Origin of the sequence: Winogradskyella algicola (genome assembly GCF_005869935.1) — a bacterium.
GTDB classification, from domain to species: Bacteria; Bacteroidota; Bacteroidia; order Flavobacteriales; family Flavobacteriaceae; genus Winogradskyella; species Winogradskyella algicola.
The window spans coordinates 57,672-173,014 of record NZ_SZQF01000004.1; the positions used below are offsets into that span (position 1 = coordinate 57,672).

At 33.7% G+C, this 115,343-nt stretch carries 97 protein-coding genes (2 of these 97 cut by a window edge); 42 read left to right on the forward strand and 55 right to left on the reverse strand.

Annotated features, from left to right (window positions below):
* Window positions 1-577, reverse strand: the 5' portion of a protein-coding gene (locus FC091_RS07795; RefSeq protein ID WP_138433717.1) for a glutamine synthetase beta-grasp domain-containing protein. Its footprint begins 440 nt before the window's first position; 577 of the gene's 1,017 nt are visible here — the first part of the coding sequence; its start codon is at window positions 575-577; the stop codon falls past the left edge of the window.
* 177 nt (window positions 578-754) lie between these two features.
* Here FC091_RS07795 and FC091_RS07800 point away from each other — a divergent pair, with 177 nt between their 5' ends.
* The 10 genes from FC091_RS07800 (at window position 755) to FC091_RS07845 (ending at window position 10,699) form a co-directional block, all read left to right on the forward strand.
* Complete coding sequence (locus tag FC091_RS07800; RefSeq protein WP_138433718.1) at window positions 755-2,941, forward strand: glutamine synthetase III family protein; 2,187 nt, start codon at window positions 755-757, stop codon at window positions 2,939-2,941.
* A gap of 194 nt (window positions 2,942-3,135) precedes the next feature.
* Window positions 3,136-3,273 (forward strand): hypothetical protein, encoded by a 138-nt coding sequence (locus FC091_RS15210; protein ID WP_171032490.1) that lies wholly within the window; start codon window positions 3,136-3,138, stop codon window positions 3,271-3,273.
* Between the two features lie 182 nt (window positions 3,274-3,455).
* Window positions 3,456-4,139, forward strand: coding sequence for a porin family protein (locus tag FC091_RS07805; RefSeq protein ID WP_138433719.1), 684 nt, complete (start codon window positions 3,456-3,458; stop codon window positions 4,137-4,139).
* A 49-nt stretch (window positions 4,140-4,188) separates the two neighbouring features.
* Window positions 4,189-5,367 (forward strand): AIR synthase related protein, encoded by a 1,179-nt coding sequence (locus tag FC091_RS07810; protein ID WP_138433720.1) that lies wholly within the window; start codon window positions 4,189-4,191, stop codon window positions 5,365-5,367.
* A 12-nt stretch (window positions 5,368-5,379) separates the two neighbouring features.
* Window positions 5,380-6,381, forward strand: a complete 1,002-nt coding sequence (locus tag FC091_RS07815) for a DUF3078 domain-containing protein (RefSeq protein ID WP_138433721.1) — start codon at window positions 5,380-5,382, stop codon at window positions 6,379-6,381.
* 458 nt (window positions 6,382-6,839) lie between these two features.
* The gene (prfA, locus tag FC091_RS07825; RefSeq protein WP_138433723.1) at window positions 6,840-7,916 is read left to right on the forward strand and encodes a peptide chain release factor 1; all 1,077 of its coding nucleotides are present in this window, start codon (window positions 6,840-6,842) and stop codon (window positions 7,914-7,916) included.
* A 72-nt stretch (window positions 7,917-7,988) separates the two neighbouring features.
* Window positions 7,989-8,342, forward strand: a complete 354-nt coding sequence (locus tag FC091_RS07830) for a four helix bundle protein (RefSeq protein ID WP_138433724.1) — start codon at window positions 7,989-7,991, stop codon at window positions 8,340-8,342.
* Between the two features lie 35 nt (window positions 8,343-8,377).
* On the forward strand, window positions 8,378-9,193 hold the full coding sequence (pyrF, locus tag FC091_RS07835) for an orotidine-5'-phosphate decarboxylase (protein ID WP_138433725.1): 816 nt from the start codon (window positions 8,378-8,380) through the stop codon (window positions 9,191-9,193).
* A 35-nt stretch (window positions 9,194-9,228) separates the two neighbouring features.
* A complete protein-coding gene (locus tag FC091_RS07840; protein ID WP_138433726.1) occupies window positions 9,229-10,011 on the forward strand; it encodes an ABC transporter substrate-binding protein in 783 nt (260 codons plus the stop codon).
* A 181-nt stretch (window positions 10,012-10,192) separates the two neighbouring features.
* The gene (locus FC091_RS07845; RefSeq protein WP_138433727.1) at window positions 10,193-10,699 is read left to right on the forward strand and encodes a hypothetical protein; all 507 of its coding nucleotides are present in this window, start codon (window positions 10,193-10,195) and stop codon (window positions 10,697-10,699) included.
* On the opposite strand, the gene FC091_RS07850 is transcribed toward FC091_RS07845, so the two are convergent.
* Together FC091_RS07850 and FC091_RS07855 are read right to left on the reverse strand one after the other, a co-directional pair.
* Complete coding sequence (locus FC091_RS07850) at window positions 10,696-10,893, reverse strand: Lacal_2735 family protein (protein WP_138433728.1); 198 nt, start codon at window positions 10,891-10,893, stop codon at window positions 10,696-10,698. The genes FC091_RS07845 and FC091_RS07850 overlap by 4 nt on opposite strands.
* A gap of 85 nt (window positions 10,894-10,978) precedes the next feature.
* Complete coding sequence (locus tag FC091_RS07855; RefSeq protein ID WP_138433729.1) at window positions 10,979-11,683, reverse strand: DUF4197 domain-containing protein; 705 nt, start codon at window positions 11,681-11,683, stop codon at window positions 10,979-10,981.
* Window positions 11,684-11,835: 152 nt separating this feature from the next.
* On the opposite strand from FC091_RS07855, the gene FC091_RS07860 reads away from it, so the two are divergent.
* Window positions 11,836-12,966, forward strand: coding sequence for a TlpA family protein disulfide reductase (locus tag FC091_RS07860; protein ID WP_138433730.1), 1,131 nt, complete (start codon window positions 11,836-11,838; stop codon window positions 12,964-12,966).
* A 32-nt stretch (window positions 12,967-12,998) separates the two neighbouring features.
* Here the strand turns inward: FC091_RS07860 and FC091_RS07865 are convergent, their stop codons facing one another.
* Entirely contained in the window at window positions 12,999-14,099 is a 1,101-nt protein-coding gene (locus FC091_RS07865) for an OmpA family protein (RefSeq protein ID WP_138433731.1), read from the reverse strand.
* Between the two features lie 339 nt (window positions 14,100-14,438).
* Here FC091_RS07865 and FC091_RS07870 point away from each other — a divergent pair, with 339 nt between their 5' ends.
* Window positions 14,439-17,876, forward strand: coding sequence for a methylmalonyl-CoA mutase family protein (locus FC091_RS07870; protein WP_138433732.1), 3,438 nt, complete (start codon window positions 14,439-14,441; stop codon window positions 17,874-17,876).
* A 169-nt stretch (window positions 17,877-18,045) separates the two neighbouring features.
* Here FC091_RS07870 and FC091_RS07875 read toward each other — a convergent pair whose 3' ends face one another.
* Entirely contained in the window at window positions 18,046-18,441 is a 396-nt protein-coding gene (locus tag FC091_RS07875) for a hypothetical protein (RefSeq protein ID WP_138433733.1), read from the reverse strand.
* A 117-nt stretch (window positions 18,442-18,558) separates the two neighbouring features.
* Here FC091_RS07875 and FC091_RS07880 point away from each other — a divergent pair, with 117 nt between their 5' ends.
* Window positions 18,559-19,002: an Lrp/AsnC family transcriptional regulator gene (locus FC091_RS07880; RefSeq protein ID WP_138433734.1), complete on the forward strand. Its 444-nt coding sequence runs from the start codon at window positions 18,559-18,561 to the stop codon at window positions 19,000-19,002.
* 2 nt (window positions 19,003-19,004) lie between these two features.
* Here FC091_RS07880 and FC091_RS07885 read toward each other — a convergent pair whose 3' ends face one another.
* The 3 genes from FC091_RS07885 to FC091_RS07895 are packed head-to-tail and all read right to left on the reverse strand — an operon-like array spanning window position 19,005 to window position 21,571.
* A complete protein-coding gene (locus FC091_RS07885) occupies window positions 19,005-19,382 on the reverse strand; it encodes a VOC family protein (RefSeq protein WP_138433735.1) in 378 nt (125 codons plus the stop codon).
* 9 nt (window positions 19,383-19,391) lie between these two features.
* Window positions 19,392-20,363 (reverse strand): YpdA family putative bacillithiol disulfide reductase, encoded by a 972-nt coding sequence (locus FC091_RS07890; RefSeq protein WP_138433736.1) that lies wholly within the window; start codon window positions 20,361-20,363, stop codon window positions 19,392-19,394.
* The gene (locus FC091_RS07895) at window positions 20,360-21,571 is read right to left on the reverse strand and encodes an MDR family MFS transporter (protein ID WP_138433737.1); all 1,212 of its coding nucleotides are present in this window, start codon (window positions 21,569-21,571) and stop codon (window positions 20,360-20,362) included. The genes FC091_RS07890 and FC091_RS07895 overlap by 4 nt, the downstream gene beginning before the upstream one ends.
* Window positions 21,572-21,806: 235 nt before the next feature.
* Here FC091_RS07895 and FC091_RS07900 point away from each other — a divergent pair, with 235 nt between their 5' ends.
* The gene (locus tag FC091_RS07900) at window positions 21,807-22,406 is read left to right on the forward strand and encodes a DUF1684 domain-containing protein (protein WP_138433738.1); all 600 of its coding nucleotides are present in this window, start codon (window positions 21,807-21,809) and stop codon (window positions 22,404-22,406) included.
* Window positions 22,407-22,528: 122 nt separating this feature from the next.
* Here the strand turns inward: FC091_RS07900 and crcB are convergent, their stop codons facing one another.
* Together crcB and FC091_RS07910 are read right to left on the reverse strand one after the other, a co-directional pair.
* Window positions 22,529-22,894, reverse strand: coding sequence for a fluoride efflux transporter CrcB (crcB, locus tag FC091_RS07905; RefSeq protein ID WP_138433739.1), 366 nt, complete (start codon window positions 22,892-22,894; stop codon window positions 22,529-22,531).
* Complete coding sequence (locus FC091_RS07910) at window positions 22,895-23,908, reverse strand: SRPBCC family protein (RefSeq protein ID WP_138433740.1); 1,014 nt, start codon at window positions 23,906-23,908, stop codon at window positions 22,895-22,897.
* Between the two features lie 88 nt (window positions 23,909-23,996).
* Here FC091_RS07910 and FC091_RS07915 point away from each other — a divergent pair, with 88 nt between their 5' ends.
* Window positions 23,997-26,036, forward strand: a complete 2,040-nt coding sequence (locus FC091_RS07915; RefSeq protein WP_138433741.1) for a dipeptidyl-peptidase 3 family protein — start codon at window positions 23,997-23,999, stop codon at window positions 26,034-26,036.
* Window positions 26,037-26,160: 124 nt separating this feature from the next.
* On the opposite strand, the gene FC091_RS07920 is transcribed toward FC091_RS07915, so the two are convergent.
* From FC091_RS07920 to FC091_RS07950, 7 genes are all read right to left on the reverse strand, one after another.
* Window positions 26,161-26,571 carry a response regulator transcription factor gene (locus tag FC091_RS07920; RefSeq protein WP_138433742.1) on the reverse strand — a complete coding sequence of 137 codons (411 nt, stop codon included), beginning with the start codon at window positions 26,569-26,571 and terminating at the stop codon, window positions 26,161-26,163.
* Between the two features lie 94 nt (window positions 26,572-26,665).
* The gene (locus FC091_RS07925; RefSeq protein ID WP_138433743.1) at window positions 26,666-27,286 is read right to left on the reverse strand and encodes a response regulator transcription factor; all 621 of its coding nucleotides are present in this window, start codon (window positions 27,284-27,286) and stop codon (window positions 26,666-26,668) included.
* Window positions 27,283-29,055 (reverse strand): tetratricopeptide repeat-containing sensor histidine kinase, encoded by a 1,773-nt coding sequence (locus FC091_RS07930; RefSeq protein WP_138433744.1) that lies wholly within the window; start codon window positions 29,053-29,055, stop codon window positions 27,283-27,285. Before FC091_RS07930 ends, FC091_RS07925 begins: the two co-directional genes overlap by 4 nt.
* Complete coding sequence (locus FC091_RS07935; RefSeq protein ID WP_138433745.1) at window positions 29,056-29,460, reverse strand: hypothetical protein; 405 nt, start codon at window positions 29,458-29,460, stop codon at window positions 29,056-29,058.
* Between the two features lie 15 nt (window positions 29,461-29,475).
* On the reverse strand, window positions 29,476-30,555 hold the full coding sequence (locus tag FC091_RS07940; RefSeq protein ID WP_138433746.1) for a chymotrypsin family serine protease: 1,080 nt from the start codon (window positions 30,553-30,555) through the stop codon (window positions 29,476-29,478).
* A gap of 16 nt (window positions 30,556-30,571) precedes the next feature.
* Window positions 30,572-30,856, reverse strand: coding sequence for a hypothetical protein (locus FC091_RS07945; RefSeq protein WP_138433747.1), 285 nt, complete (start codon window positions 30,854-30,856; stop codon window positions 30,572-30,574).
* Window positions 30,857-31,003: 147 nt separating this feature from the next.
* A complete protein-coding gene (locus FC091_RS07950; RefSeq protein ID WP_138433748.1) occupies window positions 31,004-31,189 on the reverse strand; it encodes a hypothetical protein in 186 nt (61 codons plus the stop codon).
* 105 nt (window positions 31,190-31,294) lie between these two features.
* Between FC091_RS07950 and FC091_RS07955 the strand changes: the two genes are divergently transcribed.
* Complete coding sequence (locus tag FC091_RS07955) at window positions 31,295-31,681, forward strand: pyrophosphohydrolase domain-containing protein (protein WP_138433749.1); 387 nt, start codon at window positions 31,295-31,297, stop codon at window positions 31,679-31,681.
* Window positions 31,682-31,710: 29 nt separating this feature from the next.
* On the opposite strand, the gene FC091_RS07960 is transcribed toward FC091_RS07955, so the two are convergent.
* Window positions 31,711-32,781, reverse strand: coding sequence for a branched-chain amino acid aminotransferase (locus FC091_RS07960; protein WP_138433750.1), 1,071 nt, complete (start codon window positions 32,779-32,781; stop codon window positions 31,711-31,713).
* Between the two features lie 119 nt (window positions 32,782-32,900).
* Between FC091_RS07960 and FC091_RS07965 the strand changes: the two genes are divergently transcribed.
* The 6 genes from FC091_RS07965 to FC091_RS07990 all read left to right on the forward strand — a co-directional run bounded on the left by FC091_RS07965 (window position 32,901) and on the right by FC091_RS07990 (window position 37,122).
* Window positions 32,901-33,404 (forward strand): DUF4920 domain-containing protein, encoded by a 504-nt coding sequence (locus FC091_RS07965; RefSeq protein ID WP_138433751.1) that lies wholly within the window; start codon window positions 32,901-32,903, stop codon window positions 33,402-33,404.
* A complete protein-coding gene (locus FC091_RS07970) occupies window positions 33,382-33,837 on the forward strand; it encodes a hypothetical protein (protein ID WP_138433752.1) in 456 nt (151 codons plus the stop codon). The genes FC091_RS07965 and FC091_RS07970 overlap by 23 nt, the downstream gene beginning before the upstream one ends.
* Window positions 33,838-34,533: a tRNA (5-methylaminomethyl-2-thiouridine)(34)-methyltransferase MnmD gene (gene mnmD, locus FC091_RS07975; protein ID WP_138433753.1), complete on the forward strand. Its 696-nt coding sequence runs from the start codon at window positions 33,838-33,840 to the stop codon at window positions 34,531-34,533.
* A gap of 180 nt (window positions 34,534-34,713) precedes the next feature.
* Window positions 34,714-35,001, forward strand: a complete 288-nt coding sequence (locus FC091_RS07980) for a GIY-YIG nuclease family protein (RefSeq protein ID WP_138433754.1) — start codon at window positions 34,714-34,716, stop codon at window positions 34,999-35,001.
* 154 nt (window positions 35,002-35,155) lie between these two features.
* On the forward strand, window positions 35,156-35,443 hold the full coding sequence (locus tag FC091_RS07985) for a GIY-YIG nuclease family protein (RefSeq protein ID WP_138433755.1): 288 nt from the start codon (window positions 35,156-35,158) through the stop codon (window positions 35,441-35,443).
* Between the two features lie 773 nt (window positions 35,444-36,216).
* Window positions 36,217-37,122: a TIGR01777 family oxidoreductase gene (locus FC091_RS07990; protein ID WP_138433756.1), complete on the forward strand. Its 906-nt coding sequence runs from the start codon at window positions 36,217-36,219 to the stop codon at window positions 37,120-37,122.
* Between the two features lie 16 nt (window positions 37,123-37,138).
* On the opposite strand, the gene FC091_RS07995 is transcribed toward FC091_RS07990, so the two are convergent.
* The 3 genes from FC091_RS07995 to FC091_RS08005 all read right to left on the reverse strand — a co-directional run bounded on the left by FC091_RS07995 (window position 37,139) and on the right by FC091_RS08005 (window position 40,425).
* Window positions 37,139-38,983 carry a hypothetical protein gene (locus FC091_RS07995; protein WP_138433757.1) on the reverse strand — a complete coding sequence of 615 codons (1,845 nt, stop codon included), beginning with the start codon at window positions 38,981-38,983 and terminating at the stop codon, window positions 37,139-37,141.
* 120 nt (window positions 38,984-39,103) lie between these two features.
* On the reverse strand, window positions 39,104-39,868 hold the full coding sequence (locus FC091_RS08000; RefSeq protein WP_171032491.1) for an anti-sigma factor: 765 nt from the start codon (window positions 39,866-39,868) through the stop codon (window positions 39,104-39,106).
* A gap of 2 nt (window positions 39,869-39,870) precedes the next feature.
* Window positions 39,871-40,425 (reverse strand): RNA polymerase sigma factor, encoded by a 555-nt coding sequence (locus FC091_RS08005; RefSeq protein WP_138433759.1) that lies wholly within the window; start codon window positions 40,423-40,425, stop codon window positions 39,871-39,873.
* A gap of 126 nt (window positions 40,426-40,551) precedes the next feature.
* Between FC091_RS08005 and FC091_RS08010 the strand changes: the two genes are divergently transcribed.
* Entirely contained in the window at window positions 40,552-41,061 is a 510-nt protein-coding gene (locus tag FC091_RS08010; RefSeq protein WP_138433760.1) for a fasciclin domain-containing protein, read from the forward strand.
* 292 nt (window positions 41,062-41,353) lie between these two features.
* On the opposite strand, the gene FC091_RS08015 is transcribed toward FC091_RS08010, so the two are convergent.
* Window positions 41,354-42,007 (reverse strand): YceI family protein, encoded by a 654-nt coding sequence (locus tag FC091_RS08015; RefSeq protein ID WP_138433761.1) that lies wholly within the window; start codon window positions 42,005-42,007, stop codon window positions 41,354-41,356.
* A 171-nt stretch (window positions 42,008-42,178) separates the two neighbouring features.
* Here FC091_RS08015 and FC091_RS08020 point away from each other — a divergent pair, with 171 nt between their 5' ends.
* The 9 genes from FC091_RS08020 to FC091_RS08060 all read left to right on the forward strand — a co-directional run bounded on the left by FC091_RS08020 (window position 42,179) and on the right by FC091_RS08060 (window position 51,668).
* Window positions 42,179-42,727: a nucleotide exchange factor GrpE gene (locus FC091_RS08020; protein ID WP_138433762.1), complete on the forward strand. Its 549-nt coding sequence runs from the start codon at window positions 42,179-42,181 to the stop codon at window positions 42,725-42,727.
* 98 nt (window positions 42,728-42,825) lie between these two features.
* Window positions 42,826-43,941 (forward strand): molecular chaperone DnaJ, encoded by a 1,116-nt coding sequence (dnaJ, locus tag FC091_RS08025; RefSeq protein ID WP_138433763.1) that lies wholly within the window; start codon window positions 42,826-42,828, stop codon window positions 43,939-43,941.
* Between the two features lie 234 nt (window positions 43,942-44,175).
* Window positions 44,176-45,102, forward strand: a complete 927-nt coding sequence (locus tag FC091_RS08030; RefSeq protein ID WP_138433764.1) for an ABC transporter ATP-binding protein — start codon at window positions 44,176-44,178, stop codon at window positions 45,100-45,102.
* 2 nt (window positions 45,103-45,104) lie between these two features.
* A complete protein-coding gene (locus FC091_RS08035) occupies window positions 45,105-46,418 on the forward strand; it encodes an ABC transporter permease (protein ID WP_138433765.1) in 1,314 nt (437 codons plus the stop codon).
* Between the two features lie 4 nt (window positions 46,419-46,422).
* The gene (locus FC091_RS08040; RefSeq protein ID WP_138433766.1) at window positions 46,423-47,301 is read left to right on the forward strand and encodes a mechanosensitive ion channel family protein; all 879 of its coding nucleotides are present in this window, start codon (window positions 46,423-46,425) and stop codon (window positions 47,299-47,301) included.
* 6 nt (window positions 47,302-47,307) lie between these two features.
* Entirely contained in the window at window positions 47,308-48,198 is an 891-nt protein-coding gene (locus FC091_RS08045) for a DUF6268 family outer membrane beta-barrel protein (protein ID WP_246035822.1), read from the forward strand.
* Window positions 48,199-48,200: 2 nt separating this feature from the next.
* The gene (locus FC091_RS08050) at window positions 48,201-49,364 is read left to right on the forward strand and encodes a sigma-54-dependent transcriptional regulator (RefSeq protein ID WP_138433767.1); all 1,164 of its coding nucleotides are present in this window, start codon (window positions 48,201-48,203) and stop codon (window positions 49,362-49,364) included.
* Between the two features lie 11 nt (window positions 49,365-49,375).
* Window positions 49,376-50,254 carry a PPK2 family polyphosphate kinase gene (locus FC091_RS08055; protein WP_138433768.1) on the forward strand — a complete coding sequence of 293 codons (879 nt, stop codon included), beginning with the start codon at window positions 49,376-49,378 and terminating at the stop codon, window positions 50,252-50,254.
* A complete protein-coding gene (locus FC091_RS08060; protein ID WP_138433769.1) occupies window positions 50,247-51,668 on the forward strand; it encodes a M20/M25/M40 family metallo-hydrolase in 1,422 nt (473 codons plus the stop codon). The genes FC091_RS08055 and FC091_RS08060 overlap by 8 nt, the downstream gene beginning before the upstream one ends.
* 56 nt (window positions 51,669-51,724) lie before the next feature.
* On the opposite strand, the gene lysA is transcribed toward FC091_RS08060, so the two are convergent.
* A complete protein-coding gene (gene lysA / locus FC091_RS08065) occupies window positions 51,725-52,930 on the reverse strand; it encodes a diaminopimelate decarboxylase (RefSeq protein WP_138433770.1) in 1,206 nt (401 codons plus the stop codon).
* A 163-nt stretch (window positions 52,931-53,093) separates the two neighbouring features.
* Between lysA and FC091_RS08070 the strand changes: the two genes are divergently transcribed.
* The gene (locus tag FC091_RS08070; RefSeq protein ID WP_138433771.1) at window positions 53,094-53,756 is read left to right on the forward strand and encodes a hypothetical protein; all 663 of its coding nucleotides are present in this window, start codon (window positions 53,094-53,096) and stop codon (window positions 53,754-53,756) included.
* Between the two features lie 102 nt (window positions 53,757-53,858).
* Window positions 53,859-55,049 carry an ADP-forming succinate--CoA ligase subunit beta gene (sucC, locus tag FC091_RS08075; protein WP_138433772.1) on the forward strand — a complete coding sequence of 397 codons (1,191 nt, stop codon included), beginning with the start codon at window positions 53,859-53,861 and terminating at the stop codon, window positions 55,047-55,049.
* Between the two features lie 98 nt (window positions 55,050-55,147).
* Here sucC and FC091_RS08080 read toward each other — a convergent pair whose 3' ends face one another.
* From FC091_RS08080 to FC091_RS08090, 3 genes are all read right to left on the reverse strand, one after another.
* Window positions 55,148-55,849, reverse strand: coding sequence for a phosphoadenylyl-sulfate reductase (locus FC091_RS08080; RefSeq protein ID WP_138433773.1), 702 nt, complete (start codon window positions 55,847-55,849; stop codon window positions 55,148-55,150).
* An 85-nt stretch (window positions 55,850-55,934) separates the two neighbouring features.
* The gene (locus FC091_RS08085; protein WP_076621360.1) at window positions 55,935-56,177 is read right to left on the reverse strand and encodes a DUF1456 family protein; all 243 of its coding nucleotides are present in this window, start codon (window positions 56,175-56,177) and stop codon (window positions 55,935-55,937) included.
* Window positions 56,178-56,179: 2 nt separating this feature from the next.
* Entirely contained in the window at window positions 56,180-56,992 is an 813-nt protein-coding gene (locus FC091_RS08090) for an alpha/beta hydrolase (protein ID WP_138433774.1), read from the reverse strand.
* A gap of 141 nt (window positions 56,993-57,133) precedes the next feature.
* On the opposite strand from FC091_RS08090, the gene FC091_RS08095 reads away from it, so the two are divergent.
* A complete protein-coding gene (locus tag FC091_RS08095; protein WP_076620572.1) occupies window positions 57,134-57,535 on the forward strand; it encodes a hypothetical protein in 402 nt (133 codons plus the stop codon).
* Between the two features lie 155 nt (window positions 57,536-57,690).
* On the opposite strand, the gene uvrB is transcribed toward FC091_RS08095, so the two are convergent.
* The 17 genes from uvrB to FC091_RS08180 form a co-directional block, all read right to left on the reverse strand.
* On the reverse strand, window positions 57,691-59,697 hold the full coding sequence (uvrB, locus tag FC091_RS08100) for an excinuclease ABC subunit UvrB (RefSeq protein WP_138433775.1): 2,007 nt from the start codon (window positions 59,695-59,697) through the stop codon (window positions 57,691-57,693).
* Between the two features lie 35 nt (window positions 59,698-59,732).
* Complete coding sequence (locus FC091_RS08105) at window positions 59,733-62,087, reverse strand: T9SS type B sorting domain-containing protein (RefSeq protein ID WP_138433776.1); 2,355 nt, start codon at window positions 62,085-62,087, stop codon at window positions 59,733-59,735.
* 65 nt (window positions 62,088-62,152) lie between these two features.
* Window positions 62,153-68,659 (reverse strand): T9SS type B sorting domain-containing protein, encoded by a 6,507-nt coding sequence (locus FC091_RS08110; protein ID WP_138433777.1) that lies wholly within the window; start codon window positions 68,657-68,659, stop codon window positions 62,153-62,155.
* Window positions 68,660-68,786: 127 nt separating this feature from the next.
* A complete protein-coding gene (locus tag FC091_RS08115; RefSeq protein ID WP_246035824.1) occupies window positions 68,787-73,571 on the reverse strand; it encodes a T9SS type B sorting domain-containing protein in 4,785 nt (1,594 codons plus the stop codon).
* A gap of 165 nt (window positions 73,572-73,736) precedes the next feature.
* Window positions 73,737-78,572: a T9SS type B sorting domain-containing protein gene (locus FC091_RS08120; RefSeq protein WP_138433779.1), complete on the reverse strand. Its 4,836-nt coding sequence runs from the start codon at window positions 78,570-78,572 to the stop codon at window positions 73,737-73,739.
* 428 nt (window positions 78,573-79,000) lie between these two features.
* On the reverse strand, window positions 79,001-80,842 hold the full coding sequence (locus FC091_RS08125) for a gliding motility-associated C-terminal domain-containing protein (RefSeq protein ID WP_246035825.1): 1,842 nt from the start codon (window positions 80,840-80,842) through the stop codon (window positions 79,001-79,003).
* A gap of 37 nt (window positions 80,843-80,879) precedes the next feature.
* Complete coding sequence (locus FC091_RS08130; protein WP_138433780.1) at window positions 80,880-83,345, reverse strand: T9SS type B sorting domain-containing protein; 2,466 nt, start codon at window positions 83,343-83,345, stop codon at window positions 80,880-80,882.
* Window positions 83,342-86,794 carry a T9SS type B sorting domain-containing protein gene (locus FC091_RS08135; RefSeq protein WP_138433781.1) on the reverse strand — a complete coding sequence of 1,151 codons (3,453 nt, stop codon included), beginning with the start codon at window positions 86,792-86,794 and terminating at the stop codon, window positions 83,342-83,344. Before FC091_RS08135 ends, FC091_RS08130 begins: the two co-directional genes overlap by 4 nt.
* Window positions 86,795-86,898: 104 nt before the next feature.
* Entirely contained in the window at window positions 86,899-87,744 is an 846-nt protein-coding gene (locus tag FC091_RS08140; protein ID WP_138433782.1) for an ABC transporter permease, read from the reverse strand.
* 51 nt (window positions 87,745-87,795) lie between these two features.
* Entirely contained in the window at window positions 87,796-88,698 is a 903-nt protein-coding gene (locus FC091_RS08145; RefSeq protein WP_138433783.1) for an ABC transporter ATP-binding protein, read from the reverse strand.
* Between the two features lie 136 nt (window positions 88,699-88,834).
* On the reverse strand, window positions 88,835-89,350 hold the full coding sequence (locus tag FC091_RS08150) for an IS1096 element passenger TnpR family protein (protein ID WP_138433784.1): 516 nt from the start codon (window positions 89,348-89,350) through the stop codon (window positions 88,835-88,837).
* Window positions 89,351-89,516: 166 nt separating this feature from the next.
* Entirely contained in the window at window positions 89,517-90,533 is a 1,017-nt protein-coding gene (locus FC091_RS08155; RefSeq protein WP_138433785.1) for a COX15/CtaA family protein, read from the reverse strand.
* Complete coding sequence (locus tag FC091_RS08160; RefSeq protein ID WP_138433786.1) at window positions 90,520-91,008, reverse strand: GNAT family N-acetyltransferase; 489 nt, start codon at window positions 91,006-91,008, stop codon at window positions 90,520-90,522. Before FC091_RS08160 ends, FC091_RS08155 begins: the two co-directional genes overlap by 14 nt.
* Complete coding sequence (locus FC091_RS08165) at window positions 91,005-92,423, reverse strand: CCA tRNA nucleotidyltransferase (RefSeq protein WP_138433787.1); 1,419 nt, start codon at window positions 92,421-92,423, stop codon at window positions 91,005-91,007. Before FC091_RS08165 ends, FC091_RS08160 begins: the two co-directional genes overlap by 4 nt.
* Window positions 92,424-92,515: 92 nt before the next feature.
* Window positions 92,516-93,691, reverse strand: coding sequence for a glycosyltransferase family 4 protein (locus tag FC091_RS08170; protein WP_138433788.1), 1,176 nt, complete (start codon window positions 93,689-93,691; stop codon window positions 92,516-92,518).
* Window position 93,692: 1 nt separating this feature from the next.
* Entirely contained in the window at window positions 93,693-94,802 is a 1,110-nt protein-coding gene (locus FC091_RS08175; protein WP_138433789.1) for a glycosyltransferase family 4 protein, read from the reverse strand.
* 39 nt (window positions 94,803-94,841) lie between these two features.
* Entirely contained in the window at window positions 94,842-95,693 is an 852-nt protein-coding gene (locus tag FC091_RS08180) for a glycosyltransferase (RefSeq protein ID WP_138433790.1), read from the reverse strand.
* Window positions 95,694-95,765: 72 nt separating this feature from the next.
* On the opposite strand from FC091_RS08180, the gene FC091_RS08185 reads away from it, so the two are divergent.
* The gene (locus FC091_RS08185; protein ID WP_138433791.1) at window positions 95,766-96,539 is read left to right on the forward strand and encodes a Kdo domain containing protein; all 774 of its coding nucleotides are present in this window, start codon (window positions 95,766-95,768) and stop codon (window positions 96,537-96,539) included.
* On the opposite strand, the gene FC091_RS08190 is transcribed toward FC091_RS08185, so the two are convergent.
* Entirely contained in the window at window positions 96,536-97,348 is an 813-nt protein-coding gene (locus FC091_RS08190) for a glycosyltransferase family 2 protein (protein WP_246035830.1), read from the reverse strand. The genes FC091_RS08185 and FC091_RS08190 overlap by 4 nt on opposite strands.
* Here FC091_RS08190 and FC091_RS08195 point away from each other — a divergent pair.
* Entirely contained in the window at window positions 97,339-98,160 is an 822-nt protein-coding gene (locus tag FC091_RS08195; protein WP_138433792.1) for a glycosyltransferase family 2 protein, read from the forward strand. The two genes, FC091_RS08190 and FC091_RS08195, sit on opposite strands and share 10 nt — an antisense overlap.
* Before the next feature lie 7 nt (window positions 98,161-98,167).
* Window positions 98,168-98,989: a glycosyltransferase family 2 protein gene (locus tag FC091_RS08200; RefSeq protein ID WP_138433793.1), complete on the forward strand. Its 822-nt coding sequence runs from the start codon at window positions 98,168-98,170 to the stop codon at window positions 98,987-98,989.
* A 2-nt stretch (window positions 98,990-98,991) separates the two neighbouring features.
* Here FC091_RS08200 and FC091_RS08205 read toward each other — a convergent pair whose 3' ends face one another.
* The 3 genes from FC091_RS08205 to FC091_RS08215 all read right to left on the reverse strand — a co-directional run bounded on the left by FC091_RS08205 (window position 98,992) and on the right by FC091_RS08215 (window position 101,794).
* Window positions 98,992-100,056, reverse strand: coding sequence for a glycosyltransferase family 9 protein (locus FC091_RS08205; protein WP_138433794.1), 1,065 nt, complete (start codon window positions 100,054-100,056; stop codon window positions 98,992-98,994).
* A 123-nt stretch (window positions 100,057-100,179) separates the two neighbouring features.
* Complete coding sequence (locus tag FC091_RS08210) at window positions 100,180-100,881, reverse strand: DUF559 domain-containing protein (RefSeq protein ID WP_138433795.1); 702 nt, start codon at window positions 100,879-100,881, stop codon at window positions 100,180-100,182.
* Window positions 100,882-100,978: 97 nt separating this feature from the next.
* Window positions 100,979-101,794 carry a 2,3,4,5-tetrahydropyridine-2,6-dicarboxylate N-succinyltransferase gene (locus FC091_RS08215; RefSeq protein WP_138433796.1) on the reverse strand — a complete coding sequence of 272 codons (816 nt, stop codon included), beginning with the start codon at window positions 101,792-101,794 and terminating at the stop codon, window positions 100,979-100,981.
* Window positions 101,795-102,159: 365 nt separating this feature from the next.
* On the opposite strand from FC091_RS08215, the gene ruvX reads away from it, so the two are divergent.
* From ruvX to mazG, 4 genes are all read left to right on the forward strand, one after another.
* A complete protein-coding gene (gene ruvX / locus FC091_RS08220; protein WP_138433797.1) occupies window positions 102,160-102,573 on the forward strand; it encodes a Holliday junction resolvase RuvX in 414 nt (137 codons plus the stop codon).
* A 37-nt stretch (window positions 102,574-102,610) separates the two neighbouring features.
* Complete coding sequence (def, locus tag FC091_RS08225) at window positions 102,611-103,201, forward strand: peptide deformylase (protein WP_138433798.1); 591 nt, start codon at window positions 102,611-102,613, stop codon at window positions 103,199-103,201.
* 10 nt (window positions 103,202-103,211) lie between these two features.
* Window positions 103,212-103,640 (forward strand): DUF5606 family protein, encoded by a 429-nt coding sequence (locus FC091_RS08230; protein ID WP_138433799.1) that lies wholly within the window; start codon window positions 103,212-103,214, stop codon window positions 103,638-103,640.
* 152 nt (window positions 103,641-103,792) lie between these two features.
* The gene (gene mazG / locus FC091_RS08235; protein WP_138433800.1) at window positions 103,793-104,566 is read left to right on the forward strand and encodes a nucleoside triphosphate pyrophosphohydrolase; all 774 of its coding nucleotides are present in this window, start codon (window positions 103,793-103,795) and stop codon (window positions 104,564-104,566) included.
* A gap of 252 nt (window positions 104,567-104,818) precedes the next feature.
* Here mazG and FC091_RS08240 read toward each other — a convergent pair whose 3' ends face one another.
* The 8 genes from FC091_RS08240 to FC091_RS08275 form a co-directional block, all read right to left on the reverse strand.
* Window positions 104,819-106,780 (reverse strand): DUF349 domain-containing protein, encoded by a 1,962-nt coding sequence (locus tag FC091_RS08240; protein ID WP_138433801.1) that lies wholly within the window; start codon window positions 106,778-106,780, stop codon window positions 104,819-104,821.
* Window positions 106,781-107,012: 232 nt separating this feature from the next.
* Window positions 107,013-107,768: a shikimate dehydrogenase family protein gene (locus tag FC091_RS08245; RefSeq protein ID WP_138433802.1), complete on the reverse strand. Its 756-nt coding sequence runs from the start codon at window positions 107,766-107,768 to the stop codon at window positions 107,013-107,015.
* A complete protein-coding gene (locus tag FC091_RS08250; RefSeq protein WP_138433803.1) occupies window positions 107,737-108,756 on the reverse strand; it encodes a DUF368 domain-containing protein in 1,020 nt (339 codons plus the stop codon). Before FC091_RS08250 ends, FC091_RS08245 begins: the two co-directional genes overlap by 32 nt.
* Window positions 108,756-109,724, reverse strand: coding sequence for a DUF368 domain-containing protein (locus FC091_RS08255; protein WP_138433804.1), 969 nt, complete (start codon window positions 109,722-109,724; stop codon window positions 108,756-108,758). Before FC091_RS08255 ends, FC091_RS08250 begins: the two co-directional genes overlap by 1 nt.
* A gap of 37 nt (window positions 109,725-109,761) precedes the next feature.
* Window positions 109,762-111,168 (reverse strand): tetratricopeptide repeat protein, encoded by a 1,407-nt coding sequence (locus FC091_RS08260; RefSeq protein ID WP_138433805.1) that lies wholly within the window; start codon window positions 111,166-111,168, stop codon window positions 109,762-109,764.
* Between the two features lie 239 nt (window positions 111,169-111,407).
* Window positions 111,408-112,583 (reverse strand): aspartate aminotransferase family protein, encoded by a 1,176-nt coding sequence (locus FC091_RS08265; RefSeq protein WP_138433806.1) that lies wholly within the window; start codon window positions 112,581-112,583, stop codon window positions 111,408-111,410.
* The gene (locus tag FC091_RS08270) at window positions 112,584-114,452 is read right to left on the reverse strand and encodes an OstA-like protein (protein ID WP_171032492.1); all 1,869 of its coding nucleotides are present in this window, start codon (window positions 114,450-114,452) and stop codon (window positions 112,584-112,586) included.
* Window positions 114,453-114,532: 80 nt separating this feature from the next.
* On the reverse strand, window positions 114,533-115,343 hold the 3' portion of the coding sequence (locus FC091_RS08275; protein ID WP_138433808.1) for an adenylosuccinate synthase. Its footprint extends 470 nt past the window's final position; the window shows 811 of its 1,281 coding nt (coding positions 471-1,281); the start codon falls outside the window, past its right edge; the stop codon is at window positions 114,533-114,535.

The following is a 115,343-nucleotide window of genomic DNA, read 5'->3' on the forward strand; positions in this document are numbered from 1 at the left end:
TTTCGTCTCCAGCTTTCTTCGCACCTTTTGCAAACAGTTGAAATTCCCACTGACCACAAGCAACTTCTTGATTTATACCTTCAAAGTTAAGTCCCGCAGCAATACAAAGATCTGCATGTTCTTCAACAATATTTCTACCATGAGTATTTCTACCACCAACTGAACAGTAATATAATCCTTGAGGTGCTGGATACCCACCAATAGGGAAACCTAATGGCATTTGTGTATGTCCATCCATTATAAAATATTCTTGCTCAAAACCAAACCAAAAATCATTATCATCATCATCAATAGTAGCTCTTCCGTTTGATGCGTGTGGAGTACCATCTGCATTCAATACTTCTGTCATCACTAGGTAACCATCTTTTCGTGCAGGATCAGGATAAATGGCAACAGGTTTTAATAAGCAGTCAGAAGAATCTCCAGTAGCTTGTCTAGTAGAGCTTCCGTCGAAAGACCAAATAGGACAGTCTTCTAGTTTTCCACTAAAATCGTCTTCAACTTTAGTTTTACTTCTCATGTTTTGAGTAGGCTTATAGCCATCTAGCCATATGTACTCTAATTTAGATTTACTCATCGGTTTAGGTATTTATTATTAGACGATGCAAATATTAGTTTTTTTTCAATACCATCAAAAAATAGAGGGTCTTTTAGATAAAATGTTATCAAAAGCTGTTAATAAACCCTAAAATTAAAGGGGTGTAATATATGTGTATTTGATAAATTTGTACTTTTGAGCCAAAAAATTAATAATATGTCAACTCTAAGATTTTTCGCAGTTAAAGAATCATTAAAAAGAAAACCCCTAAAAATACATGAGCCTAAAAGACGCTCAGAAGTATTTGGTGCAAATGTGTTTAATGAAAATGCAATGCGTCAATATTTAACCAAAGAAGCTTTATCTAGTATTATGGAGGCCATTACTAAAGGAACAAAAATAGACCGTGTTTTAGCAGACCATATATCTACAGGAATGAAAGAATGGGCAATTTCTAAAGGCGCTACGCATTACACGCATTGGTTTCAGCCTTTAACAGGTGCAACAGCTGAGAAACATGATGCGTTTTTTGAAACTATAGGAGATGGAATGGCTATTGAAAAGTTTGGTGGTAGTCAGTTGGTACAACAGGAACCGGATGCCTCTAGTTTCCCACATGGTGGTATAAGAAATACATTTGAAGCTAGAGGTTACACAGCTTGGGATCCAACATCACCAGCGTTTGTTTATGGTACAACATTATGTATCCCAACGGTATTTGTATCTTATACTGGTGAAGCTCTGGATTATAAAACACCATTGCTAAGAGCATTGCATGCTGTTGATAAAGCAGCAGTTGCAGTTTGTAAATATTTTGATAAAAATGTGAAAAAAGTTAGTGCCTCTTTAGGATGGGAGCAAGAGTATTTTTTAATAGATACAGCTTTAGCAACTTCAAGGCCAGATATTGTACTTACAGGCAGAACCTTACTTGGGCATTCACCGGCAAAAGGACAGCAATTAGATGATCATTATTTTGGGAGTATACCATCGCGAGCAATGTCTTATATGAGAGATTTAGAAAATGAGTGTATGTTGTTAGGTATTCCTGTAAAAACCAGACATAATGAAGTGGCTCCAAACCAATTTGAGTTAGCACCAATTTTTGAAGAAGCTAATCTTGCTGTTGATCACAACTCCTTATTAATGGATGTTATGCAAAAGGTCGCAAAGCGTCATAATTTTAGTGTTTTAATGCACGAAAAACCGTTTGCGGGTGTTAACGGTTCTGGTAAGCACAATAACTGGAGTCTTAGTACAGATACAGGGATAAATCTTTTATCTCCAGGTAAAACACCCATGAGTAACTTACAGTTTTTAACCTTTTTCATTAATACAATAAAAGCAGTGCAAACTCACGAAGAATTATTAAGAGCAGCAATTGCGTCGGCAAGTAATGACCATCGTTTGGGAGCTAATGAAGCACCGCCAGCAATTATTTCTGTATTTATTGGTGCGCAATTAACCAAGGTTTTAGAAGAGTTAGAAACTGTAACTAAAGGAAAATTATCACCTCAAGAAAAAACAGATTTAAAACTAAATGTTGTTGGGAAAATTCCTGAAATACTTTTAGATAACACAGATAGAAACAGAACTTCGCCCTTTGCTTTTACGGGTAACAAGTTTGAGTTTAGAGCAGTAGGCTCTAAGGCAAATTGTGCAAACCCTATGACCGTTTTAAATACTATTGTTGCCAAACAATTAATAGATTTTAAAGAAGAGGTTGATGTATTGATTGATAAAAAATCAATGAAAAAAGATGATGCCATTTTTAATGTTTTAAGAGAATATATTAAAACTTCAAAAGACATATTGTTTGAAGGAAATGGTTACAGTGAAGCCTGGGAAAAAGAAGCAAAAAAACGAGGGTTAAGTAATAATAAAACAACACCAGAAGCACTCAAGGTTAAGTTATCAAAATCGTCAATAGAGCTATTTGAAAATCTTGGTGTGATGAACGAGGTAGAGTCTAAAGCGCGTTACGAAATAGAGATGGAGGAGTACATTCTTCGTGTACAAATTGAAAGTAGGGTTATTGGCGATATTGCTCGTAATCATGTGGTCCCAACAGCTGTAAGGTATCAAAATATCCTTATCGAAAATGTAAAAGGTCTTAAAACTATTTATGGTGATGAGTTTAGGGGTCTTGCAAAAGAACAATTAACAATTATTGAGCAGATTTCTAAACATATAGAAGCCATTAATTCTTTGGTGACCAAAATGATCGAAGATCGAAAAAGCTTAAACTCACAAAATAGTATTGAGAAAAAAGCCAATGGATATTGCAACAAGGTTAAACCCTTGTTTGATGATATAAGGTACCATTGCGATAAGCTAGAGCTAATGATTGATGACGAGTTATGGCCACTTACAAAATATAGGGAGCTTCTATTTACAAAGTAAAGAGATGAAACTTGATTTAGTACGTAATGTTACGTATAAAATTACCCTTAAAAATTAGTAATAGTGTCGTTTGTCGATAACAATTGTCATATTGTCGAAAACCCTACGAATCGTTACAAAAAATACAGTTCTCTTCAGTTTTGCATGAGCATTATTTAGTATGTTTGTAGTGCTATTAATCAATATTTGTAAAAATGAAGAAGTTACTATTAAGCGTAGCTATTCTTGTGGGTGCGACCTTAATTTTATCCCAAGACAATTCTAAAGACATAAAAGATGTTGTTAAGGATGAGGTTGTTAACGTACAACCTGAGCTACAGATCGAGTCTTAAAAAACAAGCTACTAATAGGCTTTTGGCCATAAAAACTATAGAAGGATATTACCATTATTGTGGTTTTATCCTTTTTTGTTGTAGTTGATACTTCAATTTATTTATCAGTTGCAAAATATTTTTCTATATTGTGCATCCTCAGACACTTAAATGACTTAAGCCTACTTTCTAATTAAGCTTGCATGATTATTATAAATAAAAATCAATTCCTAACAATAATTTTTATTTTTCTGAGCATATGTTGTATTACTTCCCAAGAAGAAATTGGTCAACAAGAAGAGACATATCAAACTAACAAGAGATTACTACGTGAGTTAGAATTTTTAACTCTAAGAGGTACTAATGTTGTTGATGCTGTCGCTGGAGGTTCTATGTTATTTGGTGATTATCCAGATTCAGAACTTGATTTTTTTCTTAGAATAGGTTATAAATATCATATTAACAGTGACCTCAATATCAACGTATCTTACAATAAATACAATATAGCCTTAGATGAAAATACAAACTTAGGCTTTATGTCTTTTGATCTTAATATTGAATATTTAGTGAGCCCTCATAATGAATTTACACCTTTCATTTTCGGTGGCTACGGTTACAATGCATCTAATAATTTTGAAGAAACCCATACCAAAGTTCAGTTTGGATTGGGATTAGAGTATATAGTGATGGAAGGTTTGGGGATAAAGTTATTTGGGGATTATAATTTTGTACTTTCTAATGAAATGGAGGGCTTAATAATGCCTGATAACGATGAATCTTTTTTGCGTGTGGGATTAGGTATTAACCTATATTTTGGTGGTAAAAAACGGAAAGAACAGATTTTAAAAACTATAGATACAGTAATAAATTCTAATTTAATCAAATAATTAATTTCTATTCTTACTTTTGCATTACTAAGAATCATTAAGAGTTTCCATGAGTAATTCTGTAAGCAAAAGATATGCCCAAAGAGGTGTTTCTGCCTCAAAAGAAGACGTACATAATGCCATTAAAAATATAGATAAAGGTTTGTTTCCTAAGGCATTTTGTAAGATAGTGCCAGATTATTTAACAAACGACAAAGACTATTGTTTAATTATGCATGCCGATGGTGCAGGTACAAAGTCATCTCTAGCATACATGTATTGGAAAGAAACGGGAGACCTTTCTGTATGGAAAGGTATTGCTCAGGATGCTTTAATCATGAACATTGATGATTTGTTGTGTGTAGGTGCAACAGATAATATTATGTTATCCTCTACAATCGGAAGAAACAAAAATCGTATTCCAGGTGAAGTTATTTCAGCCATAATCAATGGTACAGAAGAGTTGATTAATGATTTAAAAGGTTTTGGTGTAACTATTCATTCAACTGGAGGAGAAACTGCTGATGTTGGAGATTTAGTGAGAACTATTATTGTAGATTCTACAGTTACGGCTCGTATGAAGCGTTCTGACGTCATAGACAATGCTAATATCTCTGAAGGAGACGTCATAGTTGGTTTAGAATCTTTTGGACAAGCTACTTACGAGACTGAGTATAATGGCGGAATGGGTAGTAATGGGTTAACATCCGCAAGGCACGATGTTTTCTCAAAGTATTTGGCAGAAAAATATCCTGAAAGCTTTGATGCCTCAGTACCAGAAGAATTGGTGTATTCTGGAGATACCAAACTTACAGATCCTGTTGAGAACTCTCCAATAGATGCAGGTAAATTAGTATTGTCACCAACAAGGACCTATGCACCAATAATTAAGGAAATACTTAATAAATACAAAAGCGATGCCGTACATGGTATGGTACATTGTAGTGGTGGTGCACAAACAAAAATTCTTCACTTTGTAGATAACCTTCATATTATAAAAGATAATATGTTTAAAATTCCACCGTTGTTTAAACTTATACAAGAACAATCTAATACAGACTGGAAAGAAATGTATCAAGTATTCAATTGTGGTCATCGTATGGAGTTATATGTAAAGCCAGAGATAGCTGAAGACATTATTACAATTTCTAGATCGTTTAATGTTGATGCTCAGATTATAGGTAGAGTAGAAGCTTCAGAAACTAAAAAGTTGACTATCACTAGCGAGTACGGTAAGTTTACATATTAAATTGAAGCGCATATGCAAAACATAAAGCGATTAGTATTTACTTTTTTCTTATTCACTTCTGCCACTATTCTGGCACAACCAGATTCACTTTTTTTTGTTGATCCTGCATTAAAAATAGATTTAGGATGGAATACTAAAAAAGAAGTGGGATTAACATTAAATCAAGTGTCTTTTACCAATTGGAATGCAGGTGGTACAAACTCTATAACAGCAATTCTCAGTGGTAATGCGGCGGCTAGATATAGAACAGAAACTTACTTTTGGAATTCTTCAATAAACCTTCGATATGGTTTAAATAAACAAGAAGGTCAGTCATTATTTAAAACTGAAGATGTAATTGAAGTGATTTCTAATTTCGGATTAGAAAAAAGTCCTGAAAGCAATTGGTTTTATTCAGCTAGGTTTAGTTTCAATACCCAATTCGCAAACGGTTATAATAATCCAAATGATAACAACCCTATTTCAAAGTTTATGGCGCCAGGCTATGTATTCTTGGGTGCAGGTATGGAATATGGTAGACATATAAACAGATTTTCTTTATATGTATCACCTATAACATTAAAAACCACATTTGTTTTAGATGAAGACTTGGCAAATCAAGGTGCTTTTGGTGTAAAACCTGCTATTTATGATATGGAAGGAAATGTTATAAGAAATGGAGAAACGACGCGTCAGGAATTTGGTATGCTCTTTACAGGGCAGTTTGAAGATGAGGTTTTTGAAAATATTAAATTTAATTCACGCTTAAGACTATATACAGATTATTTGGTAAACTTTGGGAACGTTGATGTAGATTGGGAAGTAAATGTTGGCATGAAGGTGAATAAATATGTACAGGCAACCTTAGGGTCTCATTTGAGATATGACCACGATATCAATTCTGAAATAGAAACCAATGAAATTACAAATGAAGAGGTCGTTATTGAAGGTCCTAGAATTCAATGGAAACAATTACTAGGTGTAGGTGTTGTGGTAGATTTAGAGAATGTGATTAACGGAAGTTCAGAACCCTAGTACTACACTTTCAAATAAAACCTTTTATCAATGAAAGAAAAACACAGGTAATTAAACTGTCTAGCAAAAATATGATACTAAAAAATTTTAGGTTAGACACACCTCTTATTTTATAAAAATTTAAACGTTGTCTTAATTTTCTATCGCTAATCATTATCCATAGCAGAAAGACCAAGAATAATTTAGTGCAAAGCGCTAAGATCAATTCTGGATTAATTACCGTAATAGCAATGGTCACTAAAAACGACCATAGAGCAAGCGGCTTGTAGTAGTTTAGTATAGAGGTAAACTGCTTTCGCATACTACCTATAACGCTAAAAGATTAAAAAATATTTTTTAAAATAATCGTAAAATACATTTTTGATAAATTCCATGAATCAGAAATAAGTTTCTAAAGACTTAAATCTCCATAATCAACTAAAAAATTGTACTTTTGATTTCCAATTTTTTGAAGAGAGATGTTAGAGAAAATACAGATTGTAAAACAACGATTCGACGAGGTAAATGACCTCATAATTCAACCAGATATCATAGCAGATCAGAAGCGTTACATTCAACTAAACAAGGAATACAAAGACCTAAAAAAAATAGTTGATAAAGGTGACGTTTATAAAGAATTATTAGATAATATTTCTGAAGCTGAAGAGATCATAGCAGATGGCTCTGATGCAGAGATGGTAGAAATGGCAAAAATGCAGTTAGATGAAGCTAAAGCCGATTTGCCTAAAATTGAAGAAGAAATACGATTCTTACTCATACCAAAAGATCCAGACGATGCTAAGAACGTTGTTGTCGAAGTGCGTGCTGGAACTGGTGGAGATGAAGCCAGTATTTTTGCAGGAGATTTATACCGCATGTATTCAAAATATTGCAGTAATAAAGGCTGGAAAGTAGATGTAGTAAGTACAAGCGAAGGAACATCTGGTGGTTTTAAAGAAATCATATTCGAAGTTTCTGGCGAAGACGTTTACGGTACCATGAAGTTTGAAGCAGGTGTACATCGTGTACAACGTGTGCCACAGACCGAAACACAAGGTCGTGTGCATACCAGTGCGGCAACTGTGGTGGTAATGCCAGAAGCAGAAGAGTTTGATTACGAACTAGACATGACAGAGGTTCGTATAGAGCGCACAACATCCACAGGTCCTGGAGGTCAGTCTGTGAATACAACATACTCTGCAATTAAGCTACACCATGAGCCAACAGGTATGATTGTGAGTTGTCAAGATCAGAAATCATCGCATAAAAACTTAGAAAAAGCCTTAAAGGTTTTACGTTCGCGATTATATGAAGAAGAATTAAGAAAGCGCCAGGCAGAAGCTTCAGAAAAGCGTAAGAGTATGGTGAGCTCTGGAGATAGAAGTGCTAAGATTAGAACGTATAACTATCCTCAGGGTCGTGTAACCGATCATAGAATAGGGTTAACCTTATATGATTTATCAAACATCATAGACGGAGATATTCAAAAAATAATTGATGAATTAATGCTTGCAGAAAACACTGAGTTGTTAAAAGCCAGCGACGAAGCAATATAGGTATTAGGTATTAGGTATTAGGTATTAGGTATTAGGTGCTAGGTATTAGTATTCGTGCTATTCTAAGTTAAAATGAGAGATTTTAGAAAGTTAGACATATGGACAGGCTCAATAACTTTAGTTAAACACATTTATAAATTAATAGAAGAACTACCTGAGGAAGAAAAGTTTGGTTTAAAATCTCAAATTTCAAGATGTGCAGTTTCAATACCATCAAACATTGCTGAAGGATGTGCTAAAGATTCTCAAAAAGATTTTGTTAGATTTCTTCAAATAAGTTTAGGTTCAGCTTTTGAATTAGAAACTCATTTGGTTATTTGTTTCGAGTTGTCCTTTATTAATGAAGACACAAGGATAATTGAAGATATTCAAGTACTCCAAAAAAGAATTAATGCACTTATAAAATATTCAAAAAGTAAGTACTAAAACCCAGCACCAAAAAGCCAATACCCACTAATTGAATGACAACACAACAACTAATCACTCAAATCAAGAAAAAACAATCCTTTCTTTGCATAGGATTAGATGTAGATTTAAATAAAATTCCTCAACATCTTTTAGAGGAAGAAGATCCAATATTTACTTTTAATAAAGCTATAATTGATGCAACACATCAACTTTGTGTGGCATACAAGCCTAACACTGCTTTTTATGAAGCTTATGGAATTAAAGGTTGGCAGGCTTTAGAAAAAACCATAAATTATCTTAACGACAAGCATCCTGAAATTTACACCATTGCAGACGCAAAACGTGGAGACATTGGTAACACAAGTACAATGTATGCAAAAGCTTTTTTTGAAGATTTAGGTTTCGATAGTGTTACAGTAGCACCATATATGGGCAAAGATTCGGTAGAGCCTTTTTTAGCTTTTGAGGATAAGCACACTATTTTGTTAGCATTAACGTCCAATCAAGGAGCTTTCGATTTTCAAACTAAAACCGTTGATGGAGTAGAACTTTATAAGCAGGTTTTAAAAACTTCAAAAACTTGGAAGAATTCTGAAAATTTAATGTACGTGGTTGGTGCTACTAAAGCAGAATTTTTAGCAGATATTAGGCAAATCATACCGGATAGTTTTTTGTTGGTGCCAGGTGTTGGTGCACAAGGAGGTAATCTTCAAGATGTTTGTAAATACGGAATGACTGATACTGTAGGTTTACTTATTAATTCTTCTAGAGGAATAATATATGCATCTCAAAACGATGATTTTGCACAGGCTGCAGCAGCAAAAGCTAAAGAGTTGCAATTGCAGATGAGTGAAATTCTTAATACTTAAAATTAGCTAATCTAAACTCATTTCAATATCTCAAGATGAAATACTTAGATCAGTTAAATAGAAATATTGTGCTAGAGCATATACCAAAACGAATTGTATCTCTAGTGCCTTCGCAAACCGAATTGTTAGTTGATTTAGGACTAGAAAACGACCTTGTAGGTGTTACAAAATTTTGTGTACACCCAAATCATCTCAGAAAACATAAAACGGTTGTTGGAGGTACAAAACAGATTCATCTTGATAAAATAAAAGCGCTTCGGCCAGATATTATACTTTGTAATAAAGAAGAAAATACAAAGGAAATAATCAAAGATTTAGAAGATGTAGCTCCAATACATATTAGTGATTTAGATACTGTTGAAGATTGTTTAGAGCTTATAAAAATGTATGGTACTATTTTCAATAGCTCTAAAAATGCTTCAGATTTAATTGAAGCTATTAAAATTGAAAGGCAAAAATTTCAATCTGCCTTACAATCCAAAAAGAAGAAGAAAGTAGCCTATTTTATTTGGAAGAATCCGTGGATGGTTGCAGCTTCAAATACGTTTATAAATACAATGATTAACGAAGCTGGTTTTAGTAATGTTTTTGAGAGCGAAGCACGTTATCCTGAAATAGATTTAGAGGATTCAAAATTAAAAGAAGCCGATTTAATATTCCTTTCAAGTGAGCCTTATCCTTTTAAAACTAAAGATATAGAGGTTTTTAGAGAGCAGTTTCCGTTAAAAAATATAAGTATAGTTGATGGGGAAATGTTTTCGTGGTACGGAAGCCGATTGTTAAAGTCTTATAAGTATTTTCAAACATCATTTTATTAAATAAAAAAGTCGGTACCTAACTAAAATACCGACTTTAATCTAACTAACTTGTTCTAATCTCTTTTAAGACTTAATCTCTTTTGCAGTACAAAGATGTTGACTTTCTGCGGTTTAAATGTTATGTTAATATTAGCATATAATTAAATGTAGTTTAATAACTTAGGTTAAAACTATATCAATCATGAGAATAATCGTACATCTTTTGGTCTTTATTGTGTTTAGTACATTTGTTAGTGCACAAAATTCTACTTGCAATTGTTGTACCGAAAAGCATTTGGAATTTGATTTTTGGATAGGGACTTGGGAGGTCACTAACCCTAATGGCACAAAAGCAGGAGAAAATACTATAGAAAAGATACAAGGCGATTGTGTATTACAAGAAAACTGGACTAGCTCCACACCTGGATACACAGGAACTAGTAACAATTTTTACAACAATAAAACCAAACAATGGGAACAAATCTGGATTGACAATCAAGGGCAAAGTTTACATCTCAAAGGAAATAAGCTTGGTAATCAAATGATTTTACAAACTGATGAAGAAACCAATTCCGAAGGAAAAACAGTATATCATCGTGTCACATGGACAGATAATGCAAATGGTACTGTGAGACAGCTTTGGGAAACTATAATAGATGGTGAAGGTACTACTGTGGTCTTCGATGGTTTATACAAGCGCAAAAATTAGTTAGCTTGTAATTTAGAGTCACCTATAATGAACTTAAGTTTATTTAATTGGTGTAAGACTTTCGAAGCCCTAAATTCTGAAAAATCACTTAGTGCATGATCAGTTTGCCTCAGATTGTATGCATCCTCAATAAGTCGAAGGTATTCCTTATATAATTTTAACCTTCTTCGTAATAAATGTTCTGAATTTTGCACGACAATTATTGTATGTGTTAGTTTTCTAAGTTACTAAAAATTAGTCAATAAGATGCGTGTTCTAGTTAAAAATAATGTTAATTAATTAATCTTGTAGAGCAAATACCTTTTTCAATAAGTCTGTAGTTCTAGACGATACTTTAGTTCTAATGTCTTTTTCTTCAACGGCAATCATGGTATAAACACCTTTTAAAGCTTCGGTAGTCACATAGTCCGTTAAATCAGGATTTACATTATTGGTAAGCGGTAAGTTATTGTACTTGGTAATTAGATTATTCCATATTTGGTCTGCACCAACTTTACCGAAAGAGTTACTTATTACAGGCTTAAATTTGTTGTATAGTTGTGTCTGTGTCTTAGAAGTTAGATATTCGGTTGCCGCATTGTCTCCGCCAAGTAAAATGTTTTTTGCATCATTAAAAGTGATGTTCTTTACGGCATTTACAAAAATAGGTGTGGCTTCTTTTACGGCATCTTCAGCTGCTCTGTTAAGTGCTTTTATACCTTCATCGGCTAAACTGCTCAGTCCTACTTTTCGTAATGCGTTATCTACTTTTTGTAACTCTCCTGGTAAAAGAATTTTAACCAATTCATTTTTGTAGAAGCCATCTTTTTGGGTAAGCTTGGTAACTTGTTTATCAATACCAAAGTCTAATGCTTGGCGTAAACCAGCTGCCATATCCTCGTTACTTAATCCACTAGTTTGCGGTAACTCATTTATAACATTTTGTAATTCTGCACAAGCAGTTAAATTCAAAACAATTAGGATAGCAAAAATTCTTTTAATCATGAATTGAAGATTTAGATTAACAAAGATATTTTAAAAAAATAGAGTATTGTAATGTAATGCAATTTTAACGACAGAAAAACGTTAGAATGCATTAATTGGTTAAAATTCTTATTTTTAGCACAGTATTTGATTATCTATTTGTAAACTATATTATGAATTCTTTCAACAAAAAAATTCTCTCGTATATCGTAATAGTAGTTTTGGCACTTAATTATGGACATAGTCAGATTAATGTTTCAGAATTTCTTCAAGAATCTAAGATTGCTTCCCCTGATAATAATAAATTATATTTTGTTGATTTTTGGGCAACTTGGTGCGTGCCGTGTATAACGGCTAAAGAACATCTAAAAGTACTGCAAAACCAGTTTCCAGATGATTTTTATGTCGTTTCATTATCAAGCGAAAATCCAATAAAAGTTGAGAAATTTTTAAAGAAAAAGCCCAATGATTTAGCTGTTGCCATAGATTATAATAAAGAGACATTTGGTAAATACAATGTAAATGTTTTACCTGCTGGTGTTTTGTTTAATGCCAATGGAAAGGTGCTTTGGGAAGGCGGAGCTCCAGATCTAAAGAAAGAAATGGTGGCAAGGTTTTTAAGACAGCAAACTGCCAGAACATCATTAAGTTCATTTTTTAATGTTATTAATGTAGAAGATGAAACTTCAAACGAATACATTCTCACAGAAGCAATGGAAGTTAAACCTTTGGCAAGTGGTTTTGAAGAATTGAGTGTAGTGGATAATGATAACTATTTAAAAGTTTCAGGATCTTTAAAGGCTGTTTTAGGATATTTGGCAAAAATATATAAGAATCAAATTGTCATAGCCGATGGTTTGGATACCAATTATGAAGTGTATTTTAAAAAACCATTAAATACAAATGAAAATATTGCCTTTAAATTAATTACAGAATTAAACTTGGGAGTGGATAGAGAATTCAACGAAGGAGAAGGTATAAGCTTTACTGTAGATACACCAAAGTTTTGGGATACTAACCAAATAGACTGGGGAAAAAACAACGCTAAATATTTAATTGGAGATTCTCAAATACAAGCCGATAATGTGTCTTTAAAAGATATTGCTTATCAATTAGCATATGTCTTAGATATGCCAGTAATTGTACCAGATGATTCAGGCATGAGCTTAACACTACACGATTGGGATTTTCATTATAAGTTTTTTCAGTTAATGCAAATCGATTTAGAGGACAACTATGGTATTAAGGCTGAAAAGAAAACGATTACTTACCCAGTGTATCATGTACAAAAAAAAGCCCCTTGAAAAAGGAGCTTTTTTTTTGAATAACGTAATTCTTAGTTAGAGATAACTCTAAACTCAGTACGTCTGTTTCTTTGGTGTTGCGCTTCAGAACACTCAACTCCGTTAGAACATCTGTTTGTTAATCTTGTTTCACCAAAACCTCTTGCAGTTAATCTGCTTCTAGAGATACCTTTAGATACTAAATAGTTAACTACAGAGTTTGCTCTTTGTTGAGATAAAGACATGTTAAAGTCATCATTACCTCTAGAGTCTGTATGAGACATAATTTCAATACTAACATTACTGTCACTTAACATTGGTAGTAAAGTGTCATCGATAGTCTTTTTAGATGACGATGTTAATCTAGCGCTACCTAATTCATAAAATACAGGTAATACATTTGGGTTTAATAACTCACAATCAACTTCTTCCCAAGTCGTAATACCTCCTTTTTTGTCTAATACAGTTCTTGTAACCGTTTGGTATTGTGCAGGTATTGTGGTAGTTTCAGTTCTAGCAGAAGTGTCAACAACTCTTCTTTTGATAGTTGTGTACTCAGCAGGAATTTCAATCTCATCCATTCTAGCAGGAGTCTTAATAACTCTTTTCTTGTAAGTAGTTGTTTGCTCTGGTACTGGTACAGAGTTAGTACTAGCGTCAGACGCTAAAGTTGTAAAGCTAACATCTTTAGATTGAGCAGGATACTCAACAAAACAAGCAGCAACACAATCATCTTTGTTTACAGAAGGACAATCTTCTAATACCTTGTACTCCCAACCAGAAGTCTTTGGATAAATTTCAAAAGTTCTAGAATCTCTTCCAAATGTCGCAGGAACAACTTTTAAGTCTGTACGAGCTTCTTGCTTTACATAAGGTACGTCAACAGTTTCGTAAGTAGCAGGTACATAAACAAACTTTTTAGAAGCTTCTTTTACTAATACGCGCTCTTCAACGGTTTTGTAAGTTGCAGGTATTACTTGTAGCGTCGTGTAAGCAGGATACGTTTGAATAGTTTCTTCAACTTCCTTAAACTCATCTTTAGTAATACATTTTACATAACATTTACCTGGTTCAGGGTTTGTTGGTAATCCTTGTGCTTGAGAAAATCCTATCCCAGCAATAAAGCAAACTAGTAATAATAGTTTTTGTTTCATAAGAAATAAATAATTAGTTAATGGTTATAGTTTTTTTATCGTAAGAATTACTTCCTACGTGTATTTTAAGACACAGCATATTTTGATAGGTCACAATATTTTGTTGAAAAAAATAATGTTTGTTTTTGGGAATGAGGTTTTTAAGGTGTCTTTTTGGCTATTCGATGAATATGGTAATAAAAGTTATTAAAGCCTATTTCTCAGGAATAGTTTCTAATTTAGAATTTTTTATGGTCTGCAGCTTATAAATTCAATTCTCAATTAGATATTTATTAAACATTTGAAATTTTTTTTGAATTATCCTTAAATTTGCACCTCAATTAAGTAAGATTTTTACGAATGGAACAAATCGCACCATATAAACCAAAACACAAAGTCCGTATAGTAACTGCCGCTTCCCTTTTTGATGGGCATGATGCAGCAATAAATATAATGCGTCGTATCATCCAAGCAACTGGAGTAGAGGTGATTCATCTGGGACATGATAGAAGTGTTGAGGAAGTTGTAAACACAGCCATACAAGAAGATGCCAATGCCATTGCAATGACGTCTTATCAAGGTGGACACAATGAGTACTTTAAATATATGTACGATTTGTTGAAAGAAAAAGGAGCAGACCACATCAAGATTTTTGGAGGTGGAGGTGGAGTAATTCTACCGGAAGAAATTAAAGAGTTAATGGATTATGGGATTACCAGAATCTATTCACCAGATGATGGTAGAGAAATGGGCTTGCAAGGAATGATTAATGATTTGGTTCAAAAATCAGATTATGCCATTGGTGATCAGTTAAATGGTGAAGTAAAAGAGCTTCATGAAAAGAACCCTAAATCTATCGCTAGAGTTATTTCTGCAGCAGAAAATTTCCCTGAAGTAGCCAAAGATGCTTTAGAAACTATTCATACTAAAAATGAAACTTCAAAAACACCAGTCCTCGGAATCACAGGTACAGGTGGTGCAGGTAAATCGTCGTTAGTAGATGAGTTGGTGCGTCGTTTCTTAATCGACTTTCCAGAAAAAACTGTTGGATTAATTTCTGTAGATCCATCCAAACGAAAAACTGGCGGTGCACTCTTAGGAGATCGTATCCGTATGAATGCCATTAATTCACCACGCGTTTACATGCGCAGTTTAGCCACGCGTCAATCTAACCTGGCTTTATCTAAATACGTTAACGAAGCTGTTGAAGTATTGAAAGCTGCTGAGTACGATTTAATCATCTTAGAAACGTCTGGTATCGGACAATCAGATACCGAAATATTAGAGCATAGCGATGTGTCACTTTATGTAATGACACCAGAATTTGGTGCAGCCACACAGCTTGAAAAAATCGATATGTTAGATTTTGCTGATTTAGTAGCGATTAACAAATTCGATAAACGTGGTGCTTTAGATGCGTTACGCGATGTAAAAAAGCAATATATGCGTAACCATAATCTGTGGCACGAAGATCCAGATACAATGCCTGTTTTTGGTACTATCGCATCTCAGTTTAACGATCCTGGAATGAACACGCTTTACAAAGCGATAATGGATAAAGTTGCTGAAAAAACTGAAGCAGATTTAAAATCGACTTTCGAGATTTCTAAGGAAATGAGCGAGAAGATTTTCGTTATTCCACCATCTCGAACACGTTACCTGTCAGAGATTGCAGAGAATAACAGAGCTTACGACAAAACAGCTGATGCTCAGGTAGAGGTAGCTCAAAAGCTTTACGGAATTTTTAAAACTATTTGTTCCGTTGGTAATGTCACTTTGAGCGCAGTTGAAAAGTCTTTTATAGGAAAACAAGGTTTAGACCAAGATGAGATCCTGAAACAAGTTCAGGAAGACAAAAAGGATTTCATTAAAATGCTTATCGCAGAATTCGATCGCGTAAAACTAAACTTAGATCCTTACAATTGGGAAATTATTACAGGATGGGATGATAAGGTAAACCGTTATAAAGATCCAATTTATAGCTTCAAGGTTAGAGATAAAGAAATTAAGATAGAAACGCACACCAAGTCGTTATCGCATTCAGATATTCCTAAGGTAGCTTTGCCAAAATACCAAGCTTGGGGAGATATTTTAAGATGGTGCTTACAAGAAAATGTGCCAGGAGAATTCCCGTATGCTTCAGGATTATATCCATTTAAAAGAACTGGCGAAGATCCAACGCGTATGTTTGCTGGTGAAGGTGGTCCAGAGCGTACCAACAGACGTTTTCATTATGTGAGTTTAGGGATGCCAGCAAAGCGTTTATCTACAGCTTTCGATTCGGTAACCTTATACGGAAATGACCCAGATTACAGACCAGATATTTATGGTAAAATTGGTAATGCAGGTGTAAGTATTTGTTGTTTAGATGATGCAAAAAAACTGTATTCAGGATTTAATTTAGCAGATGCTATGACGTCGGTAAGTATGACAATTAACGGTCCTGCGCCAATGTTACTAGGCTTTTTTATGAATGCTGCCATAGACCAACAATGCGAGATTTATATCAAAGAAAATGGTTTAGAAGAAGAAGTTGAGCAAAAGATAAAAGCCATTTACAAGGACAAAGAACGTCCTAAATACAATGCCGAAATTCCTGAAGGAAACGATGGTTTAGGGTTGATGTTATTAGGTGTTACAGGTGATCAGGTATTGCCAAAAGACGTCTACGAAGACATTAAAGCTAAAACTATTGCTCAGGTAAGAGGAACGGTTCAGGCAGATATTTTAAAAGAAGATCAGGCACAGAATACTTGTATTTTCTCAACAGAATTTGCCTTACGTTTAATGGGTGACGTACAAGAATATTTTATTGAAAATAATGTGCGTAACTTCTATTCGGTATCTATTTCTGGATATCATATTGCAGAAGCTGGTGCAAATCCAATTTCGCAGTTAGCATTTACGTTGGCTAACGGATTTACCTACGTAGAATATTACTTAAGTCGAGGAATGGATATCAATAAATTCGGTCCGAATTTATCATTCTTCTTCTCAAATGGTATCGACCCAGAATATGCAGTTATTGGTCGTGTAGCACGTAAAATTTGGGCAAAAGCCTTAAAACATAAATATGGTGCTAATCCAAGAGCACAAATGTTGAAGTATCACATTCAAACATCTGGTCGTAGTTTACACGCTCAAGAAATTGATTTCAACGACATTAGAACCACGCTTCAGGCCTTGTATGCGATTTATGACAACTGTAATTCATTGCATACCAATGCGTATGACGAAGCTATTACAACACCAACGGAAGAGTCTGTACGTCGTGCAATGGCCATTCAGTTAATCATTAATAAAGAATTAGGTTTAGCTAAAAATGAAAACCCAATACAAGGCTCTTTCATCATTGAAGAATTAACCGACTTAGTAGAAGAAGCTGTATTGACTGAGTTTGACAGAATCACAGAACGTGGTGGTGTACTTGGTGCTATGGAAACAATGTATCAACGTAGTAAAATTCAGGAGGAAAGTTTATACTACGAAACCTTGAAGCATAATGGTGAATTCCCAATTATTGGTGTAAATACATTCTTAAGCAGTAAAGGTTCGCCAACAGTACAACCTGCGGAAGTGATTAGGGCGACTGAAGAGGAAAAAGAAAACCAAATTAAAACGCTTCAAAATTTACATAAAGCAACAGATACAACTGAATTGCTAAAAGATTTACAACACAAAGCCATCAACAATCAAAATATTTTTGAAGCTTTAATGGACGTTTGTAAAGTATGTAGTTTAGGACAGATTACATCAGCCTTATTTGAAGTAGGTGGACAGTATAGAAGAAATATGTAAGCAGAATTCCAATTTTGAAAAGCGTAGCGCATTCAAAATTGTGAATATCGCTTATGCTGAGCGTAGTCGAAGCGTCTAAAGCCCTAGGATTTTGTATTAAACGACTTATATGAGCCCTTTACCCTGAGCTTGTCGATATGCCTTATAAATCAGATTACCAAAAACAAAATTAAAGCGTCAGCATCCAATTACGTTTCAGTTTTCTAAATGTTTTGATTTCGCCACGCAAAAGCGGTAAGTAATCTTTGCCATTGCTCTTAGAACGCTCTAAACGTCTGCAGTTACTGTATAGTTTGCTGGTTAAACGCTCCAGGCTGTCTAGATGTTTGTGTTTTTTGTCAGAATGGCGTTCACGTTCTGCATTAATAATTTCTGGTGCTAGATTTGTGGACTGTTGCACAATATCACCAGAAAAGTAAATGTCGCTATCTTCTGTACCATCTTCATTTAAATAAGATAAATCGTGATTTAGATATGTCGAAATGCTTCTCGAAAGCATAATAATATCCATTGCCTTTTGATATACAGGCAAGTCCGATAAATGTGATGGTAGGTTGTAGTTCATATTTTCAATAGCAATTGTTACGAAATTACTGAGGAATAATGAAATTTAACTTTAATTATTAAAGTTAAATAGTATATTAGCTTTAAAAATTACATTATTTAATTGTATTTTCTTTAAATGAGTATAGATGGTTTAAATTGGAAGATTTTAAAGTGTTTGCAACAAAATGCACGTATGTCTAATACAGAGATTGGAAGGCGCGTTGGTATTAGCTCACCAGCTGTGAGTGAGCGTATTAAGAAGATGGAAGACGCCGAAATCATTCAAGGTTACACCACGTTTGTTTCACCTTTTGAAGCAGGCTACCAATTAAAGGCATTAATTACGTTAAGAGCGTTTATGGGCATGTTGAAACCCTTTCTCGAAAAAGTAAAAACTTATAACGAAGTTGTAAACTGCTACCGAATTACTGGAAACGAAAATATTGTAATGGAAGTAGTTTTAAAAAATCAAAAACACTTAGAGGCATTCATAGACCAATTAATTACCTATGGCGAAACCAAAACGCAAATTGTATTATCTCACGTGGTAAAACATAGTGAGATTAAGCCTTTAAAGTAATTCTAATTGATGCGCCAAGGTGGATTTTTTCTGTTCTCACCAGCTGTGTAAATTATAATTTGATTTTGATCTGGGTCTTTCAATTTTATTTCTGTCCATAACCAAGATTGTTCGGTAATTTCTGTGTCGAAAACGATGCCTTTTTGTTTGAGCATATCTACAGTTTGGGAAAGGTTATCAACTTCAAAATAAATGATGGTTTGATTATCGTTAGATAGCTTTTCAACCTTATGAATTGAAAACGTGGTATCACCATCAGGACATAAAAACCTAACATATCTTGGTGCTGCATCAACAATGAGTTGTAATCCTAGAGTTTTATAAAATTCAACAGATTTTACAATATCTAGTGATGGTATGGTCACTTGATTTAAATTCATAATTCCAAATTATTCAATTGTACTTGCAATATGTTCTGCAATCATTTTAGCGTGAATGCGAGAATTTTCAATAAACCACTTGTGGGTTTCCATTCCACCACAAATCACGCCTGCGAGATATAAACCCATAACATTAGATTCCATAGTCTTATCATTATAAGTTGGGATGTGTCGTTCATCCTTTGAAAACGCTATACCAGCTTTTGCCAAAAATTCAAAGTTGGGCTGATAGCCTGTAAGTGCAATGACGAAATCGTTTGGCAAAATGATATTACCATCAGGTGTTTCAACAGTAATTTGGTGTGCTTCAATTTTCGTAATTTCAGAATTAAAATAGGCTTTAATGCTGCCCTCTTCAATTCGGTTAAGAATATCTGGTCTTACCCAATATTTTACACGCTCTCCAATACTCTTGCCTCGCACAATCATTGTAACATTTCCACCTTTGCGGTATATTTCTAAAGCGGCATCTACAGACGAATTACTGGCACCGACAACAGCAATATTTTGCAAAGTAAAAGGATGTGCCTCCTTGTAATAATGAAACACTTTTGGTAAATCTTCGCCAGGTACATTCAGCAAGTTTGGTATGTCATAAAACCCAGTTGCTATAATGACTTTTTTTGCGTTGTAATGGCTTTTGCTTGTAACAACTTCAAAATGATTTTGAACCTTATTAATAGTTCCAACTTCTTCATACAGTTTAATGTTTAATTGATTCGAAGTTGCCACTCTTCGGTAGTACTCTAAAGCTTCGTTTCTGGTTGGTTTAGGATTGTTGCTTATAAAAGGAATATCGTCAATTTCAAGCTTTTCAGAAGTTGAAAAAAAGGTCATATTCAAAGGATAATTAAAAAGCGAATTGGTTAATGCACCTTTTTCAATTACTGCGTAGTTCCAGTTATGTTTTTTACATTCTAAGGCGCAGGCAATTCCAATGGGTCCTGCTCCAATGATTATGATGTCTAAATCTTTGGTCATAATTTAAATTTAACTCTATTAATTAACCAGTACGACAAAATTACAGCTATGAGCCCATACGTTCCAGTAACTAGCCAATTGATTTGGTAACCATAATTTTCAACAATGGTTAAGCCAATTTTTGAACTAAAAATATGAGATACAGAAAAGGCAATAGCGTACAATGCCATATAACTGCCTTCAAACCCTTCCTTTGCTCTGCTTAACGCAAATCTATTGGTATAAGGGAAACCTAACATTTCGCCTACGGTTAACAAAATCATATTAATTATTAAAATACAAAACCAAAAGTTTTGGAATAGTAAATAAAATCCTAAACTCATTAAAAGTGATGCTGTTAAAATATGCTTGGTTACAGGTATTAGCTGTTTTTCGAGAAAATTTAAAAAAGGCATCTCAAGTAAAATAATAAGTCCAACATTAATAATCCAAAACAGACTGATTTGAAATTCATTTAAACTAAAAACTTCTTTGTAATACAAAGGCATCGTAACTACGAGTTGAAAAAATGTCATTCCCATAAAGAAACAAATGACAATAAAAATCCAATATGTTGTATCACTATAAACTATGTTTTTAGCTTTAGTGATAACATCTTCTGTAACCTTAGCAATCTTTTTCTCAGGTTCTTTCACTAAATATTTAAACAGAATAATGGCAGAAATACAAGTAATACCATCTATCCAGAATAATAAATTGTAGCCTTGACTTACAATAATTAAACCTGCAGCTGTAGGGCCAACAGCCATACCAGCATTAATTGCCAAACGGATAAGACCAATTGCTCTAGTTTGGTTTTCGGGTGTGCTATAAGCTTTTATTGATACATAAATAGCAGGTCTAAAGCTATCTGCTATAGACATTATAAAAAGTATTGCAAAGCATAAGCCCCAAAATGATGAAATAAACTGAAGTCCAATAAAGCTAAAACCAGTTATTAATAGGCTAAAGACCATTACTTTGTAAAATCCAAAGAGGTCTGTAAGTTTACCACCAAGCCATCCTCCAATAGCAGACCCAATTCCGAAAAAGGCCAAAATCCAGCCAGCATCATCTTTACTAAAATCTAAGTTATCGGTAAGATAAAGTGATAGAAAAGGAATAATCATTGTCCCGGCTCTATTAATAAGCGAAATCAAAGAGATATACCAAATCTCTTTAGATAATCCAGTAAAGGATTCTATATAGTTAGTGTAAAGTTTTTTCATTTTGATTGATTGTTATAAAAATAAAAAGTCCGACGGTATCGTCGGACTTTTAAATATTGTTTAATAGTATATAATTATAGCTACAATAGATAATACATCCGAATGGTTTCCGAAGAAATCGCACAGGTTTGCTTTGTATATCTATTGACTTGTTTCATTTTATTTTTAATAACTGAGACCAAAGCTACAATAAAATTTGATAAGTTGTATTTTTGAATTTTAAATTACAGCTAAAATGAGACATCTTCTTTTATTATGTTTAGTGCTAATTACAGTGAGTTGCGGACCAGGTAAGGAGGAGTTATTGGGCGAAACAGAATGGCAACGAAAAACCAATGCTATGTTTAAAGATGCTAGTAAATCACCATTAAAAAAGAAAGATTTAAAACGTTTTAAATCTTTAGATTTTTATAAATACGATTCCATTTATAGAGTAGAAGCACGTTTAAAACGTACACCAGATTCTAAGTGGTTTAAGATGAAAACCACCACAGATGAAGAAACAGATGAGCGTGTTTACGGAATTTTATCCTTTGAATTGAAGGGCGAAACTCATCAGCTTAATGTTTATCAAAGTAAAACTTCAACAGCATTTGGCAATATGGATAAAAGTTTATTTCTACCATTTTTAGATGATACTAATGGTGAGACTAGTTATTCTGGTGGTCGCTATATTAATTTGACTATTCCAGAAGATGATATCATTCTAGTAGATTTTAATGAGGCTTATAACCCTTATTGTGCCTATAATGAAAAATATTCTTGCCCAATCGTACCTAGAGTAAATTATCTACCTATAAAAGTAGAAGCAGGATTAAAGGCTTTTAAGAAGTAGTTTTGTTAGGTGTTAGGTGTTAGGTGTTAGGTGTTAGGTGTTAGGTGTTAGATGTTAGATGTTACGTGTTAGGTGTTGATTTGTGTAATTGTTTATTTGTTTAAAGTTTCACTAATCACTAATCATTTTACCCAATACATTCCCAAGAACACAGCTAAAAAGCCAACAATAAAACTTGCAATGGTATAAATGGCAAAATTCATAAAATCGCCTGATTTTAAAAACACGTGATTCTCATAAGCAAAGGTTGAAAACGTGGTAAAACCACCACAAAAACCTGTGGCAAGCAACAAGGTTTGGTTTTGTGTTAGGCTGTCGTTTTTGGCAGCAAGTCCAAGTATAATGCCAATTAACAAACTACCCAGAATGTTAGCAGCAAAGGTTCCGTAAGGAATTCCAGTTTCACTGCTGTTCAGCCATTTTCCGATGAGATAACGAAGTGTACTTCCAAATCCGCCACCAATAAAGACAATAATTAATTGTTTCATCTATTTTATAGGTACATAGATTTCAGTGACCCAATCTGCAGGATTTGGGTAATTTCCTGGGTCAGTAGGGTAAATTTCAAAAGGCTTTTCTTCAGATTGTTCCAAATTGTTTTCAGCTAAATGCTTCATAGTAGCTTCCCAAGCCTTAGGTAAATTGGTGTAGTTACCTTTAAGAGTTGTTTTTAAAACCTTTATATTCGGAATGAAGTTAATGGAGACATCAGAATCGGCAGGCACTTCAATACGTTCTTTTACAGGTATACCATTACTCATAATCACATTAGCACTGCTCATATCGTTATAAACCGTGAGTGGCATTCCAGATTGTTTGATGTTGTTTTCTTTCATAAAATCGTTTATGATACCAAAGTTTTCCTCCATTTTAGAACTTATGTTTTGAGAATTAGCATTGGTAGTTTTGTATAAATAATACCCACCACCATATTCAGTGACACCATCTATGGTTATTTCAAATTGTTTCATATCATCTTGTACAATGCTATCTAGTTTTTCTAAACTTCTTTCGTAGTGTGGACCAATTTGCTTTTCCATTCCACCCATTAAGGTTGAAAATAATTTAAACAAAAATGGCAGGTCTTTTCCAGAGATATTCCAGGTAACATCTGTTGAACCGTCCTCTTTGGCATCTAACTTCCAAGACACATCAGATTTAGGGAATTCAGCAAATTGCATTTCTTGAGTTATAGAATTGTGTGGATTGGCAGCTACCGTTGTCATTGTACCAATACCATCCTTATCTTCCCAAGAGTATGAACCACCAACACCAACATGATTATCAGGAATAGTAAGTGTCATTTCAGGATCAGATTCAACCCAAGACGACCAATCTTCCCAAGTTTCAAAATCTATAATTTTATCGTAGAGTACGGCTTGTGGTGCTTTTATATTTCGAGTCCTAGTGACCTCAAATGAGTTTGGCTGTACTGCAATGTAAATTGAAAATCCAATAACAAGTATGAGCAACAGCAACAGAATATATTTAAGAGCTTTCATTTTTAGTATGATTTAGTAGTTATCCAAAGATAGTAATTTGTCTTATAAGTGTTACATTTGTGAGAATTCACAAAAAACTAACTTCAATATGAAACTTAAATCAATAGTTGTAATCTGCCTGATGGTGGTTTTTGCTTGGTCTTGTAAAAATGACAGTAAAGAACCTGTGAAGGACGATACTACAGAAAAAGTAGCAGATAAGTTTGATTTTAATGTAGAGCAGTTTGCTGACATAAAAATCTTGCGTTATCAAATTCCTGGATGGGAAAATTTAAGCTTAAAAGAACAGAAATTGGTGTACTATTTAACGCAAGCTGGCTTGGCTGGTCGTGATATTATGTGGGATCAAAACTACAGACACAACCTTAAAATCCGTAAAGCTTTAGAAAATGTTTACACGACTTATTCTGGTGATAAAAATTCTAAAGACTGGAATGCTTTTGAAACCTATTTAAAGCGTGTATGGTTCAGTAATGGTATTCATCATCACTATTCTAATGACAAATTAAAGCCTGAATTTTCTAAGGATTACCTAAACGAATTATTCTTAGCAACCAATACAAAGTTAGATGGTGAAGCTTTTGATGTTATTTTTAATGATAAGGATACTAAAAAAGTAAATCAGGCAAAAGGTGTAGATAACGTAGCATTATCTGCTGTAAATTTCTACGGACCAAATGTTACTAATGCTGATGTAGAAAAGTTCTATGCAGCTAAAAAATCTCCAGACCCAAACAGACCGCTATCTTTTGGGCTTAATTCGCAATTAGTAAAAGAAAATGGAGTTTTAAAGGAGCGTGTTTACAAATCTGGTGGACTTTACGGTTCTGCAATAGATGAAATCATCAAGTGGCTAGAAAAGGCACAAGGTGTTGCAGAAAACAAAGCACAAGGTGACGCTTTAGGGCTGTTAATCCAATATTACAAAACAGGCGACTTACAAACCTGGGACGATTACAATGTAGCTTGGACAGCAGCTACTGAAGGAAACGTAGATTACATCAATAGTTTTATTGAGGTGTACAACGATCCGTTAGGTTACAGAGGTTCTTACGAGACAATTGTACAAATCAATGATTTTGATATGTCTAAAAAGATGAAAGTCTTATCCGATAACGCACAGTGGTTTGAGGATAATTCCCCATTAATGGATGAGCACAAAAAGAAAAATGTGGTTGGTGTAACTTACAAAGTGGTAACTGTCGCTGGTGAAGCTGGTGATGCATCGCCAAGCACACCAATTGGTGTTAATTTACCAAATGCCAACTGGATTAGAAAGGAAGTAGGAAGTAAGTCGGTATCACTTGGAAACATCATTAATGCTTACAATAATGCCGGTAGTACAGGTCGTTTAAAAGAGTTTGTAAACGATGAAGAAGAGTTGCAACTTGAGGAAAAGTATGGTCAGTTAGCTGATAAACTTCATACTGCATTGCACGAAGTTATTGGCCACGCGTCAGGACAGTTAAATCCAGGAGTAGGAGAGACCAAGGAGACCTTGAAAAATTATGCTTCTACCTTAGAAGAAGGTCGTGCAGATTTAGTTGGTCTATACTATTTATATGATTCTAAATTACAAGAACTAGGTTTGGTTGATGATTGGAAGTCTGTAGGAAAAGCAGCTTACGATGGTTACATAAGAAATGGTTTAATGACACAGTTAATTCGTTTGAATTTAGGTGATGATGTAGAAGAAGCGCATATGAGAAACCGTCAGTGGGTTTCTGCTTGGGTTTTCGAAAAAGGAAAAGCAGACAATGTGATTGAGAAGGTTACCAGAGATGGAAAAACGTATTTCAATATTAACGATTACGATAAGCTACACGAATTATTTGGTCAATTATTAAAAGAAACTCAGCGTATTAAATCTGAAGGCGATTATGCTGCCGTTGAAGCTTTAGTAGAAGGTTATGGTGTTAAGGTAGATCAAGCAATTCACGCTGAGGTTTTAGAGCGTAACAAGCAATTTACATCTGCACCTTACAGTGGATTTGTAAACCCAGTTTTAGTGCCTGAGATGGACAAAAATGGTGAAATCACTGCAATTAAAGTAACGCAACCAGTTGGTTTCCCAGAACAAATGTTAGAGTACAGTAAAACATACAGTTTCTTACCTGAGGTCAACTAAACTAAGATTTTTTAGAGGAATTTTGAAAAGCAGCCTATTTAGGCTGCTTTTTGTTCGTGCTAAACTTTAAAAGCAGAGAATTAATACTTAATAGAATGAGAAGAATAATCATGACGTTTAATTTTTAAGATTCAATATTGTTGAGTTGTTGTAATTTATAGATGATAGCAAAAACCATAAGGCTATCTTTTCCTTTAAGCTTTAGTTTTTTTCTAATGTTTTTGCGGTGCGTTTCTATTGTAGATTTACTAAGATTAAGTTCTTGAGCAATATTTTTATTTGGTAAGCCTTCACCTATTAGTAGTACAACTTGTCTTTCGCGATTAGTGAGGTTGTTTCTTCTATGTAAATTATTATTGAATTTTAATTTTATAGAATTTATAAGTGCCGAGACAATCTCAGGACTTTTACAGATGCATTTCATATTTTCTAACACTTCAACAAGCTCATTTGTGGTCAATTTTTTCTCTTCATTGTTAATGGTAGAGATTAGTTTTAGCAGCTGATTTTTTGCTGTTTTTGATGGATAGTACATACTTTAAAAGTATATATGTTGAGCACAAGAAAAAATCCCCTTTAATGGGGATTTTTATTAAGATAATAGAAGATTTATACTGATTAGATAATAATTAGAATTTATACTTCTTTTCTAGAGCATAGCGCATTAGTTCACCTTTTCCGTGTAGACCTAATATGCGAATCATATTTTTTCGGTGTGTATCAACTGTATGAACACCAATAAATAATTCGTCAGCAATTTCTCGAGAGGTTTTTCCTTGACCGACAAGTGTTAAAATTTCTATTTGACGTTTCGTAAGCTTGCCTTTTGCTTTCTTGTTGGTGTTGTTATCATCTTCCACTTTAATATTAGTATCAAAGTAGGTGTCGCCATTGTAGACAGAACGCACTGCCTTTAGCACTTCTTCTAAAGGTGAATTTTTAAGTAGATAGCCTGATGCGCCAGCTTCTAGCATTTGTTTGATTGCATCTTGCTGATCAAACATTGTAAACCCTAAAATATTGGTGTGAGGAAACGTTTCCTTTATTTGTTTAGTTGCAGAAATTCCATCGACTTTAGGCATCCTAATATCGGTAATAACAACATTCGGTTGTTTTAGTTTTACCAATTTTAGTAATGCTTCACCATCATTAGCGGTGCCTACAATCTCAATATCATCTTCGTATTCTAAAAGAAGTTTTATCCCATCTATTAAAGATTGATGGTCTTCTGCAATTGCTAGTCGTATCATAATGGTATATCAATTATTACAGTTGTTCCTTTAAGTTTTTCTGACTCAATGGTCATCTTACCATCCAAATGTTCTACGCGTTTATCAATACTGCTAATACCCATGCCTTTATTGGTTTTTGTCATTTGATTTGGATTAAATCCCTTACCATTATCTTCAACCATTATGTTTATAGTGTCATCATGATTAGTTAAATGAATCGTAACTTCTGAGGCTTCAGCATGTTTTATAACGTTGGTAATAAGCTCTTGTATAATTCTGAATAAGGTTAATTCTAAACTATTCTCTAATCGATTATCTAGACCATGATCAATAACCTCTATTTGTATTTTGTTAGAAGCAGATATTTTCTCAGCCATGTTTTGTACAGCTTTAAGCAAGCCTTGCTTAGCAATTACACCAGAGTTTTTAGCGTGAGCAACAGTACGTACTTTTTGATAAGCTTCTTCTATGAGCGTGTTTGTTTTTTCAAAAAGTTCTGGTGAGTCTTTATCCTTAAGAGCATTGAAATGTAGTTTTACTGTTGCCATAAGACCACCTAGATCATCATGTAGGTCATTAGCAATGCGTTGACGTTCTTTTTCTTGACCTTCTATCATGGCATCAATAGCAGTTAATTCTTGCTCTTTTAAAACAGTTGCTAATTTTTGAGATTCTATTTCTTTTTCTTGTTCTGCAAGTTTTTGTTTGCGTTTGGTGTTCTTTTGAACAAGTAAAAATGTAATACTTCCATACAATAGAACTCCTAAAGACCCGAATAATAAATTACGATTTTGAATACGTTTAGCTTCACTTTCAAGGTTATCTGCTCTAAGCTTTTCATTATCATATTTTTCTTTTATTTCTGATATAGCTATGTTCTGCTTAGTGTCATTTATAGAGTCTTTAAGCTTGTTGAGTTTGTCCAGATAAAGTGTGGCATTTTCGTAATCTTTATTAAGTTGATAGGCTTCTGCAATGTTTTGATAAAAAATCACTTTGCTCTTGGCTTCAAATTGCTTTAGTGGAATTGAGTCTGCTTTTAAGTAAAACTTTATAGCTTCATCATAATCACCCATGGCTTTGTATTGTTGAGCTTGGTTATTGTAATTGTAAGCTAAGGATTGATAATCCTTATATTTTTTTAAAACTGGGACAGCTTTTTTAGCATAATATAAGGATGAGTCTGCATCATTAAATACAGCATAATGCACCGTACCAATATTCATATAGTTTTGAGCAATTTTTAACTCATTATTTTTTAGTTTGTAAAGCCCAATGATTTTTCTAAAATACTTATTGGCTTCATTGCCATTTTCTCCATCAAGAAAGGTAGTAGCAATTTCGTGGTACACTGATATCAAAGCAAGGGTGTCGTTGTCCTTTAAAGCATAGTTTTCAAGTTCAGTTAATATAATTGTGCTGTTGACTTCTAGATTATTTTGATGACTTAAAATTTCTAATAAAAGAATATTACAATCGGCAACATCACCTTCTGCGTTAATAGATTTAAACAACTTTTTTGATTTTAGCATACACTTATATGCTACGTCATGATTATCTAGATTTAGTTGATTTTCACTAAAATAAAATAACCATGTGGCCTTTTCTCTGGTATCTAAGGAGGATGTGTCAATTTTTGTTAATGCATTTTCAATATCATTTAGGCTGCCATTTTCATAAACGGTGTAGAATTGATCAAATGCTTCACTTTGAGCATAACAAAAATCAGTAAGTATGAAACTTACTGATATTAAAGTATACTTCAGAAGAAAACTTCTAAATTTCATTTAAGGATTTCTTATTATAATACTTCCTTTTTTATGTTCAGGTTGCCCAATGTATACTTTTTTACATTTCTCGATTTCTTCTCCTTGGGTATAGAATACAAAGACAACTTTTGTGCAATTTATTTTACATTTATCAGCATGTTCAATATTTAATGTTACACGCTCAAATTTTTGATCATCAACCGCATGTATCTCTATTCTATCGTGTTCTTCGCAATAATTAGCGTGTATAAATTTTCTATCAATATAGCTATTATGTATTGTGATTTCTGTTGGTGAATTATCATTCCAATTATTGAAATTGCATAGTATGGTATCGATTCCATTTTTATAGAAAAAATATTTTGCTTTTTTCGAAACGTCTTTGTCTAAATCCATTTCAATTAATTCCCACTGGTTTGCCATAGTTTTAGTATTTAATTAAACAAATTTTTTAAAATTTATATTTTTCTCATCACGTAGATGATTGAAAATGTATTTGATGTTATTTGCGACGGATAAAGTGAAATTATTACCTGCAAAAAGTAAACCAACAGCAAAGCCATTTTGGTTAACCAAGATTGATCCAGAATCTCCTGGCTTAGTCATTAGGGTAGTCAGTAATTGATTGTGGAAAAACATAGGGTATTCTTCATTATTACTGATATTAATTGTACAGTTAATTGATTTAATTTCACCATAAGTTAACCCTGTTGTTCCGCCACATTTTTTTACCATTTCACCTATTTTAGGGTCGCCGATCCCTAATATTTCGACTAAACCGCTTCTGGTGTATTTTCCGTAATCGATTTTTATTTTGGGATAAATCTGTGCGACAGCAGCATCCATAAGATTAAAACCCTTCTGTAATATTCTTTTGTACCATATAACTTCCCCGATGACATCAAAATTTTCAGAATTATTACCATAAGTATTATATCTACTTGGATGTGTAACTCTAAAATTAAATTCATTTTTAAATCCAATCAAAACATGAAAATTTGAAAGCAAATAGGTGTGATTACTATCAGTCGATGTAAAAAAACCACCAGCTGTTCCTGACCCACCAGTTTTACCAGCATTATATGTACTTATACCACCCGTTAAGGAACAATACTTTTTTGTTGACGCTTCACCTACATATTCGCACAATCCTTTACAACACTTTACACAATCGTGTCCACAATAGTTATATAAAATTTGATCATTTTGAAAGTCTATAGAATTAGTCAATTCAACCTGAACCAAACCATTTTCGATTTCTTCAATAATACTTTTTTCAATATCAATTTGCTCAATAGCAGACTTTATAAAATCTTCTTTAATATTTACTTTATTAATATTTTGTTCTATTGTTACTTGTCCATTAGTATACCCTAGTTCAATTAGAAAGTCATCTTTAATGTAGATATTACGGCTCTTTTTAATTACCGCAGCATATCTAGTTATTCTCTTTTTACTAGAGGCAAAATATATTTCGTGACGGTCTGTAAGTCTATTATTCGCTTCTTCTTCAGTCATCAATTATAGATTTGTATTAAACCAAATAAACAAAAACAAAGACAGCCAAGGCTCCTGTTGCGGTGACATTAGGTGCACGAGATGCTAAAGTTTCAACACCATTAATTCCATTTTTTATTTCAATCATTCCAGGTATTGCAATGCTTATGCCACTAGCGCAAAAGGCACCAAGGATTTTTATATATTTATAAACCTCAGCGTGCTCATTTGTTTTGGTTAGCCATAGAAATGCAATAATGCCTAGAAGGATAAAAAGGGAGGTTAAAAAGAGTACTAACGGTTTTACAATGTAATCTTTCATGTTTGGTTGGTTTTAGTAAGTAACAATACAAAGATGCCAAGTAGGAATACATCAAAACATACCCAATAGAGGGTATATTTCTGTCTATAAGTTAAAAAATAATTGTGAACTTATAAGAAAATTAGGACAAACGACTAAAAAACGAGCTTACATTAAAAGAAACTTCACAGCGGCAATCATACCAATAAAGCCAATAAATGCAATAAGAATCCAAACAGTTCCCTTGTAGTAGGCCTTGTGGATTTTTAAATCTTTACGATATTGGTAGGCTACAGCGATAACAAAAGCTATAAAAAATAATATCCCAAAAATCAGTTGACCTGTAGTAAACATTAGTGTATTTTTATGCAAAAATAATTAAAATTAGAGCAAAATCATCAAAAAATGATAGTCTCTATTTTATTTACGAAAAAATAACAACCTTAGTTTTTATTTAATATGCAAGATAAAATTAATGCCGTAAAAGCATTTCATACCGCTTTTAAAATAGGACACAGAGAAACACCGAAAGCTGATTTAGGAATAGAAAAGAACATGCTGCGCTATAAGCTTATGCGCGAAGAAAACGAAGAATATCTCGAAGCTGCTAATGATAATGATTTGGTAGAAGTTGCAGATGCGCTAGGTGATATGCTTTATATTCTTTGTGGTACAATTATAGAGCATGGACTACAGTATAAGATAGAAGAAGTTTTTGAAGAAATTCAACGTAGTAATATGAGCAAATTAGGCGACGATGGTGAACCAATTTATAGAGAAGATGGTAAAGTCCTTAAAGGGCCTAATTACTTTAAACCAAATATTAAAGATATTTTAGAGTCATAAAAAAAGCAGCCAATCGGCTGCTTTTTTAATTATTTTACTTCGTGTCTCCAACCGTGTTTATCTTCCGATAAATTATGTTGAATACTTGTGAGTGTCTTTTTAAATAGTGAAGCATACGAATCTTCTAACTGTGGAATTTCAAAAATATCTTCAGCATGCTCAAATGCAGAAACAGGACTTATAACTGCCGCAGTACCAGCACCAAATATTTCTTTTAGGCTTCCATTTACAGCGGCTTCTTTAATTTCCTCAACACTTACAGGTCTAACCTCACATTCAATGCCTAAATCCTCAGCAAGTTGTATGACGCTTTTTCGAGTTACACCATCCAAAATTCTGTCACTAGTAGGAGCTGTAATCAATTTATCACCAACTCTAAAGAATATATTCATCGTACCAGCTTCTTCTAAATACTTATGAGTAGAAGCATCAGTCCAAATAATTTGATCAAACCCTTTTTTCTGAGCCAAACCAGTTGGGTAGAATTGAGCAGCATAGTTACCGGCTGCTTTTGCAAATCCTACACCACCATCTGCGGATCTACTATATTTTTCAGCAAACAAAACCCGAACAGGTTTGTTGTAATAAGCCTTTGCTGGCGAACAAATAATCATAAAACGATACGTTGCTGCAGGTGAAGCCGAAATAGCTGGCTCAGTAGCAATGACAAAAGGTCTAACATATAATGAGTTGCCTAATCCTGGTTTTATCCAGTCGCTTTCCATTTTCAATAAGGTTTCTAAACCGTTAAAGAAGTAATTTTCTGGAAATTCAGGTATAGCGAGTCTGGAAGCAGATTTATTTATTCTATGGAAATTTTGATCAGGTCTAAACAAAAATATTTTGTCATCTTCATCTTTATAAGCTTTCATACCTTCAAAAACAGCTTGCCCATAATGAAACACACGAGCAGAAGGTTCTATCGTCATTGGTTGGTACGGCATAATCTTTGGTGTTTGCCATTGACCATCCTCAAAATCGCAAACAAACATGTGGTCTGTAAATACACGTCCAAATGTTAAATTATCAAAGTCAACAGTGTTGATTTTAGAATTTTCTGACTTTACTACAACGATTTCGTTAGGGTTAGTTTCTACCATTTAAGAGGTGTTTTAAATTTGTGCAAAAGTACAAAATCATTGTGGTTAATAAAAGGTAATATTATCTTAAAATTCGTAATTTTGTAGTTCTATTGTAAACAATACTAAACAAATTAATAATGAAAAAATTAGTTATAATCTTAGCAATGGGCTTAGCCATTGTGTCTTGTAAAAATAATAAAGAAGTCACTGAAAACAAGGTGGAAGACATAAAAGAAGAGATCGCTTATGCCTCTTTCGGAATGGAAATAAATGATGCAGATGCGTTATCATCAGATCGTATGATGGAACATTACAAAGGCTTAAAAGCAGGTGACACTGTCAATGCTAAGATGACAGGAAAAATCAACGAAGTATGCTCTAAAAAAGGCTGTTGGATGACTTTAGACATGGGTAATGACAAGGAAGTTATGGTGCGTTTTAAAGATTACGGTTTCTTTATGCCTTTAAATGCTGAAGGTGAAGTTGTTGTAAACGGAAAAGCCTTTGTTGAAGAAACTTCAGTAGACGAATTAAGACACTATGCAGAAGATGCAGGCAAATCTGAAGAGGAAATTGCTGCAATCACTGAGCCTAAATTCGAATACAAGTTCTTAGCTGATGGAGTTCTCCTTAAACAATAAGATCCTTGCTTTTGCAGTAGTGTTGCTCTTATGTTTTAATTGTAAGGATGAAACAGAGTCAAAACCTGCTGATAAAAAGGAAAAGCCAGAGTTAATCATGCATCAGCCGTCTGAGATGGCAAATCTTATGAATGGTATGTATGCCTATAATTTGCAAATAAAACAGCAGATTATCAATGGTGAAATACCTGTGTCTATGCCTTTAGATCTTATGAAATTGCATTCCGCAGAAATGAGTAATGGTCATGCAAGAACAGCAGTTTGGAATAGTAAGGTAGATGGTTTTATAACCGCTCAGCAAATGGTTGTAGATACTTTATCTAATGTTGAATTAAAGGAGCGTTACAATACAGCAATTAATAATTGTTTGGCTTGTCATAAAACAGAATGTACAGGACCAATCCCAAAGATTAGAAAACTTTTAATTCAGTAATTGAAGCGAAAAATAATAACCACGTCAGATGGTTCTAAAACCATTCAGATAGAAGATTGGAATGAGCAATACCATTCCATTCATGGTGCTATACAAGAAGCAAACCATGTATTTATAAAACATGGTTTGCTTTTTTATTTTCAATCACGTCATCCTGAACTTGATTCAGGATCTCACCCAATCAACATTCTCGAAATTGGCTTTGGTACAGGTCTCAACGCTTTTCTCACTTTTTTAAAGGCTGAAGAGCTTCAGCAATCCATAAACTATGTTGGAGTAGAAGCCTATCCTGTGAAAAATGAAGAAATCCAACAACTAAATTATGTTGAATTAATTTCTAAACAGCATAAAGCTGAATTTGAGAAAATGCATACGGTTCCTTGGGAAGAGCAACACGATATAAGTCCAACTTTCAAGCTCGATAAACAAGAAAAATTCTTTAAAGACATCACTGATCAAAATAGATTTAATATCATTTATTTTGATGCCTTTGGTGCACGCGTTCAACCAGAACTTTGGACGGAAGACATCTTCAAGATTATGTACAGAGCCTTAAAAGACAATGGTGTTTTGGTTACTTATTCGGCCAAAGGAAGTGTTCGACGCGCTATGCAAACTGTTGGTTTTACAGTTGAGCGACTTCCTGGTCCACCTGGTAAGCGTGAAATGCTAAGAGCTCAGAAAAAGAGCTCTTAGCATTCGACTAAGCGGAACGAATCAAATGGGATGTTATGTCACTTCGAGTGATTGTGAAGCATGAACAATTGTATCGAGAAGCTTTGTAAGTTGAAACGGTTCTCGATACAAATTTCACCAGCTAGCGCAACTAAAATTCACTCGAACTGACAGTTAACTAATTTTGCGTAAGTTCAAGAAATGAAAATTTATTACGTCTATATATTAAAATGCTCTGATAATACTTATTACACAGGTTTTACCTCAGACTTATCAAAAAGAGTGTTAGAGCATAAATTAGGTAAACACTTAGATAGTTATACCTATTCAAGAAGACCGATTGAATTACTTTATTGTGCTGAATTCACAAACGTAGAAATAGCAATAGAGACTGAAAAGCAAATAAAGAAATGGTCACGTTCTAAGAAAGAAGCTTTAATTAATAATCAATTTCAGAAGCTACCAAATCTAGCTAAGAAAAAATTCTAATACCCTATATGTCACTTCGAGTGATTCCGAAGCATGAGGAATTGTATCGAGAAGCTTTATGAGTTGAAACGGTTCTCGATACAAATTTTACATGCTCTCGCATCTAAAATTCACTCGAACTGACGGTTAACTAATTTTTATGTAAGTTCAGGAAATGAAAATTTATTATGTCTATATATTAAAATGCTCTGATAATACTTATTACACTGGTTTTACCTCAGACTTATCAAAAAGAGTGTTAGAGCATAAATTAGGTAAACATTTAGATAGTTATACCTATTCAAGAAGACCGATTGAATTACTTTATTGTGCTGAATTCACAAACGTAGAAATAGCAATAGAGACTGAAAAACAAATAAAGAAGTGGTCGCGTTCCAAGAAAGAAGCTTTAATCAATAATCAATTTGAAAAGTTGCCAAATTTAGCAAAGAAAAAATTCTAACAATAACTTTATGTCACTTCGAGTGATTCCGAAGTATGAGGAATTGTATCGAGAAGTCTTGTAAACTGAGAATGTTCTCGATACAAATTTTATCTGCTCTCGCATCTAAAATTCACTCGAACTGACATCGTGGTTTTGATTTTAGTTTAAGGTTTTTAATGTATCTGATTGTCACTTCGAGTGATTTCGAAGCATGAGAAATCGTATCGAGAAGCTGTATTAGTTAAAATGGTTCTCGATAGTTCTACTGAGCTTGTCGAAGTACAAATTTTATCTGCTAGCGCATCTAAAATCCACTCGAACTGACACCATGGTTTTGATTTTAGTTTAAGGTTTTTAATGTATCTGATTGTCACTTCGAGTGATTTCGAAGAATGAGAAATCGTATCGAGAAGCTGTATTAGTTAAAATGGTTCTCGATAGTTCTACTGAGCTTGTCGAAGTACAAATTTTATCTGCTAGCGCATCTAAAATCCACTCGAACTGACATCGTGGTTTTGATTTTAGTTCAAGGTTTTAAATGTATCTGATTGTCACTTCGAGTGATTCCGAAGCTTAAGAAATTGTATCGAGAAGCTTTGTAAGTTGAAACGGTTCTCGATAGTTCTACTGAGCTTGTCGAAGTATAAATTTTACATGCTCTCGCATCTAAAATTCACTCGAACTGACATTGAACACACCAAACGTTAAATCCAAATTAAAGTCTCCTTGAAGCCTTAATGCATGTTGTATCTTTGTTACGAACTATAAATAGCTAAAGAAAACGAAACATAATGACAGTTTTAATAACAGGAGCAACAGGATTAATTGGGCAGGAAATTGTAAAACAGTGTCATAAACAAGAAATTAACGTCCATTATTTAACAACCTCAAAATCTAAATTAAGTACCGAATCCAATTACAAAGGCTTTTATTGGAATCCCAAAAATAACGAGATAGACCACAACTGTTTTAAAGGTGTATCTGCTATTATCAATTTGGTAGGAGCGAGTATCTCAAAACGATGGACGGACAGCTATAAAAAAGAAATCCTTGAAAGCCGTACTAAAACAGCGCAGCTATTACACGACACCATAAAAGCACATAATTACCAGATAGATCACGTGGTTTCTGCAAGTGCGATTGGTATTTACCCAACAAGTTTAACCAACTATTATGAGGAAGATGCTACACAAGTTTCTGATACATTTTTAGGCGACGTGGTAGAGCAGTGGGAAGCTGCTGTAGATGGCTTTAAAACCTTAGGTTGTAAACTTGCAAAAATCCGAATAGGTTTGGTATTAGCCAAAGATGGTGGTGCTTTACCAGAAATTGTAAAACCCATTAAGTTTGGTGCTGGTGCTGCTTTTGGAGATGGTAAACAATGGCAAAGCTGGATACACGTACAAGACCTTGCCAGTATTTTTATGTACGTATTGCAAAACCAATTAGAAGGCATTTACAATGGTGTGGCACCCAATGCTGTAACCAATAAAGAACTCACTAAAGCAGCAGCAAGCGTATTGCAGCGTCCTTTAATATTGCCAAATATCCCAAAATTTGCCATGAAATTAGCACTTGGTGAAATGCATATTCTCTTATTTGAAAGCCAACGCGTTAGCTCACAAAAAATAGAAAACAAAGGCTTTAATTTTACCTATGCTAATCTAAGACCTGCTTTGGAAGATTTATTGGGGTAAGTAAATATTTCCCTTATTATTTTTTAAGTGCTTTAATAATTCGATCTTCGTTAATAACTATATCTCTAAATAGAACGTACGGAAATTCATTATATTTAGATGACTTAAATGCTTCGTAAATATTTGATAAAGTTGAAGCGGTAATTAGCGAAAGATTCATTTCTGTATCCATCTCACAATCTGTAACGAAATCATCACTAAATTCTGGAGCAACCAACAAAATTTTTACAATTCTCAAGTCATTCTTCAAAGCTAGATTTTGATAAGATTTCAATTGTCTTGATACGGAGCTAAATTTATTATATCCTCTTTCTTTACTAGTCTTACACTCTACAATTATTACTTCATCATTTCCTAAGTTTAACAAGATATCCATCATATCCTTCTTAGTATTCAATTTGTTTTTGAATGCGTCATCAACATTAAATCCTAAATCTTCAAAAATTACTTTTGTAAGATCTTCAAACTTTTGACCCAATTCACTTTCCTTTACAGTAATTCCATTTTCTTTTAATGAATTAAGATTTCTGTATGCTACATTTTCGTAGTTTTCTAAGTATAGATTCTCTACATCTTTATAGTGTTCGAGAATATTTAGAATATCATCACCACGTTGTTTTATTCCGTGATCTTTAATGAATTTTGTTAAATTTGTTTTCTCTATTAAATCAAGAATATCTCTTGGTTTGATGTTATAATCCAATAAATAATCTGCTTTTAAAACAAATTCATCTTGTAGTTCAAATTGTTCTTTTATATCTCGATTGAGTTTTGGTAATGACTGATTTAATTCAGAAAGTAATTTGTCAAATCCATCTAATGAAATACCAACCTTTTCATCGCGTTCAACACTTTCAAAATGATTAATGAGACTATTAATTTTTTCATCCAAAGTGCTTCCTCGAAGATTAGAAATATTTAAACCTTTCTCACAAAGCTCATTTAAAGTTTTTTTCTTTTCGGTTAATGTTGTCTCATTCTTATAGATATTCTCAGTTAATAGGTTCGTAAATGAAACACCCTCTTTGATTATTTCTTCTATTTTTTGAGCATGTGTTAAGTTTCTGTCTATGTTGTGCTCTCTGGCTATTTGGTTAATAATTGGTGTTCGAAGTAATTTAAGAGTTCTGCGATAAAATTTTTCAGCAACTTCTTTTCCTCTCACTTTCCTAAGCATTCTAACCATTTCATCAGCAACATATACTGTGTTTTCTTTGTTAGAGTAAAATATAACACCAATATTTTTTAAATCTTTAATTACATCCTGAACATCTAGCTTTTTGATTGGAACAATTGAGTAGTTTATTAATTTAATCTCCTCTTGTGATAGACCCAACTGTTTTGATAATGTCAATATAATAGATAGCTCGTCAGACGTGATTTTAGGATCTCTGTTATTTTCAATATCGTTCTTATAAGCAGTTTGTAAACATTCTTTATAAATTTTGTAGTCACGTTTGCGATTTAGACTTAAATCGGATTTTTCATCTTTAAAATCTACTTCAAGAGCTTTAATTCTTCCTTTTAAATGTTTAACTTCTTTGTCATACAGTCTAGAAAACCAATCACTTTTCATTATACAATTCCCATCTCTAATGATTATATCAATTAGTATATCGAGTTGAGAAGTAATTTCTTGAAACTCACATTTTATATGCTTCTCAAATTCCACTGAAGTTAAAGCGAAAATTTTAGAAATATTTTGACTGTCAACCGACTTTAATCCCTTGTCAGAGGTGCTTAATATTTTTTCAATTTCTTTATGATTCCTTGGATTGTTAGAAATTATATTATCAATTATTTTGATGAATGAGTTTTTTTCAATTGAGCCGAGTTTGTCTAAAATTTGTTCTAACTTCATGAATTAACTTTTGAGATTTTATGGTAGATAATTATTGATTTTAAAAAGATTTCAATGATATTCTACTAAAATAGAAAAAAATGAAGCTAATTTTATACGTAACTTCACGTATTTTTCAGGCTAATTGAGGTAGACGTTAGTCACTAATTGCGATACGGTTGGGTGGTCATTACCACCAGCAGGTTCAATGGTAATGTTTAGGGATTCGGCATGGTCTATGTAGTTCATTGCCATAAGGTTTTGGTCTTTGGCAATCACTCCCATGTTTATCATTTCGCCTTCTACATCTGCCCACATTTGGTAGTCGTGTTCAGCATCTAATTTTGGTAAGCGCTCTGTGTTAATTACCACAGATTTGGTGCTATGATTTACGTAGCTTACCACTTTACCATCTGGCATTAAGGTATTGCCTTTTAAGACGTACTGTTCAGTATCAGGATGTGCTATGGTACTAAAGAGTGCAATGTCGTTGTCTATTTGTTTGTTGAGCTTATCGTTTAACTCGGTTTTTTCGGTTTCAACCGTTTGTAACTGGTCTTTTACCTCGTTTAATTCGTTATACATCCAAAAGTTACCAAGCATTAATAATGCAGCTACACTGGCTGCAATACCTAAGTAATATTTAAGGTTGGTGTTACTCCTATTGTTTTTAGTGTCTTTGGCTTCTCTAATATCTTGTATTAATTGGTATTTAATACCCTTTGGCGGCTCAATGGCATTTTCTAAACCAAGGGTTTCAAAGTCTTTTTCTATAGCATCAAACTGCGCTTTTAGTTCGGTATCAAACGCTAAGACTTGCTCAATCTGTTCGCACTCTTGCGCATTGAGTTCACCAAGCAGGTATTGCTCTAATAGTCCGTTATCTAATATCGTTTTCTTATCCATCATCACAGCGCATTTAGTATTAGTAAAAGTACACTTAGGGATTTGGTATAGGCTTTTCGCAATTGCTTTAAAGCTTGGCGCACATAAGATTTAAACGTGCCAAGTGGCACATTCATCTGCTGGTGTGCTTCCTTATGCGTTAAGCCTTTAAAATATACCAGTTCTATAGCTTCTTTATGGTGTTGCTCTAACGTGGTTATAGCACCATTAAGTTCTAAATACCTAGCGTCTATACTAATAGCTTCTTCTTTACTATCATATACACTAAAATCATCGGTTTGGATGAGTGGTTCTACTTTTCTGAGAAAATTTAACGTTTTGTTCCTAGCAATTCTAAATATCCAAGTATAAAAACGGCCTTTGCTAGCATCGTAGCTTTCGGCTTTATCCCAAACGGTCATAAAAGTATCTTGGAGTAAATTTTGGGCTTTGCCTTCGTCGCGTACCATTTTTACAATAACACTGTAAATAGCGCCAGCATATTTGTCGTAGAGTAACGATAACGCAAGCTCATCCTTGTCTTTGAGTTGTTGAATAAGAAAGTTATCGTTCTGCATTAATGTTAAAGATTTCCCAAAAATAAAGGCTTGCTCATCCAGTAGTATCAAGCCTGTGTAAATATAAACGAAAGCACTTCAAAAACGAAATAAGTGCAATAGTTTAACCAAAAATTTAAAAAAATCATGAAAAAGTTAGTATTTGTTTTAATGACAACTGTAGCCTTAACATTCTCACAAAAGACTGTGGCGCAAGAAACCATTGTAGACGCAGCAGTAGGCAATGAGAATTTTTCAACTTTAGTTACAGCTTTAAAAGCAGCAGAATTAGTTGAAGCCTTACAAGGTGATGGTCCTTTTACCGTATTTGCACCAACCAACGATGCTTTTGCAAAAATCGACAAAGAAACTTTAGGCAACTTATTAAAGCCAGAAAACAAAGAGACCTTAACTAAGATTTTAACTTACCACGTTGTGCCAGGAAAATTAATGGCTAGCGATGTTGTAGCTGCTTTAAAGAAAAACAAAGGAACAGTAGAGGTAAAGACATTAGCAGGAGAGATCTTAACTGTAATGCAAAAAGATGGAAAAATCTGGTTGAAAGACCAAAAGGGTAATTATAGTGAGATTACTGCGACAGATGTAAAAGGTAGCAATGGTGTAATACACGTCATTGATACTGTAGTAATGCCGTAATATGGTTTTAGTGTTAATAGTTAGCGCATTACTACAACGTTATTAATCATTGTTTTGGTTGATGATGGTTGATTAATAGCGAGGCAATTTTAGAGATAAGATTGCTATGGAGAAGAAAAGCACTTACGGAAACGTAAGTGCTTTTTGTATGTTATAATAGTTTATATATCACTTCGAGTGATTGCGAAGGATGAGCAATTGTATCGAGAAGTCTCGTATTGTAAAATAGTTCTCGATACAAATTTTATCTGCTGTCGCTGTTAAAATTCACTCGAACTGACGTTTCTATACCTTAAGCTTTATTAGCCACAAGATTTACAGTTAACTCAATATCATCATTGATAAACTTATCACCTAAGTCATCAAAAAACGATTTAGAACCATACTTTACGTTCCACTTAGAACGGTCAATAGTAAAAGTCTCACTTCTTAAAGTCATCTTGTCACCATCGATAGATGTTTTAACTGGGAAACTTATGTTATTTGTTTCACCCTTCATCGTTAAGTTACCAGATAACATAGTTTTTCCATCTTTGGTTTCTAAACCAGTAACTTCAAACTTTGCAGTCGGAAAACTTTTTGCATCAAAGAAATCAGGACCAGACAAGTGACCTTGCAAGTTTGCATTGTCTTCATCATCTTTAGGAATATCCGTTACAGCGATAGTTGCCATATCTATAATAAAGTTTCCACTTTCTACAGAACCATCGTTTACGGCAACAGTACCTTCTTTTATATTGATTGTTCCTTCGTGCGATCCTGTAGGTTTAAAACCTTTCCACATAATAGTAGAATTATCAGCATCTGCTCTGTAAGTTACAGCAGTAGCTTCTGCCACAGCAGCTTCTTCAGCGGCTTTTGTTTCTGCTTCTTCAGCTTTGTCTTTACAGCTAGAGAAGGCTACAAATGCTACTAAAGCGGTAATTTTTAAAAATTTTGTTTTCATGTTAGTGTTTTTTAAGAATATGTTTGTTTAAAAGCAAAGTTAAGGATATAGCTGCTGCTAGTATTATAAAAAAATGTTAATGACATTTTGACATTATTATAATAATGGCAGTACTTTTGCAACCCTAAATCGTAGATTTAAAATTCAGATTCAAAATAAAACAAACTCACGATGAGTAAAAAAGATAAAAATAAAGAGGTTGAAGAGCCACAAATAGACGATACTGCAACAGCAACTGCAGAACAAGAGCAAAAGGAAGAAAAAACTGCTGAAGAACAATTACAAGACCAACTAGCAGCTGAGAAAGATAAATTTATGCGTTTGTTTGCTGAGTTCGAAAATTATAAGAAACGAACCAATAAAGAGCGTATAGAATTATTTAAGACGGCTAGCGAAGGTGTAATGCTCGCTATGCTACCAGTTTTAGACGATTTTGAGCGTGCCTTAATGCATATTGAAGAAGATAAAGAAGCTGAAGAGTTGCGCAAGGGAGTCCTATTAATTTACAACAAATTACTAAACACCTTAGAGCAAAAAGGCTTATCTAAAATTGAAGTTAACAAAGGTGATGCCTTCAATGCAGACGATCATGAAGCGGTAACCCAGATACCAGCTCCAAGCGATGATTTAAAAGGAAAAATCATCGATGTTGTAGAGCGTGGTTATAAGCTTGGTGACAAAGTTATTCGTTTCCCAAAAGTGGTTATCGGACAGGCTTAGTAGATAAAATATTAACGGTTCGTCAGTTCGATTGATTTTGAGGGGCGAAAAATTGTATCGAGAACAATAAAAGACACCCAATTTTTTGGGCAATACACATGAAAGAAGATTATTACGACATATTAGGAGTAAGTAAAGGTGCTTCTGACGCAGAGATAAAAAAAGCCTATCGTAAGATGGCTTTAAAGTATCATCCAGATAAAAATCCAGATGATAAAGAGGCTGAGGAAAACTTTAAGAAAGCAGCTGAAGCTTACGAGGTTTTAAGTAATCCGGACAAAAAAGCACGTTACGACCAATTTGGTCATCAAGCCTTTGAAGGTGGAGGTGGCTTTGGTGGAGGTGGCATGAATATGGATGACATCTTTAGTCAATTTGGTGATATTTTTGGAGGTGCTTTTGGTGGAGGCGGATTTAGTGGCTTCGGTGGAGGAGGCAGACAGCGTGTGGTTAAGGGAAGCAACCTAAGGATACGTGTTAAATTATCTCTAGAAGAAGTGGCTAATGGAGTTGAGAAAAAAATAAAGGTAAAACGTAAGAAACAAGCACCTGGTACAACATATAAAACTTGTACAACATGTAATGGAGCAGGTCAGGTAACCAGAGTTACTAATACCATTTTGGGTAGAATGCAGACAGCTACAACTTGTCAAACTTGTGGTGGTGCCGGTCAGATTATAGACAAGAAACCTTCTGATGCAGATGCGCAGGGTCTAAAAGTATCTGAAGAAACCGTTTCTGTAAAGATACCTGCAGGTGTTGTCGATGGTATGCAGCTTAAAGTTACTGGCAAAGGTAATGATGCGCCAGGAAATGGAATTGCTGGTGATTTATTAGTTGTTATTTCTGAAGAAGATCATCCAACATTAAAGCGTGAAGGTGACAACTTACACTACGATATGTATGTAAGTTTACCAGATGCGGTTTTAGGTACTTCTAAAGAAATTGACACGGTTACAGGTAAAGTAAGAATTAAGATTGAAGCTGGTGTGCAATCTGGAAAAATTTTAAGACTAAGAGGCAAAGGCATACCAAATATTAATGGTTATGGTAAAGGGGATTTACTGGTTCATGTAAATGTTTGGACACCAAAGACTTTGAATAAACAACAGAAAGAATTTTTTGAAAACATGAGAGATGACGAGCATTTTGAGCCAAAACCAGAAAGCTCAGACAAATCTTTTTTTGAAAAGGTTAAAGATATGTTTTCGTAAAAACCTAGATGTTAAATAAAAAATACTATCTTTGAATTATCGCTAATGCTAATTAGCGGTAATTTTTCTTTTTCATAGCAATTTTTTCCCATCCTTATCTAACCATAAGGGTGGGTTTTGTTTTTAAGACCATTGCATAATAAAAACTAACTTGATTAATTATTAAAAAATATACGTGATGTATTTACATTTAATATATTTACAAACTAACCGTTGTATAAAACCGCAATTCATATGAACGATTTGTTAGTTGCTGATTCCGTATCTAAAAGTTTCGGAGATTTTAGAGCGCTAAATGAAGTTTCTATTGCTGTACCAAAAGGCAGTATTTTTGGATTACTTGGCCCTAATGGTGCTGGTAAAACCACTTTAATTCGTATTATAAATCAAATAACAATGCCAGATCAAGGCACAGTTCAGCTAGATGGGCAGCCTTTAAAACCTGAACATATCAGAGATATTGGTTACTTACCAGAAGAGCGCGGTTTATATAAATCCATGAAAGTTGGAGAGCAAGCTTTGTACTTGGCGCAGTTAAAAGGGATGTCTAAAACTGAGGCTAGAACCCGATTAAAATATTGGTTCGATAAACTAGAGATTGGTGATTGGTGGAATAAAAAAATCCAAGAATTAAGTAAGGGACAAGCACAAAAAATTCAGTTTGTGGTTACGGTTTTGCACCGACCAAAACTTTTAATTTTCGATGAGCCTTTTTCAGGATTCGATCCTATAAATGCCAACCTAATAAAAGATGAAATCCTTCAGTTAAGAGACGAAGGAGCAACAGTTATTTTTTCAACACATCGTATGGAATCTGTTGAGGAACTATGTGACCATATTGCACTTATTCACAAATCGAATAAAATTTTAGATGGTAAACTCAACGATATTAAACGTCAGTTTAAAACAAATACCTTTGAAGTCGGTTTGCAATCTAACAACAGTGAAGCAGTTATTGCAGATATAAAAAATAAGTTTGAAGTGTTGCCAGCAACCTTTAAGAATTTGAATGACGATATAAAGCTTAATGTTAAAATTGATGCGTCAACCTCCTCAAACGATTTATTATCATTTTTAGCTTCAAAGGCAGAAGTACATCACTTTGTAGAAGTGATTCCAACAGCGAATGATATTTTTATTCAAACTGTAAAAAATAACTAAAAATGAATCATTTACCACTTATTATAAAACGCGAATACCTTACCAAGGTTAAAAATAAGTCCTTTATTATAATGACGTTTTTAAGTCCGTTGATTATGATTGCGCTTATTGCTGTAGTGGCTTATTTGTCGCAATTAAACAATGATAAAAAGCGTACTATTTCAGTATTGGATGAATCAGGTTTTTTAAAGGATGTTTTTCAGAATACAGAGAATACCACTTATAATAATCTTGATGATTTTAGCTTGGAAGAGGCTGTTGCTTTGGTTAAAGAAACCGAAGGATATGGGTTACTTTATGTAGAAAAAGTTGATTCTTTAAATGAGGTTTCTAAGAAGATTAAATTTTACTCAGAAGAAACACCTTCATTAACTGTGATTTCTGGTATAGAAAGCCGGATAGAAAAACACTTACGCGATAAAAAACTTCAAAAAGATGGAGTATCTCTTGCCCAAATTGAAGCTGCTAAAACTAAAGTAGACATTTCACAAGAAAGTTTTGATGGCCAAAAGAGTTCTAAACTAGACAATATTATAAAACTAGCGTTTGGAGGTATTGCAGGTTATTTGTTATTTATGTTTATTATAATCTATGGTAACATGATTATGCGTAGTGTTATAGAAGAAAAAACCAGCAGAATTATTGAGGTGATTATTTCTTCGGTAAAACCTATACAGTTAATGATGGGTAAAATAATAGGAACATCATTAGCTGGTGTAACTCAGTTTGCCATTTGGGTAATTTTAGGTGGTGTGTTAATGGTTGTAGTTTCTGCAATCTTCGGAATAGATTTAGCTCAAGCATCTGCACCACAACAAGAATTAATGAACCAGGCTATTGAAGCAGAAGGAGCGCAAGCAATGGCTGAAAATCTGATTAATGCCATTGGTAATTTGCCTATATTAAACCTAGTAATTGCTTTCATGTTTTTCTTTATCGGAGGTTATTTATTATACAGTTCGCTTTATGCTGCAATTGGTGCAGCAGTAGATAATGAAACAGATACGCAACAGTTTATGCTGCCAATTCTAATGCCTCTAATTTTAGCAGTATATGTTGGTGTTTTTACGGTTATAGAAGATCCTCATGGTACAGTATCTACGGTATTTTCATTTATTCCGTTGACGTCTCCAGTGGTGATGCTAATGCGTATTCCGTTTGGTGTACCACTTTGGCAACAAGGTTTGTCATTGTTGCTTCTAATAGGTACATTTATGTTTGCGGTTTGGTTTGCAGCTAAGATTTATCGAGTAGGTATTTTAATGTATGGTAAAAAACCAACCTATAAGGAACTTTTTAAGTGGTTGAAGTATTAAGTAAATGACACAAGGACTTAGTGACATAGAAGAAAAAATAACTGATAGCTCGGCATGGGAAAGTGTTAAGAATTTTCTGAGTCTGCATATAGACTTTAGTAAGGAAATAAGCATATCAATTTTAGACATGCTTATTGTAGTTACAGCCATTGTAATAACTACGTTTATTTTAAAAGCATTGCTGAGGGTTATAACTAAGAATTTACCAGAAGCAGATAAAGGAAAATTTAATGTGGTCTATGGCTACTTTAGGTGGTTAATCTACATTATTATATTGCTTATTACATTACACTCTGTCGGTGTAAATGTTACCGCAGTATTTGCAGCTTCGGCAGCACTATTGATTGGTGTTGGTTTGGCGTTGCAGACTCTTTTTCAGGATATCATTTCTGGTGTTTTTATACTTATAGACCAATCGGTACATGTTGGTGATATTATAGAGCTTGAAGGGAAAGTGGGTAGAGTGGAAGAAATAAAATTACGAACAACCAGAGCAGTAACTATAGATAACAAAGTATTGGTAATTCCGAACCATCTTTATTTAACAAATTCCCTATATAACTGGACACAAAATGGCACGCTCACCAGAGAAAGTGTAGATGTGGGGGTAGCTTATGGTAGTGATGTACAATTGGTAAAAAAGTTATTATTACAAACAGCAAGTACACACCCAGATGTGATATCAGAACCAGAACCAATAGTTCTATTCAGAGACTTTGGCGATAGTGCTCTAAATTTTAGATTAGTTTTTACGTTAAATGATAGCTTTAAAGCATCTTTTCCTAAAAGTGACATTCGCTTTGAGATCGATAGACTTTTCAGAGAAAATAATATTACCATACCGTTCCCGCAACGTGATGTTCACATCATAGAAAAGAAATAAAACTATATGACTTTACGCTTTAACAAATGCTGTATAATGCTTGCTTTTATCGTACTATATTGTATGGATACTGTTGAAGCTCAACTTACTGATTTAGCACGTTTGGAGTATTCTTTTATTCCTAATAATAAGTCAGAGGATCAATATACAAGACTTAGAGCCTTATTTAACTATCCTATTGAAACGAGTAAAGATTGTTATTTAATTCTGGGTGCTGAATATAACAGAGTTATTCTCAATTTAGAAGATGATTATCCTTTTGATAGATCACTTTTAGAAACCATAAATATAATTGATGTTAACATTGGTTACACCTTTAAATCTAGTACTAAATGGCGTTTGGGTTTAAAGTTTAATCCAAGAATTGCTTCAACCTTAACAGAAAAGTTAACTTCTGATGACTTCTTTCTTAATGGTGGTGTATTTGCAATAAATGATAGAACAAAAGACGAAACAGCTAAAAAACCCTATCGTTTGGTTTTAGGTCTTACCTACAATGCCACTACAGGATTACCCATTCCATTACCCTTTATAAGCTATTACAGACGAGTTAACGAAAAGTGGTCGTTCAATGCTGGTATACCTAAATCTAATCTCAAATATTTTTTTAATGAAAAAAATATGCTTCAAACATTCGTTACGTTAGACGGTTACTTTGCGCACTTACAGCGTCCTCAACAAGTTAACGGCAAACAAGTAGATAATATATCATTATCTTTAGCAGTTGGTGGTCTTGGATACGAATATTTATTTACAAAACACTTGGTAGCATATTTGTACACAGGCTACACATTTAGATTGAATAATGCCTTGCGAAATGAAGACAGAGGTGAGATTTTTAAGTTAAATGATGTCAACACTTTTTATTTAAGAACAGGATTAAAATTTAAAATATAAATATGTCTAAAATATTAATAATTGAAGATGAAGCCGCAATACGAAGAGTATTGGTAAAAATACTTTCTGAAGAGAATGACAGCTATCAAGTGGAAGAAGCAGGGGATGGATTGGCAGGTATTGAAAAAATAAAAAAAGAGGACTATGATTTGGTATTATGTGATATAAAAATGCCAAAAATGGATGGTGTTGAAGTACTTGAAGCCGTTAAAAAGATGAAACCAGAAACACCAATGGTGATGATTTCTGGTCATGGAGATTTAGATACAGCTGTAAACACAATGCGTTTGGGTGCCTTTGATTATATCTCAAAACCACCAGATTTAAACAGATTATTAAATACAGTGCGCATTGCTTTAGATCGAAAAGAACTTGTTGTAGAGAATAAGCGACTTAAGAAAAAAGTAAGCAAAAACTATGAGATGATAGGTGAGAGTGATGCTATAGCTCGCATCAAAGACATGATAGATAAAGTGGCACCTACAGATGCCCGAGTTTTGATAACAGGACCAAACGGAACAGGTAAAGAGTTGGTGGCCCATTGGTTACACCAAAAAAGCGACCGCTCAAAAGGACCTATGATTGAAGTCAATTGTGCAGCTATACCGAGTGAGCTCATAGAGAGTGAATTATTTGGTCATGTAAAAGGTGCTTTTACTTCAGCAAATAAAGATAGAGCTGGGAAGTTTGAAGCTGCCAATGGAGGCACTATTTTCCTAGATGAAATTGGCGATATGAGTCTTTCTGCACAAGCTAAAGTATTACGTGCTTTGCAAGAAAGCAGAATTCAACGTGTTGGTAGCGATAAGGATATTAAGGTAAATGTAAGAGTCGTTGCCGCAACAAATAAAGATTTAAAGAAAGAAATCGCTGATGGTAAGTTCAGAGAGGATTTGTACCATAGACTAGCAGTGATTTTAATTGAAGTACCAGCGCTTAACGATAGGCGAGAGGATATTCCTTTATTAGTAGATTACTTCTCTAATAAGATTTCTGAGGAACAAGGTAACGCTCAAAAGTCTTTTTCTGACAAGGCCATAAAGCTTCTTCAGAATTACGACTGGACAGGAAACATTCGTGAGTTAAGAAATGTAGTAGAGCGTTTAATAATTTTAGGAGGAAAGGAAGTAAGCGAAGCAGATGTAAAAGCTTTTGCTTCGAAATAGAATAGACAATTATGAAAAAAATAAACATAGATGATTTTAGAATTTCCTCTAAAGTCAATATCCATGAGTTACCTACAAAATTTAATCTAGAAGCAGATAAAAAAGATATAAAAGAAGCCATGCGAGCCGTCAGTAAAGATCTTTCGGCAATACAAAATGCCATGTATGCTCACGGTAAATATGCTGTGTTATTTTGTATTCAAGGTATGGACACGGCAGGTAAGGATAGTTTGATTCGTGAAGTGTTTAAAGAGTTTAATGTAAGAGGAATTGTAGCTCACAGTTTTAAGAAGCCAACAGAATTAGAACTAAAACACGATTATCTTTGGAGACATTATATTGCGCTTCCTGCAAGAGGTAAGTTTGGAATCTTCAATCGGACACACTATGAGAATGTTCTAGTTACCCGAGTGCATCCTAATTATCTTAAATATGAAAATATGCCAGGCATTAAGAGTATTAAAGACGTAAATGAGGCCTTCTGGACTAGACGTTTTGAGGAAATCAATAATTTTGAAAAACATATTTCAGATAATGGAACAATTATTTTCAAATTCTTTTTAAACCTTTCTAAAGAAGAACAAAAAAACAGATTGTTAAGACGTCTTAATAGACCAGACAAACAATGGAAGTTTTCTGCAGATGATCTCAAAGAACGTAAGCTTTGGGATAAATATCAAGCCTGCTATGAAGATGTGTTAAACCGAAGTTCTAAGCCTCATGCTCCTTGGTTTAATATTCCGGCAGACGATAAACCAACAGCAAGGTATATAGTAGCTAAGATTTTGTACGATACATTAAAAACGTATACCGATATTAAAGAACCAGAATTACCAGAAAAAGAGAAAGCAAATATTGGTTTATACAAGCAAGAATTAGAAAATGAATAGAATCCTAAATATTCAATTAAAGATCATTGTATTAGGTATTATGTTAAGTTCGTTTTGCGTTTCTGCGCAATCAGACGAATCAGTATTGAAGGCTGTTTATAAAACATCTTTAACCAACGGAAAAAGTTATGAATGGCTAGATTATTTGTCTAATACTATTGGAGGTCGTTTATCTGGCTCAACCAACGCAGAACTTGCAGTACAATACACAAAAAGCGAGCTAGAAAAACTTGGCTTAGATAAAGTGTGGCTGCAACCTGTAATGGTGCCTAAATGGGTGAGAGGTGAAAAGGAAATGGCATATTTTACTTCTAATGGTAAATTAAACAAGGTTAATATTTGCGCATTAGGTGGTTCTTTAGCAACACCAAAAAATGGTCTAAAAGCAAAGGTTATAGAAGTCGGTAGCTATGAAGATTTAAAATATATTGGAGAAGCTAAGATAAAAGGTAAAATTGTATTTATTAATAGAGCGCTTCAACCAGATTTAATCAATACGTTTGAAGCCTATGGAGGCTGTTCTGTGGAACGTTACCGAGGCGCAGCTGAAGCTTCAAAATATGGTGCTGTTGGCACGATTGTCCGTTCATTAAGTTCTAGACAAGACGATTATCCACATACGGGCAGCATGAGTTATGGAGACTTACCTATAGAAAAACGCATTCCTTCTGCAGCCATAAGTACTAATGATGCGGTAAAACTCAGCCAAGCGTTAAAAGCGAATAGGGACTTAGAATTCTTTTTTGAGATGAGTTGCCAACAGTTTGATGATGTGCAATCTTATAACGTCATTGGAGAAATTACAGGAAGCGAATTTCCTAACGAATATATTGTAGTTGGCGGTCATTTAGACTCATGGGATTTAGGTGATGGTGCACACGATGATGGAGCAGGAGTTGTTCAGTCTATGGATGTGTTGCGTTTGTTGAAAGAGAGTGGCATTAAACCAAGACGAAGTATTAGGGTTGTGCTTTTTATGAATGAAGAAAATGGATTGCGTGGAGGACGTAAATATGCAGAAGTTGCAAAAGCAAAAGGTGAAAAGCATGTTTTTGCTCTAGAGAGTGATGCTGGTGGTTTTACACCAAGAGGTTTTAGTTTTGATGGTAATGATCTAATGCTTCAAAAGATTGATACTTGGAGACCGCTTTTTAAACCGTATTTAATCCATTATTTTGAAAAAGGGTATAGTGGTGCAGACATTAGTCCGTTAAAGAATGATGAAATTCTATTAGCTGGCTTACGACCAGACTCACAACGTTATTTTGATCATCATCATGCAGCCAATGATACCTTTGAACATGTGAATAAGCGCGAACTCGAATTAGGTGCCGCAACAATGACAGCTCTTATCTATTTAGTAGATAAGTATGGTGTAGAGACGTCTTTAAAAGTGAATGATATAAAAGATTAAAAAAATTCTCCCTTAAAAACTAAGGGAGAATCTTACTAAACTAAAAACTTCAACTTTTACATAGCAATTTCAAGTTGATTTCTTAAGATGTCCTCAAAGGTTTCTCGTTGTCGTATGAGTTGAGGTTTGCCTTTATATATTAAAACTTCAGCAGGTCTGTAACGTGAGTTGTAGTTACTGGCCATGGTAAAACAATAGGCACCAGCATTTTTAAAACATAAAATATCTCCTTCGTTTATTTCCGAAATTCTTCTGTTATTGGCAAAGGTGTCGGTTTCGCAGATGTAGCCAACCACAGAGTAGAAGCGTTCACGACCTTTTGGGTTAGAAATATTTTCAATTTCATGTTGTGATCCATAAAGCATTGGTCTTATCAAATGATTAAAACCAGAATCTATCTGAGCAAAAACAGTAGAGGTTGTTTGTTTCACAACATTTACTTTTGCTAAAAACACACCAGCTTCACTCACCAAGAATTTACCAGGTTCAAAAGCCAGTGTGAGGTCTTTACCATAATCTTTGCAAAAGAGATTAAAGCGTTTAGACAATTTTTTGCCAAGTTCTTCAATATTGGTTTCTATATCTCCTTTTTTGTAAGGTACTTTAAACCCGGAACCGAAGTCAATAAATTCAAGGTTTTTAAAGTTCTTAGCAGTTTCAAATAAAATCTCACTAGCATACAAAAACACATCAATATCTAAAATATCACTACCTGTGTGCATGTGTATACCATTTATGGTCATGTTTGTGTTTTCAACAATACGAAGCAGTAAAGGAATCTGATGAATTGAAATACCAAATTTACTATCTATATGACCAACAGAAATATTGGTATTTCCACCAGCCATAACATGTGGATTAATTCTTATACAAACTGGGATTTTTGGGTGTTTAGAGCCAAATTGTTCTAAAATAGAAAGGTTATCTATATTAATTTGTACACCTAACTCTGCAACATGTTCAATCTCTTCTAAAGAAACTCCGTTGGGTGTGTAGATAATATCTTCTGGTTTAAAACCTGCTTTAAGGCCAAGTTGTACTTCTTGAATAGAAACTGTATCCAATCCGGAACCCATACTGTTAAAGAGTTTTAGTACAGATATGTTGGACAGTGCTTTTACAGCATAGTTAATTCTTAAGGTGTTTACAGAGTTGAAAGCTTTGGTTAAGCGCTTGTATTGTGATGTAATTTTCTCAGCATCATACACATAAACTGGGCTTCCGTATTCTTTAGCAATTTGTAATAACGAATTGTTGTCCATTAATTTTTTAATAAGAACACAAACATAGAGTTAGATGAGTTATCGTGAAATTTATTGTAGAATATTCACTAATTTTACACATTAAGTTAAATAGTTAACAAAATGAAACGAACATTAAGAAAATTCTAATGTTCATTAACGACAAACATTAGAAATTTTTATTGTGAAAACGATTGCATCTTGTGTAGAGCGTATTGTATTAGAACAACCCTTTTTAGAAGAAGGTCTGGCAAAAGAAATTATTAATTATTCAGCACTAGCAGAAGCCTTGCAAGATGAAGTGTCTAAGCAATTAGGAAAACCAGTAAAAACTGGTGCGATTATGATGGCCTTACGACGCTTCAAGGATCGTTTAGAGGTCAGTAAACCTTATTATAAGTTAGATACACTTCTCGGGCAATTGGGCGATATTACTTTGCGTTCTAATTTAAGCGACTTTACATATAAAAATTCCAATACTTTAATAAATAGTCAGGCAGCAATTCTTACTAAAATAAAACATAAAACTAATGTGTTTTACACCTTTACAAGAGGTATTTTAGAGAGTAATATTATTATTTCGAGTTCTGAAAAATCTTCGGTACGAGAAAGTTTTAAGAACGAAGAATGTATCGCTGTAAAAGAAAACTTATCTGCGATTAGTCTCATCTTACCAAAAAGTAATACAACGGTTGCAGGTTTGTATTATCAAATTTTAAAGCGTTTGGCTTGGCAAAATGTCGCTTTATACGAAGTGATTTCTACAACCAATGAATTTACAATTGTCGTTGAAGATGCCTATGTAGATAGTGCATTTTCTATTATAAAAAACCTGAATAAAAAGTAAAGTTTTCAGTCAAATACAAGGTTTGAAAATTCAACCCAAAAATTATTGGTTTAAACTAAGCGTATATGTATTTTTGTGCAACGAATTAATTTCAGATCACACATGAATTTACACGAATATCAAGGAAAAGAATTACTAAACAGCTTTGGAGTACGCATTCAACGCGGCATTGTGGCTCAAACTGCTGATGAGGCTGTAGAAGCAGCTAAGAAATTAACTGAAGAAACAGGCACAGGTTGGCATGTTATTAAAGCTCAGGTTCATGCTGGTGGACGTGGAAAAGGTGGAGGTGTTAAACTTGCCAAAAATTTAGATGAAGTTAAAGATCTTGCTGGTCAAATCATCGGAATGAATTTGGTAACACCACAAACCTCTGCAGAAGGTAAAAAAGTACACCAGGTTTTAGTTGCTGAAGATGTTTACTATCCAGGTGATAACGAACCTGAAGAATACTACATGTCTGTACTTTTAAATAGAGGTAGCGGTAAAAACATGATTATGTATTCTACAGAAGGAGGTATGGATATCGAGGAAGTTGCTGAAAAAACACCTCATTTAATTTTTACTGAAGAAATAGATCCTGCTTTAGGTCTTTTACCATTTCAGGCACGTCGTGTAGCTTTTAATTTAGGATTATCTGGTGCAGCATTTAAAGAAATGACAAAGTTTGTGTCTTCACTTTACACTGCATATGTAAAATCTGATGCCTCTTTATTTGAAATCAATCCTGTTTTAAAAACAAGTGATGATAAAATTATGGCAGTAGACTCTAAAGTAACTTTAGATGCTAATGCATTATACAGACATAAAGATTTGGCCGAATTACGCGATAAGCGTGAAGAAAACCCAATTGAGGTAGAAGCAGGTGAATTAGGTCTTAACTATGTAGACCTAGACGGTAATGTTGGTTGTATGGTAAATGGTGCTGGTTTAGCAATGGCTACTATGGATTTAATTAAGCAAGCAGGTGGTGAGCCAGCTAACTTCTTAGACGTTGGTGGTACTGCTGATGCTGCTAGAGTAGAAGCTGCTTTTAAAATCATATTAAAAGATCCTAACGTAAAAGCAATCTTAATTAACATCTTTGGTGGTATTGTTCGTTGCGATCGTGTTGCACAAGGTGTAATAGATGCATATAAAAACATGGGTAACATTAACGTGCCAATTATTGTACGTTTACAAGGTACCAATGCAGATATTGCTAAAGACTTAATTGACAACTCTGGTTTAGATGTACTAAGTGCTACGGAATTCCAAGAAGCTGCCGATAAAGTACAAGAAGTTCTTTCTTAAGAAAAGAATAAATATAGAATTGAAAAAGCGCCTTAAATAAGGCGCTTTTTTTATGATAAAAACTAAAACAATTATTTTTAGTTAACGTGTTTTTTGTTCTATAAATGCAAACCACATTCGGTTTTAGGGTTGTTGTTCCAACGACCACTTCTGTCTTCTCCTGGTACTGTACAATGTGTACATCCTATAGAATGATAACCTTTAGCCACTAAAGGATGGAAAGGAAGGTTGTGCTCTTCTATAAAAGCATCTCGCTCTTCTTTTGTTACATCTAAAAGCGGATAAAATTTTAAAATATTGCCACGTTCTTCAAAGATATCTAAGGTTGCTCTGTGGTCGCTTTGCCATTCCATTAAACCAGAAATCCAAACCTTGTAATCTTTCTTTATTTTTTCCAAAGGTTGAACTTTATTGATTGAACAACAGAAATCAGGGTTCTTCTTCCAGGTTTCATCTTTGGTTGTAAACTCGTGTTCTTCCTTAATTGCAGAAATTGAAGTCACGTTGAGACTGTACTCTTTCTCTAAAGTAGTTTTATATTTTAAGGTGTCTTCAAAATGATAGCCTGTATCAATAAAAAACACTTCTTGTTTATTGTTAATATCTGAAACCAACTTTAATAAAAATGCAGAAGTCGCAGCGAAAGAACTGGTAAGCATTATATCTGCAATATCAAAATCTATGTATAATTGCTTTATACGTTCTTGTGCAGATAAGGGTTTGTATTTTTTATTAAGTGCTTTTATTTCCTCTGCAGAAATATCTAACAAAGGAGTGTAATTTGAAGAGGTTTCAAACATGCTATTTATCAACTTTTATATTTTAAATATATAGGCTTGGTTTAAAACAAAAAAATCAATGGCTTATTTTTGCGAAGTTGATAATTTATCCTTTCTTTTTTTGTGGTTTTGGCATTGGGCCTCTTAAATGAATAATTAATCCATTTAGAAAATTTCTTAGAATCTGGTCACCACATTCCATATACTTTGGATGATCTTCGCGTCTAAAAAAGGCATTAAGCTCACTTTTAGAAATTCTAAAATCTACAAGCTCTAGAATTTTCACAATGTCTTCGTCTCTCAGTTTGTGAGCAACTCTTAGTTTTTTAAATATATCGTTGTTTGTCATATTTAGTTTGTTTCTGAGAATAGCCAATTATAAGCCGCTGCAAAATTTTCAGACCATAACTTCTCATTATGTTGACCATCTTTTATAATAAGACTTTCAATTTGATTATTCTTAACACCTTTAGACTTTAATAATTTTATCATTCTGTTTAGATCTGGTACCATAGTATCACTTTCGCTGTCTCCAACTAAAAAATAGAATTTTGAAGTTGTTAATATTTCTGTAGATTCTACCAATTCATAAATTTTTTCACTAAACCAAAAGGAAGGTGAAAAAACACCTGCTTTACCAAAAGTCTCAGGATATTTTATTGCTGCATAAAAAGATATGAGTCCTCCCAGTGAAGACCCAAAGATAGTTGTATTTTCGGCTTTTGGTCTTGTTCTGTAAGTAACATCTACGTGTGGCTTTAATGTATTTTTTATAAACGTAATGTAAGCGTCTCCTTGTCCACCACCATATTTTTCGTGTTTATAAGGTGTTAACTCATCAATGCGTTTTGCATTGCCGTGTTCAATTCCAATAATTATACTTTCGTTTTTAGAAAGAGTATCTAGGTACTCATCTATTTTCCATTCGCCAACATAAGAGGTTTCATCATCAAATAAATTTTGAGCATCGTGCATATAAATGACAGGATAGGCTTTTTCAGAATTTTCGTAATTCTTGGGTAAATACACCCAAATGGTTTTTAGAGTATCGAGTTGAGGTGCAGCAATTGTAAAAGTTGTAACCTGTTTACAAGCAGTGCTTTGCGCATTAATTTTGAAATAAATTAGTAGACAAAAAAATATAAAAAAATGGTTGAAACGCATGCTATTATAGGCTTTAGAGCTTGACAAAAGTTTAAAAATACCGACTAAGTACATTTAATTTTTCGACAAGATACATTATATCAACGACAATAAAATAATGTACCTGTGTAACTTTACACTATTAATTAATCCCCTCAATAAATGATCAACCGTGCTGAAAAATTGAGTCTGCTTTCTGAGATGATTGCATTTGCTCAGACAGATGAAAATATAAAAACCATTGAATATAATTTCTTGTTTAGCATAGCTAAGCAATTAGATATTTCTAAAGAAGATTTTGAATATCTTTTTGAGCATCCTGTAACTTATGTACATCTTAAAACGCATAGCGAACGCATTGTTCAATTTCATAGATTGGTCTTATTAATGAATCTTGACCACAAAATGTCTCCTAAGCAGTTAACTAAAATCCATAATTTTGGGTTACGTATGGGCTTAAGCCATGAGTCTATAAACAGAGTTTTAGATTTAATGGATAGTTTTCCTAATAAAATAGTTCCACCAGATTTTTTAATTGATATATTTAAGGTACAGTATAATTAAGTGAAACTCTAAATTTAAAAGCCTTAAAGGCGAATTAGATTTAGTCAGTCGAACTTATCCTACGGGAGAGCGGAATCCCATCAATTATTGAAAACACGCCTAGAGTCCCACTTCGACATGCTCAGCACATTGCCTCAAGGGGATAGTGCTCGTAATCACTTCACTTTAAGATTTTCTAACTTTTCTTGATAGGCTGTAATTTCATCTCTAAAACGTGCTGCTTCCATAAAGTCTAAAGCTTTAGCAGCTTGTTCCATTTGCTTACGCTTTTCTCTGATTTTCTTTTCGAGTTGTGATTTTGTCAGGTATTCGCTTTCTGGTTCTGCGGCCAATTTAGCATCGAGTTCTGTTTTGTATGTACTTACAGAGTTTTTTGCCAAAGCACTATCTAAGCTTTTGTTTAGTGCTTTTGGTGTTATGTTGTTTGCCGTGTTGTATGCAATTTGTTTTTCGCGCCTGTAGTTTGTTTCGTCTATAGTCTTTTGCATACTTTGCGTTATGGTGTCGGCATACATTATTGCTTTTCCATTTAAGTTTCTAGCAGCTCTACCAACAGTTTGAGTTAGAGAACGGTTAGAACGTAAAAATCCTTCCTTATCTGCATCTAAAATAGCCACTAATGATACTTCAGGTAAGTCTAAACCTTCACGTAGTAAGTTTACACCAACCAAAACATCAAACAAACCTTTGCGTAAATCTTGCATAATCTCTACACGCTCTAGCGTATCTACATCACTGTGAATGTAGCGACAGCGAATGGCAATACGTGTTAAGTACTTTACCAATTCTTCTGCCATACGTTTGGTGAGTGTGGTGACTAAAGTGCGTTCGTCTTTTTCTACACGGTCTTGTATTTCTTCAATTAAATCATCAATCTGATTTAAACTTGGTCGTACCTCAATAATAGGATCTAATAGGCCAGTTGGTCTAATAACTTGCTCAACGTAAACTCCATCTGTTTTTTGCATTTCGTAATCTGCTGGTGTTGCAGAAACATAAATCACCTGATTTTGCAACGCTTCAAATTCTTCAAATTTTAATGGTCTGTTATCCATGGCAGCAGGCAATCTAAAACCATATTCCACTAAATTTTCTTTACGACTTCTATCTCCACCATACATGGCGTGTACTTGAGAAATGGTAACATGGCTTTCGTCTACAACCATTAAATAATCATCTGGGAAATAATCTAATAAACAGAACGGTCTTGTACCTGGTGCTCTTCCATCTAAGTATCTCGAATAATTTTCAATACCAGAGCAGTAGCCTAGCTCACGGATCATCTCAAGGTCAAACTCAGTACGTTCTTTAAGACGTTTAGCTTCCAGATGTTTCCCAATATCTTTAAAATAATCGTGCTGTTTTACCAAATCATCTTGTATGTCTCTGATTGCATTCTGTAGCACATCTGGAGAGGTTACAAACATGTTTGCAGGATAAATGTTTAATCTGTCATAGCGCTCAATTACCTCATTAGAATAGGGATCAAAAGCTTCAATTTCTTCAATTTCATCACCAAAAAAATGAATTCTGAAAGCGTTGTCTGAATATCCAGGAAAGATATCAACAGTATCACCTTTAATTCTAAAGTTTCCGTTTTTAAAGTCTGCTTCGGTACGCGAGTATAAACTCTGAACTAACTGATGTAAAAGTTTGGTTCTTGAAATGACCTGATCACGCTCTAGTGTAATTACGTTTTTTTGAAATTCCACAGGATTACCAATACCATATAAACAAGATACTGATGCAACAACAAGTACGTCGCGACGCCCAGAGAGTAGAGAAGAGGTTGTGCTCAATCGCATCTTCTCGATTTCCTCGTTTATAGATAGGTCTTTTTCTATATAAACACCAGAAACAGGAATGTAAGCCTCTGGTTGGTAATAGTCGTAATAAGACACAAAATATTCAACAGCATTATTTGGGAAAAACTGTTTGAACTCAGAGTACAACTGCGCAGCTAAGGTTTTGTTGTGCGCTAAAACTAAAGTTGGTCGTTGTACTTCTTCAATGACATTGGCAACGGTAAATGTTTTGCCAGATCCCGTTACTCCAAGTAAGGTTTGGTAGCGTTCACCTTGTGCAATGCCACCAGCCAATTGTTTTATAGCTTGAGGTTGGTCTCCTGTAGGTTTAAATTCTGATTCTATCTTAAAGCGCATAGCACAAATTTACGATAAAGATTGGCAGCAATCAATTAACGTTTTAAAGCAAAGTGACCTTTAATTTCGTAGTTTGAATTGTCTTGTCTAAACTTTACGATATACCAATAATCGCTTGATGGCATAGGATTGCCTTTATAATTTCCATCCCAACTAAAACTGCCAGAATACGATTGTAGCATTATTTTTCCGAAACGATCAAGAATCAGTAAGCTTTCAATTTGATTAAGATCTGTATTTGCACCTACAATTTGCCATGTATCGTTAACATCATCACCATTTGGTGTAAAGAATTTAGGGATGCCAACGATTGTTATGGTTTCTTCAACAATACCACAACCATTTCGGTCTTTTATATAAATGGTATGTTCACCTTCAGGAATATTAGTAAATACATTGCTTTCTTGGTAAAAGCCATTTACATCGTCTATGGCATAATCATAAAAGCCTTGTCCAGTTACATTTACTGTAATTGTATTATTTGGCGAAATACCTTCAATAGATATACTTTCAATAATAGCGGTTTCAGATGCATTTACTGTTATTGTTCGGCTTGAAGAACAACCGTTAGGATCGGTAACAATTACGGTATAATTTCCTACTTCATTGATGTCATTAAATGAGGTGTCAACATCTGTCAAAGCACCATTAAAGTACCATTCGTAATAGTAATTGTTTGGTAAGTCATTAAGAACACCTCCATGAATTGTAATGGTCTCAGGAAATGTATTTGTACAGTAAATTAAGGTTTCATCTTCTTCTAAAACAGGAGTGTAAAGTACATTAAGATTTACTGTAGAAATGCTGAAACACTGATTGTCGTTTTTAATTTTCACAAAAATGGTTTGTGTATCAGCTGCTATGTTGGTGTAATTGTTTGGTAAAGAATTGCTTTCGCTTAAAGCATTTTCAAGGGTTTCATAATATGTTACTTGAGAACCTGTAGGAATTTGAGCGATAATGGAAGCTTCAATATTGTTTAAGGTAAATGTGGCAAATCCATCCATATCCATGCCATCACAAGCTCCCAAATCTGGAATTGATATTATGGTGTTTGTAGTCTGTAATTCTAGAGCAACCACATCAAAACAATTTGCGTTGTTAATAACACGAGCAAATACATTCTGAAATGCTTCAGTATTATCAAAACTATTTGGATTTGGAATAGAGTTTATATTATCTCTTGCGTCATCTTCCGTTAAGAAAAAATTTGAAACAGTTAAGGAATTATCATTATTGATTAAGCTACCTTCTGCATCAAAAAGGTTAAAGGTTGTTAATCCGTCTGTGTCCACATCACATTCCGTTAATATTGAGTCTTGACCAATAGGTAATGACGCATATTCAATAATAATTTCTCCGTAAGAAATACAATCATCTAAGATAGTCACTTCAACATTGTAAGTGCCGGGTTCTGTTACCGTGTAATATCCACAGTTTAAACAGTTAGGAGTTGTCTCTTGTAATACACCATCTTTGTACCAACTGTATGAACTTAAAGCAGGATGATTGGCATTGAGCTCTAGAGTTTCTCCTTCGCATAATGCATTTCCCGTAGAAATAAGTCGGTTTGGACCTAAATCTGTAGAAAGTTGAAAACTACCAGCCTCTAAAAACACTGCAGAATCATATCGAAAGTTTTGCTCGTCTGCTATGACGAGTTTTACATGATAAGATTGATTAGGAATGATATCTGCAGTTGCTGTTAAAACAGCTGTTTGACCGTTAAAATTTATTGGTGAATTAATTCCGTTATAATTACCAAAATAAAATTCGTTTTGTGGCGGACAAGACCCTGGAACACCTGGTGTAACTGTAGTTGCCTTTACAGGTGTATTGGTGTCTGGCACTAACGCTATGTTTTGATAAGGATTGTCACCAGCAGTAGGTCTTATTAAAAACCCAAACAAATCAGAAAACTCACAACTATTAGGATTATTTTCTTGGTATTCTTCGGAAGCAAATAAATATCTAAAGCTTACCTGTGAAGCAACAGCAGTAAAATCAAATTCTAAAATTGTAGCATTAAATGTATTACTTTCGTTTAAGATGTTCTCTAAATCAAGATCACCAGGCCAATTAGGTGCATCATCATCACTTAAGCTATTATTTGGACCGGGTACATTTACTAATCTGCCAGTACTTAAAACGATTCCAGTTTCAAACGGGAAACTTGTTCCTGTGGCATCAAAATACCCATAACTTTGATCATTACCGCCAAAATCACCACCAATAACATTAGTTACGTCTATATTGGTAATACAGTCACTATCAATTAATATATCTTCTATAAGTTGCTGTGGAGTAAAGGTTTGGCTATCAACTACAATGTTCTGTGAGTAGGTAAATAGTGAAATAAAAAATACAAAAAGTTTTAATATCTGCTTCATCTCAATTTTTAGAGAGTGCAAAGATAAGCATAGAAAATATTAAAAAGTGTTAAGTTAAATTATAACTAGCGTTTTAAAGCAAAGTGACCTCTTACATCAAAAGCTTTATCACCTCCTCTGATTTCTGCAAGAAACCAATAGTCACTTGCAGGCATATTATTGCCATTATAAGTGCCATCCCATCCCGATGTGCTAGAGCCAAGTTGTTTTATGAGTTTACCGTATCTATCAAAAATATAGACAATACTTCCTGGTAAGGTTTCAATGCCTACAATATGCCAGGTTTCGTTTATAGTATCTCCATTTGGTGTAAAGAATTTAGGCGCATCAACCACAACGACTTCTTTAGTAACTTCTGCACAACCGTTTAAATCTATTATGGTAATGGTGTGATAACCATGAGACACATTTTCGAAAATGTTAGATTCTTGAGGGTCGCCATCATCTAAAATATAGAGGTAATTACCAATACCACTTATGGTTATAGTAATGTTATTAGGATCTGAAAAATCTAATACTTCAGTAAGTTCAATAATTGCAGACTCAGATTCTATAACATTAAATGTGCTTGTGGTTTCGCAACCATTTTCAGAAGTTACAGAAACTGAATATGTGCCAATCTCAGTAATTTCAATGCTTTCTGAAATTGCATTTGTAGACCATAAATAACTATCACTATCATAGCCTGTATCTGCTGAGACTATTAATGGTAAATTATCTATACAAATTGTTTGATTTGGAATATTCACTATTGGTTTGCGGTATACTATAGTGTTAAACGTGGTTAAACTGTAGCAACCTGTTGTGTTGTTTTCTACTCTTGCGATGATAGTTTCACCATCATATGCATTATATGCTTCACTATTAACCCAACCTTCGCCTTCTTCCGCTAAACTCAAGTCATTGTAATACGTTACGCTATAGTCTGAAGGATTTAATCCGTTTAATATTGATGAGGTTTGAGATTCCAGATTAAACATCAAATAGCTATCAAAATCATCATCACAATCCATTAAGTCCTCAGGTTGATTGATGACAGGCAATGGATTTACTTGTAGTTCAAAAGGATATACATGGTAACAATGTGTTGTACTGTATTCTACACGTACGTAAATAATATCATTTGTAGTAGTGTAAGTATAATTATTATCCAACGCATTTTCATTTTGAAGCGCATCAGATTCACTAGTAAAATAGTTGATAAGTATGTTGTAGGTATTATCAACAAGTACCGAATCTATGGTGCTTAAATCGAAACTGTTGGTGTCGTTTTCGCAAATTTCGTAAACTTCAAAATCGTTAATTGCTGGCGGTAAATTAACATTTAGTTGCAGTGGTACAAACCTGTAACAGTCTGCAACTGTATTGTAAACCTTGATATAAACAGTTTGCGGATTACTTAAGTTAGTGTAGTTGTCTGGATTTGTAATCGGATTGATATCAGCATTTAAATCATCAATAGATTCAAAATATGTAATAATATCATCTGGATCTGAAGTGGCAAATAACTCAGCTTCTGCTGTTGTTAAATCAAAATTGGTAATGCCATCATAATCAATATCACATTCTGTAATTGGACTTGGTTCATTTGGAAACGGATTAACAAACAATACAAACTGCGTCAGACTAAAACACTGTGTTTCATTATTTTCAATCCTAACAATAATTGTTTGGTTATCGTTGCCGTTGTATAAATCGTCTAACGCATTTTCATCATTAGAGGCATCTAAAGTGTTTAAGTGATAAGACACTGTAAATTCTGAAGCACTTTGTGTCCCCAAAACAGTATTGGTTTGGGAAGCTAAGTCAAAAATCTCAAAACCATCGTTACTGTCGTCATCACAGACTTCCATGTCTTCAGGTTGATTAGCTATTGGTAAAGGGTTAACCTGAAGTGTAAATTCATAAACGTAGAAACAACCTGTATTTGTACTGGTAACTTTCACAAATAAGATATCATTACTACTTGTGTAAGTATAGTTAACAGAAAGTGGATTAAGGTCTGAATTGGCATCGTTGAAGCTTGTAAAATATGAAAACACCAATCCTGTAGTGTCATCAACAATAACAGAATCTATTTCGCTTAAATCAAAACTACTATCTGGATTATCACAAATCTCATAGACCTCAAAGTCATTGGTAGCAGGTGGTAAAACAGCATTTAATTCTAAAGGAATTGTGCTATAGCAATTAGCAGCATTATTAAACACTTTAATGTACACCGTTTGAGGATTGCTTGTATTGTTATAAGCATCTGGAGTTGTAATACTATTTAAATCTGAATCTAAATCTTCAATAGTTTCAAAGTACGAAATAGTCACATTATCAGGTATGGTAGTATACAATTCAGATTCTGCTTCTGTAAGGTTAAAAGTGTTTAATCCGTCATAATCCGTATCACAAATAACCAAAGGGTTTACAGCTGAAGGTGCAGGATACACGATAGTGTTAAATGTTGTTGTAGAAAAACAACCTGTAATGCTATTTTCAACTCTAACCACAATGGTTTCGTTGTCTTGGGCATTGTAATCTGTGGGTAAACTGTTGTCTCCTTCCAAGGCATCTGTCATGCCGTTATGATAGCTTACTAAAAATATATTGGGATCTTGAGATTGTAAGATAGTCGTATTTTGGCTAGAGAGATCAAATACTTCAAACCCATCGTTAGATAAGTCATCACAGGTCTCTAAATCTTGAGGTTGCTGCGCAATTGGTAGTGGATTAATAATAAGTTCAAAAGGATAGGTGGTATAACAACCTGTATCAGCATAGGTTAGTCTTGCGTAAATTGTGTGCGATGAGCCTGTGTAAATGTAATTGTTGTCTAATGGATTAGTGTTATTATTTGCATCTGTTTGATTGTTGTGATAGGTGAAGTTGATACCAGTAGTATCATCTGTAATAATAGAATTAATAGTTGTTAAATCGAAATTTGACATCGGATTATCACATATTTCAACAGCCATAAAATCATTTACAGGAGGCGGTAAATTTACGGTGATATCAATAGGAACAGCTACAAAACAATTACTGATAGTATTATTAATCTTTACATAAACCGTTTGTGGATTTGTAAGATTGGTATAGTTTTCTGGGTTTAAAATTGGATTAAGATCATCTTCCAAATCTTCCATACTTTCAAAGTAAGATACCACAATATCATCTTGTCTTACATCTAAAATATCAACTTCAGAAAGCGTTAAATCCCATGTTAAAATGCCATCATAATTATTATCACAAGCAATTAAAGGAGGTGCATCATTGACAACAGGAGCAGATATAATATTAATTTCAAAAGCAGAAATACCATGACAATAATTGCCATTGTCTACACGAGCAAATAATTGTTGAGGATTGGTAGAGTTAGTGTAAATTAAGTCTACAGGATCTAAGCTGTTATTGGCATTGTATTCTGAGGTATAAAACGTAATGTCTAAGGTTTCAGGGCTTCCATCAGCCATTGCAGTTATAGTTTCGTTAAGATCTACTGTGATCAGCCCATCATTACTAATATCATCACAAATAAAAATACTTTCAGCTGCATTATAAATTGGTAATGCACCAACTTCTAGTTCAAAAGAGGATGTGCCAAAACAATTTTCGTCTGTGAAGTTGGCAACTCTAACATAAATGGTCTGAGGGCTAGAAGTGTTTTGATAAGCCGAGTATTTGTCGATAGGATTTGTGTTGGCAATGGCATCTGCTTCAGTTTCAAAATACGTTACAAATTTATCTGGTTGTCCATTTAATATTTCACTGTCTTTAAGATAGAAATAAAAATCGGCCACTCCAGATATATCTGCTTCACAATTTTCAAAGTTTGAAATTGGTGCAAATTCAGGAAGTGTATTTATATAAACATAAAATGAAGAAATATTATAACAGCCTGTGGTTTCATTTTCTACTCTTGTATACATGTACTGTGTAGAGGTCGTATAATTATCAGGATTCTCTATTGGGTTTGTTGCGCTGAGGGCATTACTATAGTCGGTGTAAAATGTAATTTCAAACCCAACTGAAGATGCTATTATGTCTGGAATTTGGCTTTCTAAGTTTACCGTAGAAATACCGTCCTGATCATCATCACATACCACTATTGGATCTGGGTACATAATCTCAGGTGCATCTACAATTGTTACTTCCAATGTTGAAATACCATAACATCCTGTTTGCGTGTTTGTAACCCTAATGTAAAAAAGCTGAGGATTTGTACTGTTGTAAACGTAATCTGGTAAAATATTTTCATTATCAATAGCTTCTTGCTCAGTTAAATAATATTTTACGTTAGCAGGTGTTACGCCTTGGCTGGCTATAGTGTTGAATGTGGGCATGAATAATGTAGTGAAGCCATCATTAACACCATCATCGCAATATTCAGCTACCTGTGGTGTTAAAATAATAGCAGGTGCAACTTGTAACACAATATCTACGAGTTCGGTACAATCATCACTAACTATTTTGGCATATATGGTTGTACCGCCATTAGATACTGTATAAGGAATGCTTTCGTTTAGCGCATTTACCTCATTTTCTCTGTCTTCTTCGGTTTCGTAAAAGGTAGTCTCAAATTCGTCATAACCATCCTCTAAATCAACTTCTATAGCAGCAAGGTCAAAGTCTGCTATGCCATCATTACTAGGGTCATCACATTCTAAAAAGGCTTCATTAGAATATACATTTTGAATAATATTAGCATGAAGTTCTATGTTAGTTATAGTGTAGCAACCAGTAGTTTCATCTTGAATTCTAACATAAATTAGTTGGAAATTTTGAATTATGTTTTGGTAGTTTTCAGGGTTTGCAATAGGATTAATATTGTTTTGCGCATCGTATAAATATTCATGAAAACTCACTTCAACACCGGTTAAACCTTGAAGAATATTGTCTATTACACTAGTTAAGTCAAATTCTTCAAATCCATCAAAATCTTGTTCACAGGCATTAATCCATTGGTTTTCGGTATTTACGGCTGGTCCAGATTGAAAAATAATGTCTAAGGACGATGTGTTAGAACAACCTGTGGTAGCATCATATACACGTATGTACAACGTTTCAGAAACATTGTTGTTCGGATATGGAGAATAAATAGGATTGATACCTAAATCTGCTTCAGGTTGTGAGTCGTGATAAGATACATATAAGTTTGGGTTGCCATCTGTAATTTGATTATTAGCTTCCGTTAAGTCTACATAAGTCACACCATCTAGAGTTGGATCTTGACAAATAGTAATTGGGTCTGGCGCTGTAACTTCTGGCGTGGCGTTAACAACTAGATTGAATGTTGAAAAAGCAAGGCATCCATTATCAATATCTTCTATTCTTACGTAAATTGGTTGAGGTGAACTTGTATTTTGAATTATTCCTGAGATGGCATTGTTATCATCCTGTGCATCTTGTTGTGAGTAATGGTAACTTATATTGTAGTTTGATGGTGGAACCGATGCTAAAACCTCATAGTCTTTCAAGGTTAAATCAAAATCTTCTTCACCATCATTTGAGATGTCATCACATAAGAGATAGTCTGAAATCGTACCTGAAGATTGTTCAGAATTTAAAGTAATATCAACAGCATCTTCAATAACACAAGAGGTTTGGTTTAGCTGAATAGTGACTTCTACATGATATGTGCCAGAAGCCGTTACTTCTAAAGTTGTTCCATTTTCATTAGCAATTAAGTTGTCGTTCTGAAACCATTGATAGGATGCTAAGGGATTTTGTATATCTGCATTTAAGGTTACAGACTCTCCACACGTTGTAATATCAGGACCAAGATCTACACTGGCATTAAAACTATTACCTTCTATAAAAACTGCAGAATCATAATTTTCATCATTTTGGTCTGCTATTACTAACTTTATTTCATATTCTAGATTAGGTTGTATGGCTGCAGTTGCCGTAAGAACTACAGTTCTTCCATTGTAATTAGTGTCTCCTACATTATAACCTTCAAAATATTCTTCATTTTCGGCAGGACAAAATTCTATAATTTCATCGTGAATAGTGTTTGTGTTTACAGGTGTCGTAGTTCCTGGAATTAAGGCGATATTAGTGAACGGATCAGCAGAGCCAGCTTCTCTGATTAAAAAAGCAAAACCATCTGAATAGGAGCAGGGGAAATTTTGTGCATATTCCTCTGAAGCTAATATGTAATTAAACTGAATTTGGTTGGCAACAGATATAAAATTAAACTGAATAGATGTTGCATTATGTGTGTCGGTTATGCCAAGAGCATTTTCTAAATCTGAATCTGTCAACCAAGTTTCGTCACCTTCGTTTAAGACATCTGTGTTTAAGATGTTTCCGGCGGAATCTACATTACCTGTTGTTAAAACAATGCCGTTTTCAAAAGGGAAGTTAGAGTTTCCTTTCTCAAAACTTCCATAGCTTGAAAATCCATTAACAGAACCATTAACACTTGAAACAATATTAGAAATTTCCACACAATTTTGTCCAAGATTATTTTGAATAAGTTGTTCTAAGGATAAGGAAGTGTCTGTTGTAATTTGTTGGCTTATAACAATATGAAAACAAAATAGCGTAATTGGTAAAGCTAGATAATTCTTTAATTTCATTGTTGTTGTAGGTTGGTTAATAGCTATTGCAAAGTACAATAGATTGAAATTATAAAAAATCCCCAATAGTGGGTATTTTCAATGCTGAAATGCCTAATAATTAGGTTTATAGGTGTGCTACGAATTTTTAACGCCTCAGCGCAAAGTGACCTTTAACCTCAAAAGAGGTGTTATTTTGTATTACTTTAGCAATAAACCAATAGTCACCGGCAGGCACAGGATTACCATTGTAAGAGCCATCCCAACCTGGAGAAGTATGCAGAAGTGTTTTTATGAGTTTACCATACCTGTCAAAAATATAGATAACCGTACCAGGAAGCGTTTCCACACCAGTTATATGCCAAGTATCGTATTGACCATCACCATTTGGAGTCATATGTTTTGGGGTATCAATCACTAAAACCTCTTTTGTAATTTGTGCACAGCCATTTTGGTCTATAATGGTTATGGTGTTGTGGCCAATAGGAACATTGTAGAAAGTTCCCGAAGTTTGAAAAGGTTCATCATTCAACTGATAGAGATAATTGCCAATACCAGTTACTGTAACAATGATGTTATTCGGATCTGCAAAATTTATGGTCTCAACAACATCAATTTCTGCAGAGTTAGATTCTGTTACAGAAAATGTAGATGTGGTTTGGCACCCAAATTCATTGGTAACCGTTACAGAATAGGACCCAATAGTAGTAATCTCAATAGAAGAAGACGTTTCATTTGTAGACCATTCATAGCTATGCGTCGGATTATTGGTTTCGGCAGATACGACTAGAGGCAAATCATTGAGACAAAGTACTTGATCATCAATAGCAACAAAAGGTTTATTATTGACGATGACAGAGAATTGCGTAATATTGAAACAACCTGTTATATTGTTTTCAACCCTTGCAAAAATAACCTCATTGTTTGAAGCCACATATTCATTGGTTAAAATATTATTATTTTCAATAGCATTTACCTCAGTGTTGTAGTAACTCACTGAGAATTCATCAGGATTTTGACCATTTAAAATTGAAATATCTTGCTGAGATAAATTAACAGTTAATTGTCCGTCAAAATCATCATCACATGCTATTATATCATCAGGTTGATTTGCAAGAGGAAGCGGATTGACATGTAACTCAAAAGGATAAATCGCGTAACAACCAGTAGTGGTATATTCAACTCGAGCGACCAAGTTTTCGATAGTATTTGTGTAGATGTAATCTGAGCTTAATGCATTATTATCATTTTCGGCATCGTCTGTAGTTTGATAATAACTGATTAAAACATTAAAGGTATTATTAACCAACAATAAATCAATATCGTGTAAGTCTAAAGTATTAGTGTTGTTATCACAAATATCATAAATACCAAACTGATTGATGGCAGGAGGTGAGTTGATAATCAGTTCAAAAGGAACAACCGAGAAACAATCTGTAGTGGCATTACGAACTCTGGCATATACTGTCTCAGGACTGTTACTATTTGTATAAGTCGTAGGATTACCGATAGCGTTTACATTATTTTGAGCATCAACTTCAGAATTAAAATAAGTAAAGTCAATATTGTACTGTCTGCCATCTAAGATGTTGAGTTCAATTTCGGTTAAATTCCACTCAACAGAAGTATCGTAATTATTACCACAGGCAACCAAGGATTGTCCATAAGTTACCTCAGGCAATGACAGTGTATTGAGGTTAAAGCTTTCAATATTATAACAACCGGAATTGGCATTTTCAATTCTTGTATATATAATTTGAGGATTCGTTGTCGCTGTGTAATTTAATGGAATGGCATTGGTGCCAAGTTCTGCATTAAGAGGTGTGGCATGAAATGATATATTTAATTCTGTGCTGCTACCAAGAGCTATTTCTTCAACCGTACTGTTAAGGTCTGTTGTGGCAAACCCTGTATTGCTTATATCACATTCGAAAACGTCGCTCGGAGCGTTATAATCTGGTGCTTGTCTCACTTCAATTTGAATAGGCGCAATATTGTAACATGCATTACCGGATTCATTTTCTAATCTAGCATAAATGGTTTGAGGATTTGACGTATTTTGATAAGGGACCGTTTTATCTATTTCGTTTTCTCTATTTATGGCATCGTTTTCAGTTTCAAAATAGAGGACTTGCATGCCTTGTTGGTTGCCAATAATCTCAGAGTCTTTATCTTCAAAAATAAAATTAGAAGACATGTTAGAATCTACCTCACAATTGACATAATTGAAAGTGTTTTCGATTTGAGGTACATCGTAAATTTGTATTTCAAAATTATTAATGGCAAAGCAATCAACTTCAGGAACTTGAATCCTAATAAAAATTTCGTCAGAGGCTGTGTTGTACTCGCTTGGGTTGTCAATTGGATTAATTCCTTCAAAAGCATCTTCAGAAGATGAATAATATGATATGTTGTAATCACTAGAGTTGTCAAAAACAGATTCAAAATGATTTGCCAAATCAACGATTTCAAATCCGTCAAGGTTATCATCACAGGCAATTAATGGCTGTAATGGGTTAATTTCTATTTGTTGAGGAATTGTAATATCTAAAGTTGTTATATCTGCACATTGCAGAAATAAATCATTTATTTTAACATAAAAACGTTGTGTGTTACCGGTAACATCATAAGTATTTCCTAATACATTCTCCTCATTTATGGCATCTTCTTCAGTTAAATAATAATCAACATTATTAGTCAATACGTCTTGTGCCATTAAATTGTTGAATTGTTGCAAAAAAATGGTTGTAGTATCATCATCAGCGTTGTAAATACCACAGGTAGTTGCCACTTGCGGAGACAACGAAGTGGATTCAAGAATATTTAATCTTAACTTTGAGATATATGAGCAATCTTCATACGAACTTCCAATAAACAATTCGTGCGCATTGGTAGCAGAATATGGTAGTGATTGGTCAATAGGGTTCACTTGGCTTATTGCATCTTCTTCGGTTTGATAAAATACAACTTCAATATCATAACCACGCTTAATTTCTTCTGACACATCCAATAGGTCAAAATCTACTATACCATCATTAGAACTATCATCGCAGCGTTCTATGTTAGTTTCCTGACCAAAAATACTATAGAGTAGATTTTTATGTATTTCCATAGTAATTGTTATTTCACAAAAATCGCCTGAGGATACAGCTAATGGAACTATAACTTCGGTTGATGAAGTCGTTATTTCTTCTGGTGGAAGTAATGGAAATAGTAAGGTTCTAAATGTAAAACCAGGATATTGCTCCTCAAGGAGTTGATGATATTCTAACAAATCATACGTATAAACCATGGAATCAAAATCGTATGCTACACCTTCGTCATAATCAATAAATTCAAAGTCCAAGGGTAAGCACATATCAAATACAAATTTATCTGGCATCCCTTCAAGTGGATATTGATAATCAAAATAAATAGTTGCTAAGGCATAACAATCGTTAAAAAGACTTTCTACTCTTGCAATAAAAAAAGGAATTTCATTTTCTATAGAAGGTATATCTTCAATCTCGTTAATCTGATTAATAGCATCACTTTCATTAAGGTAGTAAGTAACTGAAGTGTTAAACTCAAAGTTTGATACTCTAAAATCTAAACTACTTAGGTTGGTAACGCTGACGTCGTCTATTTCACTATTACAAACATCAATTGTATAATCTAAAGTGTTCGGTGCATCATTGACAATGATTTGAAAATTTCCAATTTGTAAACAATCACCACTCAAACTCTCTATCTTTACATATATGGTTTCTTCTTGTTGAGTGTTTTGATAGATACCCAATATAGGATTTATGTTGTTTTGTGCATCTTCTTGACTGGTATGATACGAAATAATATAATTAGAAGCTGGTAATTCGGCTAGAATTTCGTCGTTCTTTAAGAGTTCCAAATCAAAATCGTAAACTCCATCACTAGGTGCAGGGTCACATACAGAAAGATCTTCAATATATGCAGCTTCCTGATAGGGTATTATTTCAATCTCAATGCTGTCTTCTAACATACAGTTATTGTCTGCACTAGGAATTGTAATCTCAACATTATATGATCCAGATTGTTCAGCTAGTAATGTTGGATTGTTTTCTCCTGCTATCGGATTACCATTCAAAAACCACGTATAAATAGCAGATGGGTTATTAATGTCTGCGTTGAGAGTAAGATTACTACCGCAAACAGATTGGTCTGGTCCAAGATCTATTGCTCCACCAAAGCCTTCAGCCTCAATAAAAACTGCAGAATCAAAACGCTCGTCAATATGATCTGCGATTACAAATTTTATTTCATATTCTTCATTAGGTATAACTGCTGTATTGGCTATTAATACTGTAGATTGACCATTGAAGTTTGTACTCGGTAAATTGTAACCCTGAAAATAATCTTCATTCATGGCATCACAAAAGCCATTGATATTTGGATGGATTGTGTTAGTGCTAATTTCTGTAGCTGTTTCGGGTACTAATGCAATATTTACATAAGGATCAGAGCTGCCAGCAGGTCTGATTAAAATGGCAAATACATCTTTAAAAGTACAAGGGTAATCTTGTTGGTATTCGTCTGATGCAAAAAGGTATTTAAAAGCAACAAAGTTGTTGGCTGTGGTAAAATTAAATTGAATTGAGGTTGCGTTAAGGGTTTGATCTATTCCAAGTACATTCAATACGTCTGGATCTGTTTGCCAGTTAAGATCACCATCACTAAGATTGTCTGAGAAGATAGAGTTGCCAGCATTTGTTACATTACCTGTAGATAATATAATACCGCTCTCTAGAGGGAAATTAGAGGAGCCTCTATCAAAGCTTCCAAAACTTGTAATATTATTAACATTGCCGTTTTGAGGTGATGAGATGTTGTTAACAGAAGCACAATTTTCACCTACCAGATTTTGGATAAGTTGTTGCGGAGTTAGCGTGTTGTCTGTAACGATTTGTTGGGAAAACAAAAAGTTTACGTACAACAGAAATAGGAGAAGAGTAAATAATCTATTCCTTATCATAGCTAATTTTTTTAGAGAACAGTAATATTACTTAAGTACTCTTACCATCAAAGATAGGAATTTCCTTATGTTTTCTTAAATTTTAACTAACTATTTGCTTTAAGTAAGTATTTAACGACGAATTGCAAAGTGACCTTTGACTTCAAAAGATTGGCTACCTCTTACAACATTAGCTACAAACCAATAATCACTAGCAGGTAGGTTATGTCCATTTAAAGTGCCATCCCAACCTGGGCCATCGTGTCCTAAAGTCGTTAAGTGTTTACCATAACGATTAAAAATATGAATGATGGTTCCGGGAAGTGTTTCTACACCAACGATATGCCAAGTGTCATAAAGACCATCTCCATTTGGTGACATATGTTTTGGAATATCAATTACCAAAATATCTCTAGTTACTTCCGAACAACCGTTTAAATCTATAATAGTAATGGTATGGTAGCCCATGCCTACATTATCAAAAAAGTTAGATTCTTGAGGCTCGCCATCATCTAATTGATACAAGTAATCTCCAATACCACTTATAGTTACTGTTATATTATTAGGGTCTGAAAAATCAATAACCTCAGTTGCTTCTATGGTTGCAGCTTCAGATTCTACTACACTAAACACTCTTGTGTTTTCGCAGCCAAATTCGGTGGTTACAGTCACCCAATAGGTACCAATTTCTGTAATTTCAATTTCTGATGTGGTTTCACCAGTAGACCATATGTATTGGTCTGTTGGGTTGTTGGTGTTAGCAGAAACAATTAATGGCAGATTATCTAAACAAATCACCTGATCTTCAATATCTATTACAGGTAAAGGGTGAATAATAACTGAAAATTGTGTTACTGAGTAACAAGCAGTAGCATTGTTTTCTACTCTTGCGTATATGATTTCAGAATCAAAAGCAATGTAGTCTGTATCTACTGCAGATAAATTACTGTTGGCATCATCCTCTGAATTATGGTAAGTTATTGTGAAATCAGAAGGGTTTTGTGTACCTAATATTTCAGTATTTTGTTGTGATAAATCAAAGTCTAATAAGCTATCAAAATCATCATCACAAGCTTCTAAATCAGTGGGTTGGTTGGCAATAGGCAGCTGATTTACATTAAGATTAAATTCGTAAACGGTAAAACAATATGTAGTACTGAATTCGGCACGTGCAAAAAGTGTATCGTTATTGGTAGAGTAGGTATAATCTGTGTTTAATTCATTCTCGTTTGCATATGCATCAGCTTCTGTAATATAGTAACTGAATAGGACATTAAAACTCTCATCCATAATAACCTCATTAATTTCGGTTAAGTCGAAACTATTATCCTCACTTTCGCATATGTCATAAGATTGAAAATCATTTATAACAGGAGGCATATTTACACTTAAATCAATAGGAACTAATACATAACAATTTGATATTGTATTATTTATTTTAATATAAACAGTTTGCGGATTACTTGTATTTGTGTAAGCTTCAGGATTTGAAATTACGTTGCTGTTAGTTTCAGCATCTTCATAGTTTTCAAAATAAGTAATCTCAATATCATCTTGTCTAACATCTAAAATATCAAATTCAGCATTGGTTAAATCAAACTCTGTAAATCCATCATAATTGGTGTCGCAGGCTATTAAAGGTACAGAAGGATTAACATCTGGTACTTGTATCACATTGAGTTCAAAAGACGTTATAGAGTTACATATTGTGCCATTATCAATTTGAACAAAAATAGTTTGTGGGTTTACCGTATTGGTAAATTGAAGTGGTAGAGGGTCAATACTATTTTCGGCATTATTTAATGACGTGTAAAAAGTAACAGCTAGGTTGTCTGATATACCTTCTGATATTTCAGTAATCTTGGTAGATAAATCAAAAGTTTCTGAGCCGTCGTTAGATATGTCGTCGCAAACAAACCAATCCGCAGGCTCGTTATAGACAGGATTTGTACCTACTTCTATAATAAAACTTGTTGTGCCATAACAATCTTGATCTGTTGTATTTTCTACTCTAACAAAAATAGTTTGTGGAGTTGAGGTGTTTTGGTAAGCTACATCTTTATTAATAGCATTTGTTCTGTTATGTGCGTCTTCTTGGCTTAAGTAGTATAAGACTTCTTTACCAGTTTGTCCATTTAAAATTTCTGCATCTTTAGTATTAAAAATGAAATCGGCAAATCCATCGCTACTATCCTCACAGATTTTATAATTATCTATCGCAGTAAATACAGGTAAGGTGTTAACTATAATATTTAGTTCTTCTGTAGAATGGCAACCGGTAGTTGTGTTTTCTACTCTTATATAAATACTTTCGGTTTGTGCATTATAACTACTTTCATTAGTTATAGCATTGCTACCATTGTCAGCATCTGTTTGGCTATTATAAAAAGTGATTTGTCTTTCATTTGTACTACTTACTACCTGTTGGATAACGTCTAACAGATTAATAGTAAATAAACCGTCTTGATCATCATCACAAATAACAATATCACTAGGAGTAGAAGTAATTGGAGCTTCTAGAACCGTAATCTCAAAAAAGTTAACATCAGAACAACCAGTTTCATCTGAAGTTATTCTAGGATAAACTGTAAAAGGATTTGTTGTGTTGGTATAAAAATTTGGTAGTACGTTAGTAGCGTTTCTAGCGTCTTGTTCTGTTAAAAAGTAAGTAACGCTAAATCCATCTAAGGCATCAGTGACTTGAGCATCAAATTGCGATAAGTCTGTAGTTGTAAAACCATCCTGATCTTCATCACAAACGGTTTGGCTGTTAATATTTTCGAACTCATAAACAGGAACAAGGGTAATATCTATTTGTTCTATATCATAGCATGTAGCACTAGACAATCCCAAATAAATGGTTTGTGGATTACTCGTTGGTACAAAAGGTACTGATTGATCTATTGCATTTACTTGATTGTCTCTGTCATTCTCTGTTAAATAGAACTCAATAGAAATACCAAACTCTATTGGTAAATCATTTATTATACTTGTAGCTATTGACAAAAAACTAAACTCTTCAACACCATCATTATCGATGTCACAACGTGAAATATCGTCAATATCTGTAGCTGTTAATAGTAAATTGGTATGTATTTCAATTGGTGTTACAGAAGCACAACTTGTAGTGTTGCTTTCAACCCTTATGTACACAATCTGTTCCTCAGAGACAATATTCGTGTAGTTAGTATCATCTGCTATTGGGTTAATTCCTATTAAAGCATCATCATTTGTTTCATGAAAGGTGACAGTAACACCGGTTAAACCTTGTAAGACATCAGGTATTATGCTCGTTAAATCGAAATTAGCAAAACCATCATGGTCTGCATCACACGCATCTATGAAATGTTCTTCTGTATTTATAACAGGATTATCTAAAACAGTAATATCTAAAGTTGTAGTGCTTATACAACCTGTAAACTCATCTCTAACACTTACAAAAACTTGTTCGTTACTGCTAGTATTTACATATGGCATCGGTAGAGGATTAGTACCACTAGCTGCGTCTGAAAGTGTACTGTGATAGGTAACTATAAGATTAGTAAGACCGTTAGTGATTTCATCATTTTTTATATTTAGGTCTATGGTTGTAAATCCATCAGCAACTTGGTCATCGCAAACTTCTAATGGAGAAGGATTATTGATGTTAGGTAATGAATTAACAGTAAGATTGAAGTTTGAAAATGCCAAGCAACCGTCATTATTGTCTTCAATTCTTAAATATATTACTTGTGGATTTGTTGTATTTTCAATAGGGTTGGTAATAGGATTAACGCCACTCTGAGCTTCGATGTCAGAATAGTGATATGATATAGTATAGTTTGAAGAAGGCACAGAAGCTAAAACTTCAGCATCTTTAGTCGATAAATCAAATAGTTCTATGCCATCATTGCTTATATCATCGCAAATTTCAAAATCAGAAATTGGATCTGAAGATTGTGTGGAACTTAAAGTAAGGTTAATATCATCCTCAATAACGCAAGTGCTGCCAGAGAGAGGAATTTCTATTTCAACGCGATAGTTACCTGTAACGCTTGCATTAAAATTAGTTTGGTTCGCACCAGGAATTAAAACATCATTAAAGTACCAACTATATGTTGCCTGTGGGTTGCCTATATCTCCATCTAAAGTAACTTCACTTGCGCAGGTTGAAAAATCTTCACCTAAATCTACTGAAGCATTAAAACTATTACCTTGTATAAAAACTGCAGAGTCATAGTTTTCATCAGTTTGGTCTGCAATAATTAATTTTATTTGATATTCTACATTGGGTTGTATAGCGGCAGTTGCAGACAATACTGTGGTTCTACCGTTGTAATTTGTATCACCAAGACTATAACCTTCAAAATATGCTTCATTAGAAGCTTCGCAAAATCCAACAATTTCATCATGAACTGTATTGGTGTTAACGGGAGTAGTAGTGCCAGGTACCACAGCAATATTAGTATACGGATTGTTAGTGCCAGCCTCTCTAATTAAAAAAGCAAAACCATCTGAGTACTGACAAGGAAAGTTTCCAAAATATTCTTCAGAGGCTAAAATGTAATTAAATTGAATTTGATTTGATATAGAGGTAAAATTAAACGCAATAGATGTAGCATTAAGAGTTCCTGTAATGCCAAGAGCAGTCTCTAAATCTGAGTCAGTTCCCCAACTACTGCTACCTTCGTTTAAGGTTGCTGAATTTTCTATATTTCCTGCAGAATTGGCATTACCTGTACTTAATACAATTCCGTTTTCAAAAGGGAAGTTTGAATTTGCTCTTTCAAAATAACCAAAACTACCCAAACCAGCCACACTGCCGTTTGTGGGAGAACTAATATTAGACACTTCTACACAACCTTGTATGAGATTGTTTTCAATTAAATTTTGAGGGCTAAGCGAATTATCTACCGAGATTTGCTGACCATAAGAAAAGCAAAAAAATAAGCAAAAGCATAATAGGAGGGAGCGGTTAATACAATCCATAAGTTAGGTTAAGTTTTCTGGGTACAAAGTGTTGTCATTTTTGGGGCTGACCTATTGTACGCTTGTAAGCGCGAAAAATACGTGTAATGAAGATGAAACACAAAAAAACACGATGAAATACACGTAATGTTAACATTTTAAAACAATTTGTATTCTTAATCGTACAAAAAAGACCTCAAAAAGAGGTCTTTTTCCCAAATTGAAATTTCGAAAACATTACAGCCTCAACAATAATGTTCCTTAACCTGAAACTCCATATTGTTGTTTTCCTTCTTGGAAAAACATAGCTTTCGATAAATAAAATATTAAGAGGGAAAGTGTATGATAATTGGGAGGGAAATTGAAAATCAATACACAATAACTAAAATTAATTGATGATTTTCTTATCTGCAAATGAAAAAGATAAACGGACAAAAATCTTAACAATTCTAGTAATTTACGTACACCCAACCTACCATTGGTCGATAGTTAGGATCATTAAGGTTTAAAATGTAGTAGTATGTACCAACAGGAACCGTTTTGCCATGATTATTTATTCCTCGATTTATTTTTCCATTCCATGGTTTTTCGTTGTTGCCTTCAAAAATGATATCACCATAACGGTTGTAAATTTGTAACTCATGCGCTGTAAAGATATCGTAAAGCCCTTGTATATTAAACCAATCGTTAAAGTTATCCTCATTTGGTGAGAACCCATTTGGTACATAAGGAGGACAATTTTCTATTGAAAGCTGAAATTGATAAATCTCATAACAGGGTGGACTTTCTAAACGTACATAAATAGTTTCAGGATTTGAAATATTATTGTAGTTAGTTGGTATTAAAATAGAATTTGATGCTGATTCTAAATCTTCCAGTGATTGATAAAAAGAGATAAGGGTTTCATCATAATTCAGATTAATTAAGGCATCATATAGATTATAAGTTGAAGTTTCAAAACCTTCGTTACACCCGATTAAGCCTGGTAAAGTAATAATGTCTGGTATAACTAATAATTCAATATCAATAAAGTTAGTGTTATTATTTTCGTTAGTTTCGGTTACAGTCCCAGACATGCTGCCATCATCATCAACACTGGCGACTATGGTTAAATTTGGATTGGATTCTTGAGGAACAGTTAAGGTGATTGTATTAGACTCAGATGCACCAATATTTAAAGGGCTTATGGTTTGGCTTTGACCAATGAGAAGATCATCTAAATAAAATGCAATAGGTGTATTTACTGGTAAAACATCTGTACTATTAAAGTTGTTTACAGTATAGAAAATCTCGATGCTATTATCACCACAATTCACTATAAAATCATTAATGTCTATTGTAGCATCTGGCAATTGACTGTTGAGTACTGTAATAATATTATTTAGAATTATGAGGTCTGCACTGAAGCCTCCGTTTTCATTAATGCCACCAGTAGTTAATTTTATGGATACAGAAGTATCGCCAATATTTATATTATTTTCTAAATCGTAAACGTCTAAATCTGCATTATAAAATGTGGTAGAATTGGTAAATGTATTTGTACCGTTAAAAGCATTGTCTGCGAGATTTAAAGGTGGATTTGAAATAATATTATCATTAACCGATAGCGATTCGCCATAATTAAGACTATTATCTCCTTCCCATGCCAGAAAACCAATTTTAGCACCTTGGTTATCAATAACATCAATATTTTCTAGGGTAATTTCTTTTTCTTGTATATTACGGTTAATGATTTCAAGACCTTGATATAAGTTTATTTGGTTTAAAGGTAAATTATCATTTTGATAAATGACGTAAATACTCCAACCACCAAAATTAGTCCTGTTATTGCAATATCCAGGATTAGACATTAATTCAGCGCTTATATCTAGGTCTGAAAACTCATAGTTTCCATTTCCTTGGCTAAGTACTATGTCGGTAATATCTGCGTAGCAAGAAAAATAATCAAGAGGTCCATTTAAAATATCATTAAAGGTTACACTGTATAAATCTTCACTAGAAATTTGTATGTCGTTTAGAGTAACTTCCGTATCACCAGAGCCAGAGCCTGCCCAGTACAAATAGGCTTTTATAATTTCGTTTTCTGAATTTAATGAAAGGGTTGCATCAGAGGATTCTAGAAGTGAACAAAAACTTTGATCAATATTGTTTTCTGCTTGGTTTAAAGTGTTTCCGATAGCAGTATAATCATACCTGCCATTAAACTGCTCAAACAGAGAAATATCTTGTGCAAACAGTTGATGTGCCAAGCCTAAAAAAAGCAAAGTGAATATGTAGTGAGCTTGTTTCAATAGGCTTAGGTTGGTTCATCTAAATTACAATATATATTTATCGCACCAAACTAAAGTGACTGGTAAACGTTCTGCCGTCTTCTAGTTGAACTTTAAACCAATAGTCGCTTGAAGGCATAAGCGCACCATTATATGTGCCATCCCAACCACCACTAAGAGGGTTGAGTTCTGCCAGCAATTTACCATAACGATCAAAAATTAAAATACTTGTATTTGGTTGAAATTGGCGACTAATACCTCTGACCTGCCAAAATTCATTAACACCATCACCATTTGGTGTAAAGAATTTAGGAAAGCCAATAACAGATACTAATTCTTCGGAAATACCGCAATCGTTTTTGTCTCTTACAAATACGGTGTAAAGTCCTGGTAAAATATCCTCAAATATATTTGAGTCTTGATAAGGCCCATCAATATCATCCAAAGCATATTCATAATCACCCTCACCAGAGACCAAAACTGTAATCGTATTGTTGTTAGAAGCATCAACAACTTCAATAGCATCAATAGTTGCAATGTTAGATGGTAAAACGGTAATAGTTCTATCTTTAAAACAACCATTTACATTACTTACTCTGACATTGTATGTGCCAGGTGCGTCAACTTCTATAGTTGCTGTATCTTCACCAGTAGACCAATCAAATAAATAATTGCTAGGTGAGTCGTTAATAACACCAGCATCCAACACTATGGTTTCGGGAAAACTATTGAGACAGTATAAGGTTTCAAATTCGGTTTCAATATCAGGAAGTTCGTAAACCGTAAGTTCAATTTCACTTATTCCGTAACACGCATTGGCATTTTCAACACGTGTGTAGATGGTTTGATTATAAGGAATAGTGTTGGTGAAATTGGCGGTAAGTGGATTGACTTCAACTAGAGCATCTTCATAAGTTTCATAATACTGAAGGTCTAAACCAGCAGGAGCACCAGCCAAGACAATGGCGTTAGTGTCGTTAAGATTAAATGTTGCAAAACCATCTTCAGTACCATCAGCATCGCATACAGCAATACTAGCATCATTAGATGATGTAGTACTCACTTCTAAAGACACCTCACTAAAACTTACACAACCCGTAACAGTATTGGTTACTCTCGCATAAATAATTTGAGGATTAAAGAAGTTTTCAAAAGCATCAGGATTAATGGCGTCGGTCTCGTTCTCTGCGTCAGTTTGAGATAGGTAATAACTAATAATTGCATTGGCATCGTTATTAGTAATTTCGCTATTAATTTCATTAAGATTGAAGGTTGTAAAACCCTCTGGTATGCCGTCTTCGTCACATTGTATTAGCGATACATCATTGGCAATAGGTTTAGCAGCTACTATTATATTAAATGAAGTAAACCCTACACAACCAGTATTTATATCTTCTATTCTCGCAAAAATTTCGGTTGGTGTTGCTGAAGTATTTGTATAAATAGTAGGTAAAGCTGAAGTATTAGCTACAGCATCACCTTCAGATAAATGGTAGCTTATATTGAGATTAGCACCTAAGATACCATTCTCAATTTCCTGTGTTTTGACATCAAAATCGAAAGTTGTTTGTCCATTTTGATCATCACCATCTGTATCATCATCGCACAATTGATACGTGGAAGGATTATTAAAATTTGAAAAACTAGTAATATTAATAACGATATCATTTATGATAAAGCATCCTGTAACGGTATTTTCTATTCTTATAAACACAGTTTGGGTGATTGGAAAACTCGTAAAAATATTGCCTAGAGGGTTTATATTGATGGTGGCATCGTTTTCTGATATGTGATAACTCACAGCTACATCATTAGCACCATTGATAATATCTTGTGTTAAGCTAGTAAAATCGACCTGAGTAATATCATCATCGAAAGGTGCCGTACGGTCACAAAGCTCTAAAGGAGGTAAACTTGTAATGTTTGGGTTTGTTAACACAGGATTTGAAGGACTTTCAGGGAATGTCGCTGTGCCTGTCCATTCTAATGAGAAAGGACTGTTGCCTATAGGTCTATCAATGACTAAAAAATAAGTTTCGCCTGCTAGTACATCTAAATCACTTACAAAGCTATCTCCATCTGCTCCAGGTCCTTCATTAGGATCCGGATCATCCGGACTCATACCTGTACGGTTGTTACCTTGATTAGCTGCTGCAGGATTGGTGGTTGAGCATCTGATAGTTTGACCTAAATTACCACAAGTGGCATTAGGACCAAATAGAAAAAAGTCGTAATCCTCAGAAATAGCCGTACTACTTGGTGTTAATGTAAAGGCAAGTGTGCCAGAGGTTGCAATAGTCACCTGAAACCAGATGCTGTTATTTTCACCACTTCCACAATCGCTTAATCCTTGTACTTCCTCAACACCTTGTCCATTAACATCAAAACTAAAACTAGAGTTTCCACAAACTGTAACTGCATTTATGCAATCATTTGGTTCTTGTCCTAAACAAAAAATACTAAAGCTTAGGGCGCTTATTATTAAAAAGTATTTGTTTAAAAATAAATTTGGTTTCAATATCATCGTTTTAAAGAAAAGTGACTGGTAAATGTTCTACCATCTTCTAGTTGAACTTTAAACCAATAGTCACTCGCTGGCATGTTAGCTCCATTATATGTGCCATCCCAACCAGAGCCGAGTGGATTGAGTTTTGTTAAAAGTTTACCGTAGCGGTCAAAAATTAAAATACTTGTATTTGGCTGAAATTGGCGACTAATACCTCTGACCTGCCAAAATTCATTAACTCCATCACCATTTGGAGTAAAGAATTTAGGAAAACCAATAACAGATACTAATTCTTCAGAAATACCACAATCGTTTTTGTCTCTTACAAATACGGTGTAGAGTCCAGGTAAAATATTCTCAAATATATTTGAGTCTTGATAAGGCCCATCAATATCATTCAAAGCATATTCATAATCACCTTCACCAGATACCAAAACTGTAATCGTATTGTTGTTAGAAGCATCAACAACTTCAATAGCCTCAATAGTTGCAATGTTAGATGGTAAAACGGTAATAGTTCTATCTTTAAAACAACCATTTACATTACTTACTCTGACATTGTATGTGCCAGGTGCGTCAACTTCTATAGTTGCTGTATCCTCACCAGTAGACCAGTCAAAGAAATAATTACTAGGTGAGTCATTAATAACACCAGCATCTAATACGATAGTATCAGGAAAACTATTGAGACAGTACAAGGTTTCAAATTCGGTTTCAATATCGGGAAGTTGGTAAACGGTAAGCTCTATTTCACTGATGCCATAACACGCATTGGCATTTTCAACACGTGCGTAGATGGTTTGATTATAAGGAATAGTGTTGGTGAAATTGGCGGTAAGTGGATTGGCTTCAACTAGAGCATCTTCATAAGTTTCATAATACTGAAGGTCTAAGCCAGCAGGAGCACCAGCCAAGACAATGGAGTTAGTGTCGTTAAGATTAAATGTTGCAAAACCATCTTCAGTACCATCAGCATCGCATACAGCAATGCTGGCATCATTAGATGATGTGGTGCTGACTTCTAAGGTAACCTCACTAAAACTTACACAACCAGTTGAGGTATTAGTGACCCTTGCGTAAACTGTTTGAGGATTAAAGAAATTATTAAAAGCATCAGCGTCAATTTCATTTTGTTCGTTTTCTGCATCTTCAAGAGAAAGGTAATAGCCAACGTTTCTATCTGTTTCGTTATTTATAACATCATCGCTAAATAAACCAATATTAAACGTTGTGAAGCCTTCTGGTATACCATCTTCATCACATTGTACAATAGAAATGTTATTTGCCACTGGCGCATCATTAATGGTAAGTTGAAAACTTCCTATGCTGTAACAATCTGTGTTATTTGTGTTTTCTATTCTAACAAAAATAGTTTCGTTAACTGGTGTTGTATTTGTATAAGTTAACGCTAGTGCCGAGGTGTTATCGTCTGCATCTTGTTGGCTGGGATGAAAGGTTATGTTTGTGTCGGTTTCTGGTTGTTCTCCTCTAATGGATGGGATTAGGTCATTGAGTTGAATAGTTGCAATACCATCAGTTGGGTCGCCTTCATTATCGCAGAATTCTATATTATTTAATTGAACGATTTGTGGTGTGTTAAAAACTACAATTTGAAAACTAGTGACATCAAAACAATTAGTATTATCTATATTATCAACCCTAACATAAATTGTATTGTCCGGATTGTTGGTGTTACTGTAAGGGAAAGTTATTTCATTTTCAAGATTATTAGCATCATCCATAGATTCAAAATAACGCACATTATATTGTGTAGCGGATTGATTTAAAAGTGCTTCACTATTTTTATTGGTAAAATCTAAACCGTCAACAATACCATCGTTTCCGAAATCATCACAGACAATAACATCTGAAACAGAGTTTGCAACAGGGATATCAAAAACACCAACAACTGCACTACCTTCAATAGGACATTCGCCATTATTGGGTTCTATGTAAACTTCATAAAAACCAGGAGTATCAATAATTAGCTGTGCTTGGTTATTTCCTGCAATAGGATTACCATCAAAAGACCAAACATAATCGGCACCGGGAATATCGTCTGCCTGTAATGTGTAACTATCTCCAATACACAATCGCAATTCTGAGGTGCTTATTCCGTTTCTGATTATATCTATTTCAGAGCCTAGAAACGATGTAATAAATGGCGGTAAACCTAACCTTGCAGAAGTGCCAACAGCTAAGGCTTGTCCAGAAACGTTATAAGTAGAGGTTAATCCAGCTTCACTTGGGTTTTCAATAACATCTAAAGTGTTTATGTTTAAAGTGTTGCACACATAAATTTTATTGTTGGGAGCTAATTGCATCGAAGAAATAAAACCAGTATTAATTGGTTGTTGATGGATAATAGTTTCAGTATTGTTGTTGTCAAGATCAAATTGGTTAACATTATTTGTATTAGTATTTGTATTTCTGTATGTAACATAGACTTTTTTAGAGTCAGCAGAAAATTCAGTTCCGTAAGCAGAAATATTTGCTAATAGATTAACAGGATTACTCACAGTTCCTGTTTCATTATCAAAATCATATAGCCAAAAACTACCTGTATTTTGAGAATTTGCAACATTACTTGGTTGATTGATATTTTGAGCATGACATACAGCTATTTTTGTACCATCAGGCGAAGATTTCATGTAGCCAATACCATTTCGTCTGTAACCTTGTGTGGTAATGTTTGGTGGAACTACTGAGGTTACTGGAGTTAAATCATTAAAACCATTTGAGTCTATTTTGAAGGCATAAAACGTATCTACAAATTGAGTAATTACCCACATAGTCTCGCAATCTGATCCTTGGACAGCAGTAATCTTTTCTGCACATTTGTATAAAACTTGGTCTGGATTCGAAGTATCATAAGTTATAAGGTGTACATTTTTTTCTGTAGGAACCACATCACCTAAGCCTCCATTTAGCGTCATATCTACTAATGAGTAGTTAAAACCATTATTAAAGCCGTCATCCGCTTGTGGTACAGTTTGCGATGCTGAAGAAGAAGGGTTTTCTTGATATTCATTTAAAGGATTTCCGTTTTGATCTGCAGGGCCTTGGTTAGGATCAGCCCAAGAGTTATTGTGGTGAGGCTCATCTACGGTAAAGATGTAGAACAAATCACTGTTTGTAGGGTGAGGAATAATTACTCCAGAAGACGTGCTTGATGGATCACCGAGTAATCCTGTACCACCAAAATAATTACCATTGGGCATTATTTGATTATTTCGGTTCCATACAGTTCTGCCGTCTGTGTAGAAGCGTAAATTACCGTTTTCATCAGAAATTGAAGAGCAGCCTTCGTTGGTACTTATGGCAGTGCTAACAGGTGTTACGTTTCCAGTAGCTAAATCAAAATTAAGACCAGCATTGATGCCAAATGCCCAATTTGTAGTTTCTTCTTGAGCAAGTGCGATAATTCCAAATAATAATGCAAAAACTAAGGCGGTTTTCTTTTTCATAATTGCTTTGACGTACACTACACACTTTAATACTATTATAACAACTAGAACTTAAAAACTCCTATAGTAAGTATTAAAATTACATAGCAATTACCTCAAAGTTATTACAAATCTCTCTTTTTTAATAATCTATAAGACAAAAATATAAATAATGCTGTCCAAACTATTACAATCAAAATTTCTTGCCATTGTACTGTGTAATCATGGATTAACCCAATATCTTCTGGATTGATTCTGGTGGCATACCTTACCATTGGTTGCTCAATAAGATTATAAAGCGACATTAGTGGAAAAAATTGACTAATACCTTCTGCAAAATTATAGCCAATTTCTTGGGCCTGATTTTCATAAACTTCCCATCTCATATAGGCATAAGAAATCCATTCGATAGCACTTAAAATAATTATAATTCCGATAGAGAAAACAGATCGTTTTACTAATAGAGTTATGAATAAACAGAATGAGAAAAAGCCAACAAGTTTTAAAAAATATGCTAAAAGGTATTCTAGGTCTGTAAATACAATCGAAGCTTCTGTGTACGTACTGTAGATTGACCCAATAATAATAGACATTATAAAAACACCTACTGTAGAAACAAGAGCGTATGCTAAAATGACGTAAAATTTAGAAAGAATCATTTCCTTTTTACTGAGGCCATCAATTAGATTTTGTTTTAACGTCCTGTAATTATATTCATTAGAAATCATAGAAATAGCAACAAGGGCAAAGAACATTTTAAAAATGGATGCAAAATAAGTATTCCAATGCCAGATAAAAGGGAAATTGAAAATACCATATTCACTCGGATCTAATCTTATGAAACCTAGATCTATTTTGATGGAAGTAATAAACGCAATGGTAAACGGAAGTACAAAAGAAAGAATGATTAGCACTCTGCTCGATTTGTTATTCCAGAGTTTAAAAAGTTCAATATTTAGAAGTCGTAACATGATGTTTTGATTGGTTATTTGGTTTATTTCTAATTATAATATTTAGAAATGTTAGTTTAAATTATCAGTAAGTTTTAAGAATTGTTCTTCTAAACTTTCTTTACGTTTTACAAGATGAGATAAAGTGATACCTTTTTCGAACATGAGTTTATTAAAGTCTGAAGCTGACATAGGTTCCTCTAAAAAAGCTGTAATTAAATCATCTTCTATTTTTAGTTTGCTAAAATTAGAGTGGGTTTTTAGTAGTGTAATAAGCTCATCTTGCTGATCTGCTTTTAGTTCAAAAAAGCCATGACTACTTATCATTTCATCAACACGGCCAGAGTATAATTTTTCACCTTTTCTTAGTACTACAACATGAGAGCAAACTTTTTCTACTTCATCTAATAGGTGAGAGGCTAACAAAATGGTTGTACCATCAGCAGCAATGTCTTTTATAATTTGACGGATTTGATGAATTCCTTGTGGGTCTAAACCATTAGTTGGCTCATCTAAGATTAAAATTTCAGGATCATTAAGTAATGCAGAAGCTATTGCTAAGCGTTGCTTCATACCTAAGGAGTAGGTTTTAAATTTATGGTATTTTCTGTCTAAAAGACCGACAATTTCTAGTTTTTCGTCAATTTTATAAAGTGGTACACCTTTTATTTTACAGACTAACTTTAGGTTTTGTTCTGCACTCATGTAAGGATAAAAGTTAGGACGTTCTATAATAGCTCCTACTTGCTTTAAGGCATTATGAGTAGACATGGTGCCATCAAACCAATGAAAATCTCCATTTGTTTTGTTTACCACATTTAGCACAATACCAAGTGTTGTAGATTTACCACTTCCGTTTGGTCCTAATATACCGTAAACGTTGCCTTTATTTATAGTAAAGCTTAAGTCTTTAACTGCTGTTAACGCACCAAACTTTTTTGTAAGATTATTGATTGTAAGGATTGGTTGTTCCAAAATTGATTGGGTTTAAATATTGTATAAAACAACATTGATTGATTATGTAAGTAAGACGAACAACTGATTTTTTTGTTACACAAAAACAACAAAGCACCAATTTATGGTGCTTTGTTTATAGTTTTAATACTGTTTTTTAGTTCCAGTTTTCATCAAAATCGAGATTTTCGTAGTCGTCGATGTCTAGGTCGTCTTCAAATTCATTGTAATCCTCGTCTTCATCAGCTTCAAACATTTTGTCTGGAGCCTCATCTGGTATCTGTCCATGAACAAACATTAAGTTAGGGTAATCTGTACCTTGAGCTTCTTCAACGATTTCAGCAAGTTCTACGTAAAAAGTCCACATGCTTAAAAAGTCGTAAACATATATAAGTTTTGGTGACGCTTCGTGTACAATATCTTTAATGATTGTTGTGCTCATCATTTTAACTTCGTTACCTGCTTCACTCATGTCAAACATGGCAATTTCTTCGCCTTGGTTCCACTCATCATCACTTACGTAAAATGAAGCCATTTCCATACCATCAAAACCAAAAGATTGGGTTATAATGTTATGTAAATCTTCCATAGTATCTGTTTCGCGGATTTCTAAATCACGAAACACATCGTCTTCTGTATCATTGTCTAATATGACTCTAAATCTGTAAATCATTTTGCAAAGATAGATTTTAAAACGTAATTATTATACGCTGAAAAGTATTTAGTTTTATGTTAATTATTAGAAACTCTTTTTATTGAATAGCTATAAAAGTATAGGTGTTTTTAGTAGTATTCTTCAAAGTATTAGTACTTTCTAACACCTAACACCTAACATTTCACTACTTACTAAAACGATGAAGTGTAAACACCATACAACTCAATAAAATAAAAGCAACCACCTGATGTAAAACACCTAGCCAAACAGGTACTGCTAATAAAAGTGTAAGTACACCTAGTAAAAACTGAATTCCTACTACGATTAAAAGGCTGTTAACACCTTTTGTTTGCCATCTTGATATATCGTTTCGTGTAGCTTTATACCAAATTGCTAAAATAAATATAACCACTACGTAGGCTAATGTTCTATGTACAAACTGAACACCGCTTTTTCCTTCAAGAAAATTAAGATAGGTTGGGTTTTGCTCTGTGTATACGGTCTCGTGCATAAATTTTCCTTCACTCATAAATGGCCAGTGATTGTGAATCCAACCTGCATCTAGTCCTGCTACAAATGCACCATAAATTATCTGAATGACTAATACTACTAACCCTATTCTTATAAAATTTCTAAGTTTGGTATCAATAGCTTTTTTATTAGGAAATATTAAATCTAATGCCACCCAAAATGTATATGCAAATGTTAAAAACGCTGTAGTGAGATGTGCCGCTAACCTGTAATGGCTTACGTCTGGTCTGTCTACCAATCCACTTTTTACCATGTACCATCCAAGGAACCCCTGAAAACCTCCCAAAAAAAGTAGAATAACGGATTTTTTAATAGTCGATTTAGTAAGCTGTTTTCTAATTAAAAAGTACACAAAAGGAATGATGAACACCAACCCAATAAACCGACCGATTACGCGGTGTATCCATTCCCAAAAGTAAATGTCTTTAAACTCTTCTAAAGACATACCATAATTAAGTTTTTGATATTCTGGATATTGTTTATACAAATCAAATGCTTCATTCCATTCAATCTCATTCATTGGAGGAATTGTTCCAGAGATTAACTTGTAATTAGATATAGATAATCCAGAATGTGTAAGTCGGGTAATACCACCAACAATTACCATAATAAAAATTAAGAAACAACCTGTGAGTAGCCAATAGATTACGGCTTTGTTATCCTTTTTCATTGTCTTTTTTCTTTTTCAGTTTTTCAATTTTTTTTTTTTCAAAGCAAATACTATTTTCAACACCTGTGTATTGCCCATAGTTGGGCGTAATTTTATAATTATTTCTTTTGTAGAAGGCGACAGCCTCGGTTTGTCTAATTCCTGTTTCTAAAATAATTGTACTGTAACCTATTTCCTTAGCCCAATCTTCGAGTTCGTTTAAAATTTTTGTGGCGATTCCTTTTTTTCTAGCTTCAGGAAGCGTAAACATTCGTTTTATTTCAACCTTATTAGAGTCAAAAATTTTGAATGCACCACAGGCTATGGCTTTATTGTTATCATAGGCTATAACGACATGCTTTAAATGTTCTATACCGTTGAATTGGTTGTAAAAGTCATGTTCATCACCATCTGTGATTTTAAGATACGCATCTAATTTTTTTACAAGTACCTTAAAATCGTTGTGATTGGCGTCTGTTCTTAGAATTGATGTCATACATTAACCACATTTAAGCCCAAGGCTTTTCCTTTTTCTATCATAAACTGATGTGCTGCATCATATTCATTAGGGATATCTCCTTCAAGAATCGCCTCTTTAATCGCTTCTTTTATAATACCGATTTCCTTTGAAGGCTTAAGATTAAATGTTTTCATAATCTCTTCGCCAGATACAGGAGGTTGAAAATTACGAACACGATCGCGTTCTTCCACCTCTACAATTTTATCTCTTACGAGTTTAAAATTGTTATGATACTTATTAAATTTTTTAGGATTCTTAGTCGTTATATCGGCTTCGCAAAGTGTCATTAAATCATCAACGTGTTCACCAGCATCAAAAACCAAGCGCCTTACTGCTGAGTCTGTAACTTCACTTGCTAAGACGATAGGTCGAGAGCTCATTAATACCATTTTTTGAACAAATTTCATTTTGTCATTCAGTGGCATTTTTAATCGCTTAAAGAGTTTGTAAACCATTTTAGAACCAACAAATTCGTGGGCATGGAATGTCCAACCTACTTTTTTACTAAATTTTTTGGTCGGAGCTTTACCAATATCGTGTAAAAGTGCAGCCCAACGCAACCAAAGATTGTCTGTAGTTTTACAAATATTATCTACAACTTCTAAGGTGTGATAAAAATTGTCTTTGTGTCGTTGTCCCTCTTTTTCGTCAATGCCTTTTAAAGCAGTAAGTTCTGGTAAAATATAATCTAGAAGACCCGTTTTTTCGAGCAGTTTAAAACCAATTGAAGGTTTATCACTTTCAAGAATTTTGTTTAACTCAGTAACAATACGCTCTTTGGTTATGATTTTTATTCGGTCCTTGTTGTCTGTGATAGCCTTGAGAGACTGCTCTTCAATTTTGAAGTTTAACTGCGTTGCAAATCGAATAGCACGCATCATACGTAGCGGATCGTCACTATAGGTTATGTTTGGATCTAAAGGTGTTCTTATAATACCTTTGTCTAAATCTTCTATGCCTTTAAAAGGATCTAATAACTCACCAAAATTTGATGGATTAAGACTAAGAGCAAGTGCATTTATTGTAAAATCACGTCGGTTTTGGTCATCTTGTAGAGTTCCGTTTTCAACAATAGGATTACGGCTATCCTCATTATAACTTTCTTTGCGTGCGCCAACAAACTCAACCTCAATATCGTCGTAGCGAAGCATTGCTGTGCCATAGGTTTTGAAAATTTGAACTTTAGGGTTCGTAGGTAGGTTTTTAGACACTTGTTGTGCCAATTCTATACCACTACCAACAGCAACAACATCAATGTCTTTAGCATCACCACGTTCTAAGAAATAGTCGCGAACAAAACCACCAATAACATAGCTATCTAGCTGTAGTTCATTAGCGGATTGCGAAATAGTCTTAAAAATGTTGTGCTTTAGAGCCTTTTTGTGTGTCATACCTTACCCACTAAATAGTGTTTTGCAAAGATACGATTTAGGGTAAGCATTATCAAAAGGATTTATGACAACTTAAGCTTATACTGTTAAATTTAAATTGATAAAATACTATTGTATAGTATAAGTGTCTGTTCTATCATTTTTTCTTTTGAATAATACTGAAGAATATCTTTTCTAGCTTTTCTAGCTATTGAATTATAACTTTCTGGGGATTCAAAAATGTTACTTATTAAGGTGATATAATCTTTCTTATTATTTGCTATGAGTCCATTTTCTCCATCAATAATAATTTCTTTAAAGGCAGGAATATTTGACGCTATAACTATTTTTTCTAATGACATAGCTTCCTCTATTGCAAGACTAAAATTTTCATTTAGAGAAGGGAAAACGCAAATATTGGCTTCTTGAAGTAGATTTGTAAGTTGATTTTGATTTTTTGGTCCATGATATGTGGTTTTTTTTAAGGCTGTTGATGTTAATACTTCACTTGATAAGTATTCCCAGTAACCTTGACCTCTGCCTATAAGATTTAAAGAAGCATTAGGGAACTTTTTAGAAATTGTATTAAAAACTTCACATAAAATATCTACTCCTTTAGCTTTTGAAATAGTGCCAAAATAATACAAGGATTGTTTCTTAATCTTGTGCTCTCTATTATCTGGATAAAAAAAACTAGAATCAATTCCATTGTATATTATGTTATGAATTTTAATATTGTAAATTTTCTTTACGGCATCAGCGGAAAATTTTGAAACAGCAATAAGATGTTTTGCTTTTTTTAAAGCTATTTGCTCCATTTTTATTTTAAACTCATCCTTTTTGGCACCTAAATAATAATGCCAAAAACCTCTAGATCCATGAAATCTTAGAACTAAAGGAGTACTATTATCCCAAAATGCAGTATACCCATTGAAAACGAACGATTCTATAATATCTATATTGTTTTTTATACAGTGGGTTTTTAACTTTTTTGCATAATACTTTCGTTCTTTAATAAGAAAATTTAAGTCAGCTTTTTTATATCCTAGCTTTGAAGTTATAGATCTTTTTAATTCGTTAAAGCGAAATTGTTTAGAATACTTTTTTATAAATTTAAAATGAATGCCTTTGTCTTCAAATTCTAAGGGTTTTTTAGAAAAACCATAAACAAATATTTCATGCCCTTGTTGTGATAATGATTCGCTCATTATTTTTAAAAATGAGCCAACACCACCTGAGTTTGGTAAGTTTGGATGAGAATATTCGTTTGTGAAGAAAAGTATTCGCATTTTATTGTTTTAATTGATGTTTTGATAATTCGTCGTACATTTTCTTTGCAATTACTTTCTTGGTAAAGTTATCTAATAAATATTGATATCCGTTTTTAGTAAATTTATCTTGTAAACCTTTGTCTTGCATTAGTAAAGTTACCTTTTCTGCAAAATCTTTAGGGTTGCCTACTTCAGCTAAAAGACCAGTTTCACCATCTACAATAACTTCAGAAATACCACCAGCATCTGCAGCTACAATAGGAACTTTACAAGCATAAGATTCTAATAATACACCTCCTGTAGGTTCGTTGTTTGAGGTGAATAAGAATAAATCAAATTCAGGTAAAATCTCAGGAACATCTCTTCTAAAACCTGTGAAAATAATGTGCTCTGTTAAGCCTTTATCTTCAACATATTTCTTTATGTCTTGTTCCATACTTCCTTTACCAACAAGAATGTATTTGGCTTTAATAGCATTTTCTTTTACCAATATCTCAACAGTATCTACCCAAGTATAATGGTCTTTAAAACCGGTAAATTCAGCAATATTTCCAATAATTTTATATTCTTTTTGAATGTTGAATTCCTCATGTAATATTCCGGTGCCTTCTTGCTTCTTGAATTTGTTAATATCAGTAACACTGCCAACTACAGCAAAACGACTATGATCCTTAACAGCAAATTTTAAAGATTCTACAACAGGTTGAGAGACACAAATAATTTTTTTAATGTCTTTGTAATTGTATTTCCATTTTCTAAAGAAATTGGTATCTACACGTTTTATGAGTGTTCTGCAAAGCACCAAAGGCACTTTCATTCTAAAAATAAAATGAGCTAAAACAGCTATAGTATGCGCTTTACTGCTATGTATGAAAATCACAGATGCTTGTTTTTCTTCTGCTAATTTTTTAAAAGTTTTTGCATAAGACAAGCTATATTCAGATTTATATTCAAACGGAATGACTTGCATACCTTTTTCAGTAGCAATACGTTCTACTTCAGAACCTATAGGGCAAACAATCCACTGGTCTTCTACATAACCCTCTGCTTTAAAAGCTTCGTATAAATAGATAATTTTTTGTTCGTGACCACGCCAACCATTAGAGGCTGTAAATTGTATTAACCGCATTTAAATTGTTTTTAGCAAAGCAAAAGTAAGGTTTTAAGGTTACTTTATTTTATAGAGTCCTAAGGCTTTTTTAAACTTTTTACTAGCAAGAACATAATTAACGTAGAGCTTATTTTTTAGGCTTAATTTTCGCCATTTTTTATGAGGAATAATCTCTTTAGATATTTTTTCTTCAATAGTTTTAGATACTATAAACTTAGTTTTTATAACGTCCCAATCTACATTGTCATAACCATCAAATTCATTGACTTTATTTTTTTCATGAATAATAGACATCCAAAGACGTTTGTTAGCAACTTCAATACGTCTAGATTCTTTTTTCCACATATTATGATCGCTAAACCAAACTGTTTTTGGTGCTTCATTTTTTTCAATAAGACTGATAAAAGGATTAAAAATATGCTCTTTTTTACCCAACATTATATCTGGTGAAATTTGAAGCGAATAGCCTTTTAATATATCTATTGCCATAAAATCTTGAGACTTAAATTGAGATTGAATTGAAGCAATATAATCTTTATGAATACAATCATCATTATCTATACGAGAGGTAATTATATACGGAGATTCATTACTGTCTTCAGTAATATAATCTTTTATGGAACAATGAAAAGCATCCATACCGTCAATATAGAATGATTTAAAGTGAGGGTAGGGTTTTAGTAAAGTTTCTATTTCATCCTTAAAATCAGAATCTGTACTTGTGTCAAAGAACAATAGCCATTTAAAATTTGTGTTGGTTTGACTTGCCACAGATGGTAAACAAAAATTACTAAAAAGACCAATACGGTGTTTCATCCACTCGCGCGTTAATAAGGTTTCGTTATTCTTAGTAACTTCCCAGTTTTTGTTTTTAAGATTAAAACGCGTAATAAGATAATGTTTAAACATGCTGTAGTATTAGTTGCAGGCAAATTTAAAGAATTAAATAGCTACTTTTGCATACTAAGTTAATAGCAATATATGTCTGTAACAATTAAAATTCATAAAGATTCTAAACTTACTAAGTCCACTGTTTTATCTACACTCGATAATTTTGAGCATCATGGAGAACTTATAGGTACAGGTTACAGAAACGTTATTAAGATTCTTGATATTGAAGGTGAACGCTATAATATCAAAGGGTTTAAAGTACCTAATTTGGTGAATAAGATTGTTTATCGTTTTTTTAGAAAAAGTAAAGCAGAACGTTCTTTTTTATATGCTGAGCGTTTATTAAAAAGCAGAATTTTAACACCAAAGCCAGAAGCTTACATTGAGTATAAATCCTTGTTTTTTTTTGGAAAAAGCTATTACATAAGTAAGCAATTAGAATACGATTTTACCATAAGAAAACTCATTGACGAGCCTGAGTGTGATGATTACGATAATATCCTTAGGCAGTTTACACAATTCACTTTCAAGTTACACGAAAAAGGCATACACTTTTTAGATCATTCACCAGGAAATACTTTAATCAAAAAAACAGATTCTGGTTACGACTTTTATTTGGTAGATCTTAATAGAATGAACTTTAAAACGCTAACGTATGATGAGCGATTAGCAAATTTTGCACGCTTATCTCCAAAAGATTATATGCTAGATATAATAAGTGATGAATATGCCAAGCTTATAAATAAACCGCACGAAGAGGTTAAAGAGAGAATGTACTTTTTTTCTAATAAATTTTCTTCTGGTTTTAAGAAAAAAGAGGCTTTTAAAAAGAAGTATTATTTCTGGCGAAAAAAGAAAAACTAAATTTTCTTTTTATAAATCTCACGCAACTTCGAGTACTTCAAAAAAGTAATGTTTGCAGTCTGTACACAGATTACAAAGCCGTTAAAACCATCTAAAATTCCAAGTCTTAAAATATAAGATTTAAAAAATGCCCAAGTCGGATTCCAAACTATTTTCCAGATAGGAGCCGTTTTACCTTTGTCATAATAAGCCTTGGCTGCAATTGTAGAGAAATGTTCGGTTTTTTTATTGAATTCAGAATAAGTTTGGTACGTCCAATGAAGAATGTCTCCTTTTAAATGTCCACTTTTGGTCTTATTATCATAAAACTGAACATTATCATGCGGATTAATCCCTGTCCATTTAGCTTTTGTTTTGTCGAAAACACGTAATTTTCTGTTAGGATACCAATCGCTGTGTTTTATCCATTGACCGCAAAAATTATTATAACGGTTGGCATAATATCCATCAAAAACCCAGTTGTTTTTTAGCTCAATTATAGATTTTTGAAGTTCATCAGAAAGTGCCTCATCACCATCAAGAGAAACAACATGGTTGTATGTAGCTTGGTTTAGTGCAAAGTTCTTTTGCTCTATGTAGCCTAAAAACTTTTGCTCAATAAAAGTTACATTATATTTTAGGCAAATAGCTTTGGTATTATCGGTAGAGTAGGAATCAACAACAACAATTTCGTCAACAACATTAACTAAGGATTGTAAACATCGCTCAATATTTCGTTCTTCATTAAAGGTAATAATAACACCAGAGAGTTTTAGCATAGTTGTGATTTCACTGCTGTAAAAATAGTATTTTTGTGCTAATGAAATCATCACTAAAGGCTTCAGTTATCATAAGCACTTACAACCAGCCAAAATGGTTAGCGTTGGTGTTGCATAGTTATGGTATTCAAACAGAACCTAATTTCGAATTAATCATAGCCGATGATGGTTCTGATGAGAGAACAAAGGCTGTGATTGATGAGTTTTCTAAGCAGTCAAGCATTGATGTTACTCATGTATGGCAGGAGGATGAAGGCTTTCAGAAAACCAAAATTCTTAATAAGGCTATTATGGCTTCAAATTCAGAATATCTCATATTTACAGATGGTGATTGTATTGCAAGAGAAGATTTTGTAGCAACACATTTAAAGTTGAAGCAAACGAATTGTGCACTATCAGGAGGGTATTTCAAGTTATCTGACAAAATATCTCAAATTATTACTAAAGAGATCATAGATTGCCAAAAATGTTTCGATAAACAGTGGCTTATAATCAAAGGTCAACCCAAAAGTTTTAAGCTAAATAAGTTAACTAAGTCTAAAGTTAAAGCAAACCTTTTAAATATATTAACACCCACAAAAGCTACTTTTGATGGTATGAATGTGTCTTGTTACAAAAGCGATATTTTAGCTGTAAATGGTTTTGATGAACGTATGCAATATGGAGGTGAAGATCGGGAATTAGGCGAGCGTATGATGAACAATGGTGTAAGATTCAAGCAAGTGAGGTATAGCACTATTTGCGTACATTTGCGTCACGAAAGACCTTATAAAAACGAAGAAGCAGAGACTTTAAATCTGAAAATTCGAAAAGAAACAAAAAAAAATAAATCAACATATACCAAGTTCGGTATTAAGAGATAAAAAATTCATGGCGTTACCAAAAATTACAGTCATTATTGCTACTTACAATAAAACCGATTGGTTAGAGAAGGTGCTGTATGGCTATAGTGTACAAACCTACAAAGACTTTGATGTTATTATAGCAGATGATGGTTCTACAGAAGAAACCAAAAATTTAATTGATAAGTTTAAACAAGACTATCCTGTAGAAATTACGCACGCATGGCATGAAGACAAAGGGTACAGACGCCAAAAAATTTTAAATGAAGCCATTGTAATGGCTAAGCACGATTATATTTTATTTACAGATGGAGATTGTATTCCACGTGAAGATTTTGTAGAAACTCATGCTAAACATGCCGAAAAAGGCTACTTTTTGTCTGGAGGCTACTGTAAACTTCCAATGGATATTAGCAAAACTATTGCTGAAGATGATATAAAATCTAAGCGTTGTTTTGATGTTAAATGGCTTAAAGAGCAAGGTGAGTTGAGTGGAAAAAACAAACTAAAGCTCTCTGTAAAAAACAGCCTGGCAGACTTCTTGGATGTGGTAACTCCAACAGGTGCTACATTTAATAACTGTAATTCCTCAGCATGGAAGTCTGATTTAATTGCAATCAATGGTTATGACGAACGTATGCAATATGGTGGGCCAGATAGGGAATTGGGTGAACGTTTGGTAAACAACGGCATTAAAACGAAACAAATACGTTACAAAGCTATTTGTCTGCATCTAGATCATGCACGTGGTTATAAAACACAAGAATCTTTAGATAGAAATTTAGCCATTAGAGCTAAGGTGAAAAAAGAAAATTTAAAGTGGACCGAATTCGGTATTAAGAAAGATTAAGCCTATAATCTTTCTAAAAATTTAACCAAGCCTTCCTCAAAAAGAGAAGGTTTAAATTTTAAATACAAATCGGAAGCTTTAGATTTTAATTCTTTTGGGTGCTTTATATCTAAATATGGCTGATTGTCATAATCTTTTAGATGAACCGAAACGTGCTTTATACCATCATCAAACATATTCCAAGCTTCTTTTTTTATCCAAGCAGAAAAAATAGTAAATGTTGGAATGTTCAAAGCTTTCGCCATGTTTATGGCACCTCCTTCATTTCCTATTAGTGCATCACAATGCTGTGTTATGGCTAAAAAATCTCTCAAACTTTTACCGAAAATATTAAAATGAATGTGCTGTTGAGTTTTGGGGTTGCACAAATCTAAGATAGTTTTTGCATCAGCTTCTTGTTTTGGTATATAATTGAATAAAATCTGGCTTTCGGGTTGAGTTGTTACGATTGTATCAATTACAGAAGCCATATAATCAAACGGATATGTTTTGTTAGATCCACTGCCTAAAACACCAATCATATATAGTGGTTTGTTAGTGTCAATGTTATTTGATTCTAAAAATGCTTGGGCTTTAGATTCTTCCGCTTTAGTAAGATATATTTTGGGTCTTACTATTTTGCTGCTGTCTATATCTATAGGCTGCAGTAGTTGCAGTCGATTTTCTATGGCCAAACCTGCATTAGTATCTGCTTTGGCCTTGTGTTTGTATAGATGCGTGTATAATAACTTATTTTTGCCTTTATCTATAGAAATTTTAATTTTCGCTTTAGAAAATAAAGTAATGAGGTTACTCGATAATTTAGAGTAAACATCTATAACAACATCATAATTTTCTTTTCGAAGTTGTTTAGCAAGCTTAAAAAGTTTCAGTTTACTTTTTTCGTGTTCTGGAGTAAAAAACTGAACCTTATCTATATGAGGGTTTTGATCTACAACAGGAAATGTGTGCGTATTTATAAGGTAATGCAATTCTGCATCAGGATAGTGATGTTTAATGGCTTCAAACAAAATGCTCGAAGCCAAAACATCGCCAATCATTTTTTGCTGTATAATTAGAATTTTCAAAGTTTAAGAAACGGTATCGTATAATCGTAAGTTACGGATTAAAGTTAAAATAATTTTCGTTTAAGTACTTACGCGCGCAATTCCGAGTGAATTCGGACGTAGTCGAATCCGCCGTAGTTGCGATTATACGTTGTTAGGTACTGGCTTTAATTCCATTGACTTTTTAATAGTCTCAATAACGTTTTCAATTTTTTCTCTAATTTCTTTTCCAGTAAACCTCAAACAAACAAATCCTAAATTTTGTAATTCTCGGTCAATATTTCTGTCACGTAATGCTTGATATTCAGTTCTTTCGTGATAAGTGTGTCCATCTGCATATATGCAAATCTTTTTGTCGGAAGTCTCAATGTAAAAATCAGGTAAAGTCAAAATCGTTTTTCTGTCAACTTGAAATTCTTTCGAATATCCTGTTCCATCTTTTCGTATTCTCCTTTGTAATTCGGAATCAATATTTGAGTTTTTCAAGGCAACGTAAAGTTTTTGCTCTAAAGGACTTTGGCAAGTATAAATACAATCAAAACAGACTAAATTCTTTTGGGGACAATTTTTGCAAATTTTTTCACTCTCTTGATAGTCAGAGATTTTTTCAGCTTCTTCTATTGAACAATTGAATTTTTCAGCAATTTCTTTAAATCCAAGTACATCATTTAGCTCATTTCTAAACTTGATTAAGTCTTTTCTATGAGCAATATGTGATAAATCCCATTTTTGATTCTTTTCCTCAATTTGAATTAAGAAGCTTTCACTATATTTATTTTCGTTGAGTCCTCTAAAAATTTTTCTTTCTTGAAGTATTTTTGAAACTGAGATTGGTATTCTTGCCATATTATATTTTCTATTTCAGTTTTTTTAACTTGTGGCTAACTAATTATTATTAAATTATATAGAATATTGAATACTGTGACTATGTACTGCCAACTGCTTAAACCGCTACATCATACTCGCGTAAAGCATCGTTCAAAGAAGTTTTCTTATCTGTACTTTCCTTACGTTTTCCAATAATAAAAGCACAAGGTACTTGGTATTCTCCTGCTGCAAATTTCTTAGTATAACTTCCAGGAATTACTACTGAACGCGCAGGCACTCTACCTTTCATTTCTACAGGTTGATCACCTGTTACATCTATAATTTTAGTGCTCATAGTTAATACCACATTAGCACCAAGTACTGCTTCTTTTTCTACATGTACTCCTTCTACAACAATACAACGGCTACCAATAAAAGCACCATCTTCAATAATAACTGGTGAAGCTTGTAATGGTTCTAAAACACCACCAATTCCAACGCCACCAGAAAGGTGTACATTTTTTCCAATCTGAGCACAACTACCAACAGTTGCCCAGGTGTCTACCATTGTACCTTCATCTACATAAGCGCCAATGTTAACATAACTTGGCATCATAATAACACCTTTAGAGATATAGGCTCCATGTCTTGCTACAGCATGCGGAACAACTCTAATGCCTTTTTCCATATAGTTGCGTTTCAATGGTATTTTGTCGTGATATTCAAAAATACCAACCTCGTGTGTTTCCATTTTCTGAATAGGAAAGTAGAGTACAACCGCTTTTTTAACCCATTCGTTTACTTGCCAGCCATCTTTAGTTGGTTCTGCTACTCTGAGTGTACCAGCGTCAATGAGATCAATAACACTTTTTATAGCATCTATGGTTACATGGTTGGTTAACAAAGAACGATCGTCCCAGGCATTTTCTATAACAGTTTGTAGTTGTTTCATGTGTTAAAAATTTCAGCAAAGATAAGGTGTTAAGTAGCCTTGGTAAAATATTTTTACTAAGAAATGTGACTTAATCCAAAACGCTGTGTCTCAATAACATTAAATGCGATGTAGATTTATTTCATGTAAGTTTATCTGAGAATTTAATTAATAGCTAATTACGAAAACTCCTCTCCCCTTAAATTGAGGAGTTTTCTTTTTTTTTGAAAAAAATGTGACCATTTAAAAGATATGGTGTCTTAATGATGTAATTAACGTGATTTATTTATAGAGGGTAATAAAATCAACGACTTAATTAATAGCTAATTCTAAAAACGCTTCTTTTTTATTAAGAAGCGTTTTTTTATTACACTATCTTTGCAGCAATGGGAAGAATTTTAGCCATAGATTACGGTACAAAGAGAACGGGTTTAGCAGTTACAGACCCTATGCAAATTATTGCATCGGGATTAACAACTGTTGAGACTAAAGAATTAATTCAGTATTTAAAAGCTTATATTAATTCTGAAGATGTGGAAAAATTTGTTGTGGGCGAACCTAAACAGATGGATAACACTGCTTCAGAGAGTGAAGTGCATATTCAGAAGTTTTTAGAAAAACTGCAAAAAGAAATTCCACAAATCCCTGTGGTGCGTGTAGATGAACGTTTTACTTCTAAAATGGCATTTCAAACTATGATAGACAGTGGTCTAAAGAAAAAACAAAGAAAGAATAAGGCACTTGTAGATGAAATAAGTGCAACCTTAATTTTGCAGAGTTTTTTGGCTTCAAATTTTTAAATAAGAATTGTACTTTTGCACCCGAAAACAACAAATTATGATATTACCGATAGTTGCATATGGAGATGCCGTATTAAAGAAAAAGGCTAAAGAAATCGATAAAGATTACCCAAAGCTTAATGAGTTGATAGAGAATATGTACGAGACTATGTATGGTGCTTATGGTGTTGGTTTAGCTGCACCACAAGTTGGTTTACCTATCCGTTTATTTTTGGTAGATACTGAGCCTTTTTCTGACGATGAAGATCTATCTGAAAAAGATAGAGAGCAAATGAAGAATTTTAAGAAAACATTCATTAATGCTCAAATTTTAGAGGAAGAAGGAGATGAATGGGCTTTTAATGAAGGTTGTTTAAGCATTCCAGATGTTAGAGAAGATGTATTTAGAAAGCCTAAAATAAAGATTCAATATCAAGATGAAAATTTTGAAACGCATGTTGAAGAATATGATGGTTTAATCGCTAGAGTTATTCAGCATGAGTATGATCATATCGAAGGAATTTTATTTACCGACAAACTCTCGTCGTTTAAAAAACGTTTGATAAAAGGAAAGTTGACAAATATTTCAAAAGGAAAAATAAGAATAGATTATAAAATGCGTTTTCCTGCAATGAGCAAAAAACGTTAATACAAAATATATGAGCTTAGATAAAATATTAGCTATTTCTGGAAAGCCAGGATTATACGAAATTGTAACACAAACAAGAACAGGTGCTGTTGTACAATCTTTAATTGACAAAAAGAGAATCACAGTAGGAGCACACAGTAACATTAGTATCTTAAGTGAAATTGCTATTTATACTTTAACCGAAGAAGTGCCTTTAAAAGATGTGCTTAAGAAGATTAAGGACAAAGAGAATGGCGAACAAACATCGATTAGCCATAAAGACGGAAAAGATACTTTAGAAGAGTATTTCTTTGAAGTTTTGCCTGATTATGATGAAGACCGTGTTTATGCATCAGACATTAAAAAGGTGATTCAATGGTATAACTTACTACACAAGAACGACCTTTTAGAATCTCTTGAAACCGAAGAAGAAGTTACTGCTTCTGACGAAGAAGAATAATTATAGACGTCAGTTCGAGTGATTCCGAAGAATGAGGAATTGTATCGAGAACATTTTCAAAGTTTGAAATTCTTATTCTCGATAAAAATTTCATTCATTTCAATTATGAAATTCACTCAAATTGACGAATTTTATATAGCTATAAATTAACAATGTCGGATAAAACTGCCCAACTAAAAGCTTTTGAACGTTTGCTTGTAATTATGGACGAGTTGCGAGAGCAATGTCCGTGGGATAAAAAGCAAACGATGGAATCGTTGCGTCATCTCACCATAGAAGAAGTGTACGAGCTTGGTGATGCCATTTTAGATAATGACTTAGATGAGGTAAAAAAAGAGTTGGGAGATGTGTTACTGCATATTGTTTTTTATTCTAAAATAGGAAGCGAAACAGACAATTTTGATATCGCAGATGTATGCAATAGTATCTGCGATAAACTTATAGATCGTCATCCTCACATTTATGGTGATGTAAAAGTTGAAAACGAGGAAGACGTAAAACGTAATTGGGAGCAATTAAAACTCAAAGAAGGTAAGAAGAGTGTTCTTGAAGGTGTACCCAAAAGTCTGCCAGCTATGGTAAAAGCCAATCGCATACAAGATAAAGTAGCAGGTGTTGGTTTTGATTGGGAACAACCAGAGCAAGTTTTTGAAAAAGTAGAAGAGGAGCTAGCCGAATTAAAAGCAGAAATAGCAAAAGGTAATCAAGATGCTATAGAAAGTGAGTTTGGCGATGTGTTGTTTTCTATGATTAATTATGCGCGCTTTCTAAAAATTAATCCCGAAAATGCCTTAGAACGTACCAATAAAAAATTCATAAAACGCTTTCAGTATCTCGAAAGTAAATCTAAAGCGCTTAATAAACCACTAAAAGACATGACCTTATCTGAAATGGATGTTTTTTGGGAAGAAGCGAAATCTCTTTAGTTGTTTGCCATTCTGTATTTGTTTTAGAATCTGATAATGTTAAAATTATCCCAAAACGAAATATGGAACATCCAAACAGAAATTCCCCACGTAAATAAAGTGTATAAAAGCAAAACGTTTTTATAATCTTAGTAGGAAATCTTAATTATTATTAAGCGGTTGTAATTAAGGTTAATTTAGTTTAGTTAGGACAAAACCCATCTGTTAGTAACAGATGGGTTTTGGTTTTTATCTAATAAAGAGGTTAAGAAACTAAGAATACATTCCACGAAGCTTAGATAATTTAGCTTTCCAAGTTTCTAATTCTTTTTTGTGCTTAGCAATGTTTTTATGCACGTCTTTTACCAATGGATTATCAGAATCTACATTAGTGAAAAATTGCAAGTTATTTTCAAGCTGCGTTATTTCAGATTTTACTTCACCAATTTTTTTGCGGATAAAGTTTTGTTCGTTATCTAAAAGTCTAGTATCATCATCATTGTTGGCTAAATTTTCAAGCTTGCTTTCAAATTTTATCATTTCTAACTTAGACTTCTCCATTTTTAGCTTATCAAAAGCATCGTCTATTGCTTTGTAGAATTTACCATCTATGTAGCGTTTATTTTGTGGTACATAGCCAACTTCTTTCCATTCGGCAATTTTTGTTTTTAAAGTTTCTACATCAGCTTTATTGTCACCACTTAGTTCCATGGCTTTTAAGTCATCAAGTAGCTTTACTTTTTTATCAAACGCATCATACAAATGTTGGTTTTCAGCCTTACGTTGTGCATGCATTCTGTCAAAATAGTGGTTACATGCATTTTTAAACTGTTTCCAGATTTTATCGCTATCGCGTCTTGGAACATGACCAATTTTTTTCCAATCGTTTTGAATTTTCTTCATTAAAGGAGTAACAACTGCAAAGTCGTCACTGTCTTTGTTTTCTTCAGCAATTTTTATAAGTTCTTTCTTCTTTTGAAGGTTTTCGTATTGGTCTTTCTTTAAATCTTTATAAAATTTATTTTTACCGCGATTAAAGTTTCGTACCGTGTCTTTAAACTTTGCCCAAGTAGCTTCGTTTACCTTTAAAGGCACTTTACCTGCATTAAAAAATGCTTCACGTAGTGCTTCAACTTCTTTTATTTTCTTTTGCCAAGCACTATGAGCATTAGCTTTATCATCTGCAATAGCTTGTATTTTGGCTATGATTTCTTCTTTCTTTTCAAGATTCTTTTCATAAGCTTTGTCTAAATCTGCATAGTAAGCTTGGCGCTTATCATGTATTGTTTTTGTGGCATTGCTAAAACGTTCCCAGATGTCTTCTCTATGTTCTTTGGCTACAGGTCCAAGTTCCTCTTTCCAAAGTTTATGTAATACCTGCAGCTCTCTAAAAGCACGGTTTACGTTGTCATCCTTAGCAAGTTCTTCGGCACGTTCTATAATCTTTAATTTTTGATCATAGTTGTGTTTAAAGTCCATGTCACGCAAGTCGTTATTAAGATGTAAAAAATCGTAAAAACGCTCTACATGATGATGGTAGGTGTTCCAGGCATTATTGTATTTATCTCTTGGTATTGGGCCAGCATTACGCCATTTTTCTTGAAGTTCTTTAAAGGTTTTATAGGTAGTACCCATGTTTTCTTCTACAGAAAGAAGACCTTTAATTTCTTCAATAATAGCTAATCTGTTTTCGAGATTTTGCTTTAAGTTATGTTCGCGCTCTTTGTAGTAGGCACTTATATTTTGTTTGTAATCTTTATAAAGTTGGTTGAATAATTTTTTAGTGTCGTTGGTGTAGTAGAAGTCTATTTCGTTACCACCATCGTTTATAAATTCTTCTTTTTTCTCCTCTAAAAGCTCACTGAATTTGGCATTAAATTCGGCTTTAATTTCATTGACTTGCTTTGAGATGGTCTGAATTTTGTGATGTTTTAAAAGTCTGTTTAATTCTTCTGCTAAATCTTGCATAGACATAGCATGGTAATCTTTTTCTTCGACATCATGACGCTCTGCATTTGAGTCGTCTTCTGCGTCCTCTGCATTAGAAGCTTCAATTTCTGAATGTGCATCAGCGTCTACCTTAGGTTCATTGTTAGGAGCTTTAGCAGTTTCATTTTCATTTTTCACATCAGTATGTTCTTCAACTTGTGGTGTTGATTCTTCTTGCGGAGCAGTGTTTTGTAACTCTACTTCTTTTTTTCCGTCTGCATCTTGCAGGTTATCATTCTCAGACATATGTCGAAATATTTGTTAAGGGTTAAAGATACTAACAACGTGTTGAATTACAAAGGAAATAAAGGGGTGAAGTTTATTTGTGTAATTGTTTAATCGTTGATGTGTTTATTTATTTAATCGTTGGCTAATAAGAATGTTGAAGGCTTTGAATAAAAGTTTATTCGAATTTAGTTTCACCAATTACCAATTACCAATCACCAATCACCAATCACCAATCACTAATCACTACTCACTACTTATTCCAGATTTCCCAAGATTTTTCAGCTTGTAGTTTTAGCATTTCTAAACCGTTAATAATTGTGGCTCTTTTTAATTTACCACAATTAAGGAATTTGGTTTCTTCAGGGTTATAAATAAGATCGTACAAAATATGCTTGTCTGTTATGCCATCATAAGGAATATTAGGGCATTCATTTATATTTGGAAAAGTACCTATTGGTGTACAGTTTATAATAATTTGAAATGACCTAATGATGTCTTCAGTCAATTCAGAATACGTATAGGTAACTCCTTCTTTTTTGGTGCGTGATACATAATAATATTCAATATCAAGTTTTTTTAAAGCATGTGCAATAGCTTTAGAAGCTCCACCTGTACCCAGAATTAAAGCACGTTTATGATGTTTTTTTAAATGTGGTTTTAATGAATTTTTGAAACCATAGTAATCGGTATTATAGCCAATTAGCTTGCCTTTTTTTAATTTTATAGTGTTAACGGCACCTATTTTTTTGGCACGTTTATTCAATTTGTCTAGTAGCGGAATCACTTCTTCTTTGTAAGGAATGGTAACGTTAAGACCTTTTAAGTTTGACGTGTTTTCAATGATCTCCTTTAGCTCCTCAATGGATTCTAAATCAAAATTCACATAAGTATGTGGTAAACCTTCGTTTGTAAATTTATCTGCAAAATACCCTCTTGAAAATGAATAGGAAATGTTCTTTCCTACCAGTCCGAATTTAAGCTTTAATTTGTCTTGTGCGTTGTCCATACCATTCTAATCCCAAAACAATGAGAATTCCTAAGCCAATATACGCAATTGCAATATAAGTTTCGGTAGTAGCTTCAGGGAAAAAACGCTTGTAATTTGCAATGACTTGTTTACCAGTAGAATCTAAAATATAGCTGCCATCCATATTTGTTTTGTAGATAGTTTCTTTCCAAGGCCAAACCACACCAAGCGATCCAATAATAAAACCGACAATAGTTGCTAGTGTAATATTTTTGAAATGGTGTAAAATGTAGTTTAATACGTGCGAAAAGGTCACCAAACCTGTTACAGAGCCTAAAGTAAAAATACCAAGAACTTTAAGCATTCTAATTCGAGCTTCATTTTTAATAAACTCAAAATTACCAGTAAAAATGTCTGAAAGCGTATCGTAAAGGGCATTAACAGAATCCACTAGAAGAAGGACATAATTTCCGAGCAAAATTAAAATAAATGAGCCCGAAAACCCTGGAAGTGTCATACCAGAGACGCTAATAATGCCACAGAAAAAAACAAACCATAGATTGTCATTTTCTTTTGCAGGATCTAAAAAACTAATGCTTATACCAACAACAGCACCAAGGATTAAAGCGATAATTGTTTTGCTGTTCCAGCCTTTAAAATCTTTACTGATGTAATAGATAGAACCCAAAATCATTCCAAAAAAAGCGCTCCAAACATAGAGTTGGTAATTAACAATAAGATAGTCTAGAATTTTTGAAACGCTAAAGTAGCTAACCACCATTCCTAAGAATAAAAGCCCTAAAAATTTACCATTGATGTATTGATAAAAACTTTTGAAACGACCATTAAAAAGAAGTTTAAATGCAGTCTTATTAACACGCTGAAGTGAGTAAATAAATTCTTCGTAAAAACCAGCAACAAAAGCCACAACTCCACCAGAAACACCAGGAACTTTATTGGCAGCTCCCATTGCCAGCCCTTTTATGACCAAAAAAACGCGATCCTTAAAAGTTCTGGTACTTTGCATTAGACTTTGTTTTTTTGATCTCCTAAACGCTCTAGAATTAAAATGGCTACAAAACCAACGACAATAAAAATAATAGCTAAAAGCATTTGGTTATTACCTTCATAAGCTGAAGGTAAGATACTTTGATCTAATAGTGTCACTACTTCTCCCTCGGAATTAACTCTGGTTTTTAAAACTTTTTTCCATGGCCAAATTTTGTTGAGAGAACCAATCATAAAACCGGTTAAAATAGCAAGCGTAAGATTTTTTTGATGCTTAAACATCCAGTTAAGCGCCTTTGAAAACACTTTCAACCCAACAACTGCACCAATAGCTAGTAATAGAAACTTTAACAAAGCGTCTTTAAATAACTCCATATTACCTGTAACCAATCCATCTCTTAGATTATTTATAGTGTCGATTGCAGTTTGGTAGGCTCCTAAAATTAAAAGTATAAATGCACCTGAAACACCTGGTAATATCATAGCAATGATGGCAATAAATCCACAGAATAATAAATAAAAAGGACTATCTGGTGATGCAAATGGTTCTGCTAATGTAATGTAATAGGAGAGGGCAGAAGTTGCTATTATGGCTATAATTATTTTTGGAGACCAACCTTTTATTTGCTTAGCGATATAGAGTATACTTGCTAAGACTAGTCCAAAAAAGAACGACCATAATAATACAGGCTCATTGTGTAAAAGCCATTTTATAAGTTTTGCTAAAGATAAAATACTAATAGCAATTCCAGAAAATAAAGCCAAAAGGAATGAGCCATTAATAGATTTCCAGGCAGCTTTAAAACCTTGTTGTTTCCATACTTTAAAAACACCAAGATTTACTTTGTCGATGCTTTCAATAAGTTCTTCGTAAATACCAGAAATAAAGGCTATAGTGCCACCAGAAACACCTGGTACAACATCAGCAGCTCCCATGGCTACACCTTTAAAAGCGATAATAAGATAGTCTAAAAAACGTCGTTGCATTTCCTTTTTTATAAGAAGTGCTAAGGTATGGATTTTTTTAGTCTGAAGTCTTCTTTGCTTCTGAAATTATAGCCTTAATCATTGGCCTATCGTTAAGCATAGGAAAGAGTTCTGAAACAATGAAACTATAATCTATATTTAGCCTTAGAGCATTTTTTAAGTGAAAACGTCCTTCTTGAGTTTGATGTGTTGTAAAGTATAAACCACCAAGTCTGTACTCAATTTCGGGGTTTTCAGGATAAAATTCTGCCGCCTGGATAAGATTATAAATAGAGGCATCATATTCTCCTAAAGCAATTAGAATATCTGAGCGATCTAACCACGTATCTAGTTCATAGTTGCCAAGTTCTAGTGTGCGTTTATAGCCTATTTCGGCTTCTTCCAAGAAATTTAGTCGCTTATTGATAGTGGCGTAAAGTTTCCAGTATAATACATTTTCACCATCAATATTTACAGCTTTTTTAATAAACTTCAACGCTTTATTGTAGTCTAAGCGCTTCATGTAAAACTTAGTAATAGCAATCCAGCCTTTGTCTAACAAGGCATCATCTTCAATAGTTTTATTAAAAAACTGTACAGCTAAATCATCTTGGCCAAGTTTTTCATAACAATGCCCAATTCTTAGTAAAGCGAATGATGTAGGTTCATCAAGAGCTAAAGTAACTTTGTAGTTTTCTATAGCTTCTTCATATTGTTTTAGTTTTTCTAAAACTTTACCTTTTTCAATATAAGCACCAACAAAAGTATCATCAGAGATGATTGCAAAATCGAAAGCTGCATTCGCTTTTGCATAATCTTTTATGGTAAAATACTGACGTCCTAACTGATGCCAAGCCACTTCACAATAAGGATTAGAATCTAAAAAGTTATTAAGGTAGCTTATAGCTTCTTCATTCTGGTCTAAAAAATCATAACAATAAACAATATTATGCAATGCAGAATAATCAGACGTATCACTTTCTAAACACTTTTTGAAGTAAATCACAGCATTTTCAAACTGATCTAGGAACAAATATTCCATACCAATTAGGGCATACAAATCAGAATCGTCCTCTGGTGTTGAAGATATATCTATAGCAATTAAAAGTGTGTTAATCGCTTTTTCATGCTCGTCTTGTTTAGAAAGCACATTGGCTTTTTGAATGTAAATTTCTTCGTTATTAGGCTCTATCTCATGAAGCATGTCTAAAATCTCATCTGCTTCATTGAATTTATTTTCAATCACTAAAATCTCTACTTGAAATAGTCTAAGGTTAATAGACGTTGGATGCTGTTCTAATCCAAGTTTAATAGCACGTTTTGCTAAAGCAATTTTTCCGTTTTCGAGATAATAATGAATGATGTTTTCAAATTCATTTGAATCGAAAAACAAAATATCATTTGTTTTTAGCATGGATTCAAATCTTGTAAGCGGATAGTTTTCGTCTTCGTGACTATAATTCATAAGCGGTTTTAAGATTCACTCTATAATCGAGATTTGAGAACACTTAGTTTGTATTTTATTTCTAAGGTTTTTCCTTAACCTAATAAGTGTACTAGACTCGAAAATTGTTTGCTAATCTAAATTACAGTTATCATCAAATGTTAGAGGTCAATTGTATTTTTGTTTTTAACAAATTAATTAACATTGATTTAAACTTTTTTATTGATTGTAAATCAATAAATTAAAATGAAAAGTAAGGATTAGATATTGTCTAATATTGAAGTTATTATTTTACAACCTTTAATAATTTCTTCATTAGAAATGGTAAGTGGCGGCGTAATTCTTATGGCTTTTGGTTCAAAAAGTAACCAAAATAAAATCAATCCTTCCTCTTTAGCTTTAAGGATAACGTCGTTAGTTATTTCAGGATTATCTACCATTGCAGCTAACATTAATCCTTTTCCTCTAATTTCTTTGATGTGTTTGTGATTAAGGTGTTGTCTAATTAATTTTTCTTTTTTGAGCGTATCTTCAATAAGTGTAGACTCTGTTATTTCTTTTAAAGTGGCTAAAGCTGCTGCTGCAATCACAGGATTACCTCCAAAAGTAGTTATGTGTCCTAGTTTTGGATTATCACTTAGTGTTTGCATCATAGCTCTAGATGCAGTAAAGGCACCAATAGGCAGACCTCCACCAAGACCTTTACCGGTAGCAACTATGTCTGGTTGGCAATTATAATTTTCAAAGCCAAATAGTTTACCGGTTCTTCCAATTCCTGGTTGAATTTCATCTAATATAAAAACAGTACCAACTTCGTTACAACGTTGTTGTACTTTTTGAAGATAATTGTTTTCAGGTTCAATAAAACCAGCACCACCTTGTATGGTTTCTAAAATGACGGCAGCTGTTTTATTGGTGATTTTATGTAGACACCAATCGCAATTAAAAGCAATATGGTTAACATCTGGAATCAACGGCAGAAAAGGTGCTTTACGTTCTTCATAATCCATAAGGCTTAAGGAACCCATGGTATTGCCATGATACGAGTTTTTAGCAGCAATAATTTCTGTTCTGCCTGTGAAGCGTCTGGCCAATTTTAAGCTACCTTCTATAGCTTCAGTCCCAGAGTTTACAAGATATGTGGTTTCTAAAGGTGCGGGAAGATGCTTCGCTATAAGTTTAGTAAGTTCTATTGCTGGTTCTTGAATATACTCTCCATAAACCATTACATGTAAGTACTGGTCTAGTTGCTTTTTTACAGCATTCACTACTTTAGGGTGCGAATGCCCTAAGGAACAAGCCGAAACACCAGCTACAAAATCTAAATAAGATTTTCCGTTTTTATCAAAAATATACGAACCTTTGGCATGGCTAATTTCCATAGCTAAAGGATGAGGTGTGGTTTGCGCTTGATATTTAAAAAAATCGTTTAGCAATTATAGTCCTCCTTTTGCTTTCAGTTTTTTCTTTTTTTCAGAAACCTCAGCAGGTTTATTTTTTGGTGTCCAATCCACTTTTGGTGGAGTTGTAATTTGTTCTTTTTTAGATTTGCTTTCTTTTGAATCGGTTTCCTTTTCTTCCTTTTTTGGAAGATTTTGTGCAGCCTTATTAGGTTTGTTTGGTGTAGCTTTACCAGCCTCTTCAACACGTTCCGCTAAGCTATCGTCCACAAAATCTTCAGGTGGAACATAATCCTCTAATCCAGAAATTTTAGGTAAAACTAAAGGTGGGTCGTCTTTAAACAAATCCTCAACAGATCCTGGGCGTTCTTCACCACGCCAATCAAAACCTCTTAAACGTCTTGCGTTTCTTGGAAAATCAGGTTCTGGAAAAATATTGCCATCAATTTGATTGATAAATCTCACTTCCTCTATGGCTTGTTCTACAATTTGAATATTAATACTACCAGATTTTGATTTTTGAATACCAATTAGCTCGTTGGTTTCATTTCGCATGTACCGAATGGTTTCAGCATTCTTTATGATATCTACATTGTATAGCTCATTATCTCTAAACAAACCAATGAGTCGCTGACCTTTTATTTGATTATAACCATCTTCGCTAATAGTATCTTTGCTTACCAAAAATGCGTTATTGAATACTTTTAGAGAGTCTAGTTTTTCAGTTTCAGTATTAGAGATTAGATGAATAGTATCACCTGTCATTTGATTGCCAATATTCCATAGCACAGGTTTTCGAGCTGTAGCAAAAGCATCTGTAGAACTATATCTACTAAGGTTTATGAGTTCTGTTAGCCCAGTTTTGTGGTCTACATGTATAGAATCTGCCTTTCCTGCCAAATCACTTTTATACAGTCTGGCATTGTAATATGCTCTTGTTATGCGATGGTCTTCTTTACCAGTTACCATCAACGTGTCTGCGTGTAAATACACCGAATCTTTTTCTTGTACAGTAATTGCTAAAGCACGTTTGGTAATAAAAACCGAATCTTTATCGCGCCAAACTTCAGCATAATGGCCTTTTACTATGCTATTATTTATGGTGTCTGTAACGGTAATGTTATTAGTAGCAGAAGCAAAACTACGATCACGGTCAAAGTAGATGCTATCTCCTTCTATGGTGCGATTGTCATAATCTATTTTTGCATTACGTTGAAAATAACCCGTATTGTCATTTGTATCATAAAAACCACGCTCTGTATAAATGTTACTTTCTTCACCAACAATTGTTGAAGGGCCAAACAAATACGCATGTCCATTATCAGGAAAAAAATCGAGGCGCTCTGTGTTTAAAGTATAATCAGGATTTACAAGCACCACATCTTTTGTAAACTGATACTTTTTGGCATTCATATAATAACGACCTATCTGGCTTGTAATAGTACCAGAGGAATCTCTTACAACTTTACCACTTGTATTGTAATATGCTAATTGCCGAGTTCTGTCGAAATATAGCTTATCGGTTGTTAAAACTGAATTTGGTTCGGTTAATACGACATCACCTTTTGCAACAGCAATCTCTGTTTTACCGCTATAATCTATGTATTTAGCGACCATGTTGATAGAATCGCCTTGTTTCATGTTAACGTTGCTGTACGCTTCTATGTAGTCCTGGTCTTCAAAATATACAGCTTTATCACACCACATGTTTACTCCTTTATGAATAAAATGTACTTGCTGAGATTCATCACGTAGAAACACTAAAGCGCCATCTTCAATCTCAGAATCAGACGTTGCAATACCAGCATACTCTATGGTGATTTTTTGTTTTTCTTGTGCAAAACTTAACCCAGAAATACAAAGAGTGATAATAAAAATTAGATTCTTTAAACTATTCAAAGCCATATGGTTTTTAAAAAATAACACTAATAAATTAGCTTTAGTATGGGTTAACAGTTTTTTTAACAGAATCTAAAAATTCAAAATTATACCGTTTTCCTAACAATCGTCTGCTTACGATCAGGGCCAACAGATACTATCGTAATAGGAATGTTAAGCTCTTTTTCTAAAAATGCAACATATGCATTAAAAGCGTCTGGTAATTGAGATGCTTCTGTCATACCAGTTAAATCTTCAGACCAGCCTTTAACTTCTGTATATATTGGTGAAACGTTTTCTTCTTCAATGTTGTACGGTAAATGCGTAATGGTTTCACCTTTATAATTGTAAGCTGTACAGACTTTTAATTTGTCAAATCCAGAAAGTACGTCACCTTTCATCATAATTAATTGTGTAACTCCATTAACTTGGCAAGCATAACGTAAAGCCACCAAATCTAACCAACCACAACGTCTAGGACGACCAGTAGTTGCGCCAAACTCATGACCAACGCGACCCATGGTTTCTCCATCTTCATCAAACAATTCCGTTGGAAAAGGACCTGAGCCAACACGTGTTGTATATGCTTTAAAAATACCAAAGACTTCACCTATTTGGCTTGGAGCAACACCTAAACCTGTACAAGCACCAGCCGCAGTTGTATTAGATGATGTTACAAATGGATATGTGCCAAAATCTATATCTAAAAGCGACCCTTGAGCACCTTCAGCCAAAATAGTTTTACCAGATTGTTGTGCTTGGTGTACATACTCTTCAGAATCTATAAACTTTAATGTTTTAAGCGTTTCTATGGCTTCGAAGAAATCTGTTTCAAGCTCTTTTAGATCATATTGAATATCTACATCGTAGAAAGCAATCATAGCTTCATGCTTATCTGCTAAAGCTCTGTATTTATCT

Coding starts and splice junctions, on each gene's coding strand:
- FC091_RS07800 (WP_138433718.1), top strand. CDS start 755: ATGTCAACTCTAAGATTTTTCGCAGTTAAAGAATCATTAAAAAGAAAA.
- FC091_RS15210 (WP_171032490.1), top strand. CDS start 3,136: ATGAAGAAGTTACTATTAAGCGTAGCTATTCTTGTGGGTGCGACCTTA.
- FC091_RS07805 (WP_138433719.1), top strand. CDS start 3,456: ATGATTATTATAAATAAAAATCAATTCCTAACAATAATTTTTATTTTT.
- FC091_RS07810 (WP_138433720.1), top strand. CDS start 4,189: ATGAGTAATTCTGTAAGCAAAAGATATGCCCAAAGAGGTGTTTCTGCC.
- FC091_RS07815 (WP_138433721.1), top strand. CDS start 5,380: ATGCAAAACATAAAGCGATTAGTATTTACTTTTTTCTTATTCACTTCT.
- prfA (WP_138433723.1), top strand. CDS start 6,840: ATGTTAGAGAAAATACAGATTGTAAAACAACGATTCGACGAGGTAAAT.
- FC091_RS07830 (WP_138433724.1), top strand. CDS start 7,989: ATGAGAGATTTTAGAAAGTTAGACATATGGACAGGCTCAATAACTTTA.
- pyrF (WP_138433725.1), top strand. CDS start 8,378: ATGACAACACAACAACTAATCACTCAAATCAAGAAAAAACAATCCTTT.
- FC091_RS07840 (WP_138433726.1), top strand. CDS start 9,229: ATGAAATACTTAGATCAGTTAAATAGAAATATTGTGCTAGAGCATATA.
- FC091_RS07845 (WP_138433727.1), top strand. CDS start 10,193: ATGAGAATAATCGTACATCTTTTGGTCTTTATTGTGTTTAGTACATTT.
- FC091_RS07855 (WP_138433729.1), bottom strand. CDS start 11,683: ATGATTAAAAGAATTTTTGCTATCCTAATTGTTTTGAATTTAACTGCT.
- FC091_RS07860 (WP_138433730.1), top strand. CDS start 11,836: ATGAATTCTTTCAACAAAAAAATTCTCTCGTATATCGTAATAGTAGTT.
- FC091_RS07865 (WP_138433731.1), bottom strand. CDS start 14,099: ATGAAACAAAAACTATTATTACTAGTTTGCTTTATTGCTGGGATAGGA.
- FC091_RS07870 (WP_138433732.1), top strand. CDS start 14,439: ATGGAACAAATCGCACCATATAAACCAAAACACAAAGTCCGTATAGTA.
- FC091_RS07875 (WP_138433733.1), bottom strand. CDS start 18,441: ATGAACTACAACCTACCATCACATTTATCGGACTTGCCTGTATATCAA.
- FC091_RS07880 (WP_138433734.1), top strand. CDS start 18,559: ATGAGTATAGATGGTTTAAATTGGAAGATTTTAAAGTGTTTGCAACAA.
- FC091_RS07885 (WP_138433735.1), bottom strand. CDS start 19,382: ATGAATTTAAATCAAGTGACCATACCATCACTAGATATTGTAAAATCT.
- FC091_RS07890 (WP_138433736.1), bottom strand. CDS start 20,363: ATGACCAAAGATTTAGACATCATAATCATTGGAGCAGGACCCATTGGA.
- FC091_RS07895 (WP_138433737.1), bottom strand. CDS start 21,571: ATGAAAAAACTTTACACTAACTATATAGAATCCTTTACTGGATTATCT.
- FC091_RS07900 (WP_138433738.1), top strand. CDS start 21,807: ATGAGACATCTTCTTTTATTATGTTTAGTGCTAATTACAGTGAGTTGC.
- crcB (WP_138433739.1), bottom strand. CDS start 22,894: ATGAAACAATTAATTATTGTCTTTATTGGTGGCGGATTTGGAAGTACA.
- FC091_RS07910 (WP_138433740.1), bottom strand. CDS start 23,908: ATGAAAGCTCTTAAATATATTCTGTTGCTGTTGCTCATACTTGTTATT.
- FC091_RS07915 (WP_138433741.1), top strand. CDS start 23,997: ATGAAACTTAAATCAATAGTTGTAATCTGCCTGATGGTGGTTTTTGCT.
- FC091_RS07920 (WP_138433742.1), bottom strand. CDS start 26,571: ATGTACTATCCATCAAAAACAGCAAAAAATCAGCTGCTAAAACTAATC.
- FC091_RS07925 (WP_138433743.1), bottom strand. CDS start 27,286: ATGATACGACTAGCAATTGCAGAAGACCATCAATCTTTAATAGATGGG.
- FC091_RS07930 (WP_138433744.1), bottom strand. CDS start 29,055: ATGAAATTTAGAAGTTTTCTTCTGAAGTATACTTTAATATCAGTAAGT.
- FC091_RS07935 (WP_138433745.1), bottom strand. CDS start 29,460: ATGGCAAACCAGTGGGAATTAATTGAAATGGATTTAGACAAAGACGTT.
- FC091_RS07940 (WP_138433746.1), bottom strand. CDS start 30,555: ATGACTGAAGAAGAAGCGAATAATAGACTTACAGACCGTCACGAAATA.
- FC091_RS07945 (WP_138433747.1), bottom strand. CDS start 30,856: ATGAAAGATTACATTGTAAAACCGTTAGTACTCTTTTTAACCTCCCTT.
- FC091_RS07950 (WP_138433748.1), bottom strand. CDS start 31,189: ATGTTTACTACAGGTCAACTGATTTTTGGGATATTATTTTTTATAGCT.
- FC091_RS07955 (WP_138433749.1), top strand. CDS start 31,295: ATGCAAGATAAAATTAATGCCGTAAAAGCATTTCATACCGCTTTTAAA.
- FC091_RS07960 (WP_138433750.1), bottom strand. CDS start 32,781: ATGGTAGAAACTAACCCTAACGAAATCGTTGTAGTAAAGTCAGAAAAT.
- FC091_RS07965 (WP_138433751.1), top strand. CDS start 32,901: ATGAAAAAATTAGTTATAATCTTAGCAATGGGCTTAGCCATTGTGTCT.
- FC091_RS07970 (WP_138433752.1), top strand. CDS start 33,382: ATGGAGTTCTCCTTAAACAATAAGATCCTTGCTTTTGCAGTAGTGTTG.
- FC091_RS07980 (WP_138433754.1), top strand. CDS start 34,714: ATGAAAATTTATTACGTCTATATATTAAAATGCTCTGATAATACTTAT.
- FC091_RS07985 (WP_138433755.1), top strand. CDS start 35,156: ATGAAAATTTATTATGTCTATATATTAAAATGCTCTGATAATACTTAT.
- FC091_RS07990 (WP_138433756.1), top strand. CDS start 36,217: ATGACAGTTTTAATAACAGGAGCAACAGGATTAATTGGGCAGGAAATT.
- FC091_RS07995 (WP_138433757.1), bottom strand. CDS start 38,983: ATGAAGTTAGAACAAATTTTAGACAAACTCGGCTCAATTGAAAAAAAC.
- FC091_RS08000 (WP_171032491.1), bottom strand. CDS start 39,868: ATGGATAAGAAAACGATATTAGATAACGGACTATTAGAGCAATACCTG.
- FC091_RS08005 (WP_138433759.1), bottom strand. CDS start 40,425: ATGCAGAACGATAACTTTCTTATTCAACAACTCAAAGACAAGGATGAG.
- FC091_RS08010 (WP_138433760.1), top strand. CDS start 40,552: ATGAAAAAGTTAGTATTTGTTTTAATGACAACTGTAGCCTTAACATTC.
- FC091_RS08015 (WP_138433761.1), bottom strand. CDS start 42,007: ATGAAAACAAAATTTTTAAAAATTACCGCTTTAGTAGCATTTGTAGCC.
- FC091_RS08020 (WP_138433762.1), top strand. CDS start 42,179: ATGAGTAAAAAAGATAAAAATAAAGAGGTTGAAGAGCCACAAATAGAC.
- dnaJ (WP_138433763.1), top strand. CDS start 42,826: ATGAAAGAAGATTATTACGACATATTAGGAGTAAGTAAAGGTGCTTCT.
- FC091_RS08030 (WP_138433764.1), top strand. CDS start 44,176: ATGAACGATTTGTTAGTTGCTGATTCCGTATCTAAAAGTTTCGGAGAT.
- FC091_RS08035 (WP_138433765.1), top strand. CDS start 45,105: ATGAATCATTTACCACTTATTATAAAACGCGAATACCTTACCAAGGTT.
- FC091_RS08040 (WP_138433766.1), top strand. CDS start 46,423: ATGACACAAGGACTTAGTGACATAGAAGAAAAAATAACTGATAGCTCG.
- FC091_RS08045 (WP_246035822.1), top strand. CDS start 47,308: ATGACTTTACGCTTTAACAAATGCTGTATAATGCTTGCTTTTATCGTA.
- FC091_RS08050 (WP_138433767.1), top strand. CDS start 48,201: ATGTCTAAAATATTAATAATTGAAGATGAAGCCGCAATACGAAGAGTA.
- FC091_RS08055 (WP_138433768.1), top strand. CDS start 49,376: ATGAAAAAAATAAACATAGATGATTTTAGAATTTCCTCTAAAGTCAAT.
- FC091_RS08060 (WP_138433769.1), top strand. CDS start 50,247: ATGAATAGAATCCTAAATATTCAATTAAAGATCATTGTATTAGGTATT.
- lysA (WP_138433770.1), bottom strand. CDS start 52,930: ATGGACAACAATTCGTTATTACAAATTGCTAAAGAATACGGAAGCCCA.
- sucC (WP_138433772.1), top strand. CDS start 53,859: ATGAATTTACACGAATATCAAGGAAAAGAATTACTAAACAGCTTTGGA.
- FC091_RS08080 (WP_138433773.1), bottom strand. CDS start 55,849: ATGTTTGAAACCTCTTCAAATTACACTCCTTTGTTAGATATTTCTGCA.
- FC091_RS08085 (WP_076621360.1), bottom strand. CDS start 56,177: ATGACAAACAACGATATATTTAAAAAACTAAGAGTTGCTCACAAACTG.
- FC091_RS08090 (WP_138433774.1), bottom strand. CDS start 56,992: ATGCGTTTCAACCATTTTTTTATATTTTTTTGTCTACTAATTTATTTC.
- FC091_RS08095 (WP_076620572.1), top strand. CDS start 57,134: ATGATCAACCGTGCTGAAAAATTGAGTCTGCTTTCTGAGATGATTGCA.
- uvrB (WP_138433775.1), bottom strand. CDS start 59,697: ATGCGCTTTAAGATAGAATCAGAATTTAAACCTACAGGAGACCAACCT.
- FC091_RS08105 (WP_138433776.1), bottom strand. CDS start 62,087: ATGAAGCAGATATTAAAACTTTTTGTATTTTTTATTTCACTATTTACC.
- FC091_RS08110 (WP_138433777.1), bottom strand. CDS start 68,659: ATGAAATTAAAGAATTATCTAGCTTTACCAATTACGCTATTTTGTTTT.
- FC091_RS08120 (WP_138433779.1), bottom strand. CDS start 78,572: ATGGATTGTATTAACCGCTCCCTCCTATTATGCTTTTGCTTATTTTTT.
- FC091_RS08130 (WP_138433780.1), bottom strand. CDS start 83,345: ATGATATTGAAACCAAATTTATTTTTAAACAAATACTTTTTAATAATA.
- FC091_RS08135 (WP_138433781.1), bottom strand. CDS start 86,794: ATGAAAAAGAAAACCGCCTTAGTTTTTGCATTATTATTTGGAATTATC.
- FC091_RS08140 (WP_138433782.1), bottom strand. CDS start 87,744: ATGTTACGACTTCTAAATATTGAACTTTTTAAACTCTGGAATAACAAA.
- FC091_RS08150 (WP_138433784.1), bottom strand. CDS start 89,350: ATGATTTACAGATTTAGAGTCATATTAGACAATGATACAGAAGACGAT.
- FC091_RS08155 (WP_138433785.1), bottom strand. CDS start 90,533: ATGAAAAAGGATAACAAAGCCGTAATCTATTGGCTACTCACAGGTTGT.
- FC091_RS08160 (WP_138433786.1), bottom strand. CDS start 91,008: ATGACATCAATTCTAAGAACAGACGCCAATCACAACGATTTTAAGGTA.
- FC091_RS08165 (WP_138433787.1), bottom strand. CDS start 92,423: ATGACACACAAAAAGGCTCTAAAGCACAACATTTTTAAGACTATTTCG.
- FC091_RS08170 (WP_138433788.1), bottom strand. CDS start 93,691: ATGCGAATACTTTTCTTCACAAACGAATATTCTCATCCAAACTTACCA.
- FC091_RS08175 (WP_138433789.1), bottom strand. CDS start 94,802: ATGCGGTTAATACAATTTACAGCCTCTAATGGTTGGCGTGGTCACGAA.
- FC091_RS08180 (WP_138433790.1), bottom strand. CDS start 95,693: ATGTTTAAACATTATCTTATTACGCGTTTTAATCTTAAAAACAAAAAC.
- FC091_RS08185 (WP_138433791.1), top strand. CDS start 95,766: ATGTCTGTAACAATTAAAATTCATAAAGATTCTAAACTTACTAAGTCC.
- FC091_RS08195 (WP_138433792.1), top strand. CDS start 97,339: ATGAAATCATCACTAAAGGCTTCAGTTATCATAAGCACTTACAACCAG.
- FC091_RS08190 (WP_246035830.1), bottom strand. CDS start 97,348: ATGATTTCATTAGCACAAAAATACTATTTTTACAGCAGTGAAATCACA.
- FC091_RS08200 (WP_138433793.1), top strand. CDS start 98,168: ATGGCGTTACCAAAAATTACAGTCATTATTGCTACTTACAATAAAACC.
- FC091_RS08210 (WP_138433795.1), bottom strand. CDS start 100,881: ATGGCAAGAATACCAATCTCAGTTTCAAAAATACTTCAAGAAAGAAAA.
- FC091_RS08215 (WP_138433796.1), bottom strand. CDS start 101,794: ATGAAACAACTACAAACTGTTATAGAAAATGCCTGGGACGATCGTTCT.
- ruvX (WP_138433797.1), top strand. CDS start 102,160: ATGGGAAGAATTTTAGCCATAGATTACGGTACAAAGAGAACGGGTTTA.
- def (WP_138433798.1), top strand. CDS start 102,611: ATGATATTACCGATAGTTGCATATGGAGATGCCGTATTAAAGAAAAAG.
- FC091_RS08230 (WP_138433799.1), top strand. CDS start 103,212: ATGAGCTTAGATAAAATATTAGCTATTTCTGGAAAGCCAGGATTATAC.
- mazG (WP_138433800.1), top strand. CDS start 103,793: ATGTCGGATAAAACTGCCCAACTAAAAGCTTTTGAACGTTTGCTTGTA.
- FC091_RS08240 (WP_138433801.1), bottom strand. CDS start 106,780: ATGTCTGAGAATGATAACCTGCAAGATGCAGACGGAAAAAAAGAAGTA.
- FC091_RS08245 (WP_138433802.1), bottom strand. CDS start 107,768: ATGGACAACGCACAAGACAAATTAAAGCTTAAATTCGGACTGGTAGGA.
- FC091_RS08250 (WP_138433803.1), bottom strand. CDS start 108,756: ATGCAAAGTACCAGAACTTTTAAGGATCGCGTTTTTTTGGTCATAAAA.
- FC091_RS08255 (WP_138433804.1), bottom strand. CDS start 109,724: ATGCAACGACGTTTTTTAGACTATCTTATTATCGCTTTTAAAGGTGTA.
- FC091_RS08260 (WP_138433805.1), bottom strand. CDS start 111,168: ATGAATTATAGTCACGAAGACGAAAACTATCCGCTTACAAGATTTGAA.
- FC091_RS08270 (WP_171032492.1), bottom strand. CDS start 114,452: ATGGCTTTGAATAGTTTAAAGAATCTAATTTTTATTATCACTCTTTGT.